The sequence below is a fragment of the Citrobacter sp. CK195 genome (genome assembly GCF_030333365.1).
GTDB classification, from domain to species: domain Bacteria; phylum Pseudomonadota; class Gammaproteobacteria; order Enterobacterales; family Enterobacteriaceae; genus Citrobacter_B; species Citrobacter_B koseri.
This window is the reverse complement of sequence record NZ_JAOWGB010000025.1, coordinates 460,614-562,652: the sequence shown is the minus strand read 5'-3', so window position 1 is coordinate 562,652 and position 102,039 is coordinate 460,614. Positions and strand designations below refer to the sequence as shown.

The following is a 102,039-nucleotide window of genomic DNA, read 5'->3' as shown; positions in this document are numbered from 1 at the left end:
ATGGTGCATCCGGGAGGATTCGAACCTCCGACCGCTCGGTTCGTAGCCGAGTACTCTATCCAGCTGAGCTACGGATGCATTGGGAAACTTATTTACTGCCGATATTGATACCGCTACAAAAGCCATATCAAGTAAGAGATGGTGCATCCGGGAGGATTACTCGGCTGCGCCTCTCCCTACGGGCCGTTGCTGAAGCAACGTTATCCTCCCTGGTGCTTGCGATAACTTCGCAGACCATGAAACAACAGCGTAGCTGTTATATCGGGGAAGATGGTGCATCCGGGAGGATTCGAACCTCCGACCGCTCGGTTCGTAGCCGAGTACTCTATCCAGCTGAGCTACGGATGCATCGGGAAACTTACTTTATTGCAGATTTTGATACCGCTACTAAAGCCATATCAAGTAAGAGATGGTGCATCCGGGAGGATTCGAACCTCCGACCGCTCGGTTCGTAGCCGAGTACTCTATCCAGCTGAGCTACGGATGCAAATGGCGGTGAGGCGGGGATTCGAACCCCGGATGCAGCTTTTGACCGCATACTCCCTTAGCAGGGGAGCGCCTTCAGCCTCTCGGCCACCTCACCACGCGCCTCTTACGAGTGCTTCGAAGAACTTGTTTCTGCTCATCGTCGCTGCGTGGCGCACATATTACTTTCTGGGACTTATAAGTCAAACAATTTTTCCCACGCTTTTATCGTTTGCACACTTCACGCTCAATTAGTCTGCAAAAACGGCAAAAAGGGTGTTTTATCAACAGATAAATCGGCGTGTTACACCGCCTGAGCGCAGGCAGAAAAACCGAATAACCAGGAAAGAGCCTGCCGGCACCGGAAGCGATACGGAAAAAGAGTGAAGAAAAATGAAAAAGAGAAAGGAAGCGAGGAGCAGGTTGCGCCTCATCGGAAGAGATGAGACGCGAAAACCTTAGTAACTGGACTGCTGGGATTTTTCAGCCTGGATACGCTGGTAGATCTCCTCACGATGGACAGAGACTTCTTTCGGGGCGTTTACGCCAATGCGCACCTGGTTGCCCTTTACCCCTAAAACTGTCACGGTGACCTCATCTCCAATCATGAGGGTCTCACCAACTCGACGAGTCAGAATCAGCATTCTTTGCTCCTTGAAAGATTAAAAGAGTCGGGTCTCTCTGTATCCCGGCATTATCCATCATATAACGCCAAAAAGTAAGCGATGACAAACACGTAAAGTGTAAGCAGTCACGGCATCACATTCTGTTAAACCTAAGTTTAGCCGATATACACAACTTCAACCTGACTTTATCGTTGTCAATAACGTTGATGCAAACGCCGCAGACCGGGGCCTGCGGCGTTAGATAACGCTTATAGTTATTACAGTTTTGCGCTAACCCAGCCTTTCACACTGGCTAACGCTGCTGGCAGAGCAGCCGCATCCGTACCACCGGCTTGCGCCATGTCTGGACGTCCGCCGCCCTTGCCGCCCACCTGCTGAGCGACCATGCCGACCAGCTCCCCTGCTTTCACGCGGTCGGTCACATCCTTCGACACGCCCGCAATCAGAGAAACCTTACCTTCCGCTACCGTTGCAAGAACGATAACGGTAGAACCCAGTTGATTTTTCAGATCATCAACCATCGTACGCAGCATTTTTGGCTCAACGCCCGCAAGCTCGCTAACCAGCAGCTTCACGCCGTTGATGTCAACCGCTTTGCTGGAAAGGTTCGCACTTTCCTGCGCGGCAGCCTGTTCTTTCAACTGCTGCAACTCTTTTTCAAGCTGACGCGTACGTTCCAGTACAGAACGGACTTTTTCGCCCAGATTCTGGCTGTCGCCCTTCAGCAGCTGTGCGATATCGCTTAAGCGATCGCTTTCAGCGTGCAGCGTAGCAATCGCGCCTTCGCCCGTAACCGCTTCAATACGGCGAACGCCTGCCGCAGTACCGGATTCAGAAACGATGCGGAACAGACCGATATCCCCCGTACGGCTGGCGTGCGTACCGCCACACAGTTCGGTGGAGAAATCGCCCATGCTCAGCACACGAACGCGATCGTCATACTTCTCGCCAAACAGCGCCATTGCGCCTTTAGCTTTCGCCGCTTCAAGGTCCATGATGTTGGTTTCGACCGGCAGGTTGCGACGGATTTGCGCATTCACCAGATCTTCCACCGCACGGATTTCAGACGGTTTCATCGCTTCATTATGCGAGAAGTCGAAACGCAGGACTTTGTCGTTAACCAGCGAGCCTTTCTGCGCTACGTGCGTGCCCAGAATCTGGCGCAGCGCCGCGTGCATCAGGTGCGTCGCAGAGTGGTTCAGGCGAATACGCGCCCGGCGAGCTTCATCCACATCAGCCTGCACCGCATCGCCCACTTTCAGGGAACCGGTCGAAAGCGTACCGATATGTCCAATCGCCTGGCCATATTTTTGCGTATCGCTAACCGCAAACGCGAAGCCTGCGCCTTTCAGTTCGCCTTTATCGCCAACCTGACCACCGGATTCCGCATAGAACGGCGTCTGATCCAGCACGACAACGGCTTCCTGACCCGCGCTAATCGCATCTACCGCTTTACCATCCACAAACAGCGCGGTCACTTTACCGTTCAGTTCCAGATGCTCATAACCTTTAAATTCTGACGCGCCGTCAACGCGGATCATCGCGTTATAGTCTGCGCCAAAACCGCTGGCCTCACGCGCACGACGACGCTGTTCTTCCATCGCGGCTTCAAATCCCGCTTCATCAACTTTGATGTTGCGCTCGCGGCAAACGTCCGCCGTCAGGTCAACCGGGAAGCCGTAGGTGTCATACAGACGGAAAGCGGTTTCGCCATCCAGCGTGTCGCCGGAAAGCTTCGCCAGCTCTTCGTCCAGCAGCGCCAGACCACGTTCCAGCGTACGGGCAAACTGCTCTTCTTCCGTTTTCAGAACCTGCTCAACCTGTGCCTGCTGGCGCTTCAGCTCTTCACCGGCAGAGCCCATAACGTCAATCAGCGGCCCAACCAGCTTGTAGAAGAAGGTCTCTTTCGCGCCCAGCATGTTGCCATGACGAACCGCACGACGAATGATACGGCGCAGCACATAGCCACGGTTTTCATTCGACGGAACCACGCCGTCGGCGATCAGGAAAGCGCAGGAACGGATGTGGTCGGCAATCACGCGCAGCGACTTGTTGCTCAGATCGGTCGCGCCAGTCACCTTCGCAACGGCTTCAATCAACGTGCGGAACAGGTCAATTTCATAGTTGGAGTTAACGTGTTGCAACACAGCGGCGATACGCTCCAGACCCATACCGGTATCGACGGACGGTTTCGGCAGCGGTTCCATCGTACCGTCAGCCTGACGGTTGAACTGCATGAAGACGATGTTCCAGATCTCAATATAGCGATCGCCATCTTCTTCCGGGCTTCCCGGAGGGCCGCCCCAGATGTGATCGCCGTGGTCGTAGAAGATCTCGGTACATGGACCGCACGGCCCTGTATCGCCCATCTGCCAGAAGTTGTCGGACGCGTATGCCGCGCCTTTGTTATCACCAATTCGGATGATACGTTCACGCGGAATGCCGACTTCTTTTTCCCAGATCTCGTAGGCTTCATCGTCAGTTTCATAGACGGTCACCCACAGACGCTCTTTTGGCAGGGCAAACCAGTTTTCACCGGTCAGCAGTTCCCACGCAAACTGAATAGCGTCGTGTTTGAAATAGTCGCCGAAGCTGAAGTTACCCAGCATTTCGAAGAAGGTGTGGTGACGTGCAGTGTAACCGACGTTTTCCAGATCGTTGTGTTTACCACCCGCACGTACGCAACGCTGCGAAGTGGTGGCGCGGGAATAATTACGCTTGTCGAGCCCAAGGAAAACATCCTTGAACTGGTTCATCCCGGCGTTGGTAAACAACAAAGTTGGGTCATTGTTTGGCACCAGGGAGCTGCTGGCAACTACCTGATGTCCCTTACTGTGGAAAAAATCGAGAAACGCCTGACGGATCTCAGCGGTGCTCTTGCTCATAATTATCCTGAAATCAAGCTAACGAAATATCATTACCCGCCTCAGCGCTCATATGCCCTGCCCGGCTGGCAATTGAAAAAAGTGGGAATAAGATAAGTTTTCTTTACGGGGAAGTAAAATCCCGTATGCAGTCAATCGTCAAAATTTCGCCATATCTCCTGAATATCCTCCATCAGATAGCCACGATAAAGCAGGAAACGCTGGACTTTGACCTTTTCCGAAAATGCGGCTGGTAAGGGTTCGCCATATTTGCGGATCGCCTGTTCGCGAGCAAGAAGCAACCACTCAATCTCGCATTCACGCATTGCGCGTTCAATCGCCTCACGCGCAATGCCTTTTTGATTCAGCTCCTGCCGAATACGTGCCGGGCCATAACCTTTACGGCTGCGGCTGGCGATAAAGCGCGAAACAAAACGATGATCATCAAGGTAGTTGTGCTCATGGCACCAGGCGATAACCCGTTCATAGTCTTCCGGCGCCGCATCGATCTCTTCCGGCCCGTTTTTTCCCATAACCGGTGCGGAGAGTTTACGCCGCAGTTCCTGTTCACTGTGATCGCGTACCGCCAGAATACGTACCGCGCGATCCAGCAGACGGTTATATGCGGGGCGTCGCGGTGTGGATTCACTCATAACAAACCTTCGGAAAAAGAAATGCAAAAAGGGCCGCAAGATATGCAGCCCTTCAAAGTATAAGCCCGATAAGACGCCAGAGCGCCGCCACCGGGCAATGCAACGATTAGAAATCTTCGTTGGTTTCTTTCACACCTTCACCGTTGTCATCAACGGAGAAGTCTGGCGTCGAGTCCTGATTGCTCAGCAGCAGCTCACGCACTTTTTTCTCGATCTCTTTGGCGGTCGCCGGGTTCTCTTTCAGCCAGGTAGTAGCATTCGCTTTACCCTGACCGATTTTCTCGCCGTTATAGCTGTACCATGCACCAGCTTTCTCGATCAGCTTCTCTTTCACGCCCAGGTCAACCAGTTCGCCATAGAAGTTGATGCCTTCGCCGTAGAGGATCTGGAACTCAGCCTGTTTAAACGGCGCGGCGATTTTGTTCTTCACAACCTTCACGCGGGTTTCGCTACCCACGACGTTTTCGCCCTCTTTCACCGCGCCGATACGGCGGATATCCAGACGAACGGACGCGTAGAATTTCAGCGCGTTACCCCCGGTAGTGGTTTCCGGGTTGCCGAACATGACGCCAATTTTCATACGGATCTGGTTGATGAAGATCAGCAGGGTGTTGGACTGTTTCAGGTTACCGGCCAGCTTACGCATCGCCTGGCTCATCATACGCGCCGCGAGGCCCATATGAGAGTCGCCGATTTCACCTTCGATTTCCGCTTTCGGCGTCAACGCCGCCACGGAGTCAACAACGATAACGTCTACAGCGCCTGAACGCGCCAGCGCATCACAGATTTCCAGCGCCTGCTCGCCGGTGTCCGGCTGGGAGCACAGCAGGTTGTCGATATCGACGCCCAGTTTGCGGGCATAGATAGGGTCCAGCGCATGTTCGGCGTCGATAAACGCACAGGTTTTGCCTTCACGCTGTGCAGCGGCAATCACCTGAAGCGTCAGGGTGGTTTTACCGGAGGATTCCGGCCCGTAGATTTCTACGATACGCCCCATCGGCAGGCCACCCGCGCCCAGCGCGATATCCAGAGAAAGCGAACCGGTGGAGATGGTTTCCACATCCATGGAACGGTCTTCACCCAGGCGCATGATGGAGCCTTTACCGAATTGTTTTTCGATCTGGCCCAGCGCTGCCGCCAACGCTTTCTGTTTGTTTTCGTCGATAGCCATTAACTACTCCTGTCATGAGCCGGGGTCCGCTTGCGCTTGTACCGGATAGTGAATTCTGTACTGTTAGGTGCGATTATACTGTACAGTCATACAGTATCAAGTGTTTTGTAGAAATTGTTGCCAGAGCGTTTTGAGCGCATATTCCGTCGCCTGGCGACGTACGCTGTCACGGTCGCCGCTAAAGCACTCCCGGCGGGTGATCCCCTCGCCCTGTGCGGTTGCGAAACCAAACCAGACAGTGCCGACGGGCTTCACGTCGCTGCCGCCGTCCGGCCCGGCAATGCCGCTGATAGAAACGGCATAATCCGCGCGGGCCGCTCTGAGCGCGCCAATCGCCATCTCAATCACCACCGGTTCGCTGACCGCGCCGTGCTGCTCAAGCGTCGGTTCGCGCACGCCAATCATTTGCGCTTTCGCTTCATTACTGTAGGTAACAAAACCGCGTTCAAACCAGGCGGAACTCCCGGCGATATCGGTAATCACTTTCGCTACCCAACCGCCCGTGCAGGACTCCGCTGTCGTCAGCGTTGCGCCGCGCTGTTTCAGCGCCAGCCCTACCACTTCGCTTAACTGCATCAATTCATGGTCAGTCATCATCGCTTAAGGCTCCTGAAAAACGTGCAGCACAAGATAGCACTTTCTGAGCAGATATGGGGACGAGGTGCGGATTTTACGAGGGGGCTTCAGAAAAAAGCCGATGCGAAGCATCGGCCAATCGTACGGTTACTTCATGCTGTTGGCGATGGTCTCAACATTGTGGCGAAATGCTTTTACGTAGCTATCCGCCACGCCGCCTTTTGCCGACAAGGCTTCAGGATACAGCTCGCCGCCCGGCTGCGCGCCCGTCGCGCTGGCGATCTGTTTTACCAGACGCGGATCGAGCTGATTCTCCATAAACCAGGTGTTCACCCCATCCGCTTTAATCTGCTTAATGAGCGCGGCGACCTGCGCGGCAGAGGCTTCACTTTCCGACGACAGCCCCTGCGGCGCCAAAAACTCAACGCCGTAGGCGTGACCGAAATAACCGAAGGCATCGTGGCTGGTCAGCACCTTGCGTTTCTCCTGCGGGATCTGGCTAAAGCGCGCTTTCGCCCACGCGTCCAGTTCAGTCAGTTGTGCGATGTAAGGTTTGCCGGAAGCCTCCAGCGCGGCTTTATCCTGCGGGTCGGCGTTGACCAGCCCGGAAAGAATATTCTGCGCATACAGCGCGCCGTTCGCTGCGCTATTCCAGGCATGCGGATCGGTGACAGTTTCGCCGTCTTCATCCAGCGTATGCGTCTTCACCCCGTCGGAAGCCACCACCAGCGTACCTTTGAAGCCGGAGGCTTTTACCAGCCGGTCAAGCCACCCCTCCAGCCCCAGCCCGTTCACTACCACCACATCCGCTTTGCTCAACGCCGCGCTGTCTTTCGGCGAAGGCTCGAAGGTATGCGGATCGCCATCCGGCCCAACCAGCGTAGTGACGTTGACATTCTTGCCGCCGACCTCCTGGGTGATGTCGCCGAGAATAGAAAAACTCGTCACCACATTCAGCGTTTTCGCCAGCGCGCCTTGCGTCATCAACCCCAACGCGAGCGCAATCATTACCCCTGTACGTTTCATCTTTTCCCCTTGCATTAAAAAAGCGCGCGCAGACTGTCAGCCAGCCTGCTGCGCGTGCCGAATAAAATGGAAATAAAGAACAGCGCGCTGGCGGTCAGCACAATCGACGGCCCGGCGGGTAAACTCACCGCCCAGGAAAGGCTTAGCCCCAGCCATGCACAGACGACGCCGCTGCCGCCGGCAAGCAATAACAGCCCCGGTAACGTGCGCGCCCAACAGCGGGCCGCGACGGCAGGAAGCATCATCAGCCCTACCGCCATCAGCGTGCCGAGTACCTGAAAGCCAGCCACCAGATTCAACACCAGCAACGAGAGAAACAGCCCGTGCAGCAGCGAAGGCAGCCAGCGCGCGTTAACCTGCAACCATGCGGTATCAAACGCTTCACTCACCAGACCACGATAGAAAATCGCCAGCATGATCAATGTGAATGCGCATACCCCCGCCACGAACAGCGCGGAATCGCGATCGACCGCCAGAATGGAACCAAACAGAAGATGCAGCAGATCGACATTTGACCCGCGCAACGACACCAGCGTAACCCCCAGCGCCAGCGATCCCAGGTAGAACCCGGCGAAGCTGGCGTCTTCTTTTAGCGGCGTACGGCGACTCACCATTCCCGCCACCAGCGCTACCGTAATCCCGGCGATAAACCCGCCGATGCTCATTGCCAGCAATGACATTCCACTGAGCAGATAGCCCACCGCCACGCCGGGCAGCACCGCATGCGACAGCGCGTCTCCCATCAGGCTCATACGTCGCAGCAGTAAAAAGACGCCAAGCGCCGTCGTGCTGACCGAAAGCGCCAGACAGACCACCAGCGCCCGCCGCATAAAGCCGTATTCAATAAACGGCTGAAAAAAGATATGCCAGATCATGCCACTCTCACCCGCTCGGTCATCCAGTGAGACACGTCCGTATCCAGCCGTAACGTCTGCGGAAAATAGCGCGCCACCCGTTCACTGTCGTGCAGCACCGCCAGCACCGTTTGCCCTCGCTGATACATCTCCAGCATCAGCCCCATCAGTACGTTGCAGGTCTCCTCATCCACGCCGGTAAAGGGTTCATCCAGCATGACCAGCGGCGCTTCCTGCACCAGCACACGGGCAAACAACATGCGTTGAAACTGGCCGCCGGAGAGTTCATCAATGGTCATCGTCGCCATTGCCTCCAGCCCCACGCGCTCAATAGCGTGGGCGACACGCAGACGGGTTTTGCGTTGAAATCCCCCCAGCAGGGAAATATCAGGCCAGCACCCCATGCTCACCACGTCCTGAACGGTAAGCGGAAACTGCGTCTCCAGCGCGTGACGTTGCGCCAGCCAGCCAATTACCGGGCGGCGTCCGCGCCAGTGAAATGCGCCGCTCACCGGAGGAAGAAAACCGGCCAGCGTTTTCAGCAGCGTTGATTTACCGCAGCCGTTAGCGCCGATAATCGCCGTCATGCTGCCGCGTTCCAGCGTGCCGGTCAGCGGCGACGTGACCGGCTGTCGCTCGTAACCGGCCACCAGTTGATTCAGGATAATCATGGCAATGCCACCGCCCAGCGCACGGCCAGTCCGATAAACAAAACAAGCGCGATAGCCATCAACAGGCGAGTCAAAGCCGAAAGAGAGAAGAGTGAAGCAGACATATTCGCACCACAATAAAATGTTATAACATAACAATAATAAAATGCGATGCGGATGTAAATTGCCAGGAAAAAAGGGAGTGTGGCGAAATGTTTCAGACGTGAAATAGCGCAGCAGCGGCGCTGCACGCTCCCCTTTCTCTCAGGGAAAAGGGAGCGTAATCCAGACCGGGTAAGCGTAGCCCCCGGAAAACACGCGGCGGCTACTGACTAAACGGCGACGCCGCAGGTACACGCGCCAGCGCGACGGCCTGACCAAGCTGCCAGACCGCCATCGCATAGTGAGTGCTGTGGTTATAGCGCGTGATGGCATAGAAGTTCGGCAACCCGTACCAGTACTGATAGCCCGTACCCACGTCCAGGCGCAGCAGGCTGGCCTGCTGATGATTGCCCAGCGACTGCTGCGGCGTCAGCCCGGCGGCCGCAAGCTGAGAAATGCTGTACTGGGTTTTAAAGCCGTTCGCCAGCCCCGGCGCCTGACCGTTGGCCGGAACGGCGACCACATCGCCTTTCACCCAACCGTGGGCTTTGAAATAGTTCGCCACGCTGCCGATGGCGTCAACCGGGTCCCACAGGTTGATGTGCCCGTCGCCGTTAAAGTCCACCGCGTACTGCTTATAGGACGACGGCATAAACTGTCCGTACCCCATCGCACCGGCAAAAGACCCTTTCAGATCCAGCGGGTCGTCCTGTTCATCACGCGCCATCAGCAGGAACGTTTCCAGCTCGCCGGAGAAATACTCCGCCCGACGCGGATAGTTAAACGACAGCGTCGCCAGCGCATCCAGAATTCGCGTTTTACCCATGATGCGGCCCCAACGGGTTTCCACGCCAATAATGCCGACGATAATCTCCGGCGGGACGCCATAAACCAGCCATGCACGGTTCAACGCATCCTCATATTGATTCCAGAACGCCACGCCGTTTTGCACATTGTCCGGGGTAATAAACTGCTTGCGATAGCGCAACCATGCGCCATTCGGCCCCGCTGGCGGTTGCGTGGTCGGCGCCTGTCTGTCCATCAGTCGCAGAACGTAGTCCAGGCGCTTCGCCTGCGACAGGATCTCCTGCAACTGCTGGCGATTAAAACCGTGCTTGTTCACCATCTTCTCAATGAACTGCTGCGCGTTCGGATTATTGGCGAAATCACCGCCCATCACCATGACATTGTGCTGCGGCTCAAGCAGGAAACCGCCGGACGGCGCTCCCGTTGTCGTTTGAATTTCTGAAGACTGTGGTTTGCTGCTACAGGCAGCAAGCAACGCAAAGAGAGGAAGTAGTGCTACATAACGACGCTTGAACATGAGACATCCATTAAACAGATTCAGCCAGGGGGAAGTATGGTAAAGCATCCCGCTTCGCACAAGGAAGCGCTCTTCACAGAATACGCACTATTCTCCCGTAACATCCCTGCTTTTTTTCTCCGCAACAAACGCAAACTTTCACTTTAAAATATTTATCTTTCATTTTTAGATCAAAATAACACTTTTAAATCTTTCGATCTGATTAAAATAACTCACCAATTGGCAAGATAACAACAAACCCTACAGGAGAGAACAATGATCGAAACCATTACACATGGTGCGGAGTGGTTTATCGGGCTGTTCCAGAAAGGCGGAGAGGTGTTCACCAGTATGGTGACCGGCATCCTTCCGCTTTTGATAAGCCTGCTGGTCATCATGAATGCCTTAATAAACTTCATTGGCCAGCAGCGTATTGAACGTTTTGCCCAGCGCTGCGCCGGGAACCCGTTATCCCGTTACCTGCTGCTGCCGTGCATCGGTACGTTTGTGTTTTGTAACCCGATGACGCTGAGTCTGGGCCGCTTTATGCCAGAAAAATACAAGCCCAGTTACTACGCGGCGGCCTCCTACAGCTGCCACTCGATGAACGGACTGTTCCCGCACATCAACCCCGGCGAACTGTTTGTTTACCTGGGCATCGCCAGCGGCCTGACGACACTCGGCCTCCCGCTTGGCCCGCTCGCCGTCAGCTATCTGCTGGTCGGTCTGGTCACCAACTTCTTCCGTGGCTGGGTGACTGACCTCACTACATCCATCTTTGAGAAAAAAATGGGCATTCAACTTGAGCAGAAAGTCCACCTGGCTGGAGCAACATCATGACGCGTATTCGTATTGAGAAAGGCACCGGTGGCTGGGGCGGCCCGCTTGAACTGGATGCAACCCCCGGAAAGAAAATCGTCTACATCACCGCCGGGACGCGTCCGGGGATTGTCGACAAACTGGCGCAACTGACAGGCTGGCAGGCGGTGGATGGCTTTAAAGAGGGCGAACCGCCTGAGGAAGAGATCGGCGCGGCGATCATCGACTGCGGCGGCACGCTGCGCTGCGGGATTTATCCGAAGCGGCGCATTCCAACCATCAACATCCACTCTACCGGGAAGTCGGGGCCGCTGGCGCAATACATCATGGAAGATATTTACGTCTCCGGGGTGAAAGAAGAGAACATCACGCTGAGCGGCGAGGCGCCTGCAAACGCGCAGCCTGTCGCCTCGCCTGCGGGCCGCGATTACGACGCCAGCAAAAAAATCACCGAACAGAGCGATGGCCTCTTGGCGAAAGTCGGTATGGGGATGGGCTCAGCAGTAGCGGTGCTGTTCCAGTCCGGGCGCGACACCATCGATACGGTGCTGAAAACCATTCTGCCGTTTATGGCCTTCGTCTCGGCGCTGATCGGCATCATTATGGCCTCCGGTCTCGGCGACTGGATCGCTCACGGCCTGGCGCCGCTTGCCAGCCATCCGCTGGGGCTGGTCACGCTGGCGCTCATCTGTTCATTCCCGCTGCTGTCGCCCTTCCTCGGCCCTGGCGCGGTGATCGCCCAGGTTATCGGGGTGCTGATTGGCGTGCAGATTGGCCTGGGTAATATCCCTCCCCATCTGGCGCTGCCCGCGCTGTTCGCGATTAACGCTCAGGCCGCGTGCGACTTTATTCCGGTCGGTTTATCGCTGGCGGAGGCCCGCCAGGACACCGTTCGCGTCGGCGTGCCTTCCGTGCTGGTGAGCCGCTTCCTGACCGGCGCGCCTACCGTTCTCATCGCCTGGTTTGTTTCCGGCTTTATTTATCAATAAGAGGTTCAGAGATGACCGTGATTTACCAGACCACCATCACCCGTATCGGCGAGAGCGCGCCGGACGCGCTCTGCGACAGAATGCTGATTACCTTTCGTGAAGGCGCGCCTGCGGATATCGAAGCGTTTTGCTTTATCCACTGCCACGGCGAGCTGAACGGCACGCTGCAACCCGGCGCACAGTTTCAGCTGGGTGAGCATCGCTATCCGGTGACTGCTGTGGGCAGCGTGGCCGAGCAGAATCTGCGTGAACTGGGGCATATCACCCTGCGCTTCGACGGGCTGAACGAGGCGGAATTTCCCGGCACCGTACACGTTGCGGGGCCAGTACCGGATGACATCGCGCCGGGCTGTATTTTGAAGTTTGTGGCTTAAAGGTTTAAGGAGAGAAAAATGAATCAGGTTGCCGTTGTCATTGGTGGAGGCCAGACCCTGGGGGCCTTCCTCTGCCGTGGGCTTGCAGAGGTTGGTTATCGCGTCGCCGTTGTGGATATTCAGAGTGATAAAGCCGCAAATGTGGCGCAGGAGATTAACGCCGCGTTTGGCGAAGGCATGGCGTACGGTTTTGGCGCCGATGCCACCAGCGAGCAGAGCGTTCTGGCGCTCTCTCGCGGAGTCGATGAAATTTTTGGCCGGGTTGATCTGCTGGTCTACAGCGCGGGCATCGCCAAAGCGGCGTTTATCAGCGACTTCCAGCTCGGCGATTTCGACCGTTCGCTACAGGTGAATCTGGTGGGGTATTTCCTTTGCGCTCGCGAATTCTCCCGCCTGATGATCCGCGACGGCATTCAGGGACGTATTATCCAGATCAACTCCAAGTCCGGGAAAGTGGGCAGTAAACACAACTCCGGCTATAGCGCGGCGAAGTTCGGCGGCGTGGGCTTAACCCAGTCGCTGGCGCTGGATCTGGCAGAATACGGCATTACCGTGCATTCGCTGATGCTTGGCAACCTGCTGAAATCACCAATGTTCCAGTCGCTGCTGCCGCAATACGCCGCCAAGCTTGGCATCAAGCCGGACGAAGTGGAGCAGTATTACATCGACAAAGTTCCGTTAAAACGCGGCTGCGATTATCAGGACGTACTGGACATGCTGCTGTTTTACGCCAGCGCAAAGGCGTCGTACTGCACCGGACAGTCCATCAATGTAACCGGCGGTCAGGTGATGTTTTAAGAGGTATGATTGCCCGGTGGCGCTGCGCTTACCGGGCCTACGAATATTATGTAGGCCGGATAAGGCGCAGCCGCCATCCGGCAAAATCAAAGGAGCGCATTATGGTTTCCGCACTGATCACCGTCGCCGTTATCGCCTGGTGTGCGCAACTGGCGCTGGGCGGCTGGCAAATCTCCCGCTTTAACCGGGCGTTTGACAAACTTTGCCAACGAGGGCGAGTGGGCGTCGGGCGCTCCGGCGGACGCTTTAAACCGCGAGTGGTGGTCGCCATCGCACTGGATGACCAGCAGCGCGTCACGGATACCTTATTCATGAAAGGTCTCACCGTCTTTGCCCGACCGGTTAAAATTCCCGCAATACAGGGCAAACATCTTGATGAATTACAGCCTGATGTGATCTTTCCCCATGATTCGCTCTCACAGAATGCACTATCATTAGCGCTTAAACTGAAACATGGGTAATTTCGTTGTGAATGCTAATTGCTTGCGAAATTATCATTTCACAACTTATACATCAGTCAGGGTAATTACGCCTATGAAACCACGTCAGCGTCAGGCTGCTATTCTGGAGCATCTGCAAAAGCAGGGAAAATGCTCGGTTGAGGAGTTGGCCCAGTACTTTGACACCACGGGCACCACCATTCGCAAAGACCTGGTCATTCTGGAAAATGCCGGAACCGTTATTCGCACGTATGGCGGCGTGGTGTTGAATAAAGATGAATCCGACCCGCCTATCGATCACAAAACGCTGATCAACACCCATAAAAAGGCGTTGATCGCACAAGCGGCCGTTCAGTTTATCCACGATGGCGACTCCATCATCCTTGATGCCGGAAGCACCGTGTTGCAGATGGTGCCGATGCTTACCCGCTTTAGCAATATCACCGTCATGACCAACAGCCTGCACATTGTTAACGCCCTTTCGGAGCTGGACAACGAGCAGACCATCCTGATGCCCGGCGGCACATTCCGCAAAAAATCTGCGTCATTTCACGGTCAGCTGGCAGAAAACGCCTTTGAGCAGTTCAGTTTTGATAAACTGTTCATGGGCACCGACGGCATCGATCTCAATGCCGGAGTGACCACCTTTAATGAGGTCTATACCGTCAGCAAAGCGATGTGCAATGCCGCGCGCGAAGTGATTCTGATGGCGGACTCCTCAAAATTTGGGCGTAAAAGCCCCAACGTTGTGTGCAGTCTGGAAAGCGTCGACAAACTGGTTACCGACGCGGGTATCGACCCCGCGTTTCGTCAGGCGCTGGAAGCAAAAGGGATTGAAGTGATCATAACCGGAGAAACCAATGAGTGATGCATTACTGAACGCGGGTCGCCAGACATTACTGCTGGAGTTACAGGAAGCAAGCCGTCTGCCGGAACGCCTGGGCGATGATTTTGTCCGTGCCGCCAATACTATCCTCCACTGCGAAGGCAAAGTGATTGTCTCCGGTATTGGCAAGTCAGGCCATATCGGCAAGAAAATCGCCGCGACTCTCGCCAGTACAGGAACGCCCGCGTTCTTTGTCCACCCGGCAGAAGCGTTACATGGCGATCTCGGCATGATCGAAAGCCGGGACGTGATGCTGTTCATCTCCTATTCCGGCGGAGCGAAAGAGCTGGATCTCATTATTCCGCGCCTGGAAGATAAATCGATAACCCTGCTGGCGATGACCGGAAAGCCAACCTCCCCGCTGGGTCTGGCGGCAAAGGCTGTGCTGGATATCTCCGTTGAGCGTGAAGCCTGCCCGATGCACCTGGCGCCGACCTCCAGCACCGTCAACACCCTGATGATGGGCGACGCGCTGGCTATGGCGGTGATGCAGGCGCGCGGTTTCAATGAAGAGGATTTCGCCCGTTCACACCCTGCCGGGGCGCTGGGCGCGCGTCTGCTCAACAAAGTCCATCACCTGATGCGCCGTGACGATGCGGTGCCGCAGGTTCAGCTCACCACCAGCGTGATGGACGCCATGCTGGAGCTGAGCCGTACCGGGTTAGGTCTGGTTGCGGTATGCGACGCGCAGCGCGTTGTAAAAGGCGTCTTTACCGACGGCGACCTGCGCCGCTGGCTGGTTGGCGGCGGCACGCTGGCTACGCCGGTCAGCGAAGCGATGACCCACAACGGCATTACGTTGCAGGAGCAGAGCCGCGCCATCGATGCCAAAGAACTTCTGATGAAGCGCAAGATCACCGCCGCGCCGGTGGTGGATGAAAACGGTAAACTCACCGGCGCAATCAACCTGCAAGACTTCTACCAGGCAGGCATCATCTAACTTTTCAGCCCCAGACGCTTCGCCAGCCGATGCAGGTTGGCGACGTCTGTCTCCAGCGCTCGCGCGCAGGCGGCCCAGTTGTGGTTATTTTGCGCCAGCGCACGGCGAATCATCTCCCGCTGGAAAGCCTCGGTCGCGTCGCGCAGATTGTGATTTGCCGGTAGCGTCGGCGTACTGTCGTCAGGCAGAGCGGGAGAAACCTCCTCCTGTAAGGCAAAATGCTGCGCTTCCAGCACCACCTCATCCCCCGCCCGGGTCGCTCTTGCCAGAACCACCGCACGGTGGATCGCATGTTCCAGTTCGCGAACGTTTCCCGGCCAGCCATAGCTCAGCAGATGGCTACGCGCCCCCGGGCTCAGCACCACGCGGGAAAGCCCCAGCCGCAGGCGGCACTGTTCGCAAAAATACCCGGCCAGCAAGACCACATCCTCACCACGCTCACGCAGCGGCGGCACGGAGAGCGGGAACACGCTCAAACGGTGGAACAGGTCGGCGCGAAAACGCCCGGCCAGCACCTCTTCACGTAAGTCGCGGTTAGTCGCCGCCAGCACGCGTACGTCGACGCGCAGGCTGCGATCGTCCCCGACGCGTTGAATATCGCCATACTGCAAAACGCGCAGCAGTTTCGCCTGCAACGCCAGCGACAGCTCGCCAATCTCATCAAGAAACAGCGTGCCGTTATCGGCCATTTCGAACTTACCGCTACGGTTGCTGATTGCCCCGGTAAACGCCCCTTTGACGTGGCCGAAAAGCTCGCTCTCCGCCACGCTTTCCGGCAGCGCGGCGCAGTTCAGATACACCAGCGGGTTCACCGCCCGTGGCGAGCCTTCATGAATCGCTTTCGCCACCAGCTCTTTCCCGGTTCCCGTTTCGCCGCTGATCAGCACGTTGAGATCCGACCCCGCCACAATCTCAATCTCTTTTTTCAACTGCATCATATTTGGCGACAGGCCGATCATCTGCGTTTCTTTCACCTGTTCGAAAGAGGCGGAAGACCCCGGCAACATATTCTGGCTTTCTAATTGCTCAATAAGCAGCGCATTGCTCAGCGCCCCCGCCGCCAGCGCTGCGATGAGCCGCAGTTCTTCATCGCTGAAAACATCAAACTGATCGGGTTCCATGCCGTCAAGCGTGAGTGCGCCAATCAGGGTTTGCCCGGCGAACAGCGGCAGCCCGATACAGGCGTGTACCTTCAGGCTCTCCTGATCCGGGATCAGTCCGTCATACGGGTCCGGCAGGTCGCTGTCGGCTGGAAAACGCACCACATCCCCGGCACGGGCAATGGCTTCCAGTCGCGGATGCCCTTCCAGAGTGAAGCGCCTGCCCAGTACATCCTGCGCCAGGCCGTCGATCGCCAGCGGAATAAACTGCCGCCCCTCATAGCGCAGCAGCGCCGACGCATCGCACTCCAGCACCTGACGCAGCGTGGTGATCAGGCGCTGAAAGCGGTCCTGATGCCCGATACCACTTTGTAATTCAATGGCGATGCCCGCCAGGACATCAACTGAAAAGCTCATGGCTACCTCATTGTCATTTTGACAATCAATAGTGTCATATTGACAATTAATTGAATAGTCTTTTTGACTATAATTTTATGAGTATAATTTTTTAATTATTGTAAATCAATCAGTTAAAAAGTTGGCACGCATCCTGCTCTTAGCAATACATCTTTCTTAAAAAAACTGTATTTACTGAGGTTGCTATGTCTATTCTGGTTAAAAATAACATTCATTGGGTTGGCCAACGTGACTGGGAAGTTCGTGATTTTCACGGGACCGAATATAAAACGCTGCGCGGCAGCAGCTACAACAGCTATCTCATCCGTGAAGAAAAAAATGTTCTGATCGATACCGTAGATCATAAATTCAGCCGCGAATTCGTGCAAAACCTGCGTAGCGAAATCGACCTGGCCGACATTGATTACATCATTATTAACCATGCGGAAGAAGACCACGCGGGCGCGCTGACCGAACTGATGGCGCAAATCCCGGATACGCCGATCTACTGCACCGCAAACGCCATTGACTCCATTACCGGTCACCACCATCACCCGGAATGGAACTTTAACGTCGTAAAAACAGGCGACACGCTGGATATCGGCAACGGCAAGCAGCTGATTTTTGTTGAAACCCCGATGCTGCACTGGCCGGACAGCATGATGACCTACATGACGGGCGACGCGGTACTGTTCAGTAACGACGCTTTCGGTCAGCACTACTGTGATGAACGTCTGTTCAACGATGAAGTCGATCAGACCGAGCTGTTCGAGCAGTGCCAGCGTTACTACGCCAACATCCTGACGCCGTTCAGCCGTCTGGTCACGCCAAAAATCACCGAAATCCTCGGCTTCAACCTGCCGGTAGATATGATTGCCACCTCTCACGGCGTGGTATGGCGCGACAACCCAACCCAGATCGTTGAACTGTATCTGAAATGGGCGGCGGATTATCAGGAAGATCGCATCACCATTTTCTACGACACCATGTCCAACAACACCCGCATGATGGCCGACGCGATTGCGCAAGGCATCAACGAAGTTGACCCGAACGTGGCGGTGAAAATCTTTAACGTCGCACGCAGCGATAAAAACGAAATTCTGACCAACGTGTTCCGCTCCAAAGGCGTGCTGGTCGGTACTTCTACGATGAACAACGTGATGATGCCGAAAATCGCCGGTCTCGTTGAAGAGATGACTGGCCTGCGCTTTCGTAACAAACGCGCCAGCGCTTTCGGTTCCCACGGCTGGAGCGGCGGCGCGGTAGACCGTCTGTCCACCCGTCTGCAAGATGCCGGCTTCGAGATGTCACTGAGTCTGAAAGCGAAATGGCGTCCTGATATTGATGCCCTGGAACTTTGCCGCCAGCACGGCCGCGATATTGCCCGTCAGTGGGCGCTCGCTCCGCTGCCGGAAACAAATGTGAAAGCGACAACCCAGGAAGAAGAGTGCGCCTGTGCCGCCGCCGCTGCGGCTGACCTCGGCCCAAGCATGCAGTGCAGCGTATGCCAGTGGATTTACGACCCTGCAAAAGGTGAGCCGTTGCAGGATGTCGCGCCGGGTACGCCGTGGAGCGACGTACCGGATAACTTCCTGTGCCCGGAATGTTCATTAGGTAAAGACGTCTTTGATGTGTTGGCAACGGAGGCAAAATGAGCCGGGGAATTGTCATTATTGGTTCGGGCTTCGCCGCCCGCCAGTTAGTCAAAAACATCCGTAAACAGGACGCGACCGTAGCGCTGACCCTGATTGCCGCTGACAGTATGGACGAGTACAACAAACCCGACCTCAGTCACGTCATCAGCCAGGCGCAGCGCGCCGACGACCTCACCCGCCAGTCGGCGGGGGAGTTTGCCGAACAGTTTAATCTGCGTCTGTTCCCACACACCTGGATTACGGACATTGATGCCGACGCCCACGTGGTAAAAAGCCAGGACAAGCAATGGCAGTTCGACAAACTGGTACTGGCGACAGGGGCATCAGCCTTTGTTCCGCCGGTTTCCGGGCGTGAGTTAATGCTCACACTGAACAGCCAGCAGGAGTATCGCGCCTGCGAAACGCAACTGCGTGACGCGCAGCGCGTACTGATCGTCGGCGGCGGTCTAATTGGTAGCGAGCTGGCAATGGATTTCTGCCGTGCGGGTAAAGCCGTCACGCTGATTGACAATGCCGCCAGCATTCTGGCCTCGCTGATGCCGCCGGAAGTGAGCAGCCGCTTGCAGCATCGTCTGACCGATATGGGCGTACATCTGCTGCTGAAATCGCAGTTGCAGGGTCTGGAGAAAACCGCTATCGGTATTCGCGCCACGCTGGATCGCGATCGTCAGGTAGAGGTGGATGCGGTCATCGCCGCGACCGGCCTACGCCCGGAAACCGCGCTGGCGCGCCGTGCCGGGTTGACCATCAACCGTGGCGTCTGCGTTGACAGCTATCTGCAAACCAGCCACCCGGATATTTATGCGCTGGGAGACTGCGCGGAAATTAACGGCCAGGTTCTGCCTTTCCTGCAACCGATTCAGTTAAGCGCCATGTATCTGGCGAAAAATCTGCTCGGCGGGAACGCGCCGCTGAAGCTGCCCGCCATGCTGGTGAAAATCAAAACGCCGGAATTGCCGTTACATCTTGCAGGCGAAACCCAGCGTTGCGACCTGAACTGGCACATTGCGGCGGAGTCCGAAGGGATGGTCGCCCGAGGCATAAATACCGAAGGTCAGCTTTGCGCCTTTGTGGTGAGCGAAGACCGTATGAAGGAGGCCTTTGCGCTGCTGAAAACGCTGCCCGCGTAAGTTCATTGTGCCGGGTGGCGGCTGACCTGCGAATCATGACGCCGTAGGCCTGATAAGCGCAGCGCCATCAGGCGATGTTCGAACATCTTTGCCGGACGGCGGCGTAAACGCCTGATCCGGCCTACGGGAAGCGCCTGTTTGTACGTCGCCATCCGGCGATACTGCCACTGATTTATTAACCTCACGCACACGGAAGTGCGCTGCTGCTTGTCGGTATGCCCCGACACGTTTCGCCCCGCCAGTCCCGGGGCTTTTTTTTATTTCTGCGCCAGCTCGCGCGCTGCGGCGATCGCTCCCTGCCCTAACGACACTCCCCCATCTCCGGCCGGTAAACGCTGCGGGAACAGTAAGGTAAAATCAGCAAGACAGAACGTCAGACGCCTGCACAGCAAGCGGTTATGCAGCACGCCGCCGCCGAATACCAGCGTGGTGATCCCGCGTGCGGTCGCTTCCTGGCGCAGCAGCGCGGCGAACCCATGCGCCAGCGCGTCGTGAAAGGCCCAGGCGCGCTCCTCGGGAGCGGCCTGCCAGTTCAGCCACTGCCGCCAGAACGTGGCTAAATCCAGCTGGTTGTTTTTAACCGGCATCGTCACCGGATGTTCAACGCGATTGCATCGCGAAGCCAGCGCCTCCAGCGCACAGGCCGCTTCCCCTTCATAACTGAGCGTGTCAGGCGCGCAGCCTGATGCGGCGGCGACGGCATCGAACAGGCGTCCGCACGACGACGCCAGCGGGGCGTTGATTCCGCGCTCAATGGCCCGCGCCAGCACGTTCCACTGCTGTCGTTGCAGCGCAGCCGTTTCTGGATAGTCCCGCCAGTCAGGAACGAAGCGCAGACACTGCGCCAGCAGGTTGCGCCAGGGCTGCTTCGCGGCGAGATCGCCGCCCGCCAGCGCGACGGCGGGCAGGCCGCCAAGATGCTCGCATTCGCGGTAATTAACGCGTAAACACTCTCCGCCCCACAGCGCGCCGCCCTCTCCCATACCAATGCCGTCGAGCGTCAGGGCAATCACATCGCCGCCGTTCAACGGCCAGCCGTGCTCGACCATGCATGCCGCCGCATGCGCATGGTGGTGCAATACCGTTTCGGTCGGAAGCGTCATCTCGCTGGCCCACTGGCTGGAGACGTAGCCCGGATGCGCGTCGCAGACAACGCGTTGCGGCGTAAAATCGTAAATGTTCTGAATCAAACGCAGCGCGTCACGCCACTGCGTTTGAATGCCGTCATCGCTGAGATCCCCCAGATGCTGGCTTACCACCGCCTGCTCGCCGCGCACCAGACAGAAGGTATTTTTCAGATCGGCGCCCAGACAGAGCATCGGCGGCACATCGTGAAATCCCGGCGGCAGCGCGATCGCATCCGGCACATAGCCCCGCGAACGGCGTAGCATTTCGCCGCTGTCACGCACGACCGAGTCATCCATTCGCTGCACGATATCGCGGTTGTGCAACAGAAAACCGTCGGCGATCGCCTTCAGGTCGTCCAGCGCCTGTTGGTTAGTGATGGCCGGCGGTTTACCGCTAAGGTTGCCGGAGGTCATCACCAGCGGACAATTCAGCGCCTGTAAAAGCAGATGCTGGAGCGGATTCGCGGGCAGCATTACCCCCACTTCCGCCAGCCCCGGCGCGATCCCCTCGCACAGCGACGCGACATGCTGTTTATCCACCAGCACGATGGGGGCGGCCGGCGTAGTCAGCAGTCGGCGCGCCGCATCCGGCAAGCCTTCCGCATCCGGCAACATTACCGCCAGCGGTTTCGCAGGGCGGCGTTTACGCGCCCGCAGCATCGCCACCGCCTCATCATTTTGCGCATCGCAGGCCAGATGAAAGCCGCCAATACCTTTGATGGCGACAATGCCCCCCGCTTTTAACATCGCGACGGCAGCCTGTAGCGCGGCGTCTTTTTCCGCCCGAGCGCTGCCAGAGCGCCACGCCAGATGCGGGCCGCAGGCCGGGCAGGCAACTGGCTGGGCGTGGAAACGGCGGTCGTATGGATCGCGATATTCCGTCGCACACTTCCTGCACAACGGAAACGATGCCATCACGGTAAACGGACGGTCGTAAGGCATCGCACGAATGATCGTAAAACGCGGGCCGCAGTGGGTGCAGTTGATAAAAGGGTAACGGTAGCGCCGCTCGCCGGGCGTATTCATTTCGGCGAGACAGGCCGGGCATGTGGCCGCGTCGGGCACAATTTGCGTATTCATCGTTCCGCCCGCGCTCTGGCGGATGGAGAAATCGGCAGGCAGTTGAGACCAGGCAAACGGCTCGCTCTCGACGCTGTCAATACGGGCCAGCGGCGGGCAATGTTGATGTAACTGCACAATAAACTCCGCCGGATCTTCCTGTAAGCGCACAACCACACCGTCACCGTCGTTACACACGTCGCCATGCAGTTGTAACCGCTGCGCCAGTTGCCAGACGTAGGGGCGAAATCCGACGCCCTGTACCTTGCCACGAATACGCAGCTGTACGCCGGAGTGGTTGTTTATTGTCATGAAGTCGTTCCCACAGTCATCTATCCCGGTTTGCCTGATGGCGCTACGCTTATCAGGCAAACCGGGGATACGAACAGTAGGCCGGATAAGGCAAGACCGCCATCCGGCATGAATACCACCGTATTTTACGCGGTTTTTCAGGAATCAGAAAAGCAAAGACGCGGAGGAGTCCAGCGCCGCACGGCGACGTTTTTCCGCGCTCAGTTGTTCAAGTTTGTTGCGATCGACGCAAATCAGCGCGTGGGTCGGACAGGCTTCCATACAGGCAGGGCCGGCCTCGCGGTGGTGGCAAAGGTCGCATTTGTTGGCCTCCGCTTTTTCCGCCCGGACGTTCAGACCCGCGCCGCTGTTGCGAATCACCGGACGCACAACCACTTCCATCGCGCCGTATGGGCAAGCGACCACGCAGGTTTTACAGCCAATGCAACGCTCCTGCATCACATGTACGAAACCTTTATCACGGCTGATGGCGCCGTTCGGGCAGACGTTGGCGCACGGCGCGTCTTCACACTGGCGGCACAGCGTCGCCGTGGAGACATTCACACCTTTGATCACATGGATGCGGGGTAAGAAAGTTTCAGGGGTCAGCGACGCGCAGTCCTGGTTTTCCTGATGAGACACCACACAGGCCACTTCACAGGTACGGCAACCAATGCATTTATTGGCGTCGGCAATGATGAAACGGTTCATCAAATTCTCCAGCAATGACAGATTATGTGCCGAAACATTCATAAATCGTGCCAGTTTTTAACTGATTGTTATTGCTTGATATTTGATGATGACGTTGTGACCAAGCACTGTCATCGTCACGAATGACGATGACAAATGACAATGTAAAGCGGGATCAGCGGGCAGGCAGCGGCGCTGCCGAATCGCGCAGGATCAGCGCACCGGTAAAGGTTTTTGGCGGCGTAAATTCACCGCCGTCCAGCATGAAGATAAGACGTCCAATCGTCTCCTGAATCATCTCCGTGACCGGAATTTTAACGCTGGAAAGCGCCGGGATGGTATAGGGCGCCATCGCGATGTCGTCGAATCCGATAACCGAGGTCTGCGCAGGCACGCTCATGCCACGCTCGTGTAGCTGTTTGATGGCGCCAATCGCCATATCGTCATTACTGGCTACCAGCGCGGTAAAACTCACCTTGCGCGCCAGAAGCGTATCCACCCCTTCAGCACCGCTGGCGGGCGTCCACTTTCCGTTGACAATCAATTCGTTATTGATAGTGATGCCGTGTCGCGTCAATGCGTCTTTATACCCTGAGAGACGCTCCACGCCGGTAGGGGAATCCATCGAACCGGTGATAAACGCAATCTCGCGATGCCCCCCGGCGATCAACTGTTCCACCGCGTTAAAACTGGTCTGCTTCTGGTCGCAATAAACGCAGTGGCTGCTGTTTCTTCGCAGCCGACGGTTAAGCACCATAATGGGCTGGGCGTGTGAGTCGATAATGTCGTCAATCTCATCCACGCTAAGAAAACGGGGATAAATCATAATGGCGTCGCAGCGCAGATCGAGCAGATACTGAATCGCCTGACGCTCTTCTTCCGCGCTGTGTTTGCCGTCCGCGAGCAGAAGCTGACGCCCCTTATCCTCTGCCATCCGCGCCGTATGAAACAGCAGCTCGCTAAAATAAACGCCGTGGTAAAGGGTGTTCGTCACCACCAGACCGAGGGTCTGCGTTTTCTTCGCCGCCAGACTGCGCGCTAACAAATTGGGTCGATAGCCGCTCTCTTCAATGGCCTGAAACACGCGGTCTTTGGTCTCCTGGCTGACGTAGCCGTTACCTGAAAGCACCCGGGAAACCGTCGCTTTCGACACCCCGGCGCGCTTCGCCACCTCCAGCATCGTCGTCATATTACTCATCCATTAGCACTCAATGACACGCAGTGTACTTCACCGTACCGTTGTTGTCCTTGATGGTAAATCACCGCCCAAAACAACAAGTGATCATTCTCACAATTATAAAAAATGATCGAATTGTGATCTTGTATCACTCAGTGAAACTATTCATGATTTTGTGGAACCGGTTTCCTATTTTGCGTTTCATTGCCCACGTTTTTTAGCGAAAAGGCGTAAGACGATAAAACTACCCTATTGATAAAACAGGATAAAATCCGATGTCTAAGAATTATGCGGCACTGGCGCGCTCCGTGGTGACGGCGCTGGGCGGTGTGGATAACATCACCGCCGTGACACACTGCATGACGCGTCTGCGTTTCGTTCTCAAAGATGACGCGCAGGTCGACAGCGCGACGTTGAAAACCCTCAGCGGCGTTCTCGGCGTGGTTCGCAGCGACAACCAGTGTCAGGTAATTATCGGCAACACCGTTTCACAGGCGTATCGCGAAGTCGTTAGTCTGCTGCCGACCGATATGCAGCCCGCAGCGCCCGTCGGCAAACCTAAACTCACCTTTAAACGCATCGGCGCGGGAATACTTGACGCGCTGATCGGCACTATGTCCCCGCTGATCCCGGCGATTATCGGCGGATCGATGCTGAAACTGCTGGCCATGATCCTCGAAATGACGGGGCTGCTGGAAAAAGGCGCCTCCACGCTGACCATCCTGACGGTGATTGGCGACGGCGCGTTCTTCTTCCTGCCGCTGATGGTGGCGGCGTCAGCGGCAATCAAGTTCAAAACGAACATGTCGCTGGCGATTGCCATCGCAGGCGTGCTGGTTCACCCGAGTTTTATCGACCTGATGGCGAAAGCCGCCGAAGGTGAACACGTTGAATTTGCCCTGATCCCGGTGACGGCGGTGAAATACACCTACACGGTGATCCCGGCGCTGGTGATGACATGGTGTCTTTCATATATCGAACGCTGGGTGGATCGCATTACCCCAGCCGTCACGAAAAACTTCCTGAAACCAATGCTGATCGTCCTGATCGCCGCCCCGCTCGCCATTGTTTTAATCGGCCCAATCGGGATCTGGATCGGTAGCGCCATCTCCGCGCTGGTTTACACCATTCACGGCTATCTGGGCTGGCTTTCCGTCGCCATCATGGGCGCGCTGTGGCCGCTGCTGGTCATGACCGGGATGCACCGCGTCTTTACCCCAACCATCATCCAGACCATTGCTGAAACCGGCAAAGAAGGCATGGTCATGCCGTCTGAAATTGGCGCTAACCTGTCACTGGGCGGTTCCTCTCTGGCCGTCGCATGGAAAACCAAAAACCCGGAACTGCGCCAGACGGCGCTTGCCGCCGCCGCTTCCGCAATTATGGCGGGGATCTCCGAACCGGCGCTGTACGGCGTGGCGGTACGTCTGAAGCGTCCGCTGATTGCGAGCCTGATCAGCGGCTTTATCTGCGGCGCGGTGGCAGGTATGGCCGGGCTTGCCAGCCACTCGATGGCGGCGCCGGGCCTGTTCACCAGCGTCCAGTTCTTCGACCCGGCGAACCCGATGACCATCGCCTGGGTGTTTGGCGTGATGGCGCTGGCCGTGGTGCTCTCTTTTGTTCTGACGCTGCTCCTCGGTTTTGAAGATATCCCCGTGGAAGACGCAGCCGCGCAGGCAAGAAAAAACCAGGCCGCGCAACCGACTACTGCAAAAGAAGCCAGCATCTGACTGGCGCATATTGAGGATGACTATGTCTGTATTTCCGCAAGGATTTTTATGGGGCGGCGCACTGGCCGCCAACCAGTCTGAAGGGGCATACCGGGAAGGTGGCAAAGGGCTGAGCACCGTCGATATGATCCCGCATGGCGAGCACCGGATGCCGGTAAAACTGGGGCTGGAGAAACGCTTTCAACTGCGGGATGACGAATTTTATCCAGGCCATGACGCGATTGATTTTTACCATCGCTATAAAGACGATATCGCCCTGATGGCGGAGATGGGCTTCACGGTGTTTCGCACCTCGATCGCCTGGAGCCGTCTCTACCCTGACGGCGATGAGCTGACGCCGAACGAAGAAGGCATCGCGTTTTATCGCGCGGTGTTTGAAGAGTGTAAAAAGTACGGTATTGAGCCGCTGGTCACGCTGTGCCACTTCGATGTGCCGATGCACCTGGTGACGGAGTACGGCTCCTGGCGCAATCGCAAAATGGTGGAATTCTTTACCCGCTACGCGCGAACCTGCTTTGAAGCCTTTGACGGTCTGGTGAAATACTGGCTGACGTTCAACGAAATCAACATCATGCTGCACAGCCCGTTCTCCGGCGCGGGCCTGGTGTTTGAGGAAGGTGAAAATCAGGATCAGGTGAAGTATCAGGCCGCGCATCACGAGCTGATTGCCAGCGCGCTGGCGACCCAAATCGCCCATGAGGTCAACCCGCAAAACCAGGTCGGCTGTATGCTGGCGGGAGGCAATTTTTATCCGTACTCCTGTAAACCGCAGGACGTCTGGACCGCGCTGGAGAAAGACCGCGAAAACTTGTTCTTTATTGATGTGCAGGCGCGCGGCGCTTACCCGGCCTATTCCGCCCGCGTTTTTCGCGAGAAAGGCGTGGTGATTGAAAAAGCCCCGGAAGACGACGCTATCCTGAAGAACACCGTCGATTTCGTCTCGTTTAGCTACTACGCGTCACGCTGCGCTTCAGCGGAGATGAACGCCAATAACACCAACGCCGCCAACGTGGTGAAATCGCTGCGCAATCCGCACCTTGACGTCAGCGAATGGGGCTGGGGGATTGACCCGCTTGGTCTGCGCATCACTATGAATATGATGTATGACCGCTACCAGAAGCCGCTGTTTCTGGTGGAAAACGGCCTCGGCGCGAAAGATGAGCCGGACGCGAAAGGTGAGATCCATGATGATTACCGCATCAGCTATCTGCGTGAGCATATTCGGGCGATGGCCGACGCCATTGAAGACGGCGTGCCGCTGCTGGGTTACACCACCTGGGGCTGCATCGATCTGGTGTCCGCCTCGACAGGCGAAATGAGCAAACGCTACGGGTTTGTGTATGTCGACCGTGACGACGCTGGCAACGGCACGCTGGCGCGTACCCGCAAAAAATCATTCTGGTGGTACAAGAAAGTGATTGCGAGTAACGGGGAAGATCTGGCGTAGCCCGTTTTGCCGGGTGGCGGCTTCGCCTTACCCGGCCTACAAAAAACGCACCGTATGTAGGCCGGATAAGCGTTAGCGCCATCCGGCATCACAAACGACGCCTACTCCTCGCCCTCAGCAACCAACTGCTCAAATCCACCATTCCCCTGCCACCCTTCAAGATGCTGATAAACCACCTCAACCGCGTCTTTAATCGCTTGCGTCATCGGATAATAAAAGCCAACGATATCCGGCTGGATGCCGAGGAAAATCACGTCGCCAACGTCCTCTTTCAGCTGATCCACCAGGTAATTCAACGGCATATTGTGGGTGGTCATCATAAACATTTCGGCGATGTCATCCGGGTCGATGATGCGGATCTCGCCCGGATTCAGCCCCATGTCGGTCGCATCGACAATCAGCAGACGATCCGGGCGCAGTTCGCGGATCGCGACAATATCGTTCTCCGGCGCGCTGCCGCCGTCAATAACAACCCAGTTGCCTTTAGGCTGCGCGGCGCACATTTCGGCCAGCAGCGGCCCGGCGCCATCATCGCCCATCATACTGTTGCCGACGCACAATAAAACGTCAGTCACGGTGTCTCCTCACCATCAGATAGATGGCGCTTTCCTGATGAATATCGTGGAGCATACTCAGCATCAGCTTGCTCCACGCCTGTTGTTGCGGGCTTTGCGCAGCGAGCGCGCTGTCAAAAGCGCGCGCCAGCATTTGCACATGGTTAAAATCGATGACGATCTCGCCGTACTTCGGCACGCCTTCCATTTTACGTCTGGCCTCGCTTCCCTCTTCCAGAGTCGCAATCCACGCCAGATAATCCTCCCACGGGCAGGTTAACGCCGCTTCCAGGCAGTCGATGACCCCAAGGTGGTGGCCAATCGCCAGGCTGTAATAGACAACCTGCTGCGCCTCGGCGGGCGTCGCATCGTTCTCATCAATAAACTTACGGCTCAGTTGACTGAACACCACCGTTTCACTCATCGGATACGCGCCTCTTCAACCACATGATTCAGGTGAGTGACGATCTCGGTCAGACGCGGATCGTTTTCCGCTTCCAGCCAGCGCGCCACCTGATGTTCACCCTGCCCCAGTTGGGTCAGGTAATCATCGGCGATCTGACGGCCATAGCGATAACCCGCCAGACGACGCGCCGCGCGATCCACCTTCACGCGCAGCGGCTGCACCATGTCGGGATGCAGAATCTCTGCCGCCTGCTCGTCCAGTTCACCCGGCGCGCGGGCGTGGATTTTCTGCTCCAGCAAACCCAGCGCCATCGCGAAACCGTACAACGTTGCCGCAGGCGTCGGCGGGCAGCCCGGAATGTAGACATCCACCGGTACGATTTTGTCGGTGCCGCCCCAGACGCAGTACAGGTCGTGGAAGATACCGCCGCTGTTGCCGCAGGCGCCGTAAGAGATACAGATTTTTGGGTCCGGCGCGGACTGCCAGGCGCGCAGCGCCGGAGAACGCATCGCGCGCGTCACCGCCCCGGTGAACAGCAGAATATCCGCATGACGCGGCGACGGGACGACTTTGATGCCAAAACGTTCGGCGTCAAACAGCGGAGAAAGGGTGGCAAAAATTTCAATTTCGCAGCCGTTGCAGCCACCGCAGTCCACGCGGTAGACATACGCCGAACGCTTAATGTTTTTCAGCAAAGACGCCTTCATGCTGGCGATGGATTCATCCACCGTCATCGGCAGCGGAATGCCGTTGGCGTCGCGTGGGCCTAATAAATTGCTCATCAGCTGGCCTCTTTCATATGGCGAGTCAGTTCAATACGGTCGGACGGCACCAGGCATTTCTGACGCTTGCAGTCCGGGCAGGTCTCAAAGCTTTCACGGTGATGCTCCGCGCGGCTGTCGCCATTGTGTTTCAGCAGCGCGATAGCGTAATCAATCTCTTTCTGCACCGCGAAAGGACGGTTGCACACGCGGCAATTGCACAGCGTAAAGCGGGACTGTTGCAGAAAGTCCTCTTTCTTCCACACCGCCAGCTCATATTCCTGCGAGAGTTTAATCGCCGCCGTCGGGCACACTTCTTCACAGCGGGCGCAAAAGATGCAACGCCCGAGGTTGAACTGCCAGGCCAGCTCACCGGTAACAAGGCAGGTTTCAACCGTCAGCGCATTCGACGGGCAGGCATTGACGCAGGCTGCGCAGCCAATGCACTGCTGCGGGTTATGCTCCGGTTTGCCACGGAAGTTTTTATCAACCGCAATCGGCTCCAGCGGATATGACGACGTCGGCGCGCCGGTTTTGATAACTTTTTTGATAAAGGTAAACATGGCGATTCCTTATTTCAGCGGCGAGTTTTTACGCTCAATGCTGTAGCGCTCAAGTTCTTTATACGGCACGACTTTGCTCTTCTTCTTACGCACATCCACCACGGTCATGCGGTCGGTACAGGAGTAGCAAGGGTCGAGGCTACCGATGATCAGCGGCGCGTCGGAGACCGTGTTACCGCGCAGCATATAGCGCAGGGTCGGCCAGTTGGCGTAAGTCGCCGCACGGCAGCGCCAGCGGTACAGCTTCTGGTTGTCGCCGGTCATGCTCCAGTGGATGTCATCCCCGCGCGGCGCTTCGGCAAAGCCCAGCGCAAAACGGTGTGGGATATAGGTAAAGCCTTCCACCATCAGCGGGCCGCCCGGCAGGTTGTCCAGGCCGAAATCGATCATGTTCAGCGCGGTGTACACTTCGTTGATGCGCACTTTCAGACGGGAAATGACGTCACAGCCCTGCTCGCTATGCACTTCCATCGGCAGCAGGCCGTAACCGACAAACGGGTGATCGGCGCGGGTATCGCGGGCGTGACCGCTGGCGCGCACCATCGGCCCCACGTTACTGAAGTCGCGGGCGATTTCCGGGTCGAGGCGCCCAATGCCGACGGTGCGCTGCTCCATGTTCGGCGTGCTGAGCAGCATATCCACCAGTTCTTGCACCTCGCGGCGCATCTGCTGCGCCAGTTGACGGGTCTGGATCATGTCCTCTTTCAGCAGATCGCGACGAATCCCGCCGATCAGGTTCAGACCGTAAGTTTTACGCGCCCCGGTAAGGATCTCCGCCATTTTCATCGACGTTTCACGCACGCGGAAGAACTGCATAAAGCCGGAGTCAAAGCCGGTGAAGTGACAGGCCAGACCGAGGTTCAGCAGGTGTGAATGCAGACGCTCCACCTCCAGCAGAATGGCACGAATCATCTGCGCGCGTTCCGGCACCACGATGCCCATCGCATTCTCGACGGAGGTGGTATAGGCGGTGCTGTGAGCAAAGCCGCAAATGCCGCACACGCGGTCCGACAGGAAGGTAACTTCGTTGTAACCCATGCGGGTTTCCGCCAGTTTCTCCATGCCGCGATGGACGTAGAACAGGCGGTAATCGGCGTCGATAATGTTTTCGCCGTCAACAAACAGGCGGAAGTGACCCGGTTCATCAGAGGTGACGTGCAGCGGGCCGATCGGCACCACGTTGTTTTTCTTGTCACCCAGCTCGTTGATAAATTCGTAGGTTTCAGCATCGGTGGTCGGCGCCGGGCGTTGACGGTAATCCATGCTGTCTTTACGCAGCGGATAGAGTTCATCCGGCCAGTCATCCGGCAGCACCAGGCGGCGTTCATCAGGCAGGCCGACCGGGATCAGGCCATACATGTCGCGGACTTCGCGTTCGCCCCACACCGCAGCCGGCACGCGCGGCGTCACGGACGGAAACTCCAGTTTGTTGGCATCGACTTCAACGCGCACGGTTATCCAGCACTTCGTCCCCTGCTCCATCGACAGCACGTAGTAAACGGCATAGTGGCCGCACAGCTGGCGTTCGTCGTTGCCAAACAGTACCGAGAGCCATCCGCCCTGTTTGTAGTAGAGAAACTCCACCACTTCCGGCAGGTAGTTCACCTTCACGGTGAGGGTCAGCTGATCTTTGGTCTGCCAGGCTTCGTCCAGCACCACGCCCGGAAAAGCCTGGTGCAGCGCCGCAAGGTATTGTTGACCTAATTTTTCTTCAGACATGCTCAAACTCTCTTAAATCACGCCACCAGCAAGGAGACGAATGCTAAAAACGCAAACCCAAAACCGGCCCAGGTCACGCGTGAAGTGGCGCAAAAACGCAGGCGCGCCATGCTGTTTTCGAACAGGGCAATCACCAGCACGCCAGCGATCAGCTTGACGATGGCAATCACCAGCGCCAGCAGCAGCCCACCCGCGCTGAAGGTCTCCATCTGTCCCCACGGCAGGAATACGCCGACAAACATTTGCAGCACCACCAGCTGTTTCAGGCTGATGCCCCACTTCAGCACCGCGAAGCCGCTGCCGCTGTATTCGGTCAGCGGGCCTTCCTGCAACTCCTGCTCCGCTTCCGCCAGATCGAACGGCAGTTTGCCCATCTCGATAAAGGTGGCGAACGCGCAGGCGCACAGCGCCAGCATCAGCGGAATGCTGCGCGCTGCCGGCCAGTGGTAAATCGTGTCGGTGATATTGCTGATGTGCGTGGAACCGGCCACCTGCGCCGCCACCCACAGGCCGAGCAGCAGGATTGGCTCCACCAGTACGCCGAGCATCGCTTCGCGGCTTGCGCCGATCGCGGTAAACGGACTCCCGGTATCCAGACCGGCAATAGAGAAGAAGAAGCGGGCGATCGCAAAAAGGTAGATCAGGGTGATCAGATCGCCCAACTGCGGCAACGGCGAACCAACCGTCACCACCGGCAGCGCGGTCGCGATAGTCAGCATGACGCCGACCATCACAAACGGCGTCAGGCGAAAGACCCAGCCGGAATCGGCAGGCGCAACGCTCTGGCGCCCCAACAGTTTGATCAGGTCGCGATACTCCTGCAAAACGCCCGGCCCGCGACGGTTGTGCAACCGGGCACGCGCCACGCGGGTAATACCGGACAGCAGCGGCGCTGCGGCAAATAACACCAGCGCCTGAATTAACGGATATAACACACTCATTCTCAGGCTCCTCGTGAAACCACAATCACCACCAGCACCGCCAGCTCAATCAGCGCCAGGCGGCGGAACAGAACCGGTGCCGCCGCATTCTGCCAGCCCGGAACCAGCGATACCGGGTTAAGCCATTTACGCAACTTAAGTACCGGGGCAAAGGCCTCTTTTACCGGCATGGCGAAACCGTGGGCGGTAATCACCATCGACTGCTCGTGGTCGTAGCCACAGACCCAGGCCGCGCCGCGTGAACGCGACGGCAGACGGTTGCCTTTGAAAATCGCCATGATGATGAACGGCAGCAGCGGACAGGCGATCAGCAGCAGCGCGATCATCGGCTGAGAAACGGTGGTATTCGCCGTCTCCAGCGGTAGCGGGACGGCAGCGGAGATCAGCGGCAGCAGCCACGGCGCGGCAACGCCGCCCAGCACGCAGCAAATGGCCAGCGCGACGACGCTCACCCCCATCAGGATTGGCGCACAGCAGGCGTTTTCCGCCTCTTTGGTACGCGGCGCGCCGAGGAAAGTGACGCCATAGACTTTCGCCATACACATCACCGCCAGCGCACCGGTAATCGCCAGCCCGACGGCCAGCAACGGCCCTAACAGACGGCCAATGAACGCGCCGCTGTTGCCCAGTTTGAAGAAGGACTGATAGATAACCCACTCACCGGCAAACCCGTTCAGCGGCGGCAGCGCGGCCATCGCCATCAGGCCAATCAACATCGCGACAGAAATCACCGGCATACGCTTGCCGATGCCGCCCAGTTTTTCAATGTCGCGGTGCCCGGTACGAAACCAGATGCTGCCCGCGCCCAAAAACAGCACGCTTTTGAACAGGCTATGGTTGACCAGATGATAGAGACCACCGGTCAGGCCGAGCGCAATCAGCGCCGGTTGATTAAGGGCGATACCGGTGACGCCCGCGCCCAGACCGAGCAGGATAATGCCGATGTTTTCCAGAGTGTGGTACGCCAGCAGACGCTGAATGTTATGTTCCATCAGCGCATACAGACCGCCGACAAACGCGGTGATCATGCCGAGCACCAGCAGCAGAACGCCCCACCACAGCGGCGCATTGCCGCCAATCAGCGATAAAGAGAGAATGCCCAGCAGACCCATTTTCATCACCACGGTAGAGAACAGGGCCGCCGCCGGCGCGCTGGCGTTGGCATGCGCCTGCGGCACCCAACCGTGCAGCGGGATAACCCCGGCCAGCAGACCAAAACCGACTACGCCGAGCAGCCAGATGTCAGAACCGAGCGGCAGCGCCTGGGCGCGCAGATCGAGCAGACGTAGCTCCAGCGTGCCGTAACGCTGCCACACCAGCCAGCAGGCGACAGCCAGCAGCAGCGTACCGATACGCCCCAGCGTAAACCACAGTTTGCCCTCTTTGCTGCAACCGGTAAGAAACACCGCGCACAGCGCCATGATTTCCGCCATCACCACCAGCGTGCCGAGATTGCTGGCGACGACCGCGCAAACTGCCGCCGCCATCAGCAGGTTTACCAGCAGCCCGTTGGCTAACACCTGTGGGTGACGATGCCAGTCGATGTTGTACAGGCTGACGAACAGCCCGCACAGCCCCAGCGTAATCAGCCAGATGGCGTTCAGCGGGGTGATTTGTAAACCATGACCGATCAACGGCATCACGCCGCTGATCGCTGTCGCATTCACCAGGACGGAAAAACCCGCCGCCGCGGTATACAGACTGCCGACCGCGCCGCCGACACCAGCGACCCAGCCGCTCAGCGCTTTATGAAAGGAAAACAGAAATGCCAGTACGGCCGCCGCCGCGAACCAGGCCACACCGCTATTGATCAGTGAAATTGCGTTCATTTTGCCTCCCCACTTTGCGCCTGCTGAAACAAGGTGAGATCGCCAAAATCGGTGTTGAAGGTCAGCTCACGTTTGCGCTTGCTGGCGCGGGCGATATCCATGTTATTCACCAGGTGTAACGCGTTGGTCGGACACATCCGCACACAGGCCGGGCCTTGTTCGTCGAAGCTGCACAGATCGCATTTGACCGCGATGGCGCGCACGCCCGGCACCCAGTCCAGCAGCGTACTGACGCGTGCCGGCGCGGGAGGCGCCGGCGGGGCTTTCGGTGAATTGGCATTCGCCGGAATATGCAGCGGACGGCTGCCGGAAAATTCAATCGCGCCGAACGGGCAGGCAATGCCACACAGCTTGCAGCTTACGCACAGGCTTTCATTCAGCTGTACGGCGCCGTCTACCCGATTGATGGCGTTCACCGGGCACACCACGGCACAGGGCGCATCTTCACAGTGGTGACACAGCTGCGGCGCGGATTCTTTTTCATTGAGCATCACTTTCAGCCGCGGCATTGATTGCAGGCCGTGCTGGCGATGCGTCTCTGAACAGGCTGCTTCACAGGTGTGGCAGCCAATACAGAGCGTGGAGTCAGCAATTACAAAACGATTCACCAGGCATTCCTCAGGTGATAGTCATTTTTGACGAAAACATGTCTGAAAAATGTCATTTTCGACACTTATCGACATTCCCATCCCCTCAAACATTCATATGCAGCGTGAAGCGCACGCCGCGAGTAACAACGGGCAGCGCCTCGTGCTTATGCCGCCGGGCTATTTCCCTTTACCAGTTGACGTAAATTCACCGGGCGATTGTTTTCCACGGCGGTGTACAAGCTGTCGTAAACGCTGGCGATTTTTTCGAGATAGTGCTCCAGCACCTGCTCGCGATCGCGGTTACTGACCTTCTCATCAACGAGGCCGTCGATGGTCAATTGCGCTTGTGCAATCAACTGCTTATCTTCACCGTCTTTGGTTTCGACGTAATACTCGATGGTGTGGCTGTTAAAACCGTCCGCCAGGGTGACGTAAATCGTGAAGTGCTCGAAAAGCACAAAGCACAGATCTTTGTCCGGCGCACAGCTCATGGCGTGATGCAGACGCGCTTTTGATAAGGTGATCCCCTGAACCAGTGAGTTGCAGTAGATTCGCCACTGGTCCAGCAGGCGATGATGCCGCTGCGCGATGTAATCAGCCTTTTCGCTTATTTCCCAAATAGTCATGTCAGGTTACCCGGTTAGCAGAGATAGCCAGCCTTAAGCATTTTCCATGCCAGTTTTTAAACCTTTATTTTTCATGATGATACAAAAACAGCCATCACGTTCGACGCCGTGACGACATGTCATTTCGTCATCGTCGTCATTGTCACAAGCAAGGGAAAAATAACTGGCATATTTATTGCTTATTCAGGGCAATGAACTCGGGAGGCGATATGCACGAAATAACTCTCTGCCAACGGGCACTGGAATTAATTGAACAACAGGCCGCTGCGCACGGTGCAAAACGGGTAACTGGGGTCTGGCTCAAAATTGGCGCATTTTCTTGCGTAGAAACCAGCGCTCTCGCCTTTTGTTTTGATCTGGTATGCCGTGGCACCCTGGCGGAAGGTTGTAAACTCCACCTCGAAGAACAAGAAGCCGAATGCTGGTGCGAGTCTTGTCAGCAGTACGTCACGTTACTGACGCAGCGCGTGCGCCGTTGTCCGCAATGCCAGAGCGACACGCTACGCATTGTGGCCGATGACGGGTTGCAGATTCGCCGAATTGAAATAGACAGTAATCCAACGCCGGATAGCGACGCCTGAGCGTCTTATCCGGCCGACAGGAATGGCCTGAGTTGTAGGCTGGATAAGGCAAAGCCGCCATCCGGCAATAGAGTTACCGCAAGATAGAGATCAGGAGTGAGCGATGTGTACGACATGCGGTTGCGGTGAAGGCAACCTTTATATAGAGGGAGATGAGCATAATCCCCATTCGGCGTTTCGTAGCGCGCCTTTTGCCCCGGCGGCTCGCCCGGCGCTGAACATCACCGGCGTGAAGACATCCGCCTTTACCCCGAGCCAGACCGCCGAAGGCGATCTGCACTACGGTCATGGAGAAGCGGGAACCCATGCGCCGGGTATGAGCCAGCGCCGGATGCTGGAAGTCGAAATTGACGTGCTGGACAAAAACAACCGTCTGGCCGAGCGCAACCGCGCCCGCTTCGCCGCCCGCCAGCATCTGGTGCTCAATCTTGTCTCCAGCCCCGGTTCCGGTAAAACCACCCTGCTGACCGAAACGCTGATGAAGTTAAAAGACAGTGTGCCGTGCGCGGTGATTGAAGGCGACCAGCAGACGGTCAACGACGCCGCCCGCATCCGCGCGACCGGTACGCCCGCTATTCAGGTCAACACCGGCAAAGGCTGCCATCTTGATGCGCAAATGATTGCCGATGCCGCTCCGCGTCTGCCGCTGGCCGACAACGGTATTCTGTTTATCGAAAACGTCGGTAACCTTGTCTGCCCGGCCAGCTTTGACCTCGGCGAGCGCCATAAAGTGGCGGTGCTTTCCGTCACCGAAGGCGAAGACAAGCCGCTGAAATACCCGCATATGTTCGCCGCCGCTTCGCTCATGCTCCTGAACAAAGTTGATCTGCTGCCGTACCTCAATTTTGACGTTGAGAAGTGCATCGCCAGCGCCCGGGAAGTCAATCCTGACATTGAGATCATCCTCATCTCCGCCACCAGCGGCGAAGGGATGGATCGGTGGCTGAACTGGCTGGAGGCACAGCGATGTGCATAGGCGTTCCGGGGCAAATTCGCTCCATTGACGGCAATCAGGCGAAAGTCGATGTCTGCGGCATCCAGCGCGATGTCGACCTGACGCTGGTTGGCAGTTGCGATGAGAGCGGTGAGCCGCGTCTGGGCCAGTGGGTGCTGGTTCACGTTGGTTTTGCCATGAGTGTGATTAACGAAGCGGAAGCGCGCGACACCCTCGACGCGCTGCAAAACATGTTTGATGTCGAACCGGACGTCGGCGCTTTGTTGTATGGCGAGGAAAAATAATGCGTTTTGTTGACGAATATCGCGCACCGGAACAGGTGATGCAGTTAATTGATCACCTGCGTGAACGTGCCGCGCATCTCCCTTATACCGCCGAACGTCCGCTACGCATTATGGAAGTGTGCGGCGGTCATACGCACGCCATCTTCAAGTTCGGCCTCGACCAGCTGCTGCCCGACAACGTGGAGTTTATCCACGGCCCCGGTTGCCCTGTCTGCGTGCTGCCGATGGGCAGAATTGACAGCTGCGCGGAGATCGCCAGCCATCCTGAGGTGATTTTCTGCACCTTTGGCGATGCCATACGCGTACCGGGGAAACAGGGTTCGCTATTGCAGGCCAAAGCCCGTGGCGCAGATATCCGCATTGTTTATTCGCCAATGGATGCCCTGAAACTGGCGCAGGAAAACCCAACGCGCAAAGTCGTTTTCTTCGGTCTGGGATTTGAAACCACCATGCCGACCACCGCCATCACGCTGCAACAGGCGAAGCTTCGCAACGTGCAGAACTTTTACTTTTTCTGCCAGCACATCACGCTTATTCCAACGCTGCGCAGCCTGCTGGAGCAGCCGGATAACGGAATTGACGCGTTTCTCGCGCCGGGTCACGTCAGCATGGTGATCGGCACCGACGCCTATAGCTTCATCGCGACGGATTTCCATCGTCCTCTGGTGGTGGCGGGATTCGAACCGCTTGATCTACTGCAAGGCGTCGTCATGCTGATTGAGCAGAAAATAGCCTCCCATAGCCAGGTTGAGAACCAGTACCGTCGCGTGGTGCCGGATGCCGGTAATCTACTGGCGCAACAGGCTATCGCCGAGGTGTTTTACGTCAACGGCGACAGCGAATGGCGCGGGCTGGGCGTGATTGAATCGTCTGGTGTCCACCTGACGCCAGACTACCAGCGGTTTGACGCCGAAGCGCACTTCCGCCCGGCGCCGCAACAGGTGTGCGACGATCCGCGTGCGCGCTGCGGAGAAGTGCTCACCGGCAAGTGCAAACCGCACCAGTGCCCGTTGTTTGGCACGACCTGTAACCCGCAGACGGCGTTCGGCGCGTTAATGGTCTCCTCCGAGGGGGCATGCGCCGCCTGGTATCAATATCGTCAGCAGGAGTGTGAAGCATGAACAGCGTACAACTTGCCCACGGCAGCGGCGGTCTGGCCATGCAGCAGCTGATTAACAGCCTGTTTATGGAAGCCTTTGCCAACCCGTGGTTGGCTGAGCAGGAAGATCAGGCACGTCTTGAACTGGCGCAACTGGCGGCGGAAGGCGACCGCCTGGCCTTCTCCACCGACAGCTACGTTATTGACCCGCTGTTTTTCCCCGGCGGCAATATCGGCAAACTGGCGATTTGCGGCACGGCCAACGACGTGGCGGTCAGCGGCGCGATCCCGCGTTATCTCTCCTGTGGCTTTATCCTCGAAGAAGGCCTGCCGATGGAGACGCTGAAAAGCGTGGTGAACAGCATGGCGGCAACCGCGCGCGAAGCCGGTATCGCCATTGTGACCGGTGATACCAAAGTCGTTCAGCGCGGCGCGGCGGATAAGCTGTTCATCAACACCGCCGGGATGGGAGCGATTCCCGCCAATATTCACTGGGGGGCGCAGACATTAAGCGTGGGAGATGTGCTGCTGGTCAGCGGCACGCTCGGCGATCATGGCGCAACGATCCTCAATTTGCGTGAACAATTGGGGCTGGATGGCGAGCTGGTCAGCGACTGCGCGGTATTAACCCCGCTTATTCAGACGCTGCGCGATATTCCAGGCGTGAAAGCCTTACGCGATGCGACGCGCGGCGGCGTGAATGCTGTCGCCCATGAGTTTGCCGCCGCCTGCGGCTTCGGTATTGAGCTGTCTGAATCCGCGCTGCCGGTCAAACCGGCGGTGCGCGGCGTCTGCGAACTGCTGGGGCTGGATGCGCTTAACTTTGCCAATGAAGGCAAACTGGTGATCGCCGTTGAGCGCCAGGCCGCAGACGCGGTGCTTGACGCGCTGCGCGCGCATCCGCTGGGCCGCGATGCGGCGCCGATCGGCGAGGTGGTTGAACGCAGAGGCGTTCGCCTGGCCGGTCTGTATGGCGTGAAACGTACCCTTGATTTACCCCACGCCGAACCGTTGCCGCGTATATGCTAGCGCCTGATGGCGCTGTGCTTATCAGGCCTACGGTTCGACGCAGTTTGTTGGCCGGATAAGGCGTTTACGCCGCCATCCGGCAAAGGCGCCTGATGGCGCTGCGCTTATCAGGCCTACAGTTCAATGCAGTTTGTAGGCCGGATAAGGCGTTTACGCCGCCATCCGGCAAAGGCGCCTGATGGCGCTGCGCTTATCAGGCCTACGGTTCGACGCAGTTTGTAGGCCGGATAAGGCGTTTACGCCGCCATCCGGCAAAGGCGCCTGATGGCGCTGCGCTTATCAGGCCTACGGATGGACAGGCCTGCGGTGAGACCCAAAATATATTACCTATATCTATAATTTATTTACCGTTTTCGCACCGCATCGCGGTGCTTTTCTGGAAAAGCAACATGTCGTATACACCGATGAGCGATCTCGGACAACAAGGTTTGTTCGACATCACTCGTACATTATTGCAGCAGCCCGACCTGGCGTCGCTCAGTGAAGCGCTTTCGCAACTGGTCAAGCGCTCAGCGCTGGCCGACAGCGCGGCTATTGTGTTATGGCAGCCACAGACACAACGCGCGCGTTATTATGCAACTCGCGAAAATGGTAAACCTGTCGCGTATGAAGACGAAACCGTGCTGGCACACGGCCCGGTTCGGCGCATTCTCTCGCGCCCCGATGCGCTGCACTGCAATCATCACGAATTCAGCGAAACCTGGCCGCAACTGGCGACAAACGGGCTGTACGGTGAATTTGGCCACTACTGTTTGCTGCCGCTGGCCGCTGAAGGGCGCATTTTTGGCGGCTGCGAATTCATCCGCCAAAACGACCAGCCGTGGAGCGAGAAAGAGTACGAACGTCTGCAAACCTTCACCCAGATTGTCGCAGTGGTCGCTGAGCAAATTCAGTGTCGGGTCAGCAATAACGTTGACTACGATCTCCTGTGCCGTGAGCGCGACAACTTCCGCATTCTGGTGGCGATCACCAATGCCGTGCTTTCACGGCTGGACATCGACGAACTGGTGAGCGAAGTCGCGAAAGAGATCCACCACTACTTTAATATCGATGCCATTAGTATCGTCCTACACAGCTCCCGCAAAAATAAGCTGAGCATCTATTCCACGCATTATCTGGATGAACATAATCCCGCGCATGAACAAAGCGAAGTGGACGAAGCGGGAACGCTCTCTGAACGGGTTTTCAAAAGCAAAGAGATGCTGCTGATTAACCTGAACGAGCGGGATACGCTTGCGCCGTACGAACGCATGCTGTTCGACACCTGGGGCAACCAGATACAGACCCTGTGTCTGCTGCCGCTGATGTCCGGCAATACAATGCTCGGCGTGCTGAAGCTGGCGCAATGCGAAGAAAAAGTGTTTACCACCGCCAACCTCAAACTGCTGCGCCAGATTGCCGAACGCGTGGCGATTGCCGTGGACAACGCCCTCGCCTATCAGGAGATTCACCGGCTGAAAGAGCGTCTGGTCGACGAGAACCTGGCGCTTACCGAGCAGCTCAATAACGTGGATAGCGAATTTGGCGAGATAATCGGTCGCAGCGAAGCCATGTACAACGTGCTCAAGCAGGTGGAGATGGTGGCGCAAAGCGACAGCACCGTCCTGATCCTCGGTGAAACAGGAACCGGTAAAGAGCTGATTGCCCGGGCGATTCATAATCTGAGTGGGCGTAACGCACGGCGAATGGTGAAGATGAATTGCGCGGCGATGCCCGCCGGGCTGCTGGAAAGCGATCTGTTTGGTCACGAGCGCGGCGCCTTTACCGGCGCCAGCGCGCAGCGTATTGGCCGCTTTGAGCTGGCGGATAAAAGCTCGCTGTTTCTTGATGAAGTGGGCGACATGCCGCTGGAGCTACAGCCGAAACTGCTGCGCGTACTTCAGGAGCAGGAATTTGAACGTCTGGGCAGCAATAAACTGATCCAGACGGACGTCAGGCTGATCGCCGCCACCAATCGCGATCTGAAAAAAATGGTGGCCGATCGTGAGTTCCGCAACGATCTCTATTACCGTCTGAACGTCTTTCCGATCCAGCTCCCGCCGCTGCGCGAGCGCCCGGAGGACATTCCGCTGCTGGTCAAAGCCTTCACCTTTAAAATCGCCCGCCGGATGGGGCGCAACATCAACAGTATTCCTGCCGAAACGCTACGCACGCTGAGCAATATGGAGTGGCCGGGGAACGTCCGCGAGCTGGAAAACGTCGTCGAGCGCGCCGTTCTGCTGACGCGGGGCAACGTGCTGCAACTCTCGCTGCCGGACATGGGAATGCTCACGCCGGGTGCGCCGCCGGTCGCCACCGAAGTCGCCCAGGAGGGCGAGGATGAATTTCAGCTCATTATGCGCGTGTTGAAAGAGACAAATGGCGTGGTGGCGGGGCCAAAAGGCGCCGCGCAGCGTCTGGGGCTGAAGCGCACCACCCTGCTCTCTCGCATGAAACGATTAGGCATTGATAAAGATGCATTGGTATAGCATCTCTGGCTATACTGGCAGATATCTCAACGAAAGGAGGCAGTATGGCGGTATCAGCACGTAATCAACTGACCGGTACGGTTAGCGCAGTCGCAACGGGTGCGGTGAATGATGAAGTTGAACTGACGCTGGCGGGCGGCGCAAAACTGGTGGCGATTGTCACTCACAGCAGCCAGCAGGCGCTGGGTCTGACAAACGGAAAAGACGCCATTGCTTTGATTAAAGCCCCCTGGGTTACTCTGGCAAGCGAAGATTGCGGCCTGAAGTTCTCCGCCCGCAACCAGTTTGCCGGTAGCGTATCTCAGGTGACGGAAGGCGCAGTCAACGCGACTGTACACATCAAAACCGACGCTGGTTTTGAGATTGTGGCCGTTGTCACCAATGAGAGTCAGGAAGAGATGAAACTGGCGCAGGGCAGTCGCGTTATTGCGCTGATTAAGGCGTCAGCGATTCTGATTGCGACCAAAGCGTAATGGTGTTGCCCGATGGCGCTAACGCTTATCGGGCCTACGCAACTGCGATTAACTCCCGCCATCCGGTAAGACACATTTATTTCTTGCGCTGATACTTTTCCGGCAATTCCGGGACGGGGCGTTTGTCATCAATAAGGTGACGGATGGTCAAAATCGGATGGCGCCAGAGCATTCTTGGGCCTGCCCAACGCATGATCTGCTTCATCTCCTCACGCTTCGCGGGCTGATAACAGTGCACCGGACACTGCTTACAGGCCGGTTTTTCCTCGCCAAACACGCACTTATCCAGCCGCTTTTGCGCATAGGCAAACAGCGCATCGTAATGACCTTGCTCGTTTGAGGCCTGCGGGCACTGGCTCTCGTACAGCGCGATCATTTTTTTAATCGTCAGTTTTTCACGAGCAATACGCTTACCGGACATGATGCCTCCACAAATAAGTTGCATAAATAATACACCTTATCTTCTCTCAGGACTATCACCCTAAGGTGACACATCCTTAGCGCTCTACGTAAATAAGAATTATTTTCATTTATCTATACCTTGTGCTATATAACATAGCAAAGGCTATATTCGATGAATAATTAACCGCATTATGATGAGGGATACTATGCCGCACTTGCTCCGTCTGAAATCCATTCTCCTTGCCAGCGCGCTGGCGATGCTTGCGCTGTCGCCTGCTTATGCAAAAGATAAATTTAAGGTCATCACAACGTTTACCGTCATCGCCGACATGGCGAAAAACGTAGCGGGCGATGCGGCGGACGTCAGTTCAATCACGAAGCCTGGCGCGGAGATCCATGAGTATCAGCCGACGCCCGGCGACATTAAGCGGGCGCAGGGCGCGCAGCTGATCCTCTCTAACGGCCTGAACCTGGAACTGTGGTTCGCCCGGTTCTACCAGCACTTATCCGGCGTACCGGAAGTTACGGTATCCAACGGCGTGAAGCCGATGGGCATTACCGAAGGGCCGTATAACGGCAAACCCAACCCGCACGCCTGGATGTCGGCGGAAAATGCGCTGATTTACGTGGATAACATTCGCGATGCGCTGGTGAAATACGATCCAGATAACGCCGCGACATACCAGAAAAACGCCGAAAACTATAAAGCCCAAATCCGCCAGACGCTCGATCCACTACGCGACGCACTGGCGAAGATTCCTGCCGACAAGCGCTGGCTGGTGACCAGTGAAGGCGCATTTTCCTATCTGGCGCGCGATAACGACCTGAAAGAGCTATACCTCTGGCCGATCAACGCCGATCAGCAAGGCACGCCTAAACAGGTACGCAAAGTGATCGACGCGATCAGGGAACATCACATCCCGGCGGTGTTCAGCGAAAGTACCGTTTCCGATAAACCGGCCCGCCAGGTCGCGCGTGAATCCGGCGCGCACTACGGCGGTGTGCTATATGTTGATTCTCTGAGCGCTGCCGACGGTCCGGTGCCGACGTATCTGGATCTGCTGCGCGTCACAACTGAAACCATCGTCAGCGGCATCACTGACGGGCTGAGGAGCCAGAAATGAGTCAATCTGCGATTACCGTTGATCGCGTCACGGTGACGTATCGCAATGGTCACACTGCCCTGCGGGACACGACGTTTCAGGTGCCTGGCGGCTCAATTGCCGCGCTGGTTGGCGTCAACGGTTCAGGGAAATCGACGCTGTTTAAAGCATTGATGGGGTTTGTCCGACTGGCGAAGGGAGAAATCGCCATCCTGCAACAGCCCGTCAACAAAGCGTTGAAACAGAATCTGATCGCCTATGTCCCGCAATCTGAAGAGGTGGACTGGTCGTTTCCGGTACTGGTGGAAGATGTGGTGATGATGGGGCGCTACGGCCATATGGGGTGGCTGCGCCGCCCCAGCGCGCGCGATCGTGAAAGCGTGGACGCTGCGCTGACGCGGGTGGACATGCTGGAATATCGCTATCGGCAGATTGGCGAGCTTTCCGGCGGGCAGAAAAAACGCGTCTTTCTGGCCAGAGCCATCGCCCAGGACGGGCAGGTTATTCTTCTGGATGAGCCTTTTACCGGCGTTGACGTGAAAACCGAAGCCCGCATTATTGCCCTGTTGCGCGAGCTGCGCGATGAAGGCCGCACCATGTTGGTTTCAACGCATAACCTCGGCTCGGTAACGGAGTTTTGCGATTACACGGTGATGATCAAAGGTACCGTACTGGCGAGCGGCCCGACGGAAACCACCTTCACCGCTGAAAACCTCGAACTGGCGTTCAGCGGCGTATTGCGTCATGTGGCGCTGAGCGGCGGCGAGGAGCATATCATCACCGACGACGAGCGTCCCTTTATCTCACGGCGCGCGGCAGGCGGAGGAGAATCATCATGAACTGGCTTGTGGAACCGTTCGGCTACCAGTACATGCTCAACGCCATGTGGGTTTCGGCAATGGTCGGCGGCCTGTGCGCCTTTCTCTCCTGCTATCTGATGCTTAAAGGCTGGTCGCTGATTGGCGACGCGCTTTCCCACTCCATCGTCCCCGGCGTGGCGGGCGCGTATATGCTGGGGCTGCCCTTCTCTCTCGGCGCGTTTCTCTCCGGCGGCCTGGCGGCGGGCAGCATGCTTTTTCTCAACCAGCGTTCACGCCTGAAGGAAGACGCGATTATCGGTCTTATCTTCTCCTCTTTCTTTGGCATCGGGCTGTTTATGGTTTCGCTCAATCCGATGTCGGTCAACATCCAGACCATTATCCTCGGCAACGTGCTGGCTATTGCGCCGGAAGATATTCTGCAACTGGCGATCATCGGTACGGTCTCTCTGGTGATTTTGCTGCTGAAGTGGAAAGATCTGATGGTGACTTTTTTCGACGAAAACCATGCGCGATCGATTGGGCTTAACCCCGCCCGGCTGAAGCTGCTGTTTTTCACGTTGCTGTCGGTCTCCACCGTCGCCGCTCTGCAAACCGTCGGCGCTTTTCTGGTGATCTGTCTGGTGGTCACGCCTGGCGCCACCGCCTGGCTGCTGACCGATCGTTTTCCACGCCTGTTAACCATCGCCGTCGCCATCGGCAGCCTGACCAGCTTTTTCGGCGCCTGGCTCAGCTACTGGCTGGATGGTGCGACCGGCGGGATCATCGTCGTCCTGCAAACGCTATTGTTTCTGCTGGCGTTTATCTTCGCCCCGAAACACGGCCTGCTTGCCAACCGCCGTCGTGCGCGTCTGAATAAGGAGACCCCATGCGCTTAACCGCCTTACTGGAACCCTTCCAGTTTGATTTTATGATCAATGCGCTCATGGTCTCGGCAATTGTGGCGATCCCCTGCGCGTTATTGTCGGTGTTTCTGGTGCTGAAAGGCTGGGCGTTAATGGGCGACGCCATGAGTCACGCCGTGTTCCCCGGCATTGTGCTGGCCTATATCGCCGGTATTCCGCTGGCCATCGGCGCGTTTATTGCCGGGCTATTCTGCGCGGTTGCCACCGGCTATCTCGACGATAACAGCCGCATTAAGCGCGATACCATCATGGGAATCGTCTTCTCAGGAATGTTTGGCGCAGGGCTGGTGCTGTACGTTTCTATCCAGTCTGAAGTCCATCTGGATCATATTCTGTTCGGCGATATGCTGGGCGTGTCCATCAGCGATATTCTGCAAACGGCGCTGATTGCGCTGGGTATTGCGCTGATTATCGGTTTGAAATGGAAAGATTTTTTACTGCATGCCTTCGATCCGCACCAGGCAAAAGCCAGCGGCCTTAATACCTCCCTGCTGCATTATGGTCTGTTGTGCATGATCGCGTTGACCATCGTCGCAACGCTGAAATCGGTGGGGATTATTCTTTCCATCTCGCTGTTAATCGCCCCTGGCGCGATTGCGATTTTGCTGACGCGGCGTTTTGCCCGCGCGCTGATGCTGGCGGTCACGCTGTCGGTCGTCACCTCTTTTCTCGGCGTTTATCTGTCGTTTTTCCTCGACAGCGCCCCTGCGCCAACCATCGTAGTATTGTTCACTGCGATCTTCATCGTGGCATTTATTTACGCTACGTTGCGGGAGCGGCGTTCCGAAATGCGGCTCAAACAGCAGTTATAAAAATCAGAAACGGAATAAGGATCGATAAGTCGTCCATCGCTGCTTTCCCTGAAATGCGTATCTCCGTTATCATGTGCCCCTTATGTGATAACAACGAAAAGAAAAAGCATCGCAATCCATTTAAAATCAGGGAACTGGACACGACTCCATGAGTACAATCGATAATCTCGACGCCCATACCCCCATGATGCAGCAGTATCTCAAGCTGAAAGCCCAGCACCCGGAGATCCTGCTGTTTTACCGCATGGGCGATTTTTACGAACTGTTTTACGACGATGCACGCCGCGCCTCGCAATTACTCGATATTTCGCTGACCAAACGCGGCGCATCGGCGGGCGAACCGATTCCGATGGCGGGCATCCCGCATCACGCCGTCGAAAACTACCTTGCGAAGCTGGTCAACCAAGGGGAGTCCGTCGCAATCTGTGAACAGATTGGCGATCCGGCCACCAGCAAAGGCCCGGTTGAACGTAAGGTCGTGCGCATCGTTACGCCTGGTACCATCAGCGATGAAGCGCTGTTGCAGGAGCGCCAGGACAACCTGCTGGCCGCCATCTGGCAGGACAGCAAAGGCTACGGTTACGCCACGCTGGACATCAGCTCCGGGCGTTTTCGCTTAAGCGAACCGGTTGACCGTGAAACGATGGCCGCAGAATTACAGCGCACTAACCCGGCAGAACTACTGTACGCCGAAGATTTTGCCGAAATGGCGCTGATCGACGGCCGCCGTGGTTTACGCCGTCGCCCGCTGTGGGAATTTGAAATCGATACCGCTCGCCAGCAGCTAAACCTGCAATTTGGTACGCGGGACCTGATCGGCTTTGGCGTAGAGAACGCACCACGCGGACTGTGCGCCGCAGGCTGTCTGTTGCAGTACGTCAAAGACACCCAGCGCACTTCACTGCCGCACATTCGCTCCATTACGATGGAACGCCAGCAGGACAGCATCATTATGGATGCCGCCACGCGCCGCAACCTGGAGATCACCCAGAACCTGGCGGGCGGCGTGGACAATACGCTGGCTTCGGTGCTCGACTGCACCGTCACGCCAATGGGCAGCCGTATGCTCAAACGCTGGCTGCATATGCCGGTGCGCGACACGAAAACCCTGATCGAACGTCAGCAGACTATTGGCGCGTTGCAGGATGTGACCAGTGAATTACAACCGGTGCTGCGTCAGGTGGGCGACCTGGAGCGTATCCTCGCCCGTCTGGCCTTGCGTACCGCCCGACCACGCGATCTCGCCCGTATGCGTCACGCCTTCCAGCAGTTACCGGGACTGCGCGCACAGCTTGAAACCGTAACCAGCGCCCCCGTGCAGAACCTGCGCGAGAAAATGGGCGAGTTTACCGAACTGCGCGATCTGCTGGAACGCGCCATTATCGACGCGCCGCCGGTTCTGGTACGCGACGGCGGCGTTATTGCGCCGGGCTACAACGAAGAGCTGGACGAATGGCGCGCGCTGGCTGACGGGGCGACCGACTATCTCGATCGTCTGGAAATCCGCGAGCGTGAACGTACCGGGCTGGATACGCTGAAAGTCGGCTTTAACGCCGTACACGGTTATTACATCCAGATCAGCCGTGGGCAAAGCCACCTGGCGCCCATTAACTACGTCCGTCGCCAGACGCTGAAAAACGCCGAGCGCTACATTATTCCCGAGCTGAAAGAGTACGAAGACAAAGTTCTGACCTCTAAAGGCAAAGCGCTGGCGCTGGAAAAACAGCTTTATGACGAACTGTTCGATCTGCTGCTCCCTCACCTGGCAGAGCTGCAACAGAGCGCCAATGCGCTGGCTGAGCTGGACGTGCTGGTCAACCTGGCTGAACGCGCGTATACGCTGAATTATACCTGTCCGACCTTTAGCGATAAGCCCGGCATTCGGATTACCGAAGGTCGCCATCCGGTTGTCGAGCAGGTGCTGAACGAGCCGTTTATCGCCAACCCGCTGAACCTTTCCCCGCAGCGCCGGATGCTGATTATCACCGGGCCGAACATGGGGGGTAAAAGCACCTATATGCGTCAGACCGCGCTGATTGCGCTGCTGGCGTATATTGGCAGCTACGTGCCAGCGCAAAGCGTTGAGATTGGCCCGATCGACCGCATCTTTACCCGCGTAGGCGCGGCGGACGATCTGGCTTCCGGTCGTTCAACCTTCATGGTCGAGATGACCGAAACCGCCAATATTTTGCACAACGCGACCGAAAACAGTCTGGTTTTGATGGACGAAATCGGGCGCGGCACATCGACCTATGACGGCCTGTCGCTGGCGTGGGCGTGTGCGGAAAATCTGGCGAATAAGATCAAAGCGCTGACGCTGTTCGCCACCCACTACTTCGAACTGACGCAGTTGCCGGAGAAAATGGAAGGCGTCGCGAATGTGCATCTGGACGCGCTGGAGCACGGCGATACCATCGCCTTTATGCACAGCGTGCAGGACGGGGCGGCAAGCAAGAGTTACGGTCTGGCGGTAGCTGCGCTGGCGGGCGTGCCGAAAGAGGTGATCAAACGCGCGCGGCAGAAGCTGCGCGAGCTGGAAAGCCTCTCGCCGAATGCCGCCGCGACCCAGGTGGACGGTACGCAGATGTCGCTGCTGTCGGTTGCGGAAGAGACCTCTCCTGCCGTTGAAGCGCTGGAGAACCTCGACCCTGACTCTCTGACGCCACGCCAGGCGCTGGAGTGGATCTACCGGTTGAAGAGTCTGGTGTAAATCAGAAACGCCCGGTGGCGCTACGCTTACCGGGCCTACAAGAAGCATCGCAATACGTAGGCCGGATAAGGCGTAGCCGCCATCCGGCACAACGCCCGGTGCACGAACCAGCAAAACACAACCACAATCCGTAGGCCGGATAAGGCGCCAGCCGCCATCCGGCACAACGCCCGATGCACAGGCCAGCAAGACACCGCACAATCCGTAGGCCGGATAAGGCGTAGCCGCCATCCGGCACAACGCCCGATGCACAGGCCAGCAAGACACATCACAATCCGTAGGCCGGATAAGGCGTCAGGCGTCAGGCGTCAGCCGGCACAACGCCCGGTGCACAGGCCAGCAAGACACACCACAATCCGTAGGCCGGATAAGGCGTCAGCCGCCATCCGGCACAACGCCCGATGCACAGGCCAGCAAGACACACCACAATACGTAGGCCGGATAAGGCGTCAGCCGCCATCCGGCTTTTTTATTAACGCTTATCTTCCGCCAGCAGCGGTGGAATGCCCGGCACCATCGGCGCTTGATCAATATCTTTCTGCGTCATGCGAAACGCTTGCGGGTAATGTTCACGGCTGGTACGGCGTAGCGGCTCGGTATCACGCCAGGTGTACAGACAATGCTGGCACTGATACACCGTCCAGATCCCTTTGACCGGAGAGGTCGCCATCAATTCAATATGTTCATCAGCGCAACGTGGACAAATCATCTGCTACTCCTTATTTACGGTTGGCCAGCATGGCAGTCAGCTTTTCAGCCCAGGCTTTGGTTTCCGGTAAATCACATACCGGCTGGCTGTAGTGGCCGCGATTATCCGGCGCAACCGGCGTTGTGGCGTCGATGATCAGTTTGTCAGTGATCCCCGCCGGGCTTGAGCCTGGGTCCAGTTCCAGTACCGACATGTTCGGCAGCTGCACCAGATCGCCTGCCGGGTTGACCTTCGACGACAGCGCCCACATCACCTGCGGCAGGTTGAACGGATCGACATCCTCATCAACCATAATCACCATCTTCACATAGCCCAGACCGTGCGGCGTGGTCATTGCCCGCAGGCCAACCGCGCGGGCAAATCCACCGTAGCGTTTTTTGGTCGAGATAATCGCCAGCAGACCGTGGGTATACATGGCGTTAACCGCCTGCACCTCCGGGAACTCCGCTTTCAGCTGCTGATACAGCGGCACACAGGTCGCTGGTCCCATCAGGTAGTCGATTTCAGTCCACGGCATCCCCAGATAGAGCGATTCAAAAATCGGTTTAGTGCGATAAGACACTTTGTCGATGCGCACCACCGTCATATTGCGCCCACCAGAATAGTGGCCGGTAAACTCGCCAAACGGCCCTTCAATTTCACGCTTACGGCTTTCGATCACCCCTTCAAGGATCACTTCTGAGCCCCACGGCACATCAAAGCCGGTCAGCGGCGCGGTGGCGATCGGGTATGGGCTTTCGCGCAGCGCACCCGCCATGTCATACTCAGACTGATCGTATTTCAGCGGCGTGGCGCCCATCAGAGTAATGATCGGATCGTTACCGAGCGTAATAGCAATCGGCAGATCTTCGCCACGCTCTTCCGCCTTATGCAGATGCAGCGCGATATCGTGCATTGGCACCGGTTGCAGGCCCAGCTTGCGCTTGCCTTTCACTTCCATCCTGTAAATACCCACATTCTGCTTGCCGAAGTGATCCGGGTCGAGCGGATCGCGGGAGACGACACAGGCTTTATCCAGATAGAAGCCGCCATCGCCATCGTTGAGGCGAAACAGCGGCAGAATATCAAACAGGTTGATCGCCTCGCCATCAACGGTGTTTTCCGCCCACGCCGGGTTGACACGGCGCTCGGGGGCGACGGGGAACGTGTCCCAGCGGCGGATAAATTCATCAATTTGCTTTTTTACTGGCGTATTAGGCGGCAAGCCTAAAGAGATGGCATGGTTCTGCCAGGAGCCAATAGTGTTCATCGCCACGCGCGCATCCGTGAAGCCACGGATATTGTCGAACCACAGCGCCGGCGCTCCGTCGCCAATGCGCCCGGTTGCGTTAGCCGCAGCAGCCAGATCCGGCTCTGCATTCACTTCTTCACTGATTTTCAGCAGTTGCCCCTGCTCGTCGAGCGCCTGCAAAAAGCTGCGTAAGTCATCAAATGCCATTATTCATTCTCCTGTGAAAAATTCTGCGCCTGCTGCAACCCCTGCCAGCGCCGGGCACGCGGATGCTCCAGACCAAACTGATCCAGCACACGCGCCACAATATGCTGCGTAATATCATCAATGGTTTGCGGATGGTTGTAGAAAGCAGGCATGGGCGGCACCATCGCGACCCCCATGCGAGAAAGGGCGAGCATGTTTTCCAGATGGATCGTGCTGAGCGGCATTTCACGCGGCACCAGCACCAGTTTGCGCCCTTCTTTCAGCACCACGTCGGCGGCACGGCCAACTAACCCCTCGGCATATCCTGCGCGAATCCCCGCCAGCGTTTTCATACTGCAAGGAATAATGATCATGCCGTCGGTGCGAAATGAGCCGGAAGAGATCGTCGCCGCCTGATCCGCCGGGTTATGGCAGTAATCAGCCAGTCCGGCAACATCTCGCGCACTGTAAGGCGTTTCCAGCTCAATGGTCGTTTTGGCCCACTTAGACATTACCAGGTGTGTTTCTACTGTCGGCATTTGCCGCAGCGCCTGTAGCAACGCAATGCCTAGCGGCGCCCCCGTTGCGCCAGTCATCCCCACAATCAGTCTCATTCATCACTCCATTTTTGTTCGTATACGAACGTTTTAGATAAAATACGCTACCCGGAATACCTGGACAAGCTTCATTCCCCATAGCCGCACGGAGAGCTAAAAGATTGAGCATTATAAAAATTGCTACAACCCGTTATGATAGCAACAGATATTTTTCCAGGAGCGCACATGGAGTTACGAAACACAGCGTTTCATCTGTTACGTCAGCTTTTTCAACAGCATACGTCCCGCTGGCAGCACGAATTACCGGAACTGACCAAGCCACAGTATGCGGTAATGCGCGCTATTGCTGAGCATCCAGGCATTGAGCAGATTGCCCTAATGGAGGCGGCGGTCAGTACAAAAGCGACGCTGGCGGAGATGCTAAGCCGAATGGAAAGCCGGGGACTGGTGACGCGGGAAAGCGATCCACAAGATAAACGCCGCCGCTTTGTTTATCTCACTGGCGAAGGAGAAACGCTGCTGACCGGCGCCATGCCGTTGGGGGATCGTGTGGATGATGAATTTTTAGGGCGCCTGAGCGACGATGAGCGTGAGCAGTTCACGCAGCTGGTGCGTAAGATGATGGGGTAAAGTCAGCCTGGGATATTTTTATCGGCCCGATAAGTAAAGCGCCATCGGGCAATAAGTGCCGGATGACGGCTACGAATTGACGGCCAAAGAAAAAGGCCAGTCTCACGACTGGCCTTTTTTTGACGAATAATCACTTACTCACGGAACAGCGCTTCGATATTCAGCCCCTGAGTCTGCAAAATTTCGCGCAGACGACGCAGGCCTTCAACCTGAATCTGACGAACACGTTCACGGGTGAGACCAATTTCACGCCCCACATCTTCCAGTGTCGCCGCTTCATACCCCAGCAGACCGAAACGACGTGCCAGCACTTCACGCTGTTTGGCGTTCAGTTCGAACAGCCATTTGACGATACTCTGTTTCATATCATCATCTTGCGTGGTGTCTTCCGGGCCGTTCTCTTTTTCATCGGCCAGGATATCCAGCAACGCTTTTTCGGAATCACCACCCAGCGGGGTGTCTACCGAGGTTATGCGCTCGTTGAGACGAAGCATACGGCTGACGTCATCAACCGGTTTATCCAGTTGCTCTGCTATCTCTTCCGCGCTCGGTTCGTGATCCAGTTTATGCGACAACTCTCGTGCGGTACGCAGATAGACGTTCAGCTCTTTAACAATGTGAATCGGCAGTCGAATCGTACGGGTTTGGTTCATAATGGCCCGTTCGATCGTCTGGCGAATCCACCAGGTAGCGTATGTTGAGAAACGGAACCCACGTTCAGGGTCAAACTTCTCGACGGCACGGATAAGCCCCAGATTGCCCTCTTCAATCAGGTCCAGCAACGCCAGTCCACGATTGCCATAACGGCGGGCAATTTTTACCACCAGACGCAAGTTACTCTCAATCATGCGACGGCGAGAGGCAACATCTCCACGCAGTGCGCGACGCGCAAAATAAACTTCTTCTTCGGCCGTTAACAGTGGCGAATAACCAATCTCACCAAGGTAAAGCTGAGTCGCGTCCAACACACGCTGTGTGGCCCCTTGCGATAACAGCTCCTCTTCAGCCAGGTCGTTATCACTGGGTTCCTCTTCACTCAAGGCTTTTTCGTCAAAAGCCTCTACTCCGTTCTCATCAAATTCCGCGTCTTCATTTAAATCATGAACTTTCAGCGTATTCTGACTCATAAGGTGGCTCCTACCCGTGATCCCTGGACGGAACTAGCAAGTGCAAGCCTGGTTCCGCCGAATTATCGCTGCGGTAAATAGCGCAGCGGGTTTACGGATTTCCCCTTGTAACGAATTTCAAAATGCAAGCGTGTAGAACTGGTTCCGGTGCTACCCATGGTAGCGATTTTTTGCCCCGCCTTAACTTCTTGTTGTTCCCGGACCAGCATCGTATCGTTATGGGCGTAGGCACTCAGGTAATCATCGTTGTGTTTGATGATAATAAGATTACCGTAACCGCGCAGCGCGTTACCGGCATATACGACGCGTCCATCTGCGGTCGCGACAATAGCCTGTCCTTTACTGCCTGCAATGTCGATCCCTTTGTTGCCACCTTCGGTAGCCGCGAAGTTTTCGATCACTTTGCCCTCAGTCGGCCAGCGCCATGTGGAGATTGGCGAACTGGTTGACGTACTGCTTGCAGTCGGTTCGGTTGTGCTCGCTGTTGGTGCCGTTACAGGCGCTGTGACCACGGTCCCAGCAGGCTTGTTGTTCGGCAACATTTTATTAGCACTTTGTTCACCTGAATCCTCAGAATACGTAATTGTCGGTTTCGACGCAACTACAACGGTGGAATTTTGTGCAGGTTTGGTCACAACTCCTTGCTCTACTGCATCCGCCTGCGTAATCGCGTTGCCGCCGGTAATTGGCGTGCCTGAGGCATTGCCGACCTGGAGCGTTTGCCCCACATTCAGGCCGTATGGGGCCGGAACGTTGTTACGCTGAGCAAGGTCGCGGAAATCGTTCCCGGTGATCCAGGCGATATAAAAAAGCGTGTCGCCTTTTTTAACGGTGTATGTGCTGCCACCGGTGTAGCTGCCTTTCGGAATGTTCCCATACTGGCGGTTGTACACGATACGGCCATTTTCCATTTGCACAGGCTGCTCAGCGACCGGCTGGATCTGCCGGGACTGGGCAACCGGTTGAACAGGCTGCACGGGCTGAATCTGCGGCGTTTGTTGCGCCGTTGTCCCCATTTTGGGCGGCGGCGTGATCAGCATCCCGGAGCTGGTGCTCGACGGGGCATTACCATTAACTGAGCTTACCGGCGCAGGAGGATTCGAAGAATTGGAACAACCTGCCAGCCATAGCGAAACCAGCGACAATGCCGCAATGCGGCTAACGGTGAATTTTGGGCTTCCCGCGCTCATTTATCCCCCAGGAAAAATTTGGTTAACAACCAGTGACGTAATAACCGTGCAAGGCATCGGCCTGGACGCTGGAAACGTCCCCACAATACGCTTACCCTTTATAAAATAACCAGGAAAAATCCGGGTATTAAAGGATGCTTAAGCGAGTTCGCCTTTCACTAAAGGCACAAAGCGGACGGCCTCCACGGTATCGATAATAAATTCGCCTCCCCGGCGACGCACCCGTTTCAAGAACTGATGCTCCTCACCCACGGGTAAAACGAGAATCCCGCCTTCATCCAGTTGCGTCATTAACGCCGTCGGAATTTCCGGCGGAGCTGCCGTCACGATGATGGCGTCAAACGGGGCGCGAGCCTGCCAACCTTGCCATCCATCGCCATGACGAGTTGAAACATTGTGTAAATCAAGCTGTTTCAGGCGACGACGCGCCTGCCATTGCAGCCCTTTAATGCGCTCCACCGAGCACACATGCTGTACCAGATGCGCGAGAATCGCTGTCTGATACCCGGAGCCGGTGCCGATCTCCAGCACTCTGGATTGCGGCGTCAGCTCAAGCAATTCTGTCATTCGCGCCACCATATAGGGCTGCGAAATGGTCTGCCCCTGGCCAATCGGCAAAGCGATATTGTCCCAGGCTTTATGTTCAAACGCTTCATCAATAAACTTTTCACGCGGGACGGCGGCAAGCGCATCCAGCACTTGCTCATCTTTGATGCCCTGAGCGCGCAATTGTTCAAGAAGAGTGTGTACGCGTCTGCTTACCATTGCGCGTCAACTCCCACGCTGTCTAACCAGTCCGAAACCACATCATGCGCGCTATACGCCGTTAAATCCACATGCAGCGGGGTAACGGAGACATAGCCCTCATCCACCGCTGCAAAATCGGTGTCCGGCCCGGCGTCGCATTTGCCGCCCGGCGGGCCGATCCAGTACAGCGTGTTGCCGCGCGGGTCCTGCTGTGGAATAACCTGATCGGCCGGATGGCGGCTGCCGCAGCGGGTTACGCGAATGCCTTTGATTTGATCCAGCGGCAGATCCGGGACATTGATATTCAGAATGCGTCCGGTACGCAGCGGCTCCCGACGTAATGCACGCAAAATAGAGCAGGTTACCGCTGCCGCCGTCTCATAGTGCTGATGGCCGTCAAGCGATACCGCCAGCGCGGGAAAACCCAGGTGACGGCCCTCCATCGCTGCGGCGACGGTCCCGGAATAGATGACATCATCGCCCAGATTAGGGCCCGCGTTAATGCCTGAAACCACAATATCCGGGCGCGGACGCATCAGCGCGTTCACGCCCAGGTAGACGCAGTCGGTCGGTGTGCCCATCTGCACGGCGATATCGCCGTTATCAAAGGTAAAGGTACGAAGCGAGGATTCCAGCGTCAGCGAGTTTGACGCGCCACTGCGGTTACGATCCGGGGCGACGACCTGTACGTCAGCAAACTCACGCAGCGCTTTCGCCAGCGTTTGTATACCGGGCGCGTGGACCCCATCATCGTTACTCAGCAATATGCGCATAATCACCCATTGTGTTAATCAGTTCCCTTACGACGCTGGTGGCGAAACTGCCTGCCGGTAGCCAGAAGCGCAGCTCAACGGTGACGTCATCCCACCAGTTCCAGCGTAATTGTTGCGGATAGAGCAGCATCGCCCTGCGCGCCGCTTCAACCTTTTCGCGCAGCAGTAACGATTGCAGTTCACTCTCATCCGCAATGGCAGCCTCTTCAAACGCCAGCGCGTCGCGCAGGGTTCCCCACTCGCCGCTACCGGGAAGCGCCGCCGTAATCATCAGTTCTTTTTCGTCAACGCGACGCTGCAATTCCGCCTGTTCTTCCTGCGTGGCCACAAACCAGCTCCCGCGCCCCGCTAATTGTAGCGCATCGCCATCAACAACTTGATTAAAGTCTGGTTTTTTCACGCGTTCGTTGACGATCTGATTAAACAACGCACTGCGGGCCGCCGACAACCAAAAACTGCGTTTATTGCGATCGCGCACCGGCGCATTGCTTTGCGCCCAGCGCAGCGCGCCTTGCAGGTTGCTGCCGCCAATGCCGAATCGCTGCGCGCCAAAATAGTTTGGTACGCCGCGCGTATTGATGGCCTGTAGCCGGGCTTCGACATCATCACGATGGCTGACTTCACGCAGCACCAGCGTAAACGCGTTGCCCTTCAGCGCGCCTAAACGCAGCTTACGTTTGTGACGAGCGTACTCCAGCACTTTACAGCCTTCAATCTGGAATGCGCTCAGGTCTGGCATCTCTTTGCCCGGCACGCGCGCACACAGCCACTGTTCAGTGACGGCATGCTTGTCTTTCTGCCCGGCAAAGCTCACTTCACGGGCATGAATTTTAAGGAATTTCGCCAGCGCATCGGCCACAAAACGGGTGTTACAACCGTTTTTCAGAATGCGAACCAGAATATGTTCGCCTTCGCCATCTGGCTCAAAACCTAAATCTTCAACCACCACAAAATCTTCCGGGTTCGCTTTAAGCAGCCCGGTGCCCTGCGGCTTTCCGTGGAGGTACGTCAGGTTTTCAAACTCGGTCATTTCGCGGCCTTAATCAGTAACGCCACCGCTTCACAGGCAATCCCTTCCCCACGCCCGGTGAACCCGAGTTTCTCCGTGGTGGTCGCCTTGACGTTGACATCATCCATATGACAACCAAGATCTTCCGCGATAAACACGCGCATTTGCGGGATATGCGGCAGCATCTTCGGCGCCTGGGCGATAATGGTCACGTCCACGTTACCAAGGGTATAGCCTTTGGCCTGAATGCGTCGCCATGCTTCCCGCAGCAATTCGCGGCTGTCCGCGCCTTTAAAGGCCGGATCGGTATCCGGGAAAAGTTTGCCGATATCGCCAAGCGCCGCCGCGCCGAGCAGCGCATCGGTCAGCGCATGCAGCGCCACGTCGCCATCAGAATGCGCCAGCAGCCCTTTGTCATACGGGATGCGCACGCCACCAATGATAATTGGGCCTTCTCCGCCAAAAGCGTGTACGTCAAAACCGTGTCCGATTCGCATTATGCATTCTCCTGATATACACATCATCCTTCAAGCTGCCTCTTTGTTAGCTGCCTTTGTTCACCCCAGTCACTTACTTATGTAAGCTCCTGGGGATGCACTCAGTTGCCGCCTCGATGCAGCCTGAATGATTTTGTGTCTAGATTGTTCGGGTCAGATAAAATTCCGCAAGCGCCAGATCTTCCGGGCGGGTGACTTTTATATTATCAGCCCGGCCTTCAACCAGTTGGGGATGAAAACCGCAATACTCCAGCGCGGACGCCTCATCGGTAATGGTCGCGCCTTCGTTCAGCGCACGGCTCAGGCAATCATGCAGCAGCTCGCGTGGGAAGAATTGCGGCGTTAACGCGTGCCACAGGTCGGTACGCTCTACGGTATGCGCAATGGCGGCTTTACCCGGCTCGGCGCGTTTCATGGTGTCGCGTACCGGAGCGGCGAGGATTCCGCCCGTGCGGCTGGTTTCGCTAAGCGAGAGCAGACGCGCCAGGTCATCCTGATGCAGACAAGGCCGGGCGGCGTCATGCACCAGCACCCACTGCGCGTCACCGGCCGCCCGTAAGCCTGCCAGTACGGAATCGGCGCGTTCGTCGCCCCCGTCCACGACGGTGACCTGCGGATGTTGCGCCAGAGGAAGTTCGGCGAAGCGGCTGTCGCCAGGGCTGATTGCGATAACGACGCGCGTCACCCGGGGATGCGCCAGCAGCGCATGCACCGAGTGTTCAAGAATGGTTTTATTGCCAATAGAGAGATATTGCTTAGGACATTCCGTTTGCATTCGGCGGCCAAATCCGGCAGCCGGTACCACAGCGCAAACGTCCAATAAAGTGGCTGCCATGTCATTTCCTGGGCTGATTTATCGATTAGTTTGCCCCGCAGCCTGAGCACGTTTAGACGCGTCAGGCACCAGACGGTAAAAAGTTTCGCCCGGTTTGGTCATGCTGAGTTCATTACGCGCGCGCTCCTCGATCGCTTCCTGGCCGCCATTGAGATCGTCAATTTCGGCGAAAAGCTGATCGTTACGCGCTTTAAGTTTCGCATTCGTAGCTTGCTGCGCAGCCACATCATCGTTGACGCGGCTGTAGTCATGTATGCCGTTCTTACCGAACCACAGCGAATACTGCAACCAGACCAGTAAAGTCAGCAGCAGCAGCGTTAGTTTACCCATCCTGCCCCCTGAAAAACGGCACCATCATCCCATAACTTTCCCAGAGACTCTACTCTGAGGCGGGAATGCCGCGACAACGCGGGCAAATGTACCACATTTATCCGCCGATCCGCATATCTCGTGCAGGGAGAACATAATCTTATTGTTGGTTACGGTTTGAATTATGGCCACTCTCGCCCGTCATGAAAAGGGAGGGCTGACCTACCCCAACAGCCACATGAAGAGCGCGCCAAACATCGCGCCTACCGTTAATAGCGTAGCCGTAATGCTGTAGAACAGTTTGCCGCTCATGATTGAATGCAGGGCCACGCCGACCACAACCGCAACGGGCATGAGCGCCAGGAAGAAGGGCCAGGTATAGAGGAAGAAAAACAGCGTGTTAGGGCCATAGATGAGAAAGGGAATTCCCAACGCCAGCAGCCACGAGGCAAAACCGACCACGGCGCCCGGCAGTGACCAGGTTGTGTCGTCGTCGGTCGTGAGGGCATCTGACCTTGTGATAGTAATGTTATGGCTATTACGCATATCGAATCCTGTAACCTTGACTCACCGGGCATACAAGCCCGGCGGTGTCTCAGGATCTGATAATATCGCCCTGTCTCAGTAGATCTAATAATTGGGCAACCAAATTTGTTACTAATTGTTCACCATCCAGATGAACTTCAGGCGATTCAGGCGTTTCATATACCGAATCAATGCCGGTGAAATTACGCAGTTCACCCGCCCTGGCCTTCTTGTACAGCCCTTTAGGATCGCGCGCTTCACAGGTTGCCAGCGGCGTATCGACAAAAACCTCGATAAACCGCCCCTCCCCGATGCGCTCGCGCACCATCTGCCGCTCCGCGCGATGCGGCGAAATAAACGCCGTCAGCACCACCAGCCCGGCATCCACCATCAGGTTCGCAACCTCCCCCACCCGGCGGATATTCTCTTTACGGTCTGCGTCGCTAAAGCCAAGATCGCTGCACAGGCCGTGACGGACATTATCGCCATCCAGCAGCCAGGTGCTGACACCCAGCTTATGCAGGGCCTCTTCCAGCGCGCCTGCAATCGTCGATTTCCCCGAACCGGAAAGTCCCGTAAACCAGACCACTGCCCCTTTATGCCCATGCAGCGCTTCACGATCTTCGCGCGTTACCGCATGGGCATGCCAGACGACGTTTTCGTCATGCAGCGCCATTACTTGCCTCCCAGCAAATCACGCGCGCCCCAGTGCGGGAAGTGGCGACGGATCAGCGCGTTCAGTTCCAGCTCAAAGGCGCTGAACCCGGAAGGCGTCGCGGCGGTGCGCTCAATAGGCTCACGCACCAGCCCCGCGCCAACGGTCACGTTGGACAGCCGGTCGATGATGATTAACCCGCCAGTGACCGGGTTCTGCTGGTATGTATCCAGCACTAACGGTTCGTCAAAAGTCAGTTCGACCAGGCCGATACCGTTCAACGGCAGGCTTTCCACCTCGCGCTGGGTCAGGTTGTTGATATCAACCTGATGGCGAATGGCATCGACGCGCGCACGGGTCTTTTTACCGGCAATCTTGATGTCATAACTCTGCCCGGCCGACAGCGGTTGTTCCGCCATCCATACCACATCAACGGCGGCGCTCTGTACGGCTGGCAGGTTTTCGCCTGCATCCAGCAACAGATCGCCACGGCTGATGTCAATCTCATCTTTCAGCACCAGCGTAATCGCTTCACCGGCGTGCGCCTCTTGCAGATCGCCATCAAAGGTGACGATGCGCGCCACGTTGGATTCAACGCCGGACGGCAGAACTTTGACACGCTGCCCAACCTTCACGCTGCCGGAGGCCAGCGTTCCGGCATAACCACGGAAATCGAGGTTCGGACGGTTCACATACTGTACCGGGAAGCGCATCGGCTGGGTGTCAACAACCCGCTGGATCTCAACCGTCTCCAGCACTTCCAGCAGCGTCGGGCCGTTGTACCACGGCATACTGGCGCTCTGGGTCGCGACGTTATCCCCTTCCAGCGCAGAGAGCGGCACAAAGCGGATGTCCAGGTTCCCCGGCAGTTGCCCGGCAAACGTCAGGTAATCTTCGCGAATACGGGCGAACGTCTCCTCGCTGAACCCCACCAGATCCATCTTGTTGATCGCCACCACCAGGTGTTTAATGCCCAGCAGCGTAGAGATAAAACTGTGGCGGCGGGTCTGATCCAGCACGCCTTTGCGGGCGTCGATCAGCAGGATCGCCAGATCGCAGGTCGATGCGCCGGTCGCCATGTTACGCGTGTACTGCTCGTGCCCTGGCGTGTCGGCAATAATAAATTTGCGTTTCTCGGTCGAGAAATAGCGGTATGCCACATCAATGGTAATTCCCTGCTCGCGCTCAGCCTGCAACCCGTCGACCAGCAGCGCCAGATCGAGTTTTTCACCCTGGGTGCCATGACGCTTACTGTCGTTATGCAGCGACGAGAGCTGATCTTCATAAATCTGACGCGTATCGTGCAGCAGTCGGCCAATCAGCGTGCTTTTACCGTCATCGACGCTGCCGCAGGTCAAGAAGCGCAGCAGGCTTTTGTGTTGCTGGGCAACCATCCAGGCTTCGACGCCGCCTTCATTAGCGATTTGTTGTGCAAGTGTGGTGTTCATGGCGGCTCCTTAGAAATACCCCTGACGTTTCTTCAGCTCCATTGAGCCCGCCTGGTCGCGGTCAATCACGCGCCCCTGACGTTCACTGGTGGTCGAGACCAGCATCTCTTCAATAATTTCCGGCAGCGTCTGCGCGCTGGATTCCACCGCTCCCGTGAGCGGCCAGCAGCCGAGGGTACGGAAACGCACCATGCGTTTTTTGATCACCTCGCCGGGTTGCAGGTCAATACGATCGTCATCGATCATCATCAGCATGCCGTCGCGCTCCAGCACCGGGCGCTCAGCGGCCAGGTACAGCGGCACGATCTCGATATTTTCCAGCCAGATGTACTGCCAGATATCTTGTTCGGTCCAGTTAGAGAGCGGGAAAACGCGGATGCTTTCGCCTTTGTTAATCTGCCCGTTGTAGTTGTGCCATAGCTCCGGGCGCTGGTTTTTCGGATCCCAGCGGTGAAAGCGGTCGCGGAAGGAGTAAATACGCTCTTTGGCGCGCGACTTCTCTTCGTCGCGGCGCGCGCCGCCGAACGCGGCGTCAAAGCCATATTTATCCAACGCCTGTTTCAACCCTTCGGTTTTCATAATATCGGTGTGTTTAGCGCTGCCGTGAACGAACGGGTTAATCCCCATCGCCACCCCTTCCGGGTTTTTATGCACCAGCAGTTCACAACCGTAGGCCTTTGCGGTGCGATCGCGGAATTCGTACATCTCACGAAACTTCCAGCCGGTATCAACGTGCAGCAGCGGAAACGGCAACGTACCTGGATAAAACGCTTTACGCGCCAGATGCAGCATGACGCTGGAATCTTTACCGATGGAATACATCATCACCGGATTAGAAAATTCGGCGGCCACCTCGCGAATGATATGGATGCTTTCCGCTTCCAGCTGCCGCAGGTGGGTGAGTCGTTTTTGGTCCATAACCGTTCCTTTGCAATACCGCTATTTTGCTAAACATTCAGATAACACGACTATAGGGAGCGCGGGAGAACGAATGAAATTACGAATTGGAATGAGTAGTTCCTCAAAGGAATAACGATTTGAGAAAGCAAATATCAAAAAGTGCTTAACCCACCGAATTTAGGGCATTTCAGAGCAAATGAAATTGTTTTACGGCAATCACGGTTTCATACTAAGCGGGTAAAAATTTCTGCTCTGTATTTAAGGACTCACTATGTTTTCCGCATCGCGCCTCCGTGTAGCGCTCCTGGCGCTCGGCGTATGCTTTATCCTTCCCGCGCAGGCAACGTCACCGAAGCCTGGCGATATCGCCACTATTCAGGCACGACACATTGCAACATTCTTTCCCGGCAGAATGACCGGAACACCGGCGGAGATGCTCTCTGCCGATTATTTACGTCAGCAATTTGAGCAGATGGGATATCGCAGCGATATCCGAACATTTAATAGCCGCTATATTTATACCGCCAGGAATAATCGCAAGAACTGGCATAACGTGACGGGCAGTACCGTTATTGCGGCGCACGAAGGGAAAGCGCCGCAACAAATTATTATTATGGCGCACCTGGATACCTATGCGCCGCTGAGCGATGCCGATACCGACGCCAATCTCGGCGGTTTAACCTTGCAGGGCATTGACGATAACGCCGCCGGGCTGGGCGTGATGCTGGAACTGGCTGAACGCCTGAAAGACATCCCGACGCAGTACGGCATCCGCTTTATCGCCACCAGCGGTGAAGAAGAGGGAAAACTGGGCGCAGAAAACCTGCTTAAGCGGATGAGCGCCGCTGAGAAGAAAAATACGCTGCTGGTAATTAACCTTGATAACCTGATTGTCGGCGACAAACTCTACTTCAACAGCGGGCAGCAAACGCCGGAAGCCGTACGCAAACTGACGCGCGACCGGGCGCTGGCGATTGCGCGCAGCCACGGTATCGCCGCCGCGACCAATCCGGGTCTGAACAAGGATTACCCGAAAGGCACAGGCTGCTGCAACGACGCCGAAGTCTTCGATAAAGCCGGTATTTCCGTGCTGTCGGTTGAAGCCACCAACTGGAATCTGGGGAAAAAAGACGGCTATCAGCAGCGTGCGAAAACGCCTTCATTCCCGGCCGGAAACAGCTGGCACGATGTGCGTCTGGATAACCAACAGCACATCGACAAGGCGCTACCAGGAAGAATTGAACACCGCAGTCGCGATGTCGTGCGCATCATGTTGCCGCTGGTAAAAGAACTGGCGAAAGCCGGTAAAGCCTGATGTGTCGCCCGGTGGCGGCTACGCCTTACCGGGCCTACAGAGCTGCACTTGCCGGATGGCGGCATAAATGCCTTATCAGGCCTACAAACACTGTCTTGTAGGCCTGATAAGCTAGCGCCATCAGGCAAAACAATCACCCTTCGTGCTGTCTGGTAGGCCTGATAAGCGCAGCGCCATCAGGCAAACAATCACCCTTCGTGCAGCCCGCACTCGCGCTTCAGCCCGAAGAATCGCGTCTCTTCTTCCGCCATGCCGGGCTCCCATTTACGGGTGGTGTGGGTATCGCCAACCGACAGATAGCCCTGATCCCATAGCGGATGGTATTTCAGACCGTGTTTTTGCAGATACTGGTACACCGTCCGGTTATCCCAGTCGATGATGGGCAGCACTTTAAAAACACCACGCTGAATCGCCAGCACTGGCAGATGCGCCCGGCTCCCGGATTGTTCGCGGCGCAGGCCAGCAAACCACGTTTGCGCGTTAAGCTCTTTTAACGCCCGGTTCATCGGCTCGACTTTGTTGATGTCATTGTATTTCTCAATGCCCTCAACGCCTTGCTCCCACAGTTTACCGTAGCGGGCTTCCTGCCAGGCCGCGCTTTCCGTCGCACGATAGACTTTCAGGTTCAGGTTCAGCTTTTCCGTCAGCTCATCAATAAACTGGTAGGTTTCCGGGAACAGATAGCCGGTATCGGTCAGGATAACCGGAATATCCGGGCGAATCTGGTTAACCAGATGCAGGCTGACCGCCGCCTGAATACCAAAGCTCGACGAGAGCACGTATTCACCGGGTAGATTCTCCAGCGCCCACGCCACGCGTCCTTCAGCATCCAACTTTTCCAGCTGCGCGTTGGTTTCAGCCAGCGCCATGACGCGCTCGACTTTCGGCAATTCATTCAGGGCGTTTAGATCGAGTACGGACATAAGTTCCTCACTGTTTGCCTTGCCTGATGGCGCTGCGCTTATCAGGCCTACCGTCTACGTAGGCCGGATAAGGCATTTATGCCGCCATCCGGCGATGCACGTTATTCCCAGAAATCCCGGGCGGGATCGAGCACCGGGCGAATGATGCCCGCACGCACCGTAAAGTCGCCGAAGCCTTCACCCGCTTCGCGCTCTTTTACCCAGCGCCCAATCAGTTCATCCAGCGACGCCAGAATTTCCGGCTCGGTAATGTTCTCTTTGAACATACGCGGGATACGCGTTCCGATGCGATTGCCGCCCAGATGCAGGTTATAACGACCCGGCGCTTTCCCCACCAGGCCGACTTCCGCCAGCATGGCGCGTCCGCAGCCATTTGGGCAGCCCGTCACGCGCAGCACGATGTGCTCATCGCTCACGCCGTGGTGGGTCATCAACGCGTCCACTTTATCGACAAAGGTCGGCAGGAAACGCTCCGCTTCCGCCATCGCCAGCGGGCAGGTCGGGAACGATACGCAGGCCATCGAGTTTTCACGCTGCGACGTGACCGCATTCATCAGGCCGTGGTTGCGCGCCAGTTTTTCAATCTTCGCTTTCTGGCTTTCCGGCACGCCGGCAATGATCAGGTTCTGGTTGGCGGTAATACGGAATTCGCCCTTGTGGATCTTCGCGATCTCCAGCAGACCGGTTTTCAGCGGGCGCCCCGGATAATCCAGAATACGGCCATTCTCAATAAACAGCGTCAGGTGCCATTTGTTGTCGATGCCTTTCACCCAACCGATGCGATCGCCGCGCCCGGTAAATTCATACGGGCGGATCGGTTCAAATTTGATGCCTGCACGACGCTCGACTTCCGCCTTGAACGTCTCGACCCCAACACGCTCCAGAGTGTATTTGGTTTTGGCGTTTTTACGATCGGTACGATTACCCCAGTCGCGCTGAGTCGTCACCACCGCTTCCGCCACCGCCAGGGTATGCTCCAGCGGCAGATAGCCGAACTCGCTCGCGGTGCGGGCATACGTTTTCTTGTTCCCGTGCTCAAGGGAAAGCCCGCCGCCGACCAGCAGGTTAAAGCCCACCAGCTTGCCGTTTTCCGCCACGGCGACAAAGTTCATGTCGTTGGCGTGCAGATCGATGTCGTTCTGCGGCGGGATCACCACGGTCGTTTTGAACTTACGCGGCAGATAGGTCTGGCCGAGGATCGGCTCCTCATCCGTTGTGGCGACCTTTTCCTGATCAAGCCAGATCTCCGCATAGGCGCGGGTGCGCGGCAGCAAATGCTCGGAGATCTTTTTCGCCCACTCATAGGCTTCGGCATGCAGCTCAGACTCATACGGGTTAGAGGTGCACAGCACGTTACGGTTCATGTCGTTGGCGGTCGCCAGCGCGTCCAGCCCAACGGAGTGCAGCATCTGATGTACCGGCTTCACGTTCTTTTTCAGAATGCCGTGGAACTGGAAGGTCTGACGGTTAGTCAGGCGAATGCTGCCGTAAATCGTATTTTCAGCGGCGAATTTATCGATCGCCTGCCACTGTCTGGTGGTGATAACCCCACCCGGCAGACGGCAACGCAGCAGCATCGCATGACGTGGCTCCAGCTTCTGCTCGGCGCGCTCGGCGCGAATGTCACGGTCATCCTGCTGGTACATACCGTGAAAACGGATCAGCAGAAAGTTGTCGCCTTTAAAACCGCCGGTCAGTCCGTCATTCAAATCTTCAGCAATGGTGCCGCGCAGGTAGTTGCTCTCAAGCTTCATGCGCTCGGCATCTGCCAGTTTACCTTCGACCACCAGTGGGCCTGGATGTTTTTCGCTCATTAGTAGACATCTCGCTGATAACGGCGCTCAACGCGCAGCTCACTTAAAAATTCATCCGCCGCTTCGGCATCCATACCGCCGAATTCGGCAATCACTTCCAGCAGTGCCTGCTCAACGTCTTTCGCCATGCGATTGGCGTCGCCGCAGACATAAATGTGCGCGCCGTCATTAATCCAGCGCCACAGCTCTGCGCCCTGTTCGCGCAGTTTGTCTTGTACGTATATTTTTTCTTTTTGATCGCGGGACCAGGCCAGATCGATGCGGCTCAGGACGCCCTCTTTGACGTAGCGCTGCCATTCCACCTGGTAGAGGAAATCTTCGGTAAAGTGCGGGTTGCCAAAGAACAACCAGTTTTTACCCGGCGCTTCATCTGCCGCCCGCTGCTGCATAAAGGCGCGGAAAGGGGCGATCCCGGTGCCTGGACCTATCATGATCACCGGTGTTTCCGGGTTGGCCGGCAGACGGAAATTATCGTTGTGTTCGATAAATACGCGCACTTCCCCTTCTTCTTCCACGCGGTCGGCCAGGAAGCTTGATGCCCCGCCCGCCCGCGCCCGGCCTTCTATTTCATAACGCACGGCGCCTACGGTGATATGCACTTCGCTCTCGACTTCCGCCTGGGAAGAGGCTATCGAGTAAAGACGCGGCGTTAGCGGGCGCAGCAGCCCCACCAGCGCGTCAGCATCCAGCTGAGCCGGAGAGAAACGCAACATATCAACGACAGGCGTCGTCGCGGCGTAATGCTGCAACTGGGCTTTATCACCCACCAGCGGCAACAGCGATTCGCTGCGGGTCAGCATGGCGTAGTTTTCCACGATATTGGCGGTGTTCACCGTCAGCTCAAAATGCCACTGCAAGGCTTCGGCAAGCGGCAGCACCTTACCGTTAACGGTGACCGGCTCCGTGCCTTTCAGCCAGACCAGTTCGACGATCTCTTTGACCAGTTCAGGATCGTTCTGATACCAGACGCCCAGGGCATCGCCCGGCTGATAACGCAGGCCAGAATCGCCCAGATCGATTTCGATATGGCGCACATCTTTTTCCGAGTCGCGGCCGGTGATTTTCTGATTGACGGCGAGCGAGGCGCTCAGCGGCGCTTCTTTGGTATAAGGGCTGGAATGCACGTCATTCACGGCCCCCGTTGCCGCGACAGCGACCTGCGCTGCCGATGCGCTCGGCGCACGCGCTTTCAGTACGTCAACAACGCGAGCCCGCCATTCTTGTGCCGCAGCCTGATATTCCACATCCGCATCGACGCGATCGAGCAGACGCTCACCCCCTAGTTCCGCCAGCTTGCTGTCGAAATCTTTACCCGCCTGGCAGAAAAATTCATAGGAGGTATCACCGAGGCCAAAGACGGCGAAGGCGGTGTTGTCGAGCTTCGGCGCTTTTTTAGAGAACAGAAACTTACGCAGCGCAACGGCTTCTTCCGGCGGTTCGCCTTCGCCCTGCGTGGACGCGACCACGATCAGCAGCTTTTCATTGGCGATCTGTTTGAATTTGTAGTCGCCCGCATTAACCAGCGTGACGCTCAGTTTTGCCGCCAGCAGGTCATCTCGCAGGGCTTCCGCCACGCGCCGCGCATTGCCGGTTTGCGATGCAGAAATAAGCGTAATACCCGGCATTTCAGCGACAGGCGCTGGCGTGGCGGCGAGCGTGCCCGGCTGCTGGTTCAGCATTCCCCAGAAATAGCCGGAAACCCAGGCAAGCTGGGTGGGAGAAAGATCGGTTGTGGCCGCCTGAAGGCGTGCCAGTTGCTCCGGGTTTAGCGGAAGCAAAGCGGATGGTGGGGCCTGTGTTGTCATGCGTCGTTATGTTCCAGTAGCAAAGCGGAATTTATGCAAAAAGACCAAACTAGCGATAAGGTTAACGGCGGGGATAATAACAATTAAAGAAGGGATGGAAATAACAAATAACCAAATGGACTAACCTGTTTTAGTTATAGTTATTAACAACAAAAGCGATTAAACAACTTATTGAAATAGAAAGAAATAATTCACAATTCTTGTGTAAATCTCATTATCCGCGCGTCAACGCCGTTTTAGTTAATGATAAAAAATGTGCTTTCCGGTACCCTACGGCGGTTTTTGTATTCTTGAGAGTTAATCATCCATGTCCACCACCTTGTTTAAAGATTTCACCTTTGAAGCCGCTCACCGTCTGCCCCACGTACCGGAAGGGCATAAATGTGGCCGCCTGCATGGTCATTCATTTATGGTGCGCCTTGAAATTACCGGTGACGTCGATCCGCATACCGGTTGGATCATGGATTTCGCCGAACTGAAAGCCGCGTTCAAACCGACGTACGATCGTCTGGATCATTATTATCTGAACGATATTCCAGGTCTGGAAAATCCAACCAGTGAAGTGCTGGCAAAATGGATTTGGGATCAGGTTAAACCTGCCGTACCACTGCTGAGCGCAGTAATGGTGAAAGAGACCTGCACAGCAGGCTGCGTGTATCGCGGCGAGTGATTTTTTCGTTTGTGTCGCGGGTCAATTTTCCTTAAATAACGTTATGTTAGGGTTGTGTTCTCAGGATTTCTGGAGCACAACATGGCTGACGATTTCGATATCATCATCATCGGTGCAGGGATAGCGGGCACTGCTTGTGCTTTACGCTGTGCGCGGGCTGGACTCTCAGTCCTGCTGCTTGAACGCGGTGAGTTTCCCGGCAGCAAAAATCTTTCCGGCGGTCGTTTATATTGTCATGCGCTCGCCGAACTTCTTCCCGACGTTCACCAGTCCGCCCCCCTTGAACGCCGTATCACTCAGGAAAACCTCACACTATTAACCCGTGATGGCGCAACAACCTGGTCCAGCCTGCAACCAGACGGTGACTCATGGAGTCTGCTGCGCGCCCGCTTCGATCCCTGGTTTGTCGCTCAGGCCGAGGCCGCAGGGGTACAGTGCGTTAACGGCGTTACGGTTGAAGCGCTCCATATTGAAGATGGCCGAGTCTGCGGCGTCATGTGCGAAGATGAAACGCTGCGCGCCCGTTATGTCGTACTGGCAGAAGGAGCAAACAGCGTGCTGGCGGAACGGTATGGATTCCTGCCTCGCCCCGCCGCGACATCAATGGCGCTGGGGATCAAGGAGGTGCTGGCGCTGGATAAACAGACGCTTGAAGAGCGCTTCCGATTGTCCGGGGAGGAAGGTGCCGCCATGTTGTTTAGCGGAGAAATTTGCGGCGATCTCCCCGGCGGCGCGTTTCTTTATACCAACCAGGAGACGCTCTCTTTAGGCGTAGTGTGTCCACTCTCTTCTGTTGCGCAGAGCGACATTCCGACAGTCGAAATGCTGGAACGGCTCAAAGCGCATCCGGCGCTGCGTCCTTTGCTCAGAGGCAGCGAAACGCTGGAGTACGGCGCGCATCTGGTGCCGGAAGGCGGCTTACACAGCATGCCCGTCCAGTACGCAGGCGAAGGCTGGCTGCTGACAGGCGATGCGTTGCGCAGCTGCGTCAATACCGGCTTCTCCGTACGCGGTATGGATATGGCGCTCATCGGCGCTCAGGCGGCCGCGCAAACCCTGATTAACGCCTGCCAGAAACATGCGCCGCAAAATCTGTTCCCGGCCTATCATCAGGACATCCGGCACAGTCTGCTGTGGGAGGTTTTGCAGCGCTATCGGGACGTTCCCGCGCTGTTGCAGCGCCCGGGATGGTATCGTCAATGGCCTGCATTAATGCAGGATATTTCTCACGAGCTCTGGCATCAGGGGCATCATCCTGTGCCGCCGCTGCGCCAGATCGTCTGGCGTCATTTTCGCCGTCACGGCCTGCGCCATCTGGCAGGCGATATTATCAGGAGCTTACGATGTCTGTAGCCCGCAACATCTGGCGCCCCGCCGATATTTCCCATATCGTTACGGCTGCCGCTGTCGACAGCAAAACGGCAGAACGGCTGATCACGTCCTGCCCCGCCGGACTCTTTTCCCGCACGCCGGAAGGGGGCCTGCAAGTCGACTTTCGCGGCTGCCTGGAGTGCGGCGCCTGTCGACTACTGTGTGATGAAAAAATGCTGCAACAGTGGCGCTACCCGGCATCTGGGTTTGGCATCACTTACCGATTTGGCTAATTTGATACTCTAAATAATTCGAGTTGCGAGGAAAGCCAACGCACCAGCAAATTGAAGTATGACGAGTATATAAGGATAATCTATGCCCCTGTTACACCTGCTCCGCCAGAATCCGGTGATTGCCGCCGTTAAAGATAACGCCAGCCTACAGTTAGCCATTGATTCCGAATGTCAGTTCATCTCCGTGCTGTACGGGAACATTTGCACCATCAGCGCGATTGTGAAGAAAATAAAAAATGCGGGTAAATATGCGTTTATCCACGTTGATCTGCTGGAGGGGGCGTCAAATAAAGAGGTCGTGATCCAGTTTTTAAAATTGGTCACCGAAGCGGATGGCATCATCAGCACGAAAGCGGCAATGCTGAAAGCCGCCAGAGCGGAAGGTTTTTTCTGTATTCACCGTCTGTTTATCGTTGATTCCATTTCATTTCACAATATTGATAAGCAGGTCGCGCAGTCAAACCCGGACTGTATTGAGATCCTGCCGGGCTGTATGCCGAAAGTGTTGGGCTGGGTGACAGAGAAGATACGCCAGCCGCTGATTGCCGGGGGGCTGGTATGCGATGAAGAAGACGCCCGCAATGCGATGAAAGCCGGTGTGGCGGCGCTTTCCACCACCAATACCGACGTCTGGACGTTAGCGAAACACCTTAATTAAGCCGGGCAATGCCGGATGGCGACGATAAATCGTCTTATCCGGCCTACACGTAGGCCTGATAAGCATAGCGCCATCAGGCATTTTTGTAGCCTACACGTAGGCCTGATAAGCATAGTGCCATCAGGCATTTTGTAGCCTACACGTAGGCCTGATAAGCGTAGCGCCATCAGGCATTTTTGCAGCGGACCAACTCTTCCAGCACCGGTAGCCAGTCATCGACAATCCCGACATCCGCCTGCGCAAAAACCGGCGCGCTGGCATCGTGGTTTATCGCCACAACAAAACGGCTCTGGCGTACTCCGGCCATCAACGCCGCCGCTCCTGACGCGCCAGCCACGATACAGACATCCGGCGACAGCAGATGCCCCGATATTCCAGTCACGCGATCGGCATCAAAACCGCCGTTCATCACCCGCGCACGGCTGTACCCTACCTCAGCATCAAGTGCCTGACCAAGCGCGGTAATCTTATCTGCATCCGCTTCACTTCCCCCTTGCCCAACCACCAGTACGCGCCCGGCGCGTAACAAAGGATGGGTAGCGACGCTATTTACGCTTTCCACCTTATCCAGCCAGTCGGGGGGCGCCGTGGGGGTAATCAGATATTCCGTCATCACAGGTAAGGAATGACCAGAAGCGCTCACCTCCGGCTGTCGCGCCAGCGACAGGCACAAAGGGCGTGCGGTAATTTGCAACGTTGCCGTCAGCGCATTCCCCCAGTGGGATTTTTTCACCAGGCCTTGTCGCACATCCACAGCCTGAACCTGACAGAGGCTACCGCCATGCAGACGCCAGGCGAGTCGCGTTGCCAGTTCATCGCCCGGACTACCTGCCGGAAAGATCAGCATATCAACAGGTGTCCGCAGCCATTGCGCCGCCAGCGCATCCAGCACCTGCTCTGCAACATCCGGCACGGGATCGATAATCCAGCGCTCCAGTTCTGCGGTGCAAAGCGCATTCTCTGCGATCCAGCTCGCCATCGCCGCACACTCATGCGAGTCAGTAATGATGGCAATTTTCATGACGGCATCCTCTGGCGCAAATAATCCGCCCATAGCCTCCGGGCTTTTTCCTGCGCCGTCGCGCCGCTGATAATCGTTGCATGCCGCCGCTGCTCCGGCCTCTCCAGACGCAGGCACTGAACCGCTGGTGTTGTCTCAACCACAACGTTCCGACGCTCGACGTCTGCTTTCGCCGCCGCCAGACGCTGGCGCATCCCCGGTACGGGAAGCGCCACTTCACCACACTGCCTGACAGCGATGACGGCCGGGAGTCGTACCCGACAACGCCGAAGCCCGGTCATCGTTCGCTGTTCAACCACAATAAAAGGAGGCTCAAGCATAAAACGCTCCACCTGGGTAAAACAGGGCCACGCCAGCATTTCAGCAACCAGAAATGGCGTCTGACTGTTCTGACCCTCGCTACTCTGACAGCCCGTTATAACCAGATCCGCACCGTGATTACGCTGCCAGTCGGCAATGTTCCTGGCGATAAATTCGGGAGCAAACCGCAGGTCTGCCGTCGTCTCCAGCAACACCGGCGTCTCAAAACCCAGCGCGACAAAATAACGTAACCAGTGGAGCGCCCGCTCATCGCCGATGCTTAACGCAGTCAACGTCATCTCACAGCCCCCATTGCGCTGAGCCAGCAGCAACGCTGCCGCCGCCTGTTCATCCGCACCTGGGGAGCAACGCAGCAAGGAGACATCCGGGCCGTGGGTATCCGCCGTCGCCGCCTGCCAGTCTTTCTCCGCCAACATACCGGGATCGGGCTCTGCCTTAAACGCTAACAGAATGTTCATTCACACCTCCCTGTCTTTTGTCCACACTCCCGGCAGCCACCAGCGGCAGCGCCTTGGTTTCCGGCGCCCACAGCCAGGTCACCACAAATCCGATGATTAATACCCCAGCCAGCAGTAATAGCGTAACCTGCATTCCCCACTGCGCCAGCGTCCAGGGCAACAAACTGGTGCTGATCGCCGCCCCTAATCGGCTCATTGCCGTGGCAAACCCGACGCCCAGGGAACGAATATCCGTCGGGAAGCTTTCCGCAGGCAGAACCCCCACCAGATTGCTGACGGCAGAAATGGTGGTACTGAACAACACAAACAGCAGCAGCGTCAGGCTGCTTCCCGCCGGTAAACAAGCCATGACGACAAGCGTCGCGGCGAGCAGCATAAAACTGCCGAGCAGAAATTGGCGGTGCGCCAACAGGTGTGTTAACAACAGCCCCAGCAGCGCGCCAACAATCAGCAGCGCGTTAAGCATCAGGCTGGCGGTTAGCGCATTTTCAAGACCGATCGTTTGTGCAATGGTGGGAAGCCAGGTGTAAATCACAAACCACGGGATCACCAGGCAGACAAAGAACACGCTGTTAAACGCGGTTCTTCGCCAGTAATGCGTTGAAAATAGCGTTTTGATATGTCTGCTCGTCGGCGCCGCCACCTCATCGCCGAGCAGCACATGCGTGCCAAAATAGCGGTGCACAATCGCATACGCTTCTGTTATCCGCCCCTGACGCATCAGCCAGCGAGGCGACTCCGGCGTTCCCCAGCGTAAGAACGTAATGCACAGCGCGGGTAATGATGCCGATGCCAGCAGCCAACGCCAGGCATCCAGCGTTTCCTGAATAAAATGATGCCCCACCAGGCTCGCCAGAACATAGCCGATAGTCCACACCACACTGAATGCGCCCAGTAATATTCCCCGATGGCGACGCGGCGCAAATTCAGCCAGCAATGTATGACCAACCGAGTAGTCACCGCCAAGGCCGATACCAATCAGAATGCGCAAGCCAATAAGCTGTTCCGGCGTTGTGGCAAAAAACTGTAGGAAAGAGGCGATGGTTATCAGCATAAAGCTGAAGGTAAAAATTTTCTGACGCCCGATATAATCAGATACCCATCCCAGGATCAGGCTACCGAGAAAAAGTCCAACCAGCGCCGAGCCGCCAATCATCCCTTCCATAAAAGGCGTCAGTTGCATGGCGGGGGTCAGTTGGATCATGGCATAGCCGACGACGCCTAATACATAGCCATCGGTCAAATGCGCGCCGAATGTCAGCGCAGCAATGCGGCAATGAAAACCATTCAGCGGTAAATCATCCATTCGCACCGGTGAAGTGTTCATCGTAGCCCCTTCATTGTCCGGTAAAGTCGCGGCTTCCCGGTTGAGAAGCCGTTTATACGCTTCGCCCTTTAAGCTGCATCAGGCAGCTTAAAGGATTTTGCGTATAACTCTCTATTTTTCAATCGGGTAGATCGTGCCTGTATTCATAATACCGTTTGGATCAAACTGGCGCTTGAGACCTTCCAGCAGCGGCCAGGCGCTACCGTGTTCCAGCTTGCTCCAGTGAACGCGGTGCTTACCAATGCCGTGGTGATGCACCATTGAGCCGCCAAGACGGATCGTCTCTTCGCAGATGATCTTGTTGAGCGGGTTATGGTACTTATCAATCTCCTCTTCCGGCTTGCAGTCCACCACGTTGTAGTCGTACACAAAATACATGTTGGTGCCGTTGATATAGCTGTGAGAAGAGTGGCCGCCCAGCATGGTGATATCGTCCGCATGCGGGAACTCGGTACGGATACGGTTGATCACGCTTTCGTAGATTTGATGGATGCAGCTCCAGCAACCGGATACTTCCGTCGTAAAGCCCATATTGCCGGTTTTCAGGATCTGTACGCGTTCGGCAGCCACTTTTTCCGGCCCCCAGTTCAGATGGTTGAACCAGTTTTCGATAAGTTTGCTGTCCACCCGCTGGCACTGCGGGTAGCGCGCCACGATCTCCGCAATTCCTTCGCCGGTGGCTTGCGCCAGTCGCGGATTGCCTTCAGCCATAAAAATCAGCACACATTTGCCGTCGGCAAAATGCGTGAAGTGCTGGGTTCCATCTTCGGCGTCGTACAGGCGCGCAATGGAGGGGCGATAGCCTTCCACCATGACTTCACGCAGGATGTCGAAACCGGTTTTCATGTCGTCCAGCACATAGCCGTAGTAGAGGTTGTTTTCGGGCGTGAACTTAAAGATTTTCACTGTGACTTCAGTGATGTAGCACAGCGCGCCTTCGTTCCCAATGATGATATGGCGGATATCCGGCCCGGCCGCCCGGCGAGGCACGTTTTTGATGCGGGTAATGGTGCCGTCCGCCAGTACGGCTTCCAGCCCCACCACCATATCTTCAATCGCGCCGTACAGCGTGGAGAACTGGCCGATACTGCGAGTGGCGACCAGACCGCCCATCTGCGCCAGCGGCTTAGACTGCGGCGAGTGCCCGGTGGTATAGCCTTTTTCACGCAGCACGTTTTCCAGAATCTCAAGCGGTACGCCACATTGCGCGGTTGCCTGCATGTTTTCGATATCAATACTCAGGATTTGATTCATCCCTGCGCCGTCCAGCACCACAGAATCTTTGACGACAGTTTCCAGACCGCCTTCCGTCGCAGACGCGCCGGTACGCGGCACGCCATTGATTTTATGCTGGTTCATGAATGCCAGAACGCGAGAGACCTGCTCCGTCGAACCGAGCTTAACCACGGCCGCCGGAATGGGCAACGTGTAAACGCCGTGAATATCCGCATATTTGCGAAAACGGTCAATACTGTTTTTCTTTAATACGGTTTCATCCGTAATAACACGCCCGGAACCCACAATTTCTTTTAACTGGTCAACAATCGCTTCACGGGATAATGACATAATAAATCCTTCCTGATAGTCAATGCAGAATAAAATAAAAAACAGAAACCACCGATATTAAAATTAACGCACCAGATAACCGCCATCGACAACCAAAAGATGACCATTAACATAATTTGATGCCTGACTGGCGAGGAATATCGCCGCCCCCATAAGATCCTGAGTATCACCCCAACGATTGGCCGGAATATGATCCAGTACACGCTGATTAGTTTCCGGGTTACTGCGGGTTGCCAGCGTAATATCAGTGGCATAATAACCCGGCGCAATACCGTTAACCTGAATATTATATTGCCCAAGTTCATCGCAATATGCTTTGGTAAAACCAGCAAGCGCATGCTTGGTTGCTGAATAAGCCGGAGACCACTGCCCGCCAAGATAAGAGAACAAAGAGCAGATATTAATAATTTTCCCGCTATTTTGTGGGATCATAATTTTTGCCGCTTCATAGCTCAGCTCAAACGCCGCGGTCAGGTTAACATCAATCATCGGGTCCCAGTCCGCGCGGCCAAAGTCCAGAACCTTATTCAGCTTACAGATCCCGGCGTTGTTCACCAGAATATCTACCGTGCCAAAACGCTCGCAGCAGGCGGCAATAATCTTCTGCGGCGCGCCTTTCTCGGTGATGTCCACTTGCATGAACGCCACTTCAACACCTTGTGCTTCAATGAGTTCTTTCGTTTCACCGTTATCCTTTACGAAGCTGGGAATAAAAAGGTTGGCTCCGGCTTTCGCCAGCGCCATTGCGAAAGCCTGGCCCAGACCACTGTTCCCGCCCGTTACAATTGCCGTTTTCCCTTTCAGGGAGAAAAAATCCATTGAGAATGCATTGAGAGATTCGATCGACATAGTTGGCTCCAAATTCCTTCAGGCAAAAAAAAAGAAAGGTAACTTCCCCCGCGAGAGGGAAGTTACCTTTCTCATTATCTCTGGTAACTGGCGTAAATTTTTAGCACAACCTCCAGACATCTAATGTGATCGTAATCACAGATGAACCGTTCGCTTTGTAATTATGGTAAAAAACAAGAAGCGTGATTATTCTCACACTATAAGCTGCCCTTCCATGCTATTTCTAACGTAATTACTAGAGACCTGAGAAAAGTAATCCTCCTGAAAAGGCGGCTTACTTTTCTCTTTTTTTTGTCCATTACAAATGGGAATTCGATATGCAACACAACTCATATCGCCGCTGGATAACCCTCGCCATTATTAGTTTTAGCGGTGGCGTCAGTTTTGATCTGGCTTATTTACGCTATATATATCAAATTCCCATGGCAAAATTTATGGGATTTAGCAATACCGAAATAGGGCTAATAATGAGTACCTTTGGTGTTGCTGCTATTATTCTTTATGCGCCCAGCGGAATCATCGCCGATAAATTTTCCCATCGCAAAATGATTACCTCCGCAATGATTATTACCGGACTACTCGGTCTGGTCATGGCGACGTATCCACCGCTATGGGTCATGCTGTGCATTCAGGTCGCGTTCGCAATTACGACAATCCTGATGCTGTGGTCCGTATCCATTAAAGCCGCGTCGCTGCTTGGCGATCACAGTGAACAAGGCAAAATTATGGGCTGGATGGAAGGGCTGCGCGGCGTCGGCGTAATGTCGCTGGCAGTGTTTACCATGTGGGTCTTTTCTCGCTTCGCGCCGGATGACAGCAACAGCCTGAAAACGGTGATTCTGATTTACAGCGTGGTCTATATCCTGCTGGGCATCCTGTGCTGGTTCTTCGTCAGCGATGGTCATCATCACAGCAGCGCGGCGAAAGAAGAGAAAAAATCATTCCAGCTCAGCGATATTCTGGCCGTGTTACGCATCAGCACCACCTGGTATTGCAGTATGGTCATCTTCGGCGTCTTTACGATCTATGCCATCCTCAGCTACTCCACCAACTACCTGACCGAAATGTATGGCATGTCGCTGGTCGCCGCGAGTTACATGGGCATTGTGATCAACAAAATTTTCCGCGCTATCTGTGGCCCACTGGGCGGCATCATTACCACTTACAGCAAAATTAAATCGCCGACGCGCGTCATTCAGCTTCTCTCCATTGTCGGAGCCGTCGCGCTTATTGCGCTGCTGGTCACCAACTCAAATCCGCAGTCTGTCGTGATGGGGATCGGCCTGATTCTGCTGTTGGGCTTCACCTGCTACGCCTCACGCGGGCTTTACTGGGCCTGCCCTGGTGAAGCCAGAACGCCGTCTTACATCATGGGAACGACGGTAGGTATCTGCTCGGTTATCGGTTTTCTGCCCGACGTTTTTGTTTATCCGATCGTAGGCCACTGGCAGGACACGCTCCCGGCAGCGGAAGCCTATCGCAACATGTGGCTGATGGGACTGGCGGCGCTGTGTATGGTGATTCTGTTTACCTTTTTGCTCTTTCGCAAAATTCGTACCGCTAACGCCACACCGGAAAAGATGACATCGCTGGCCGCAGAAGCCTCCGGCGAGTGAAGAGAAAAAATTAAGGAGAATGACAATGTCGAAGAAATACATCATTGGAATTGATGGCGGAAGTCAGAGTACGAAGGTCGTGATGTACGATCTCGAAGGGAATGTGGTGTGCGAAGGGAAAGGATTGTTACAGCCCATGTATACACCCGATGCCAATACGGCAGAACATCCTGATGATGATTTATGGACGTCTTTATGCTCCGCAGGGCAAGACCTGATGAGTCAGTTTTCGGGTGACAGAAAAGACATTGTTGGAATCGGTCTGGGTTCCATCCGTTGCTGTCGCGCATTATTAAAAGCCGACGGCACGCCCGCAGTTCCGCTGATTAGCTGGCAGGACGCGCGCGTAACCCGTCCCTACGAGCATACCAACCACGATGTGGCTTATGTCACCTCATTTTCAGGTTATCTGTCGCATCGCTTAACCGGTGAGTTTAGAGACAATATCGCCAACTACTTTGGGCAGTGGCCGGTGGATTACAAAACCTGGGCGTGGAGCGATGACGATGAGGTGATGAAGAAGTTCAACATTCCGCGCAGGATGCTGTTTGACGTCCAGATGCCGGGAAGCGTGCTCGGTCATCTGACTGAAGCCGCCGCCCTGGCAACGGGTTTCCCTGTCGGCTTGCCCGTGGTCTGCACCACCAGCGACAAACCAGTGGAAGCACTGGGCGCAGGATTGCTGGACGATGAAACCGCAGTTATCTCATTAGGCACCTATATCGCCCTGATGATGAACGGCAAAGCGCTCCCCAAAGATCCGGTCGCTTACTGGCCGATTATGTCTTCTATTCCCGAAACCCTGCTCTATGAAGGCTACGGTATTCGTAAAGGCATGTGGACGGTCAGTTGGCTGCGGGATATGTTGGGCGAATCACTGATTCAGGACGCCAAAGCACAGGGGCTGTCGCCGGAAGATTTACTCAATAAGAAAGCGGCCGGCGTACCTCCTGGCTGTAACGGTTTAATGACGGTTCTCGACTGGCTGACCAATCCCTGGGAACCGTTCAAGCGAGGAATCATGATCGGCTTTGATTCCAGCATGGATTACGCATGGATTTACCGTTCTATTCTGGAGAGCGTTGCGCTGACGCTGAAAAACAACTACGACAATATGTGCAATGAAATGAACCACTTTGCTAAACATGTGATCATCACCGGGGGTGGTTCGAATAGCGACCTGTTTATGCAAATCTTTGCCGATGTGTTCAATCTCCCCGCCAGACGCAATGTGATAAATGGCTGCGCGAGTCTGGGAGCGGCAATTAACACGGCCATAGGGCTTGGTCTGTACCCGAACTATGAGACCGCAGTTGAAAAAATGGTGCGGGTAAAAGATGTGTTTATGCCGATAGAGAGCAATGCCAGACGCTATGACGCACTGAATAAAGGGATTTTCCGCGACTTAACGCAATACACCGATGTGATTTTGAAAAAGTCGTATGAAGTGCTGCATGGCAATCTGGATAACGTCGATTCGATTCAAAGCTGGTCGAACGCGTAGCATTCCTTATCTCGCGTCTTATCCGGCCTGTAAATGGACGGGCGAACGTGCCGGATGGCGACGCGTTGCGTCTTATCCGGCCTACAAATGAGTATGACCGTAGGCCGGGCAAGCGAAGCGCCCCCGGCGAGCACGCTAACGATTTTTTATCACGCAATATTCAGATATTTGTGCGTCTGCATTGATAAGCGCCAGTTACGCGCGATACAGGTTTCAATGCACAGACGCGTCGCGTCTTCTTTCTGGCTGATTGGCTGCAAGGCAATGATTCGCGGCTTATCGTCGCTCAGCGTCGCCAATAGCTCATCCAGCGCTTCAATATCACGGACGCGACCAACAGGGTGCTTGATTTCATTCGCACGCTCCAGCGCCTGCGACAGGACATCATAGCCACCGCGCATATTCACCTTCGGCGAGACCGTCACCCAGGTATTGGGCGTACAGCGCACCTCGTGGGTACCGCTGGTTTCAATCTGACAGCTGAATCCATTCTTCTCGAGTAAATCAGTCAATGGCATCAGGTCATGGATGCAGGGCTCACCGCCGGTGATCACGGCATGACGCGCGGTATACCCCTGTCGGTTTATCACCGCCAGCAGGTCTTCGCTACTTGCCGCGCCCCACTTGTCGCTCTCTTTGGTCTTCGCCAGGATGCTGTACAACGACACTTCCCGATCTTCAAGCTTATCCCAGGTGTGTTTGGTATCGCACCAGGCACAGCCAACCGGGCATCCCTGTAAACGAATAAAAATGGCGGGGACGCCGGTAAAGTAACCCTCACCTTGCAGGGTCTGGAATATCTCGTTAATCGGGTACTGCATAGCATTCTCTGTTAAGGGGATAATCAGTGATTATCGCAGAAAACCTCGCTAAGGTCATGCACAGCAGCTGCGCCAAACGCACGCCATAAAAAAACCCGCCGGAGCGGGTTTTTTACGTTAAGAGTGAAAGCAGGATTACGCCTGACCTTTGATCTCTTTACGACCGTTGTACGGCGCTTTTTCGCCCAGCGCTTCTTCGATACGAATCAGCTGGTTGTATTTAGCAACACGGTCAGAACGGCTCATAGAACCGGTTTTGATCTGGCCTGCTGCGGTACCAACAGCCAGGTCAGCGATGGTCGCGTCTTCAGTTTCGCCAGAACGGTGAGAGATAACGGCAGTGTAGCCAGCGTCTTTCGCCATCTTGATAGCAGCCAGCGTTTCGGTCAGAGAACCGATCTGGTTGAATTTGATCAGGATGGAGTTAACGATGCCTTTGTCGATACCTTCTTTCAGGATCTTGGTGTTGGTTACGAACAGGTCGTCACCAACCAGCTGGATTTTGTCGCCCAGCACTTTGGTCTGGTATGCGAAACCGTCCCAGTCAGACTCGTCCAGACCGTCTTCGATGGAAACGATCGGGTACTGTTTGGTCAGGTCTTCCAGGAAGTGAGTGAATTCTTCAGAGGTGAATGCTTTGTTGCCTTCGCCAGCCAGAACGTATTTGCCGTCTTTGTAGAATTCAGATGCTGCGCAGTCCATCGCCAGAGTGATGTCTTTGCCCAGCTCGTAGCCAGCAGCTTTAACCGCTTCAGCGATAACAGCCAGTGCTTCAGCGTTGGAGCCCAGGTTCGGCGCATAGCCGCCTTCGTCACCAACAGCAGTGTTCATACCTTTAGCTTTCAGAACTTTAGCCAGGTTGTGGAACACTTCAGAACCCATACGCACTGCTTCTTTCAGGGTTTTAGCGCCAACCGGCTGAATCATGAATTCCTGGATATCAACGTTGTTGTCAGCGTGCTCGCCGCCGTTGATGATGTTCATCATCGGAACCGGCATGGAGTATTTGCCCGGGGTGCCGTTCAGTTCAGCGATGTGCTCGTACAGCGGCTGACCTTTAGAGGCCGCAGCGGCTTTGGCGTTAGCCAGAGACACAGCCAGGATAGCGTTCGCACCGAAGTTAGATTTGTTTTCAGTACCGTCCAGGTCGATCATGATTTTATCAATGCCAGCCTGATCTTTGGCGTCTTTGCCAAGGATTGCCTGAGCGATCGGGCCGTTAACCGCTGCAACAGCTTTGGTTACGCCTTTACCCAGGAAACGGGATTTGTCGCCATCGCGCAGTTCCAGCGCTTCGCGGGAACCCGTAGAAGCACCTGACGGAGCGGCTGCCATACCAACGAAACCACCTTCCAGGTGTACTTCGGCTTCAACAGTCGGGTTACCACGGGAGTCGATGATTTCACGACCGATGACTTTAACGATTTTGGACATTAGGTTTTCCTCAGTACAAGTTAAACTAAAACTCCAGACAAACAACGCGTACCTTTGGTACGCGTTGCCGTTCTAACTTTTTTTACTTCTTACTTCGCCTGACGCTTCTGATAGTCGCTGGCGGCTTTCACAAAGCCTGCAAACAGCGGATGCCCGTCACGCGGCGTTGAAGTAAATTCCGGGTGGAATTGACAGGCAACGAACCACGGATGGTTCGGCACTTCGATGATCTCGACCAACTGATCATCCCCGGAACGGCCCGCAATGCGCAGACCCGCAGCTTCAATTTGGTTCAACAACATGTTGTTGACTTCATAGCGGTGACGATGGCGCTCAGTGATTGTCGGCGTACCGTACATCTGGCGAACCAGGCTCTCATCGGCAAGCTGACACATCTGCGCGCCAAGACGCATGGTGCCACCCAGATCGCTCTTCTCCGTACGGACTTCAACGTTGCCGTTCTCGTCACGCCACTCGGTAATCAGCGCCACAACAGGGTACTTACAGTCTGGCACAAATTCCGTTGAGTTGGCGTTTTCCATACCCGCTACGTTGCGCGCAAATTCAATCAGCGCAACCTGCATACCCAGGCAAATACCCAGATAAGGAATATTGTTCTCACGCGCATAACGCGCCGTCGCGACCTTACCTTCAACGCCACGGTAGCCGAAGCCGCCAGGGATCAGGATAGCGTCCAAATCTTTCAGAATTTCGACGCCGCGCGTTTCAACATCCTGCGAATCGATCAGCTTGATGTTGACGGTGACACGGTTCTTCAGGCCACCGTGTTTCAGCGCTTCAATCACCGACTTATAGGCATCCGGCAGTTCAATGTACTTGCCGACCATACCGATAGTCACTTCGCCCGCCGGGTTCGCTTCTTCGTAGATAACCTGTTCCCATTCGGCCAGGTTCGCTTCCGGGCAGTCTAAGCTGAATCGTTTACAAATATAATCGTCCAGGCCCTGAGATTTCAACATGCCCGGAATTTTATAAATAGAATCGACGTCTTTCAGAGAAATAACGGCCTTTTCAGCAACGTTACAGAACAATGCAATCTTCGCACGTTCATTGGCCGGAACGGCGCGATCGGAACGGCAGATCAGAATATCCGGCTGGATACCGATGGAGAGCAGTTCTTTAACGGAGTGCTGCGTCGGTTTCGTTTTGACTTCGCCTGCCGCGGCCATGTACGGCACCAGCGTCAGGTGCATAAACAGCGCGTGCTCACGACCGATATCAACCGCCAGTTGACGAATCGCTTCCAGGAACGGCAGGGACTCGATATCACCGACAGTACCGCCGATTTCGACCAGCACCACGTCGTGGCCTTCGCCGCCTTCGATGATGCGCTCTTTAATCGCGTTGGTGATGTGCGGGATAACCTGTACGGTTGCGCCCAGATAGTCGCCACGGCGTTCTTTACGCAGAACGTCGGAGTAAATACGACCCGTGGTGAAGTTGTTGCGGCGGCTCATCTTGGTGCGAATGAAGCGCTCATAGTGACCCAGGTCCAGATCGGTTTCGGCGCCGTCTTCAGTAACGAACACTTCCCCGTGTTGGATTGGACTCATAGTACCGGGATCGACGTTGATGTACGGATCCAGTTTCATGATGGTCACGTTGAGGCCACGGGCTTCAAGAATGGCTGCGAGGGAGGCTGCGGCAATGCCTTTACCCAGAGAGGATACGACCCCGCCGGTCACAAAAATATAGTTCGTTGTCATGCTGAACCTGAGAAGTTAGGTTTAAAAGACGATGGAATAACCAGGACGGGAAAGCAGTATACCCGAACATGGCGTACGCCACAAACTTTCATTATCCCCTCTCCTTCGTTCTTCAAGCCGCACCAGTGTTAGCTTCCTTCACTCACCCCAGTCACATCGCATTTCTATGTTCCTGGGGATTCTTTCAGTCGCCGCCTTGTTACGACTCGAATAACTCGAAGAGGCAGTATACAAGGTGTTTCATCAACATAACGGGAAGAGAAAATAGCCCCTTTGGGGTAAATGTTTTTGACGTAAATCAAGAGCTTGTTATTTAAAAAATCACACAAAACGCCCTTGACTGCCTAAATTCGTTAGAGATCAATTTCCTGGCGTTTTACCTGCTGCCAGACTTCTTCCATTGTTTCCAGATCAACTCCCGTCATTTCCAGGCCTCGCGCCGCAACAATCCGCTCAACTTCACGAAAACGCCGTTCGAACTTTTCATTGGCTTTTTGTAACGCGGTCTCCGCTTTTGTCCCTAAATGACGCGCCATATTGACGGTGGCAAAGAGCAGGTCGCCCATTTCCTCCTCCAGTTTAGCCTGGTCTACGACAGCCTGCCGCGCCTCGAACATGACCTCGTCGATCTCTTCATACACCTTATCGACAACCGGCCCTAACGTCGTCCAGTCAAAGCCGACGTTCGAACAGCGCTTCTGGATTTTTTGCGCGCGCATTAACGCCGGTAAGCTGCGGGGAATATCATCCAGCGCCGAATGCTGCGCTTTCTGCGCGCGCTCTTCGGTTTTGATTTGCTCCCAGCGGGCTAATACCTCGGTACTGTTGTGAGCGGCAACGTCCGCAAAGACATGCGGATGGCGACGTTCCAGTTTATCGCTGATGGCGGCGCAAATATCATTAAAGTCAAAGCGCCCTTCTTCCTGCGCCATCTGCGCATAAAACACGACCTGAAACAGCAGATCGCCCAGCTCTCCGCGCAGGTCGTCAAAGTCCTCACGGGCAATGGCGTCGAGCACTTCATAGGTTTCTTCAAGGGTATACGGCGCAATGGTGGCAAACGTCTGCTCTTTGTCCCACGGGCAGCCGTTTTCCGGGTCGCGCAAGCGTTGCATGATGCCAAGCAGGCGATCGATTTGATTCATTGGAATATCCTGAAAATTGTCACCAACGTAGGCCGGATAAGGCGACAGCTGCCATCCGGCAGCTGGCAATGCCTGATGGCAACGCTGACGCGTCTTATCAGGCCTACAAAGCATATCCGGCCTGGAAAAATTAATTACCGTGCAAACGACGCGCGTCGATCACATCCGGCACCTGGTTGAGTTTACTGAGAACGCGCCCCAGCACTTGCAGGTTGTAAATTTCGATGGTCATATCGATGGTGGCGAGCTGCTGCCGGGTGTCGCTGCGGCTGGCCACCCCCAGCACGTTCACCTTCTCGTTAGCCAGAATGGTGGTGATATCCCGCAACAAGCCGCTGCGATCGTTGGCCTGAACGCGTACCACCAGCGAATATCCCGCAGAGTAGCTCTCGCCCCATACCGCATCCACGATACGTTCCGGTGCATGAGAACGCAGTTCCACAAGCTGTTCGCAGTCCGCCCGATGTACGGAAATACCGCGCCCCTGGGTGATAAACCCGACAATCTCATCTCCTGGAATCGGCTGGCAGCAGCGCGCAATGTGGTGCATCAGGTTGCCGACCCCTTCCACCACCACGCGGCCATCGTCTTTACGGCGATTCTGCGGGGCGTATGTTTTCTGCTGAAGCTGTTTCAGCGCAGCGGCATCCTGTTCGGCGGCGCTCGGCTTATTAAACTGCGATTGCAGGAAATTCACCATCTGGTTAAGGCGAATATCCCCGCCGCCAATCGCCGCCAGCAGTTCCTCCAGCTCATTGAAGTTGTAGCGCGGCAGCAGGTGTTTTTCCGCCTCTTTCAGGCTGATGCCCAAATGCGCCAGTTCATCGTCGAGGATTTGCCGCCCGGCGAGAATGTTCTTGTCCCGATCCTGCTTGCGGAACCAGGCGTGAATTTTAGAACGGCCACGGCTGGTCGTTACATAGCCCAGGTTCGGGTTGAGCCAGTCCCGGCTAGGGTTTGGCTGCTTCTGGGTGATGATTTCAATCTGATCGCCCATCTGCAACTGATAGGTAAACGGCACGATACGCCCGCCGATTTTCGCCCCGATGCAGCGATGCCCCACATCGCTGTGGATATGGTAGGCAAAGTCAAGCGGCGTGGAGCCTGCAGGCAGATCCACCACATCGCCTTTTGGCGTAAAGACATACACCCGGTCGTCAAAGACCTGGCTACGCACTTCATCCAGCATTTCGCCAGAATCCGCCATCTCTTCCTGCCAGGCGATCAGCTTACGCAGCCACGCAATTCTGTCTTCATGGCCCGTGCGCGCGCCCCCGGAGACTGCTCCCTCTTTGTACTTCCAGTGCGCCGCGACGCCCAGTTCGGCATCTTCGTGCATCTGTTTGGTACGAATCTGGATCTCGACGGTTTTACCACCAGGGCCAAGCACCACCGTATGAATTGACTGGTAGCCATTAGGTTTCGGGTTGGCGACGTAATCATCGAACTCGTCCGGCAGATGGCGATAGTGCGTATGCACAATCCCCAGCGCGGCATAGCAGTCCTGCAAACGTTCAGCCACAATACGCACGGCGCGCACGTCAAACAGCTCGTCAAACGCCAGATGCTTTTTCTGCATTTTGCGCCAGATGCTGTAGATGTGTTTCGGGCGGCCATAGACCTCCGCCTTCACGCCTTCGGTTTTCATTTCAGAACGCAGATGCCCGACAAACTCTTCAATGTAATGCTCGCGGTCAATGCGGCGTTCGTGCAGCAGTTTGGCGATCCGCTTGTATTCCGCCGGGTGCAGATAGCGGAAGCAGTAATCTTCCAGCTCCCACTTCAGTTGCCCGATGCCCAGCCGGTTAGCCAGCGGGGCATAGATATTGGTGCACTCTTTCGCCGCCAGTACGCGTTCATCTTCCGGCGCGTCTTTAACCTCGCGCAGATGGGCGATGCGTTCCGCCAGCTTGATGACCACGCAGCGGAAGTCGTCCACCATCGCCAGCAGCATCCGACGAACGTTATCCACCTGCTCGGAGGAGACGGAATCGTTATGCGTCGCTTTCAGCTGACGAATCGCCGCCATATCGCGCACGCCGTGAATCAGATTGACGATCGATGTCCCCACGCTCTCGCGCAGGATATCTTCGCTGACAACATTGGCGTCAGCCAGAGGGAAGAGCAGCGCCGCCCGCAGCGTGTCGATATCCATACTTAACGTAGAGAGGATTTCCACCATCTCCACGCCACGCCACAGCAACAGTTCCGCATCGGGATGTCCTTGTGTCTGTTGCAGGCAATACGCCCAGGTTTCGGCTAAGCGTTCACACGACTGCTGGCTGGAGATACCCAGACTCGCGATCCATTTTTTCGGATCAAACTCACCAGCTTTATTAAGATGTGCACTTCTTACCGCAACCATTGTCCTCTCCTTAAGGGACCAGGCCTACCGAAGTCAGCAAGCCATGACTCATTACAAACGCTCAAACAACACCATTGATTCCAGATGCCCAGTGTGTGGGAACATGTCGAGCATCGCCAGCCGCTGAATTTGGTATCCGGCATTCAACAAGGCGTCGCTATCCCGTGCCAGCGTAGCAGGATTACAGGATACATAAACAATACGAATTGGTTTTAACTTTATAATGTGTTTCATCACGCCTGCCGCCCCGGCACGAGCGGGATCGAGCAAAATTTTGTCAAAACCGTTTTTCGCCCATTGCTGCTTCGTGACATCTTCTTCGAGATTTTCGTGAAAGAATGTCACATTCTGTAATCCGTTACGCCGCGCGTTTTCCCGGCCTTTTTCCACCAGCGCCGGAACGCCTTCAACGCCCACAACGCTGGCGGCGCGCGTCGCCAGCGGCAGAGTAAAATTCCCCATGCCGCAGAACAGATCCAGAACCCGGTCGCCAGGTTGAATATCCAGCCATTCCAGCGCCCGGGCGACCATTTTCTGGTTCACCCCTTCGTTGACCTGAATAAAGTCGCGCGGGCTGAAGGTTAAGCGTAGCCCGTTTGAATCATACCAGGGCGCCTCCCCGGTAAGCGGTTCAAGTATGTCGCTTTGAGGGGCCAGAAACAGAGACAGTCCCTCAGAATGCGAAAAGCGTTCCAGTTTTTCTCTGTCCGCCTCGCTCAAGGGCGCCGTATGACGCAGCACCATCAGGGTGCCATTCCCCGCCTGTACCAGCTCGACATGGCCAAAGTGGCGGTTTCCTTGCAAACTTTCCAGACACACCCTGACACGGGGCAGCAGCGCCTCAAGCTGGGGCACCAGAATGGGGCACTGCCTGACATCCACGATATCGCTGGAGCCCGCCTTGCGAAATCCCATCTGCAATTGCTGAGTTTTAGGCAGATAATTCAGGCTTAAACGCGCACGGCGTCGATAGCCCCACGGCGTATCGGCGATCACCTCGGCGACATCGCATTTCATTAAGCGCGACAGCGCGGCGCTTTTGCTGCGTTGTTGCAGCGCGACGCTGGCATGCTGCTGCTGGCAGCCGCCACAGACGCCAAAGTGCGGGCAGCGCGGCGTTTCCCGTTCCGGGCTATCATTCAGGCGACGCTTAACTTGCGCGCGGGCGAACTGTTTTTTATCTTCGGTAATGACGACGTCGCCCTTTTCCTGGGGCAGTAATCCCGGTATAAACAGCGCCTTTCCATTATGGCGAGCCACGCCCTGACCAAAAGGATCGAGGTCATTGACCGTAACGGTTATGATCTGACGCGTCGTCACGCGTCGTTTTGCAGAGTAGAATTGCGCCATCGACGAGATATTTCTCAATTTAACAGTGTGACCCTAATTGTCCCATAACGGAACTCCATGACCAACTACAGCCTGCGCGCACGCATGATGATTCTGATCCTGGCCCCGACCGTCCTCATTGGTTTACTGCTCAGTATCTTTTTCGTTGTGCATCGCTATAACGACTTGCAGCGTCAACTGGAAGATGCTGGCGCCAGCATTATCGAACCTCTTGCGGTCTCCAGCGAATATGGCATGAACCTGCAAAACCGCGAATCAATCGGGCAGCTCATCAGCGTTCTCCATCGCCGCCACTCCGACATCGTGCGCGCCATTTCCGTTTATGACGAGAATAACCGGCTGTTTGTCACATCCAATTTCCATCTCGATCCGTCAGAAATGCAGCTCGCCACCGGGGAGCCGTTTCCCCGCAGGCTGAGCGTGACCCGCCACGGGGACATTATGATCCTGCGAACGCCGATTATCTCCGAAAGGTATTCGCCGGACGAATCCCCCGTAACAGATGCCAAAACGCCGAGAAATATGTTGGGATATGTGGCGCTTGAACTGGATCTCAAGTCCGTCCGCCTGCAACAGTACAAAGAGATTTTCATCTCCAGCGTGATGATGCTGTTCTGTATCGGCATTGCCTTAATTTTTGGCTGGCGCCTGATGCGCGACGTCACCGGCCCCATTCGTAATATGGTCAATACCGTTGACCGCATTCGTCGTGGGCAGCTCGACAGCCGCGTCGAGGGCTTTATGCTGGGCGAGCTGGATATGCTGAAAAACGGCATCAACTCGATGGCGATGTCGCTTGCCGCTTACCATGAAGAGATGCAGCATAATATCGATCAGGCCACTTCGGATCTGCGCGAAACGCTGGAACAGATGGAGATCCAGAACGTTGAGCTGGATCTGGCGAAGAAGCGCGCTCAGGAAGCGGCGCGTATTAAGTCTGAGTTTTTGGCCAACATGTCGCACGAACTGCGTACGCCGCTTAACGGCGTGATTGGCTTTACCCGTCTGACGCTAAAAACCGAACTCAATACAACCCAGCGCGATCACCTCAATACTATCGAGCGTTCGGCCAACAACCTGCTGGCGATCATCAATGACGTGCTCGATTTTTCCAAGCTGGAAGCGGGCAAGCTGATTCTGGAAAGCATTCCCTTCCCGCTACGCAGCACGCTGGATGAAGTGGTGACGCTGCTGGCGCATTCATCCCATGACAAAGGGCTGGAGCTCACGTTAAACATCAAAAATGACGTACCGGATAACGTCATCGGCGACCCGCTGCGCCTACAGCAGGTCATTACCAATCTGGTCGGTAATGCCATTAAATTTACCGAAAGCGGCAATATCGACATTCTGGTTGAAAAGCGCGCGCTCAGTAATACCAAAGTACAGATTGAAATCCAGATCCGCGATACCGGCATCGGCATTCCCGAGCGCGACCAGTCGCGTCTGTTCCAGGCTTTCCGCCAGGCGGACGCCAGCATTTCACGCCGTCATGGCGGAACCGGTCTGGGGCTGGTGATTACGCAAAAACTGGTCAATGAGATGGGCGGCGATATCTCGTTCCACAGTCAGCCCAATCGCGGTTCCACTTTCTGGTTCCACATTAATCTCGATCTCAACCCGAATGTGATAAGCGACGCGCCGCCAACGCGCTGTCTGGTCGGAAAACGGCTGGCCTACGTCGAACCGAACGCCACCGCCGCGCAATGCACGCTGGATATGCTGAGCGACACGCCGCTGGAGGTGATCTACAGCCCGACGTTCTCAGCGTTGCCGCTGGATCACTACGATATCCTGCTCATCAGCGTTCCGGTGACCTTTAACGAACCGCTCACCATGCAGCAAGAACGGCTGGCAAAAGCCGCCGCCATGACGGACTTCCTGCTGCTGGCGCTGCCTTGCCATGCCCAGATTAACGCCGAAAAACTCAAGCAAGGCGGCGCGGCGGCCTGTCTGTTAAAACCGCTCACCTCAACGCGTTTACTGCCTGCGCTGACGGAATACTGCCATTTAAATCAGCATGTTGAACCGCTGCTGACGGATGAGAACAAAATCGCCATGACGGTAATGGCGGTCGACGATAACCCGGCCAACCTGAAGCTGATCGGCGCGCTGCTGGAGGACAAAGTCCAGCATGTGGAGCTTTGCGACAGCGGGCATCAGGCGGTGGAACGGGCCAAACAGATGCAGTTTGATTTGATCCTGATGGACATTCAGATGCCGGATATGGACGGTATCCGCGCCTGTGAGCTGATTCATCAGCTTCCGCATCAGCAGCAAACGCCGGTGATCGCCGTGACGGCACATGCGATGGCGGGTCAGAAAGAGAAGCTGCTGAGCGCGGGGATGAATGACTATCTGGCCAAGCCGATAGAAGAAGAAAAGCTGCACAGTCTGCTGTTACGCTATAAGCCGGGGGCCGTGGTAGCAACCCGATTACCCGCCGCTGAATCGACAGAGTTTATCGTCAACCCGAACGCAACGCTCGACTGGCAACTGGCGCTGCGCCAGGCGGCCGGAAAATCCGATCTGGCGCGGGATCTGCTGCAAATGCTCATCAACTTCCTGCCGGAAGTGCGTAACAAAATTGAAGAACAGCTGGTGGGAGAGGCGCCCGAAGGGCTGGTGGATCTCATCCACACGCTGCACGGCAGCTGCGGCTACAGCGGGGTGCCGCGCATGAAAAACTTGTGCCAGTTAATTGAGCAGCAGTTACGCAGCGGCACCAAAGAAGAGGAGCTTGAACCCGAGTTCCTGGAGCTGCTTGATGAGATGGACAACGTCGCGCGCGAAGCAAAGAAAATATTAGGATGAGGGGGATGCCGGATGGCGACGCTAGCGCGTCTTATCCGGCCTACAGGTGCGTGGCCGTAGGCCTGATAAGCGCAGCGCCATCAGGCAGTTAACGTAAATGTTGCCCCACGTTAAGGGTGGCGGCGATATTGCGCGCAGCCATGCGCACATTTTCTGCGGCATTCTCCAGCGCCTCATCCAGCGTACAGATGGTATAAATCACGCTGAAAACAGCATCCAGCCCATGTTGGTGTACAACACCCACATCCGCCGTCAGGCTACCTGCAATGCCAATCACGGGCTTATTATGTCGTTTCGCGACCTTTGCCACGCCGACAGGCACTTTGCCGTGAATCGTTTGGCTGTCGATGCGCCCTTCTCCGGTAACAACCAGATCCGCATCAGCAACGCACTCTTCCAGATGCAAGGCATCGGTCACGATCTCAATGCCGCGCCGTAACTCCGCGCCGCAAAACGCATATAATGCGGCCCCCAGACCGCCCGCCGCGCCGCCGCCCGCCAGTTCGAATACATTAATATCCAGATCGCGGGAAATCAGCCGGGCATAGTGCGTCAGCGCATCGTCTAAGCGTTGAATCATCTCCGGCGTGGCGCCTTTTTGCGGACCAAATACCGCAGATGCCCCCTCTTTCCCGGTCAGCGGATTCGTGACATCGCAGGCGACTTCGATACGACACGCGGCAAGACGTTTATCAATACCGCTGATATCAATCTTTGAGAGCGCTTCCAGCGCCGCGCCGCCTTGCGTAATCTCCTGGTGCTGCGCATCCAGCAATTTCGCCCCCAGCGCCTGCACCATACCGGCGCCGCCGTCATTCGTCGCGCTACCGCCAAGGCCAATAATAATATGTTCCACCCCGGCATCGAGGGCGTGGCGAATTAACTCACCGGTTCCCCACGAGGTGGTTTTTAGCGGATCGCGTAATTGCGGTGAAACCAACTCCAGCCCACTGGCGGCGGCCATTTCGATAAAGGCCGAACGCTCGTCGCCAGAAAGCCCATAAAATGCCCGCACGCTGTCACCGAGCGGGCCCGTCACGTCAACATCAACAATCCGGCCTGCCGTGGCCTCGACCATCGCTTCAACCGTTCCCTCACCACCATCAGCAACCGGGAGTTTTACGTAATCCGCATCAGGCCAGATTTCACGAAACCCCTCCTCAATGGCGGTCGCTACCTCAAGAGCGCTCAAACTTTCCTTATAAGAGTCCGGTGCGATCACTATTTTCATAAAGCATCCTTACGCATGTTGACTGTACTAAGCATACACCAGGAGAAGAACCGACCCCATGACGAAACCGGTTCAATACAGTCAGCGCACCATGCACGGGCGCTTATTGTCGAATGTCCAGTTCGGGATCAAATACTGCATTCCCATCGCATCATCACGCGCGCCCAGGCCGTGTTGCTGATACAACTCGTGCGCCTTCATCACCTGATCCATGTCAATCTCAACGCCAAGACCTGGTTTATCAGGCACCTGCACCATACCGCCTTTGATTTCAAACGGCTCTTTGGTCAGACGCTGATTACCTTCCTGCCAGATCCAGTGGGTGTCGATCGCGGTGATCTTGCCGGGCGCGGCGGCCGCCACATGCGTGAACATCGCCAGGGAAATATCAAAGTGGTTGTTGGAATGCGAACCCCAGGTCAGGCCGAACTCATGGCACATCTGCGCGACGCGAACAGATCCCTGCATCGTCCAGAAATGCGGGTCAGCCAGCGGAATGTCCACAGACTGCAAGGAGAGCGTATGCCCCATCTGACGCCAGTCAGTGGCGATCATATTGGTGGCCGTCGGCAGGCCGGTCGCGCGACGGAACTCCGCCATCACTTCGCGGCCAGAGAAACCCTGCTCCGCCCCGCACGGATCTTCCGCATAGGCCAGCGAGCCTTTCAGGTACTTACCGATTTGGATTGCTTCATTCAGCGACCAGGCGCCGTTCGGGTCCAGCGTCACGCGGGCATTCGGGAAGCGTTTCGCCAGCGCTACAATGGACTCCGCCTCTTCATCTCCCGCCAGAACGCCGCCCTTCAGTTTAAAGTCGTTAAAGCCATACTTCTCGTATGCCGCTTCCGCCAGGCGGACGACCGTATCAGGAGTCATCGCCTCTTCGTGACGCAGACGATACCAGTCGCATTTCTCATCCGGCTGGCTCTGGTACGGCAGCGGCGTCGCTTTACGGTTGCCGACAAAGAACAGATAGCCAAGCATTTCCACTTCGCTACGCTGTTGCCCCTCACCCAGCAGGGATGCCACGTTGACCCCCAGGTGCTGGCCTAACAGATCAAGCAGCGCCGCTTCAATGCCGGTGACCACATGAATGGTGGTACGTAAGTCGAAGGTTTGTAAGCCGCGCCCGCCCGCATCACGATCGGCGAACTGATGACGCACGGCATTCAGCACGTTTTTGTACTCACCCAGCGTTTTACCCACCACCAGCGGGATCGCCTCTTCCAGCGTCTGGCGGATTTTCTCGCCGCCAGGGATTTCCCCCACGCCGGTGTGACCAGAATTGTCTTTAATAATGACGATATTACGGGTGAAGAACGGCGCATGCGCCCCGCTCAGGTTCATCAGCATACTGTCATGCCCCGCAACCGGGATAACCTGCATAGCGGTAACAACAGGGGTCGTAAATTGTGTACTCATCATTCAGTCCTTATATGAATTAGCGACGGCCGAAAACGGGGCGTTTACGATCAAAAGTCCAGCCGGGGATCAGGTATTGCATCGGGCCTGCGTCATTGCGCGCGCCGCCAGGCAGTTTCTTGTAAGCGTCATGCGCTTTCTGCACCTGCTCCCAGTCCAGCTCCACGCCAAGACCCGGCGCATCCGGCACAGCAATTTTTCCGTCTTTAATTTCCAGCGGTTGCTTCGTCAGGCGACAATCGCCCTCCTGCCAGATCCAGTGGGTGTCAATCGCCGTCGGTTTACCCGGCGCGGCAGCGCCAACGTGAGTGAACATCGCCAGGGAAATATCGAAATGGTTGTTCGAATGGCAGCCCCAGGTCAGCCCCCAGTCATCGCATAATTGCGCCACGCGCACCGCGCCGGAGAGCGTCCAGAAGTGCGGGTCGGCGAGCGGAATATCCACCGCGTTTAACATCACCGCATGGCCCATTTCACGCCAGTTGGTGGCAATCATGTTGGTCGCGACCGGCAGCCCCGTCGCACGACGGAACTCCGCCATCACTTCACGCCCGGAGAATCCTTGTTCTGCGCCACACGGATCTTCAGCATACGTGAGCACATCGTTCAGCCCTTTACACAGCGCGATGGCTTCATCCAGCAGCCAGGCGCCGTTTGGGTCAACCGTGATTCGCGCATCCGGGAAGCGTTTTTTCAGCGCGCGGGCCGTGTCGATCTCCTGCTCGCCGGGCAACACGCCGCCCTTCAGTTTGAAATCTTTAAAGCCGTAGCGATCCTGCGCCGCCTGCGCCAGATGCACAACCGCGTCGCTGGTGAGCGCTTCCTGATGGCGCAGGTGATACCAGTCATGATTGCCCGGCGTTTTTTCGAGATAAGGTAAATCCGTTTTGGTGCGATCGCCCACGTAGAAAAGGTAGCCCAGCACAGTCACCGCATCGCGTTGTTTGCCCGGCCCTAACAGTTCGCACACCGGTACATTCAGCGCTTTGCCCAGCAGATCCAGCAGCGCCGCTTCCAGAGCCGCTACCGCATTCACCCGCAGTTCGAAAGTCCAGGCGCCTTTACCAAAGGTATCAAAGTCGGCAGCCTGATTACCTTTATGCACCTGTTGCACCACTTTATTCAGGCGGGCCACTTCCTGGCCTAAAACCATCGGAATCGCATCCACCAGCGTCTGGTAAATCACCTCGCCGCCGGGCGCTTCACCCACGCCGGTGTTACCGGCGTTATCGGTGAGGACGACGATATTGCGCGTGAAATACGCGTTATGCGCCCCACCGATGTTGAGTAACATACTGTCATGTCCGGCCACCGGAATGACTTTCATATCGGTAATGACGGGACTTGATTGCGTTGTCATATTTATTGTCCTGCTACAGGTTTCAGTTCGATGCGTTTAATATCCCCGACCAGCACGAGGTAACTCAGTACCGCCACCAGCGCATGGACGCCAACGTAAATCAGCGCGCCATTGAACGAGCCGGTCGTGCCGACGATGTAGCCAATCGCAATTGGCGTTACGATGCCGGAAATATTGCCAAACATGTTGAATAAGCCGCCGCTCAAGCCGCTGATTTCTTTCGGCGCGGTGTCCGCCATGACTGCCCAGCCCAACGCGCCAATGCCTTTACCGAAGAAGGCCAGCGCCATGAAGCCGATAATCATCCATTCGACGTTGACGTAATTACAGAACACCATCACCATCGACAGCAGCATCCCCATCACGATCGGCGTCTTACGGGCGATGTTCAGCGAGCCGGTACGACGCATCAGCCAGTCGGAAATAATGCCGCCCAGCACGCCGCCCACGAAGCCGCAAATAGCCGGGACGGAAGCGACGAATCCCGCTTTCAGAATCGACATGCCACGCGCCTGCACCAGATAAACCGGGAACCAGGTGATAAAGAAATAGGTCAACGCATTAATGCAGTACTGGCCGATATAGACGCCGATCATCATGCGGGAACCCAGCAGCTGTTTGATTTGGCCCCATTTCACGCTAAACGGGACTTTCACCTTCGTATCTTTCTGATCCATATTGATCAGCGCGCCGCCTTCAGCAATGTACTCCAGCTCTTTTTTGTTAACGCCGGGATGCTGGTTTGGTTCATGGATCACTTTCAGCCAGATAAAGCTGATCACGATCCCCAGACCGCCCATAAAGAAGAAGACATGCGACCAACCCACTTCATGGGTCAGCCAGCCCATGATTGGCGCAAAGATAACGGTGGCAAAGTATTGCGCGGAGTTGAAAATCGCCACCGCCGTTCCCCTCTCCTGCGCCGGGAACCAGGCCGCGACGATTCGGCTGTTGCCGGGGAAAGATGGCGCTTCGGCTAACCCGACCAGGAATCGCAGGGTAAACAGCGCCACGATGATGCCAAAACCGCTGAAGATATCCACAAAGCCCTGTAACAGGGTAAACATGGACCAGATAAAGATGGACCAGAAGTAGACACGTTTAGAACCAAAACGGTCGAGCAGCCAACCGCCGGGGATTTGCCCGATCACGTAGGCCCATGAGAAAGCGGAGAACACGTACCCCATGCCTACCGGGTCGAGACCAATATCTTTGGCCATTTCCGATCCGGCAATGGACAATGTGGCGCGGTCGCCATAGTTGAAGGATGTGACGATAAACAGCATCACCACTATCCAGTAGCGGGCATTGGTGCGTTTTTCCGCGCCGCTCACCGCGTGACTTAATGAACTCATTGTTGCACTCCTGAATTTTCGCGTTATCTACGCTCACTCTGAACTGCACAACCGGTAGGGAATCAGAGATGACGTTTCGTGTTTTTTTGCAGCTTTTTATGAGGTCGTTTGCCTTGTGTACTGCATTTTTAATAACTGGCACGAGAAGTATAAAAAGCACACCTCGCACTCTCACCGTGCAACAACACAGTATTTCGGCAGCGTATCACGTATGTTTGTGGCAAAAGCCCAGGGCAATGGAAGCCACTTCACGGAAATGAAAAACGAAGAGGTAAACAGACAGGGTGCGAGAAGCAAAAGAAGAGGAGTGTGAAACGGGTCGCTTGACCCTATGAAAATGCCTCTGAAAACCCTTTCGTATGAAAGGGTTTTAGGGCAAATGCCTGATGGCGCTACGCTTATCAGGCCAACAGACTGCGCATGTAGACCGGACGTCGCCATCCGGCTGGGTTTTGCTCAGGAGAGCAATGTTCCCCAGTTTTCGACCCAGGGGTTGGATTCGCTCTCCGGCTCCGGGTGTTCGCTGGCGTCAATCAACAGCATCTCCCCAACACGCTGCGCGCTTTGCTCCTGCAACAGCGCATCGAACTGTTTGCCGCCATTGCAAAAATTAACGTAGCTGCTGTCGCCCAGCGCAATCACGCCGTAACGCAGATTTGGCTGAAAACCGAGATTGTCCTTTATTCCCTGGAACAGCGGCACAATGCTGTCCGGAAGATCGCCCTGCCCCGTCGTCGATGTCACAACCAGCACAACTTTATCCAGATACGGCTGCCAGTCGCTCAGTTGCGGATCTTCAAAGACGGTTGCTTTATGCCCCTGCGCGGTAAGGATCGCCTCGGCCTCTTCGGCAACCAACAGCGAGTTTCCATACATGGTGCCGACAAAAATACCAATTTCCGCCATTAACGTTTTCTCCCTGATTTAAGCCTGATTATTTTCATCCTGCCGGGACAACGCACTAAACTCAACCCTTTCATTCTCAGGGAGAAGTCCGCGCCAGCCAAACTGTGATAACGCCTGCATCCAGACGTCGTCCAGGCCGGCGCGCAGGATCAGCGGTTCACCGGTAAAGGGGTGGGTAAGCGTCAGTTGACTGGCGTGCAGCATTAAGCGCTGGCAACCAAAATGCTCTGCGGCGCTGCGATTCTGACGTAAATCGCCGTGTTTGCTGTCGCCGATAATCGGATGGCGTAAATGCGCCAGATGACGTCTGAGCTGGTGTTTACGGCCCGTTTTCGGCTCCAGTTCCACCAGGCCGTAGCGGGTTGTCGGATAACGCCCGGTCGCCACCGGCATTTCGACCGTCGCCAGCCCCCGGTAATGGGTCACGGCAGGCTGCGGGCCTTTATCCTCGCGGGCAAATTTATCGGCAATCTTATCCAGTTCTTCCACCAGCGGATAATCCAGAACGGCCTCATCCATTAACCAGCCGCGCACAATCGCATGGTAGCGTTTCTGAATCTGATGCTGCTCAAACTGCTGCGCCAGCAAGCGCCCCGCTTCGCTGGAAAGCCCCATCAGCAGGACACCGGAAGTCGGCCTGTCGAGTCGGTGGGCGGTAAAGACGTGCTGACCAATCTGGTCGCGTACGGTTTGCATCACCACGACTTTTTCGTCGCGATCCAACCAGCTGCGGTGAACCAGCCAGCCAGACGGTTTATTCACCGCCACCAGCCATTCATCCTGATAGAGGATTTCCAGCATCAGACGTTATCGCTCGTAAACAGCGCGTCCAGATCCTGCAATGTCGCCAGGATCACCTCGCGTTGAGGATGATCGGCCGTCAGCGCCATTTCATAATACGGCGCGACAGCAAAGGCTTGCGGAAGCGGCTGCGCGTTATCAAGCAACGCGTGCATACGGGGGATCAGCACCCATTGCAGCCATTCAAGCGGTTCCATCGTATCCATACAAAAAGGTTGCGTGCTGGTAAACAGGTGGGCCTGCGGCTCGTCCATCCGCCAGTGATGATGTTCACGCAGCAGGGCTTCCAGCGCGTGGAGTTGCTGGCGCACACGGTCATGAGTCGTCATGAAATTAACCTCAGTGATGAAAAACTGGCGCGAAGAATAGCATCAGTGAAGACGAAATAAAAAAAGGGAGCACTGTAAAAACAGTGCTCCCGGTTCGTTTCGCAGCATTCCGGCTACTTTTGGTGCTCCCTGCTCATCCGTGACAACTTTTCCTGTGGTCTTGCGACCTGCTCATCCTGAACAATTTGCATCCTGCTCACATCACCCCGATGCGAATCGACTTCATCCTGAAGTATCCTGGCCATCCTGACCCACCGAACATCCTGCCCGGCTCTCGTTCTCCGTCCTGGAGGTGTCCCTTAACGCATCCGGCGTTTTCCACTTTGCTTCATCCTGAAGCCTGTCCTTGTAACACCATCCTGGCGTGTCCTGCTGAAGCGCCATCATCCTGACGTTCGCTTCGTTGTGCGACTCCTTGTCGACAGGTATAGAATCGCCTGTTTCGCCTTGTCTTACAAGACACTTACAGACAATGCCTTAAGGATATTTTCATATGAAAGGCAGGATTGTTAACTCAACTCATTAATATTAAAGGAATTATAGTTAACACCATGAGATAAGTATTCGCTTATTATCTGGCGATCTCTCACAGGGTATGTAAGAGATCTCTCACACAGTGTCTGGCAAAGTGGATTACAGAAGCGGCTTAAGCTGAGTCAGGAATTCCGCAAGAGAGGCGGCCAGAACGGTACGATTGCGCGTTCCCAGGGTCTCTTTGCAAACTTCACCAGAGAGATTACACACCGAAATGACCTCAAGTTCATTTTCCAGCGTGGCGATAAAAAGCGTAGGCGGTAACTTGAGACGCTTCTGCGTGACCAGATGGCCGATCAGGTTTTCCTGAACGCGTCTGAAGTCATCTGCGCTCCATGTTTGCAGCAGCGTCAGCTTTTCATCCGCGAACTGCGCGTACATATCCCCGGCAAATTGCGTGGTGTAAAAAGCATGGACCGCAGGTTGTATCACAATATCAAATGCGCGTTCAACCGCGTTTACATTCGCCTCGCCTTCAAACGGCTGCGGCTGCCAGTAAACGGCATCGCTGGTCGAAGAGATAATGCACGGGGAAGGCACGCCATACAGCTCTTCGCTGAGCGGCCAGCTGTTGTGTTTCTCATGCCATGCGTCGCAATAACGCGTCGTAAATGCCGTCAGGGCTTGCGATGTCAGTTCGTCCACCGATTTCTCTCTTCATAAAAGCCAGGATACACTTGACGCATAGTGTATCTGGTTTATGACGGTGAAACATGTCTTCTTATGAAAACCATCAGGCGCTTGATGGCCTGACTCTCGGAAAATCAACGGATTACCGGGATAATTATGACGCCAGCCTGTTACAGGGAGTTCCGCGCAGCCTGAATCGCGATCCGCTGGATTTAAAAGCGGACAACCTGCCTTTTCACGGCGCCGATATCTGGACGCTGTATGAACTGTCATGGCTGAACGCGAAAGGCGTGCCGCAGGTCGCCGTTGGTCATGTGGAACTGGACTACACCAGCGTCAATTTGATTGAGTCGAAAAGTTTTAAGCTGTACCTGAACAGCTTTAACCAGACCCGTTTTGACTCCTGGGACGCCGTGCGCCAGACGCTGGAAAACGACCTGCGCGCCTGTGCGCAAGGCGAAGTCAGCGTCGCGCTGTACCGTCTTGATGAGCTGGAAGGGCAACCTGCCGCCCATTTTCACGGCACCTGCATTGATGACCAGGATATCACCATCGATAACTATCAGTTCAGCACCGACTACCTGGAGAATGCCGCCAGCGGCGAAAAAGTCGTGGAAGAGACGCTGGTCAGCCATCTGCTGAAGTCAAACTGCCTGATCACCCACCAGCCGGACTGGGGCTCCATACAAATTTGTTATCGCGGGCGCAAAATTGACCGCGAGAAGCTGCTGCGTTATCTGGTCTCGTTCCGTCATCACAACGAGTTCCACGAGCAGTGCGTAGAGCGCATTTTTAACGACCTTCTGCGTTTCTGCCAGCCGGAAAAACTGAGCGTGTACGCGCGCTATACGCGTCGTGGCGGTCTGGATATCAACCCGTGGCGCAGCAACACCGATTTTGTGCCTGCGACGGGCAGACTGGTGCGTCAGTAATCTTTTTTTCTCAATTTTGCGCGCCTGATTCCGCGCGCAAGGTTGTGAAAGGTCATAAGCCAGCGCTATTGTAATCAACAGGGAATGACGTCTTGCGTCCCATAAGGAGTTTACTTGATTACACATATTAGCCCGCTTGGCTCAATGGACATGTTGTCGCAGCTGGAAGTCGATATGCTTAAACGCACGGCCAGCAGCGACTTGTATCAACTGTTTCGTAACTGTTCGCTTGCCGTACTGAACTCCGGCAGTCTGACTGATAACAGCAAGGAATTGCTGTCTCGTTTTGAAAGTTTCGACATCAACGTGCTGCGTCGTGAACGCGGCGTGAAGCTCGAACTGATTAACCCGCCTGAAGACGCCTTTGTGGACGGACGCATCATCCGCGCCTTGCAGGCTAACCTGTTCGCCGTGTTGCGCGACATCCTGTTCGTCAACGGTCAGATTCACAATGCAGGCCGTTTCCAGCATCTGGATCTCGAAAGCTCGGTGCATATTACCAACCTGGTGTTCTCGATTCTGCGCAACGCCCGGGCGCTGCACGTCGGCGAAGCGCCAAACATGGTCGTCTGCTGGGGCGGTCACTCCATTAACGAAAACGAATATCTCTATGCCCGCCGCGTCGGCACCCAGCTGGGTCTGCGTGAGCTGAACATTTGCACCGGCTGCGGGCCAGGGGCAATGGAAGCGCCAATGAAAGGCGCAGCGGTAGGCCACGCGCAGCAGCGTTACAAAGACAGCCGCTTTATCGGTATGACGGAACCTTCCATCATCGCGGCAGAACCGCCTAACCCGCTGGTCAATGAGTTGATCATCATGCCGGATATCGAAAAACGCCTCGAAGCCTTCGTGCGTATCGCCCACGGCATCATCATCTTCCCGGGCGGCGTCGGTACGGCGGAAGAACTTCTCTATCTGCTGGGGATCCTGATGAACCCGGCGAATAAAGATCAGGTGCTGCCGCTGATCCTCACCGGGCCGAAAGAGAGTGCGGATTACTTCCGCGTGCTGGACGAATTTATCGTGCATACGCTGGGAGAAGACGCCCGCCGTTACTACCGCGTCATCATTGATGACGCCACGGAAGTGGCGCGGCTGATGAAAAAAGCGATGCCGCTGGTGAAAGAGAATCGCCGCG

94 protein-coding genes and 4 tRNA genes (1 of these 98 cut by a window edge) are annotated in these 102,039 nt (G+C 55.9%); 34 read left to right on the top strand and 64 right to left on the bottom strand.

Translation table 11 applies throughout. From position 1 onward, the window contains the following. Position 1: 1 nt before the first annotated feature. The 13 genes from OGX93_RS16875 to mltB all read right to left on the bottom strand — a co-directional run bounded on the left by OGX93_RS16875 (position 2) and on the right by mltB (position 10,311). A tRNA-Arg gene (locus OGX93_RS16875) sits at positions 2-78 on the bottom strand. A 193-nt stretch (positions 79-271) separates the two neighbouring features. Next, positions 272-348: transfer RNA gene (locus tag OGX93_RS16870), tRNA-Arg, on the bottom strand. Positions 349-410: 62 nt separating this feature from the next. Next, a tRNA-Arg gene (locus tag OGX93_RS16865) sits at positions 411-487 on the bottom strand. Positions 488-490: 3 nt separating this feature from the next. Then, positions 491-583 (bottom strand) — tRNA-Ser (locus OGX93_RS16860). Between the two features lie 340 nt (positions 584-923). Continuing rightward, positions 924-1,109, bottom strand: a complete 186-nt coding sequence (gene csrA, locus OGX93_RS16855) for a carbon storage regulator CsrA (protein ID WP_000906486.1) — start codon at positions 1,107-1,109, stop codon at positions 924-926. A 239-nt stretch (positions 1,110-1,348) separates the two neighbouring features. Beyond that, the gene (alaS, locus tag OGX93_RS16850) at positions 1,349-3,976 is read right to left on the bottom strand and encodes an alanine--tRNA ligase (protein ID WP_286448963.1); all 2,628 of its coding nucleotides are present in this window, start codon (positions 3,974-3,976) and stop codon (positions 1,349-1,351) included. A 131-nt stretch (positions 3,977-4,107) separates the two neighbouring features. Further along, a complete protein-coding gene (recX, locus tag OGX93_RS16845) occupies positions 4,108-4,608 on the bottom strand; it encodes a recombination regulator RecX (RefSeq protein ID WP_047461718.1) in 501 nt (166 codons plus the stop codon). A 106-nt stretch (positions 4,609-4,714) separates the two neighbouring features. Continuing rightward, the gene (recA, locus tag OGX93_RS16840; RefSeq protein WP_110493905.1) at positions 4,715-5,779 is read right to left on the bottom strand and encodes a recombinase RecA; all 1,065 of its coding nucleotides are present in this window, start codon (positions 5,777-5,779) and stop codon (positions 4,715-4,717) included. Positions 5,780-5,875: 96 nt separating this feature from the next. Continuing rightward, on the bottom strand, positions 5,876-6,373 hold the full coding sequence (pncC, locus tag OGX93_RS16835) for a nicotinamide-nucleotide amidase (RefSeq protein WP_024130886.1): 498 nt from the start codon (positions 6,371-6,373) through the stop codon (positions 5,876-5,878). Positions 6,374-6,502: 129 nt separating this feature from the next. Next, positions 6,503-7,381, bottom strand: coding sequence for a metal ABC transporter substrate-binding protein (locus tag OGX93_RS16830; protein ID WP_286448965.1), 879 nt, complete (start codon positions 7,379-7,381; stop codon positions 6,503-6,505). 14 nt (positions 7,382-7,395) lie between these two features. Then, positions 7,396-8,256: a metal ABC transporter permease gene (locus OGX93_RS16825; protein WP_012134809.1), complete on the bottom strand. Its 861-nt coding sequence runs from the start codon at positions 8,254-8,256 to the stop codon at positions 7,396-7,398. Beyond that, on the bottom strand, positions 8,253-8,906 hold the full coding sequence (locus tag OGX93_RS16820) for a metal ABC transporter ATP-binding protein (protein WP_286448968.1): 654 nt from the start codon (positions 8,904-8,906) through the stop codon (positions 8,253-8,255). Before OGX93_RS16820 ends, OGX93_RS16825 begins: the two co-directional genes overlap by 4 nt. A gap of 304 nt (positions 8,907-9,210) precedes the next feature. Beyond that, positions 9,211-10,311 carry a lytic murein transglycosylase B gene (gene mltB, locus OGX93_RS16815; protein WP_198448584.1) on the bottom strand — a complete coding sequence of 367 codons (1,101 nt, stop codon included), beginning with the start codon at positions 10,309-10,311 and terminating at the stop codon, positions 9,211-9,213. Between the two features lie 255 nt (positions 10,312-10,566). Here mltB and srlA point away from each other — a divergent pair, with 255 nt between their 5' ends. The 7 genes from srlA to gutQ all read left to right on the top strand — a co-directional run bounded on the left by srlA (position 10,567) and on the right by gutQ (position 15,536). Next, a complete protein-coding gene (srlA, locus tag OGX93_RS16810; RefSeq protein WP_012134812.1) occupies positions 10,567-11,130 on the top strand; it encodes a PTS glucitol/sorbitol transporter subunit IIC in 564 nt (187 codons plus the stop codon). Beyond that, positions 11,127-12,098, top strand: coding sequence for a PTS glucitol/sorbitol transporter subunit IIB (srlE, locus tag OGX93_RS16805; RefSeq protein ID WP_012134813.1), 972 nt, complete (start codon positions 11,127-11,129; stop codon positions 12,096-12,098). The genes srlA and srlE overlap by 4 nt, the downstream gene beginning before the upstream one ends. Positions 12,099-12,109: 11 nt before the next feature. Next, positions 12,110-12,472 (top strand): PTS glucitol/sorbitol transporter subunit IIA, encoded by a 363-nt coding sequence (srlB, locus tag OGX93_RS16800; protein ID WP_012134814.1) that lies wholly within the window; start codon positions 12,110-12,112, stop codon positions 12,470-12,472. A gap of 18 nt (positions 12,473-12,490) precedes the next feature. Then, positions 12,491-13,270: a sorbitol-6-phosphate dehydrogenase gene (srlD, locus tag OGX93_RS16795; protein ID WP_012134815.1), complete on the top strand. Its 780-nt coding sequence runs from the start codon at positions 12,491-12,493 to the stop codon at positions 13,268-13,270. Between the two features lie 101 nt (positions 13,271-13,371). Next, positions 13,372-13,731: a transcriptional regulator GutM gene (gene gutM, locus OGX93_RS16790; protein WP_012134816.1), complete on the top strand. Its 360-nt coding sequence runs from the start codon at positions 13,372-13,374 to the stop codon at positions 13,729-13,731. Positions 13,732-13,804: 73 nt separating this feature from the next. Then, on the top strand, positions 13,805-14,578 hold the full coding sequence (gene srlR, locus OGX93_RS16785) for a glucitol operon DNA-binding transcriptional repressor SrlR (protein ID WP_012134817.1): 774 nt from the start codon (positions 13,805-13,807) through the stop codon (positions 14,576-14,578). Then, a complete protein-coding gene (gutQ, locus tag OGX93_RS16780) occupies positions 14,571-15,536 on the top strand; it encodes an arabinose-5-phosphate isomerase GutQ (RefSeq protein ID WP_012134818.1) in 966 nt (321 codons plus the stop codon). Before srlR ends, gutQ begins: the two co-directional genes overlap by 8 nt. On the opposite strand, the gene norR is transcribed toward gutQ, so the two are convergent. Then, positions 15,533-17,053: a nitric oxide reductase transcriptional regulator NorR gene (gene norR / locus OGX93_RS16775; protein ID WP_012134819.1), complete on the bottom strand. Its 1,521-nt coding sequence runs from the start codon at positions 17,051-17,053 to the stop codon at positions 15,533-15,535. The genes gutQ and norR overlap by 4 nt on opposite strands. A 185-nt stretch (positions 17,054-17,238) precedes the next feature. On the opposite strand from norR, the gene norV reads away from it, so the two are divergent. Continuing rightward, the gene (gene norV, locus OGX93_RS16770; protein ID WP_012134820.1) at positions 17,239-18,687 is read left to right on the top strand and encodes an anaerobic nitric oxide reductase flavorubredoxin; all 1,449 of its coding nucleotides are present in this window, start codon (positions 17,239-17,241) and stop codon (positions 18,685-18,687) included. Next, positions 18,684-19,817 carry an NADH:flavorubredoxin reductase NorW gene (gene norW / locus OGX93_RS16765; protein WP_275147520.1) on the top strand — a complete coding sequence of 378 codons (1,134 nt, stop codon included), beginning with the start codon at positions 18,684-18,686 and terminating at the stop codon, positions 19,815-19,817. Before norV ends, norW begins: the two co-directional genes overlap by 4 nt. A gap of 257 nt (positions 19,818-20,074) precedes the next feature. Here the strand turns inward: norW and hypF are convergent, their stop codons facing one another. From hypF to OGX93_RS16750, 3 genes are all read right to left on the bottom strand, one after another. Further along, positions 20,075-22,315, bottom strand: coding sequence for a carbamoyltransferase HypF (gene hypF, locus OGX93_RS16760; protein ID WP_286448970.1), 2,241 nt, complete (start codon positions 22,313-22,315; stop codon positions 20,075-20,077). 144 nt (positions 22,316-22,459) lie between these two features. Next, the gene (gene hydN / locus OGX93_RS16755; protein ID WP_024130889.1) at positions 22,460-23,005 is read right to left on the bottom strand and encodes an electron transport protein HydN; all 546 of its coding nucleotides are present in this window, start codon (positions 23,003-23,005) and stop codon (positions 22,460-22,462) included. 154 nt (positions 23,006-23,159) lie between these two features. Then, positions 23,160-24,173: a LacI family DNA-binding transcriptional regulator gene (locus OGX93_RS16750; RefSeq protein WP_060815973.1), complete on the bottom strand. Its 1,014-nt coding sequence runs from the start codon at positions 24,171-24,173 to the stop codon at positions 23,160-23,162. Positions 24,174-24,436: 263 nt separating this feature from the next. Between OGX93_RS16750 and ascF the strand changes: the two genes are divergently transcribed. Continuing rightward, positions 24,437-25,891 carry a PTS cellobiose/arbutin/salicin transporter subunit IIBC gene (ascF, locus tag OGX93_RS16745; RefSeq protein WP_012134826.1) on the top strand — a complete coding sequence of 485 codons (1,455 nt, stop codon included), beginning with the start codon at positions 24,437-24,439 and terminating at the stop codon, positions 25,889-25,891. Positions 25,892-25,913: 22 nt separating this feature from the next. Beyond that, positions 25,914-27,338, top strand: a complete 1,425-nt coding sequence (locus tag OGX93_RS16740) for a 6-phospho-beta-glucosidase (protein ID WP_286448972.1) — start codon at positions 25,914-25,916, stop codon at positions 27,336-27,338. Between the two features lie 101 nt (positions 27,339-27,439). Here the strand turns inward: OGX93_RS16740 and hycI are convergent, their stop codons facing one another. The 9 genes from hycI to hycA all read right to left on the bottom strand — a co-directional run bounded on the left by hycI (position 27,440) and on the right by hycA (position 35,327). After that, positions 27,440-27,913, bottom strand: a complete 474-nt coding sequence (gene hycI, locus OGX93_RS16735; protein WP_230010104.1) for a hydrogenase maturation peptidase HycI — start codon at positions 27,911-27,913, stop codon at positions 27,440-27,442. After that, positions 27,906-28,316, bottom strand: a complete 411-nt coding sequence (locus tag OGX93_RS16730; protein ID WP_058668007.1) for a formate hydrogenlyase maturation HycH family protein — start codon at positions 28,314-28,316, stop codon at positions 27,906-27,908. Before OGX93_RS16730 ends, hycI begins: the two co-directional genes overlap by 8 nt. Continuing rightward, entirely contained in the window at positions 28,313-29,080 is a 768-nt protein-coding gene (gene hycG / locus OGX93_RS16725; protein ID WP_012134830.1) for a formate hydrogenlyase subunit HycG, read from the bottom strand. Before hycG ends, OGX93_RS16730 begins: the two co-directional genes overlap by 4 nt. Then, a complete protein-coding gene (locus OGX93_RS16720; protein WP_049011105.1) occupies positions 29,080-29,622 on the bottom strand; it encodes a formate hydrogenlyase complex iron-sulfur subunit in 543 nt (180 codons plus the stop codon). Before OGX93_RS16720 ends, hycG begins: the two co-directional genes overlap by 1 nt. A gap of 9 nt (positions 29,623-29,631) precedes the next feature. Continuing rightward, positions 29,632-31,341, bottom strand: coding sequence for a formate hydrogenlyase subunit HycE (gene hycE / locus OGX93_RS16715; protein ID WP_012134832.1), 1,710 nt, complete (start codon positions 31,339-31,341; stop codon positions 29,632-29,634). Positions 31,342-31,358: 17 nt separating this feature from the next. Continuing rightward, positions 31,359-32,282: a respiratory chain complex I subunit 1 family protein gene (locus OGX93_RS16710; RefSeq protein WP_012134833.1), complete on the bottom strand. Its 924-nt coding sequence runs from the start codon at positions 32,280-32,282 to the stop codon at positions 31,359-31,361. Positions 32,283-32,284: 2 nt separating this feature from the next. Next, entirely contained in the window at positions 32,285-34,111 is a 1,827-nt protein-coding gene (hycC, locus tag OGX93_RS16705) for a formate hydrogenlyase subunit 3 (RefSeq protein WP_286448974.1), read from the bottom strand. Beyond that, positions 34,108-34,719 carry a formate hydrogenlyase subunit HycB gene (hycB, locus tag OGX93_RS16700; protein ID WP_047461668.1) on the bottom strand — a complete coding sequence of 204 codons (612 nt, stop codon included), beginning with the start codon at positions 34,717-34,719 and terminating at the stop codon, positions 34,108-34,110. The genes hycC and hycB overlap by 4 nt, the downstream gene beginning before the upstream one ends. A 146-nt stretch (positions 34,720-34,865) precedes the next feature. After that, positions 34,866-35,327, bottom strand: coding sequence for a formate hydrogenlyase regulator HycA (gene hycA / locus OGX93_RS16695; protein ID WP_012134837.1), 462 nt, complete (start codon positions 35,325-35,327; stop codon positions 34,866-34,868). A gap of 209 nt (positions 35,328-35,536) precedes the next feature. On the opposite strand from hycA, the gene hypA reads away from it, so the two are divergent. The 7 genes from hypA (at position 35,537) to OGX93_RS16660 (ending at position 42,216) form a co-directional block, all read left to right on the top strand. After that, entirely contained in the window at positions 35,537-35,908 is a 372-nt protein-coding gene (hypA, locus tag OGX93_RS16690; RefSeq protein WP_024130894.1) for a hydrogenase maturation nickel metallochaperone HypA, read from the top strand. A 103-nt stretch (positions 35,909-36,011) separates the two neighbouring features. Then, on the top strand, positions 36,012-36,884 hold the full coding sequence (hypB, locus tag OGX93_RS16685; protein ID WP_012134839.1) for a hydrogenase nickel incorporation protein HypB: 873 nt from the start codon (positions 36,012-36,014) through the stop codon (positions 36,882-36,884). Continuing rightward, positions 36,875-37,147: a hydrogenase 3 maturation protein HypC gene (hypC, locus tag OGX93_RS16680; protein WP_047461662.1), complete on the top strand. Its 273-nt coding sequence runs from the start codon at positions 36,875-36,877 to the stop codon at positions 37,145-37,147. The genes hypB and hypC overlap by 10 nt, the downstream gene beginning before the upstream one ends. Continuing rightward, a complete protein-coding gene (gene hypD, locus OGX93_RS16675; protein ID WP_286448977.1) occupies positions 37,147-38,268 on the top strand; it encodes a hydrogenase formation protein HypD in 1,122 nt (373 codons plus the stop codon). Before hypC ends, hypD begins: the two co-directional genes overlap by 1 nt. Beyond that, positions 38,265-39,275, top strand: coding sequence for a hydrogenase expression/formation protein HypE (gene hypE, locus OGX93_RS16670; protein WP_047461655.1), 1,011 nt, complete (start codon positions 38,265-38,267; stop codon positions 39,273-39,275). The genes hypD and hypE overlap by 4 nt, the downstream gene beginning before the upstream one ends. 389 nt (positions 39,276-39,664) lie before the next feature. Continuing rightward, the gene (gene flhA, locus OGX93_RS16665; protein ID WP_024130895.1) at positions 39,665-41,743 is read left to right on the top strand and encodes a formate hydrogenlyase transcriptional activator FlhA; all 2,079 of its coding nucleotides are present in this window, start codon (positions 39,665-39,667) and stop codon (positions 41,741-41,743) included. Between the two features lie 44 nt (positions 41,744-41,787). After that, entirely contained in the window at positions 41,788-42,216 is a 429-nt protein-coding gene (locus OGX93_RS16660; protein WP_012134844.1) for a TOBE domain-containing protein, read from the top strand. Between the two features lie 76 nt (positions 42,217-42,292). On the opposite strand, the gene OGX93_RS16655 is transcribed toward OGX93_RS16660, so the two are convergent. After that, positions 42,293-42,637 carry a nitrous oxide-stimulated promoter family protein gene (locus OGX93_RS16655; protein ID WP_024130896.1) on the bottom strand — a complete coding sequence of 115 codons (345 nt, stop codon included), beginning with the start codon at positions 42,635-42,637 and terminating at the stop codon, positions 42,293-42,295. A gap of 187 nt (positions 42,638-42,824) precedes the next feature. Here OGX93_RS16655 and sitA point away from each other — a divergent pair, with 187 nt between their 5' ends. From sitA to mutS, 5 genes are all read left to right on the top strand, one after another. Then, positions 42,825-43,742 carry an iron/manganese ABC transporter substrate-binding protein SitA gene (gene sitA / locus OGX93_RS16650; protein ID WP_047461652.1) on the top strand — a complete coding sequence of 306 codons (918 nt, stop codon included), beginning with the start codon at positions 42,825-42,827 and terminating at the stop codon, positions 43,740-43,742. After that, a complete protein-coding gene (gene sitB / locus OGX93_RS16645) occupies positions 43,739-44,560 on the top strand; it encodes an iron/manganese ABC transporter ATP-binding protein SitB (RefSeq protein WP_200073920.1) in 822 nt (273 codons plus the stop codon). Before sitA ends, sitB begins: the two co-directional genes overlap by 4 nt. After that, positions 44,557-45,417, top strand: a complete 861-nt coding sequence (gene sitC / locus OGX93_RS16640) for an iron/manganese ABC transporter permease subunit SitC (RefSeq protein ID WP_012134848.1) — start codon at positions 44,557-44,559, stop codon at positions 45,415-45,417. The genes sitB and sitC overlap by 4 nt, the downstream gene beginning before the upstream one ends. Beyond that, a complete protein-coding gene (gene sitD, locus OGX93_RS16635) occupies positions 45,408-46,256 on the top strand; it encodes an iron/manganese ABC transporter permease subunit SitD (RefSeq protein WP_058668012.1) in 849 nt (282 codons plus the stop codon). Before sitC ends, sitD begins: the two co-directional genes overlap by 10 nt. A gap of 148 nt (positions 46,257-46,404) precedes the next feature. After that, complete coding sequence (gene mutS / locus OGX93_RS16630; RefSeq protein WP_286448979.1) at positions 46,405-48,966, top strand: DNA mismatch repair protein MutS; 2,562 nt, start codon at positions 46,405-46,407, stop codon at positions 48,964-48,966. Positions 48,967-49,438: 472 nt separating this feature from the next. Here the strand turns inward: mutS and OGX93_RS16625 are convergent, their stop codons facing one another. From OGX93_RS16625 to OGX93_RS16615, 3 genes are read right to left on the bottom strand one after another with little or no spacing between them, the layout of a single operon-like run. Beyond that, positions 49,439-49,675 carry a non-oxidative hydroxyarylic acid decarboxylases subunit D gene (locus OGX93_RS16625; protein WP_012134852.1) on the bottom strand — a complete coding sequence of 79 codons (237 nt, stop codon included), beginning with the start codon at positions 49,673-49,675 and terminating at the stop codon, positions 49,439-49,441. A 10-nt stretch (positions 49,676-49,685) separates the two neighbouring features. Beyond that, entirely contained in the window at positions 49,686-51,113 is a 1,428-nt protein-coding gene (locus tag OGX93_RS16620) for a non-oxidative hydroxyarylic acid decarboxylases subunit C (RefSeq protein WP_200076159.1), read from the bottom strand. After that, positions 51,113-51,706, bottom strand: a complete 594-nt coding sequence (locus tag OGX93_RS16615) for a non-oxidative hydroxyarylic acid decarboxylases subunit B (protein WP_071257924.1) — start codon at positions 51,704-51,706, stop codon at positions 51,113-51,115. Before OGX93_RS16615 ends, OGX93_RS16620 begins: the two co-directional genes overlap by 1 nt. Before the next feature lie 168 nt (positions 51,707-51,874). Here OGX93_RS16615 and OGX93_RS16610 point away from each other — a divergent pair, with 168 nt between their 5' ends. Further along, entirely contained in the window at positions 51,875-52,279 is a 405-nt protein-coding gene (locus OGX93_RS16610) for a MarR family winged helix-turn-helix transcriptional regulator (protein ID WP_115608918.1), read from the top strand. Positions 52,280-52,413: 134 nt separating this feature from the next. Here the strand turns inward: OGX93_RS16610 and rpoS are convergent, their stop codons facing one another. The 12 genes from rpoS to cysD all read right to left on the bottom strand — a co-directional run bounded on the left by rpoS (position 52,414) and on the right by cysD (position 62,312). Next, positions 52,414-53,406: an RNA polymerase sigma factor RpoS gene (gene rpoS, locus OGX93_RS16605; RefSeq protein WP_000081498.1), complete on the bottom strand. Its 993-nt coding sequence runs from the start codon at positions 53,404-53,406 to the stop codon at positions 52,414-52,416. Between the two features lie 62 nt (positions 53,407-53,468). Next, entirely contained in the window at positions 53,469-54,596 is a 1,128-nt protein-coding gene (gene nlpD / locus OGX93_RS16600; protein WP_024130899.1) for a murein hydrolase activator NlpD, read from the bottom strand. 138 nt (positions 54,597-54,734) lie between these two features. After that, entirely contained in the window at positions 54,735-55,361 is a 627-nt protein-coding gene (pcm, locus tag OGX93_RS16595) for a protein-L-isoaspartate O-methyltransferase (protein WP_012134859.1), read from the bottom strand. Further along, positions 55,355-56,116, bottom strand: a complete 762-nt coding sequence (gene surE / locus OGX93_RS16590) for a 5'/3'-nucleotidase SurE (protein WP_012134860.1) — start codon at positions 56,114-56,116, stop codon at positions 55,355-55,357. The genes pcm and surE overlap by 7 nt, the downstream gene beginning before the upstream one ends. Beyond that, positions 56,097-57,146, bottom strand: a complete 1,050-nt coding sequence (gene truD, locus OGX93_RS16585) for a tRNA pseudouridine(13) synthase TruD (RefSeq protein WP_275147540.1) — start codon at positions 57,144-57,146, stop codon at positions 56,097-56,099. The genes surE and truD overlap by 20 nt, the downstream gene beginning before the upstream one ends. Continuing rightward, positions 57,143-57,622: a 2-C-methyl-D-erythritol 2,4-cyclodiphosphate synthase gene (gene ispF / locus OGX93_RS16580; RefSeq protein ID WP_012134862.1), complete on the bottom strand. Its 480-nt coding sequence runs from the start codon at positions 57,620-57,622 to the stop codon at positions 57,143-57,145. Before ispF ends, truD begins: the two co-directional genes overlap by 4 nt. A gap of 139 nt (positions 57,623-57,761) precedes the next feature. Then, complete coding sequence (gene ispD, locus OGX93_RS16575) at positions 57,762-58,457, bottom strand: 2-C-methyl-D-erythritol 4-phosphate cytidylyltransferase (RefSeq protein WP_012134863.1); 696 nt, start codon at positions 58,455-58,457, stop codon at positions 57,762-57,764. Between the two features lie 18 nt (positions 58,458-58,475). Continuing rightward, positions 58,476-58,787 (bottom strand): cell division protein FtsB, encoded by a 312-nt coding sequence (gene ftsB, locus OGX93_RS16570; protein WP_012134864.1) that lies wholly within the window; start codon positions 58,785-58,787, stop codon positions 58,476-58,478. Between the two features lie 201 nt (positions 58,788-58,988). Then, positions 58,989-59,312 carry a DUF3561 family protein gene (locus tag OGX93_RS16565; RefSeq protein WP_012134865.1) on the bottom strand — a complete coding sequence of 108 codons (324 nt, stop codon included), beginning with the start codon at positions 59,310-59,312 and terminating at the stop codon, positions 58,989-58,991. Positions 59,313-59,361: 49 nt separating this feature from the next. Continuing rightward, a complete protein-coding gene (cysC, locus tag OGX93_RS16560) occupies positions 59,362-59,967 on the bottom strand; it encodes an adenylyl-sulfate kinase (RefSeq protein ID WP_058668017.1) in 606 nt (201 codons plus the stop codon). Further along, positions 59,967-61,394: a sulfate adenylyltransferase subunit CysN gene (gene cysN, locus OGX93_RS16555; RefSeq protein WP_058668018.1), complete on the bottom strand. Its 1,428-nt coding sequence runs from the start codon at positions 61,392-61,394 to the stop codon at positions 59,967-59,969. Before cysN ends, cysC begins: the two co-directional genes overlap by 1 nt. Before the next feature lie 9 nt (positions 61,395-61,403). Next, positions 61,404-62,312 carry a sulfate adenylyltransferase subunit CysD gene (gene cysD, locus OGX93_RS16550; RefSeq protein ID WP_012134868.1) on the bottom strand — a complete coding sequence of 303 codons (909 nt, stop codon included), beginning with the start codon at positions 62,310-62,312 and terminating at the stop codon, positions 61,404-61,406. Between the two features lie 253 nt (positions 62,313-62,565). Here cysD and OGX93_RS16545 point away from each other — a divergent pair, with 253 nt between their 5' ends. Then, positions 62,566-63,609: an aminopeptidase gene (locus tag OGX93_RS16545; protein ID WP_286448980.1), complete on the top strand. Its 1,044-nt coding sequence runs from the start codon at positions 62,566-62,568 to the stop codon at positions 63,607-63,609. A gap of 188 nt (positions 63,610-63,797) precedes the next feature. On the opposite strand, the gene cysH is transcribed toward OGX93_RS16545, so the two are convergent. The 3 genes from cysH to cysJ form a co-directional block, all read right to left on the bottom strand. Then, on the bottom strand, positions 63,798-64,532 hold the full coding sequence (cysH, locus tag OGX93_RS16540; protein WP_058668019.1) for a phosphoadenosine phosphosulfate reductase: 735 nt from the start codon (positions 64,530-64,532) through the stop codon (positions 63,798-63,800). A gap of 101 nt (positions 64,533-64,633) precedes the next feature. After that, a complete protein-coding gene (gene cysI, locus OGX93_RS16535; protein WP_286487817.1) occupies positions 64,634-66,346 on the bottom strand; it encodes an assimilatory sulfite reductase (NADPH) hemoprotein subunit in 1,713 nt (570 codons plus the stop codon). Next, the gene (gene cysJ, locus OGX93_RS16530) at positions 66,346-68,151 is read right to left on the bottom strand and encodes an NADPH-dependent assimilatory sulfite reductase flavoprotein subunit (protein WP_286448981.1); all 1,806 of its coding nucleotides are present in this window, start codon (positions 68,149-68,151) and stop codon (positions 66,346-66,348) included. The genes cysI and cysJ overlap by 1 nt, the downstream gene beginning before the upstream one ends. 307 nt (positions 68,152-68,458) lie before the next feature. Between cysJ and queD the strand changes: the two genes are divergently transcribed. The 4 genes from queD (at position 68,459) to OGX93_RS16510 (ending at position 71,083) form a co-directional block, all read left to right on the top strand. Then, positions 68,459-68,821, top strand: coding sequence for a 6-carboxytetrahydropterin synthase QueD (gene queD / locus OGX93_RS16525; RefSeq protein ID WP_012134875.1), 363 nt, complete (start codon positions 68,459-68,461; stop codon positions 68,819-68,821). Between the two features lie 81 nt (positions 68,822-68,902). Beyond that, positions 68,903-70,174 (top strand): FAD-dependent oxidoreductase, encoded by a 1,272-nt coding sequence (locus tag OGX93_RS16520; protein ID WP_115608912.1) that lies wholly within the window; start codon positions 68,903-68,905, stop codon positions 70,172-70,174. Next, on the top strand, positions 70,165-70,425 hold the full coding sequence (locus OGX93_RS16515) for a ferredoxin family protein (protein ID WP_199977027.1): 261 nt from the start codon (positions 70,165-70,167) through the stop codon (positions 70,423-70,425). Before OGX93_RS16520 ends, OGX93_RS16515 begins: the two co-directional genes overlap by 10 nt. Positions 70,426-70,507: 82 nt before the next feature. After that, the gene (locus OGX93_RS16510) at positions 70,508-71,083 is read left to right on the top strand and encodes a glycerol-3-phosphate responsive antiterminator (protein WP_012134878.1); all 576 of its coding nucleotides are present in this window, start codon (positions 70,508-70,510) and stop codon (positions 71,081-71,083) included. A 166-nt stretch (positions 71,084-71,249) separates the two neighbouring features. Here OGX93_RS16510 and OGX93_RS16505 read toward each other — a convergent pair whose 3' ends face one another. The 5 genes from OGX93_RS16505 to OGX93_RS16485 form a co-directional block, all read right to left on the bottom strand. Further along, a complete protein-coding gene (locus tag OGX93_RS16505; RefSeq protein WP_058668021.1) occupies positions 71,250-72,104 on the bottom strand; it encodes an electron transfer flavoprotein subunit alpha/FixB family protein in 855 nt (284 codons plus the stop codon). Beyond that, positions 72,101-72,883 (bottom strand): adenine nucleotide alpha hydrolase family protein, encoded by a 783-nt coding sequence (locus tag OGX93_RS16500; RefSeq protein ID WP_115625861.1) that lies wholly within the window; start codon positions 72,881-72,883, stop codon positions 72,101-72,103. The genes OGX93_RS16505 and OGX93_RS16500 overlap by 4 nt, the downstream gene beginning before the upstream one ends. Continuing rightward, on the bottom strand, positions 72,861-74,210 hold the full coding sequence (locus OGX93_RS16495; protein WP_058668023.1) for an MFS transporter: 1,350 nt from the start codon (positions 74,208-74,210) through the stop codon (positions 72,861-72,863). Before OGX93_RS16495 ends, OGX93_RS16500 begins: the two co-directional genes overlap by 23 nt. Positions 74,211-74,321: 111 nt before the next feature. Beyond that, positions 74,322-75,776: an FAD-binding oxidoreductase gene (locus OGX93_RS16490; protein WP_115614472.1), complete on the bottom strand. Its 1,455-nt coding sequence runs from the start codon at positions 75,774-75,776 to the stop codon at positions 74,322-74,324. 63 nt (positions 75,777-75,839) lie between these two features. Further along, complete coding sequence (locus OGX93_RS16485) at positions 75,840-76,625, bottom strand: SDR family oxidoreductase (protein WP_012134885.1); 786 nt, start codon at positions 76,623-76,625, stop codon at positions 75,840-75,842. A gap of 317 nt (positions 76,626-76,942) precedes the next feature. Between OGX93_RS16485 and OGX93_RS16480 the strand changes: the two genes are divergently transcribed. Together OGX93_RS16480 and OGX93_RS16475 are read left to right on the top strand one after the other, a co-directional pair. Continuing rightward, positions 76,943-78,241 carry an MFS transporter gene (locus OGX93_RS16480; protein ID WP_058668025.1) on the top strand — a complete coding sequence of 433 codons (1,299 nt, stop codon included), beginning with the start codon at positions 76,943-76,945 and terminating at the stop codon, positions 78,239-78,241. Positions 78,242-78,266: 25 nt separating this feature from the next. After that, positions 78,267-79,745, top strand: coding sequence for an FGGY-family carbohydrate kinase (locus OGX93_RS16475; RefSeq protein ID WP_110493882.1), 1,479 nt, complete (start codon positions 78,267-78,269; stop codon positions 79,743-79,745). A 149-nt stretch (positions 79,746-79,894) separates the two neighbouring features. Here the strand turns inward: OGX93_RS16475 and queE are convergent, their stop codons facing one another. The 6 genes from queE to rlmD all read right to left on the bottom strand — a co-directional run bounded on the left by queE (position 79,895) and on the right by rlmD (position 88,587). Continuing rightward, entirely contained in the window at positions 79,895-80,566 is a 672-nt protein-coding gene (gene queE / locus OGX93_RS16470; protein WP_114848678.1) for a 7-carboxy-7-deazaguanine synthase QueE, read from the bottom strand. A gap of 135 nt (positions 80,567-80,701) precedes the next feature. After that, on the bottom strand, positions 80,702-82,000 hold the full coding sequence (gene eno / locus OGX93_RS16465; protein ID WP_012134889.1) for a phosphopyruvate hydratase: 1,299 nt from the start codon (positions 81,998-82,000) through the stop codon (positions 80,702-80,704). An 89-nt stretch (positions 82,001-82,089) separates the two neighbouring features. Then, positions 82,090-83,727 (bottom strand): glutamine hydrolyzing CTP synthase, encoded by a 1,638-nt coding sequence (gene pyrG / locus OGX93_RS16460; RefSeq protein ID WP_286448982.1) that lies wholly within the window; start codon positions 83,725-83,727, stop codon positions 82,090-82,092. A gap of 353 nt (positions 83,728-84,080) precedes the next feature. Next, positions 84,081-84,872 carry a nucleoside triphosphate pyrophosphohydrolase gene (mazG, locus tag OGX93_RS16455; protein WP_012134891.1) on the bottom strand — a complete coding sequence of 264 codons (792 nt, stop codon included), beginning with the start codon at positions 84,870-84,872 and terminating at the stop codon, positions 84,081-84,083. A gap of 130 nt (positions 84,873-85,002) precedes the next feature. Further along, positions 85,003-87,237: a GTP diphosphokinase gene (gene relA, locus OGX93_RS16450; RefSeq protein WP_012134892.1), complete on the bottom strand. Its 2,235-nt coding sequence runs from the start codon at positions 87,235-87,237 to the stop codon at positions 85,003-85,005. Between the two features lie 51 nt (positions 87,238-87,288). Next, the gene (gene rlmD, locus OGX93_RS16445) at positions 87,289-88,587 is read right to left on the bottom strand and encodes a 23S rRNA (uracil(1939)-C(5))-methyltransferase RlmD (RefSeq protein ID WP_286448983.1); all 1,299 of its coding nucleotides are present in this window, start codon (positions 88,585-88,587) and stop codon (positions 87,289-87,291) included. A gap of 57 nt (positions 88,588-88,644) precedes the next feature. Between rlmD and barA the strand changes: the two genes are divergently transcribed. Continuing rightward, positions 88,645-91,401, top strand: a complete 2,757-nt coding sequence (barA, locus tag OGX93_RS16440; protein WP_047461593.1) for a two-component sensor histidine kinase BarA — start codon at positions 88,645-88,647, stop codon at positions 91,399-91,401. Between the two features lie 88 nt (positions 91,402-91,489). Here the strand turns inward: barA and OGX93_RS16435 are convergent, their stop codons facing one another. From OGX93_RS16435 to syd, 8 genes are all read right to left on the bottom strand, one after another. After that, on the bottom strand, positions 91,490-92,632 hold the full coding sequence (locus OGX93_RS16435) for a glycerate kinase (protein WP_049009493.1): 1,143 nt from the start codon (positions 92,630-92,632) through the stop codon (positions 91,490-91,492). 81 nt (positions 92,633-92,713) lie between these two features. Then, a complete protein-coding gene (gene gudD / locus OGX93_RS16430) occupies positions 92,714-94,054 on the bottom strand; it encodes a glucarate dehydratase (RefSeq protein WP_286448984.1) in 1,341 nt (446 codons plus the stop codon). A gap of 19 nt (positions 94,055-94,073) precedes the next feature. Further along, the gene (locus OGX93_RS16425) at positions 94,074-95,414 is read right to left on the bottom strand and encodes an enolase C-terminal domain-like protein (protein ID WP_012134897.1); all 1,341 of its coding nucleotides are present in this window, start codon (positions 95,412-95,414) and stop codon (positions 94,074-94,076) included. 2 nt (positions 95,415-95,416) lie between these two features. Then, positions 95,417-96,769, bottom strand: coding sequence for a galactarate/glucarate/glycerate transporter GudP (gene gudP, locus OGX93_RS16420; protein WP_012134898.1), 1,353 nt, complete (start codon positions 96,767-96,769; stop codon positions 95,417-95,419). 456 nt (positions 96,770-97,225) lie between these two features. Next, the gene (locus tag OGX93_RS16415; protein WP_012134900.1) at positions 97,226-97,675 is read right to left on the bottom strand and encodes a flavodoxin; all 450 of its coding nucleotides are present in this window, start codon (positions 97,673-97,675) and stop codon (positions 97,226-97,228) included. An 18-nt stretch (positions 97,676-97,693) separates the two neighbouring features. Next, on the bottom strand, positions 97,694-98,476 hold the full coding sequence (truC, locus tag OGX93_RS16410) for a tRNA pseudouridine(65) synthase TruC (protein ID WP_047461581.1): 783 nt from the start codon (positions 98,474-98,476) through the stop codon (positions 97,694-97,696). Further along, a complete protein-coding gene (locus OGX93_RS16405) occupies positions 98,476-98,805 on the bottom strand; it encodes a YqcC family protein (RefSeq protein ID WP_047461578.1) in 330 nt (109 codons plus the stop codon). The genes truC and OGX93_RS16405 overlap by 1 nt, the downstream gene beginning before the upstream one ends. 633 nt (positions 98,806-99,438) lie before the next feature. Continuing rightward, entirely contained in the window at positions 99,439-99,984 is a 546-nt protein-coding gene (gene syd / locus OGX93_RS16400) for a SecY-interacting protein (RefSeq protein WP_047461575.1), read from the bottom strand. Positions 99,985-100,052: 68 nt separating this feature from the next. Here syd and queF point away from each other — a divergent pair, with 68 nt between their 5' ends. Beyond that, positions 100,053-100,901: an NADPH-dependent 7-cyano-7-deazaguanine reductase QueF gene (gene queF / locus OGX93_RS16395; protein WP_012134904.1), complete on the top strand. Its 849-nt coding sequence runs from the start codon at positions 100,053-100,055 to the stop codon at positions 100,899-100,901. Between the two features lie 114 nt (positions 100,902-101,015). Continuing rightward, positions 101,016-102,039, top strand: the 5' portion of a protein-coding gene (ppnN, locus tag OGX93_RS16390; RefSeq protein WP_024130903.1) for a nucleotide 5'-monophosphate nucleosidase PpnN. The gene runs 341 nt beyond the window's last position; the window shows 1,024 of its 1,365 coding nt (coding positions 1-1,024); the start codon lies at positions 101,016-101,018; the stop codon falls past the right edge of the window.

What these genes read in the sequence shown, in the direction of transcription:
- OGX93_RS16435 (WP_049009493.1), bottom strand. Translation starts at nt 92,632, where the DNA reads ATGAAAATAGTGATCGCACCGGACTCTTATAAGGAAAGTTTGAGCGCT.
- gutQ (WP_012134818.1), top strand. Translation starts at nt 14,571, where the DNA reads ATGAGTGATGCATTACTGAACGCGGGTCGCCAGACATTACTGCTGGAG.
- relA (WP_012134892.1), bottom strand. Translation starts at nt 87,237, where the DNA reads ATGGTTGCGGTAAGAAGTGCACATCTTAATAAAGCTGGTGAGTTTGAT.
- OGX93_RS16565 (WP_012134865.1), bottom strand. Translation starts at nt 59,312, where the DNA reads ATGCGTAATAGCCATAACATTACTATCACAAGGTCAGATGCCCTCACG.
- gudD (WP_286448984.1), bottom strand. Translation starts at nt 94,054, where the DNA reads ATGAGTACACAATTTACGACCCCTGTTGTTACCGCTATGCAGGTTATC.
- gudP (WP_012134898.1), bottom strand. Translation starts at nt 96,769, where the DNA reads ATGAGTTCATTAAGTCACGCGGTGAGCGGCGCGGAAAAACGCACCAAT.
- queD (WP_012134875.1), top strand. Translation starts at nt 68,459, where the DNA reads ATGTCCACCACCTTGTTTAAAGATTTCACCTTTGAAGCCGCTCACCGT.
- OGX93_RS16405 (WP_047461578.1), bottom strand. Translation starts at nt 98,805, where the DNA reads ATGACGACTCATGACCGTGTGCGCCAGCAACTCCACGCGCTGGAAGCC.
- queE (WP_114848678.1), bottom strand. Translation starts at nt 80,566, where the DNA reads ATGCAGTACCCGATTAACGAGATATTCCAGACCCTGCAAGGTGAGGGT.
- OGX93_RS16615 (WP_071257924.1), bottom strand. Translation starts at nt 51,706, where the DNA reads ATGAGACTGATTGTGGGGATGACTGGCGCAACGGGGGCGCCGCTAGGC.
- cysC (WP_058668017.1), bottom strand. Translation starts at nt 59,967, where the DNA reads ATGGCGCTGCATGACGAAAACGTCGTCTGGCATGCCCATGCGGTAACG.
- eno (WP_012134889.1), bottom strand. Translation starts at nt 82,000, where the DNA reads ATGTCCAAAATCGTTAAAGTCATCGGTCGTGAAATCATCGACTCCCGT.
- OGX93_RS16720 (WP_049011105.1), bottom strand. Translation starts at nt 29,622, where the DNA reads ATGTTTACCTTTATCAAAAAAGTTATCAAAACCGGCGCGCCGACGTCG.
- pyrG (WP_286448982.1), bottom strand. Translation starts at nt 83,727, where the DNA reads ATGACAACGAACTATATTTTTGTGACCGGCGGGGTCGTATCCTCTCTG.
- hycE (WP_012134832.1), bottom strand. Translation starts at nt 31,341, where the DNA reads ATGTCTGAAGAAAAATTAGGTCAACAATACCTTGCGGCGCTGCACCAG.
- hypB (WP_012134839.1), top strand. Translation starts at nt 36,012, where the DNA reads ATGTGTACGACATGCGGTTGCGGTGAAGGCAACCTTTATATAGAGGGA.
- hycC (WP_286448974.1), bottom strand. Translation starts at nt 34,111, where the DNA reads ATGAACGCAATTTCACTGATCAATAGCGGTGTGGCCTGGTTCGCGGCG.
- OGX93_RS16660 (WP_012134844.1), top strand. Translation starts at nt 41,788, where the DNA reads ATGGCGGTATCAGCACGTAATCAACTGACCGGTACGGTTAGCGCAGTC.
- OGX93_RS16520 (WP_115608912.1), top strand. Translation starts at nt 68,903, where the DNA reads ATGGCTGACGATTTCGATATCATCATCATCGGTGCAGGGATAGCGGGC.
- barA (WP_047461593.1), top strand. Translation starts at nt 88,645, where the DNA reads ATGACCAACTACAGCCTGCGCGCACGCATGATGATTCTGATCCTGGCC.
- OGX93_RS16505 (WP_058668021.1), bottom strand. Translation starts at nt 72,104, where the DNA reads ATGAAAATTGCCATCATTACTGACTCGCATGAGTGTGCGGCGATGGCG.
- OGX93_RS16830 (WP_286448965.1), bottom strand. Translation starts at nt 7,381, where the DNA reads ATGAAACGTACAGGGGTAATGATTGCGCTCGCGTTGGGGTTGATGACG.
- OGX93_RS16730 (WP_058668007.1), bottom strand. Translation starts at nt 28,316, where the DNA reads ATGAGTGAAACGGTGGTGTTCAGTCAACTGAGCCGTAAGTTTATTGAT.
- pncC (WP_024130886.1), bottom strand. Translation starts at nt 6,373, where the DNA reads ATGACTGACCATGAATTGATGCAGTTAAGCGAAGTGGTAGGGCTGGCG.
- cysD (WP_012134868.1), bottom strand. Translation starts at nt 62,312, where the DNA reads ATGGACCAAAAACGACTCACCCACCTGCGGCAGCTGGAAGCGGAAAGC.
- OGX93_RS16820 (WP_286448968.1), bottom strand. Translation starts at nt 8,906, where the DNA reads ATGATTATCCTGAATCAACTGGTGGCCGGTTACGAGCGACAGCCGGTC.
- OGX93_RS16655 (WP_024130896.1), bottom strand. Translation starts at nt 42,637, where the DNA reads ATGTCCGGTAAGCGTATTGCTCGTGAAAAACTGACGATTAAAAAAATG.
- cysH (WP_058668019.1), bottom strand. Translation starts at nt 64,532, where the DNA reads ATGTCCGTACTCGATCTAAACGCCCTGAATGAATTGCCGAAAGTCGAG.
- sitB (WP_200073920.1), top strand. Translation starts at nt 43,739, where the DNA reads ATGAGTCAATCTGCGATTACCGTTGATCGCGTCACGGTGACGTATCGC.
- OGX93_RS16490 (WP_115614472.1), bottom strand. Translation starts at nt 75,776, where the DNA reads ATGTCATTATCCCGTGAAGCGATTGTTGACCAGTTAAAAGAAATTGTG.
- pcm (WP_012134859.1), bottom strand. Translation starts at nt 55,361, where the DNA reads ATGGTAAGCAGACGCGTACACACTCTTCTTGAACAATTGCGCGCTCAG.
- sitD (WP_058668012.1), top strand. Translation starts at nt 45,408, where the DNA reads ATGCGCTTAACCGCCTTACTGGAACCCTTCCAGTTTGATTTTATGATC.
- OGX93_RS16425 (WP_012134897.1), bottom strand. Translation starts at nt 95,414, where the DNA reads ATGACAACGCAATCAAGTCCCGTCATTACCGATATGAAAGTCATTCCG.
- rpoS (WP_000081498.1), bottom strand. Translation starts at nt 53,406, where the DNA reads ATGAGTCAGAATACGCTGAAAGTTCATGATTTAAATGAAGACGCGGAA.
- OGX93_RS16515 (WP_199977027.1), top strand. Translation starts at nt 70,165, where the DNA reads ATGTCTGTAGCCCGCAACATCTGGCGCCCCGCCGATATTTCCCATATC.
- alaS (WP_286448963.1), bottom strand. Translation starts at nt 3,976, where the DNA reads ATGAGCAAGAGCACCGCTGAGATCCGTCAGGCGTTTCTCGATTTTTTC.
- recX (WP_047461718.1), bottom strand. Translation starts at nt 4,608, where the DNA reads ATGAGTGAATCCACACCGCGACGCCCCGCATATAACCGTCTGCTGGAT.
- hypD (WP_286448977.1), top strand. Translation starts at nt 37,147, where the DNA reads ATGCGTTTTGTTGACGAATATCGCGCACCGGAACAGGTGATGCAGTTA.
- norR (WP_012134819.1), bottom strand. Translation starts at nt 17,053, where the DNA reads ATGAGCTTTTCAGTTGATGTCCTGGCGGGCATCGCCATTGAATTACAA.
- cysI (WP_286487817.1), bottom strand. Translation starts at nt 66,346, where the DNA reads ATGAGCGAAAAACATCCAGGCCCACTGGTGGTCGAAGGTAAACTGGCA.
- csrA (WP_000906486.1), bottom strand. Translation starts at nt 1,109, where the DNA reads ATGCTGATTCTGACTCGTCGAGTTGGTGAGACCCTCATGATTGGAGAT.
- OGX93_RS16495 (WP_058668023.1), bottom strand. Translation starts at nt 74,210, where the DNA reads ATGAACACTTCACCGGTGCGAATGGATGATTTACCGCTGAATGGTTTT.
- OGX93_RS16485 (WP_012134885.1), bottom strand. Translation starts at nt 76,625, where the DNA reads ATGTCGATCGAATCTCTCAATGCATTCTCAATGGATTTTTTCTCCCTG.
- hypC (WP_047461662.1), top strand. Translation starts at nt 36,875, where the DNA reads ATGTGCATAGGCGTTCCGGGGCAAATTCGCTCCATTGACGGCAATCAG.
- hydN (WP_024130889.1), bottom strand. Translation starts at nt 23,005, where the DNA reads ATGAACCGTTTCATCATTGCCGACGCCAATAAATGCATTGGTTGCCGT.
- OGX93_RS16510 (WP_012134878.1), top strand. Translation starts at nt 70,508, where the DNA reads ATGCCCCTGTTACACCTGCTCCGCCAGAATCCGGTGATTGCCGCCGTT.
- ascF (WP_012134826.1), top strand. Translation starts at nt 24,437, where the DNA reads ATGTCTAAGAATTATGCGGCACTGGCGCGCTCCGTGGTGACGGCGCTG.
- hycG (WP_012134830.1), bottom strand. Translation starts at nt 29,080, where the DNA reads ATGAGCAATTTATTAGGCCCACGCGACGCCAACGGCATTCCGCTGCCG.
- srlR (WP_012134817.1), top strand. Translation starts at nt 13,805, where the DNA reads ATGAAACCACGTCAGCGTCAGGCTGCTATTCTGGAGCATCTGCAAAAG.
- OGX93_RS16415 (WP_012134900.1), bottom strand. Translation starts at nt 97,675, where the DNA reads ATGGCGGAAATTGGTATTTTTGTCGGCACCATGTATGGAAACTCGCTG.
- srlA (WP_012134812.1), top strand. Translation starts at nt 10,567, where the DNA reads ATGATCGAAACCATTACACATGGTGCGGAGTGGTTTATCGGGCTGTTC.
- srlE (WP_012134813.1), top strand. Translation starts at nt 11,127, where the DNA reads ATGACGCGTATTCGTATTGAGAAAGGCACCGGTGGCTGGGGCGGCCCG.
- OGX93_RS16750 (WP_060815973.1), bottom strand. Translation starts at nt 24,173, where the DNA reads ATGACGACGATGCTGGAGGTGGCGAAGCGCGCCGGGGTGTCGAAAGCG.
- norW (WP_275147520.1), top strand. Translation starts at nt 18,684, where the DNA reads ATGAGCCGGGGAATTGTCATTATTGGTTCGGGCTTCGCCGCCCGCCAG.
- hycA (WP_012134837.1), bottom strand. Translation starts at nt 35,327, where the DNA reads ATGACTATTTGGGAAATAAGCGAAAAGGCTGATTACATCGCGCAGCGG.
- mutS (WP_286448979.1), top strand. Translation starts at nt 46,405, where the DNA reads ATGAGTACAATCGATAATCTCGACGCCCATACCCCCATGATGCAGCAG.
- OGX93_RS16625 (WP_012134852.1), bottom strand. Translation starts at nt 49,675, where the DNA reads ATGATTTGTCCACGTTGCGCTGATGAACATATTGAATTGATGGCGACC.
- ftsB (WP_012134864.1), bottom strand. Translation starts at nt 58,787, where the DNA reads ATGGGTAAACTAACGCTGCTGCTGCTGACTTTACTGGTCTGGTTGCAG.
- OGX93_RS16620 (WP_200076159.1), bottom strand. Translation starts at nt 51,113, where the DNA reads ATGGCATTTGATGACTTACGCAGCTTTTTGCAGGCGCTCGACGAGCAG.
- srlD (WP_012134815.1), top strand. Translation starts at nt 12,491, where the DNA reads ATGAATCAGGTTGCCGTTGTCATTGGTGGAGGCCAGACCCTGGGGGCC.
- rlmD (WP_286448983.1), bottom strand. Translation starts at nt 88,587, where the DNA reads ATGGCGCAATTCTACTCTGCAAAACGACGCGTGACGACGCGTCAGATC.
- hypA (WP_024130894.1), top strand. Translation starts at nt 35,537, where the DNA reads ATGCACGAAATAACTCTCTGCCAACGGGCACTGGAATTAATTGAACAA.
- OGX93_RS16545 (WP_286448980.1), top strand. Translation starts at nt 62,566, where the DNA reads ATGTTTTCCGCATCGCGCCTCCGTGTAGCGCTCCTGGCGCTCGGCGTA.
- recA (WP_110493905.1), bottom strand. Translation starts at nt 5,779, where the DNA reads ATGGCTATCGACGAAAACAAACAGAAAGCGTTGGCGGCAGCGCTGGGC.
- flhA (WP_024130895.1), top strand. Translation starts at nt 39,665, where the DNA reads ATGTCGTATACACCGATGAGCGATCTCGGACAACAAGGTTTGTTCGAC.
- norV (WP_012134820.1), top strand. Translation starts at nt 17,239, where the DNA reads ATGTCTATTCTGGTTAAAAATAACATTCATTGGGTTGGCCAACGTGAC.
- truD (WP_275147540.1), bottom strand. Translation starts at nt 57,146, where the DNA reads ATGACCGAGTTTGAAAACCTGACGTACCTCCACGGAAAGCCGCAGGGC.
- cysN (WP_058668018.1), bottom strand. Translation starts at nt 61,394, where the DNA reads ATGAACACCACACTTGCACAACAAATCGCTAATGAAGGCGGCGTCGAA.
- ispF (WP_012134862.1), bottom strand. Translation starts at nt 57,622, where the DNA reads ATGCGAATCGGACACGGTTTTGACGTACACGCTTTTGGCGGAGAAGGC.
- OGX93_RS16610 (WP_115608918.1), top strand. Translation starts at nt 51,875, where the DNA reads ATGGAGTTACGAAACACAGCGTTTCATCTGTTACGTCAGCTTTTTCAA.
- OGX93_RS16480 (WP_058668025.1), top strand. Translation starts at nt 76,943, where the DNA reads ATGCAACACAACTCATATCGCCGCTGGATAACCCTCGCCATTATTAGT.
- sitA (WP_047461652.1), top strand. Translation starts at nt 42,825, where the DNA reads ATGCCGCACTTGCTCCGTCTGAAATCCATTCTCCTTGCCAGCGCGCTG.
- OGX93_RS16500 (WP_115625861.1), bottom strand. Translation starts at nt 72,883, where the DNA reads ATGAACATTCTGTTAGCGTTTAAGGCAGAGCCCGATCCCGGTATGTTG.
- sitC (WP_012134848.1), top strand. Translation starts at nt 44,557, where the DNA reads ATGAACTGGCTTGTGGAACCGTTCGGCTACCAGTACATGCTCAACGCC.
- mltB (WP_198448584.1), bottom strand. Translation starts at nt 10,311, where the DNA reads ATGTTCAAGCGTCGTTATGTAGCACTACTTCCTCTCTTTGCGTTGCTT.
- hypF (WP_286448970.1), bottom strand. Translation starts at nt 22,315, where the DNA reads ATGACAATAAACAACCACTCCGGCGTACAGCTGCGTATTCGTGGCAAG.
- hypE (WP_047461655.1), top strand. Translation starts at nt 38,265, where the DNA reads ATGAACAGCGTACAACTTGCCCACGGCAGCGGCGGTCTGGCCATGCAG.
- truC (WP_047461581.1), bottom strand. Translation starts at nt 98,476, where the DNA reads ATGCTGGAAATCCTCTATCAGGATGAATGGCTGGTGGCGGTGAATAAA.
- ispD (WP_012134863.1), bottom strand. Translation starts at nt 58,457, where the DNA reads ATGGCAGCCACTTTATTGGACGTTTGCGCTGTGGTACCGGCTGCCGGA.
- OGX93_RS16710 (WP_012134833.1), bottom strand. Translation starts at nt 32,282, where the DNA reads ATGAGTGTGTTATATCCGTTAATTCAGGCGCTGGTGTTATTTGCCGCA.
- OGX93_RS16825 (WP_012134809.1), bottom strand. Translation starts at nt 8,256, where the DNA reads ATGATCTGGCATATCTTTTTTCAGCCGTTTATTGAATACGGCTTTATG.
- mazG (WP_012134891.1), bottom strand. Translation starts at nt 84,872, where the DNA reads ATGAATCAAATCGATCGCCTGCTTGGCATCATGCAACGCTTGCGCGAC.
- queF (WP_012134904.1), top strand. Translation starts at nt 100,053, where the DNA reads ATGTCTTCTTATGAAAACCATCAGGCGCTTGATGGCCTGACTCTCGGA.
- surE (WP_012134860.1), bottom strand. Translation starts at nt 56,116, where the DNA reads ATGCGCATATTGCTGAGTAACGATGATGGGGTCCACGCGCCCGGTATA.
- cysJ (WP_286448981.1), bottom strand. Translation starts at nt 68,151, where the DNA reads ATGACAACACAGGCCCCACCATCCGCTTTGCTTCCGCTAAACCCGGAG.
- OGX93_RS16740 (WP_286448972.1), top strand. Translation starts at nt 25,914, where the DNA reads ATGTCTGTATTTCCGCAAGGATTTTTATGGGGCGGCGCACTGGCCGCC.
- OGX93_RS16475 (WP_110493882.1), top strand. Translation starts at nt 78,267, where the DNA reads ATGTCGAAGAAATACATCATTGGAATTGATGGCGGAAGTCAGAGTACG.
- gutM (WP_012134816.1), top strand. Translation starts at nt 13,372, where the DNA reads ATGGTTTCCGCACTGATCACCGTCGCCGTTATCGCCTGGTGTGCGCAA.
- srlB (WP_012134814.1), top strand. Translation starts at nt 12,110, where the DNA reads ATGACCGTGATTTACCAGACCACCATCACCCGTATCGGCGAGAGCGCG.
- nlpD (WP_024130899.1), bottom strand. Translation starts at nt 54,596, where the DNA reads ATGAGCGCGGGAAGCCCAAAATTCACCGTTAGCCGCATTGCGGCATTG.